At 62.3% G+C, this 115,343-nt stretch carries 106 protein-coding genes and 1 pseudogene (2 of these 107 cut by a window edge); 60 read left to right on the top strand and 47 right to left on the bottom strand.

Going from position 1 to position 115,343, the window contains the following annotated elements:
• The 5 genes in view from KHO30_RS25910 to KHO30_RS25890 are tightly spaced (at most 50 nt apart) and all read right to left on the bottom strand, a layout consistent with a single transcriptional unit that may run on beyond the window.
• A protein-coding gene (locus KHO30_RS25910) for a response regulator (RefSeq protein ID WP_093632907.1) crosses the window boundary here: on the bottom strand, positions 1-155 show its beginning. The gene continues 559 nt to the left of window position 1, outside the view; 155 of the gene's 714 nt are visible here — the first part of the coding sequence; its start codon is at positions 153-155; its stop codon lies off the left edge, out of view.
• A 16-nt stretch (positions 156-171) separates the two neighbouring features.
• Positions 172-3,303, bottom strand: coding sequence for an efflux RND transporter permease subunit (locus tag KHO30_RS25905; protein WP_211702737.1), 3,132 nt, complete (start codon positions 3,301-3,303; stop codon positions 172-174).
• Complete coding sequence (locus KHO30_RS25900) at positions 3,300-4,430, bottom strand: efflux RND transporter periplasmic adaptor subunit (protein ID WP_211702736.1); 1,131 nt, start codon at positions 4,428-4,430, stop codon at positions 3,300-3,302. The genes KHO30_RS25905 and KHO30_RS25900 overlap by 4 nt, the downstream gene beginning before the upstream one ends.
• Before the next feature lie 4 nt (positions 4,431-4,434).
• Positions 4,435-6,003 (bottom strand): efflux transporter outer membrane subunit, encoded by a 1,569-nt coding sequence (locus KHO30_RS25895; protein WP_211702735.1) that lies wholly within the window; start codon positions 6,001-6,003, stop codon positions 4,435-4,437.
• 50 nt (positions 6,004-6,053) lie between these two features.
• Entirely contained in the window at positions 6,054-6,347 is a 294-nt protein-coding gene (locus KHO30_RS25890; RefSeq protein WP_054038902.1) for an EF-hand domain-containing protein, read from the bottom strand.
• A gap of 25 nt (positions 6,348-6,372) precedes the next feature.
• Between KHO30_RS25890 and KHO30_RS25885 the strand changes: the two genes are divergently transcribed.
• The 3 genes from KHO30_RS25885 (at position 6,373) to KHO30_RS25875 (ending at position 7,914) form a co-directional block, all read left to right on the top strand.
• Positions 6,373-6,663, top strand: a complete 291-nt coding sequence (locus tag KHO30_RS25885; protein WP_143131638.1) for a hypothetical protein — start codon at positions 6,373-6,375, stop codon at positions 6,661-6,663.
• 121 nt (positions 6,664-6,784) lie between these two features.
• Positions 6,785-7,123: a hypothetical protein gene (locus KHO30_RS25880; RefSeq protein WP_200651546.1), complete on the top strand. Its 339-nt coding sequence runs from the start codon at positions 6,785-6,787 to the stop codon at positions 7,121-7,123.
• A gap of 545 nt (positions 7,124-7,668) precedes the next feature.
• Positions 7,669-7,914, top strand: a complete 246-nt coding sequence (locus KHO30_RS25875; protein WP_093632912.1) for a hypothetical protein — start codon at positions 7,669-7,671, stop codon at positions 7,912-7,914.
• A 21-nt stretch (positions 7,915-7,935) separates the two neighbouring features.
• Here KHO30_RS25875 and KHO30_RS25870 read toward each other — a convergent pair whose 3' ends face one another.
• On the bottom strand, positions 7,936-9,186 hold the full coding sequence (locus tag KHO30_RS25870; protein ID WP_211702734.1) for an arsenic transporter: 1,251 nt from the start codon (positions 9,184-9,186) through the stop codon (positions 7,936-7,938).
• Between the two features lie 126 nt (positions 9,187-9,312).
• Positions 9,313-10,329 (bottom strand): sensor domain-containing diguanylate cyclase, encoded by a 1,017-nt coding sequence (locus KHO30_RS25865; protein WP_200621359.1) that lies wholly within the window; start codon positions 10,327-10,329, stop codon positions 9,313-9,315.
• 225 nt (positions 10,330-10,554) lie between these two features.
• Between KHO30_RS25865 and KHO30_RS25860 the strand changes: the two genes are divergently transcribed.
• From KHO30_RS25860 to KHO30_RS25840, 5 genes are all read left to right on the top strand, one after another.
• Complete coding sequence (locus tag KHO30_RS25860) at positions 10,555-11,109, top strand: cytochrome b (RefSeq protein ID WP_200621358.1); 555 nt, start codon at positions 10,555-10,557, stop codon at positions 11,107-11,109.
• 105 nt (positions 11,110-11,214) lie between these two features.
• Entirely contained in the window at positions 11,215-11,778 is a 564-nt protein-coding gene (locus KHO30_RS25855) for a YceI family protein (protein WP_093632916.1), read from the top strand.
• Positions 11,779-11,826: 48 nt separating this feature from the next.
• A complete protein-coding gene (locus KHO30_RS25850; RefSeq protein WP_093632917.1) occupies positions 11,827-12,405 on the top strand; it encodes a YceI family protein in 579 nt (192 codons plus the stop codon).
• Between the two features lie 382 nt (positions 12,406-12,787).
• Positions 12,788-13,399: a hypothetical protein gene (locus KHO30_RS25845; RefSeq protein ID WP_211702841.1), complete on the top strand. Its 612-nt coding sequence runs from the start codon at positions 12,788-12,790 to the stop codon at positions 13,397-13,399.
• A 206-nt stretch (positions 13,400-13,605) separates the two neighbouring features.
• Positions 13,606-14,331: a DeoR/GlpR family DNA-binding transcription regulator gene (locus tag KHO30_RS25840; RefSeq protein ID WP_093632919.1), complete on the top strand. Its 726-nt coding sequence runs from the start codon at positions 13,606-13,608 to the stop codon at positions 14,329-14,331.
• A gap of 64 nt (positions 14,332-14,395) precedes the next feature.
• Here the strand turns inward: KHO30_RS25840 and KHO30_RS25835 are convergent, their stop codons facing one another.
• The 7 genes from KHO30_RS25835 to deoC form a co-directional block, all read right to left on the bottom strand.
• On the bottom strand, positions 14,396-15,457 hold the full coding sequence (locus KHO30_RS25835) for an ABC transporter permease (protein ID WP_093632920.1): 1,062 nt from the start codon (positions 15,455-15,457) through the stop codon (positions 14,396-14,398).
• Positions 15,458-15,472: 15 nt separating this feature from the next.
• Positions 15,473-17,029 (bottom strand): sugar ABC transporter ATP-binding protein, encoded by a 1,557-nt coding sequence (locus KHO30_RS25830; RefSeq protein ID WP_200651552.1) that lies wholly within the window; start codon positions 17,027-17,029, stop codon positions 15,473-15,475.
• 94 nt (positions 17,030-17,123) lie between these two features.
• Positions 17,124-18,128, bottom strand: coding sequence for an autoinducer 2 ABC transporter substrate-binding protein (locus tag KHO30_RS25825; protein ID WP_093632922.1), 1,005 nt, complete (start codon positions 18,126-18,128; stop codon positions 17,124-17,126).
• Positions 18,129-18,265: 137 nt separating this feature from the next.
• Positions 18,266-19,330: an ABC transporter permease gene (locus KHO30_RS25820; protein WP_211702733.1), complete on the bottom strand. Its 1,065-nt coding sequence runs from the start codon at positions 19,328-19,330 to the stop codon at positions 18,266-18,268.
• Positions 19,331-19,364: 34 nt separating this feature from the next.
• On the bottom strand, positions 19,365-20,330 hold the full coding sequence (gene rbsK / locus KHO30_RS25815; protein WP_211702732.1) for a ribokinase: 966 nt from the start codon (positions 20,328-20,330) through the stop codon (positions 19,365-19,367).
• Between the two features lie 162 nt (positions 20,331-20,492).
• Entirely contained in the window at positions 20,493-22,886 is a 2,394-nt protein-coding gene (locus KHO30_RS25810) for an aldehyde dehydrogenase family protein (RefSeq protein WP_211702731.1), read from the bottom strand.
• Positions 22,887-22,902: 16 nt separating this feature from the next.
• Entirely contained in the window at positions 22,903-23,913 is a 1,011-nt protein-coding gene (deoC, locus tag KHO30_RS25805; RefSeq protein WP_093632926.1) for a deoxyribose-phosphate aldolase, read from the bottom strand.
• 252 nt (positions 23,914-24,165) lie between these two features.
• On the opposite strand from deoC, the gene KHO30_RS25800 reads away from it, so the two are divergent.
• The 4 genes from KHO30_RS25800 (at position 24,166) to dinB (ending at position 29,410) form a co-directional block, all read left to right on the top strand.
• Positions 24,166-25,797, top strand: coding sequence for a sugar ABC transporter ATP-binding protein (locus tag KHO30_RS25800; RefSeq protein ID WP_093632927.1), 1,632 nt, complete (start codon positions 24,166-24,168; stop codon positions 25,795-25,797).
• Entirely contained in the window at positions 25,794-26,795 is a 1,002-nt protein-coding gene (locus KHO30_RS25795; RefSeq protein WP_054038800.1) for an ABC transporter permease, read from the top strand. The genes KHO30_RS25800 and KHO30_RS25795 overlap by 4 nt, the downstream gene beginning before the upstream one ends.
• A 119-nt stretch (positions 26,796-26,914) precedes the next feature.
• Complete coding sequence (locus KHO30_RS25790; protein ID WP_200621349.1) at positions 26,915-28,060, top strand: substrate-binding domain-containing protein; 1,146 nt, start codon at positions 26,915-26,917, stop codon at positions 28,058-28,060.
• A gap of 183 nt (positions 28,061-28,243) precedes the next feature.
• A complete protein-coding gene (dinB, locus tag KHO30_RS25785) occupies positions 28,244-29,410 on the top strand; it encodes a DNA polymerase IV (protein ID WP_211702730.1) in 1,167 nt (388 codons plus the stop codon).
• Here the strand turns inward: dinB and KHO30_RS25780 are convergent.
• The 6 genes from KHO30_RS25780 to KHO30_RS25755 all read right to left on the bottom strand — a co-directional run bounded on the left by KHO30_RS25780 (position 29,407) and on the right by KHO30_RS25755 (position 38,470).
• Positions 29,407-30,831, bottom strand: a complete 1,425-nt coding sequence (locus KHO30_RS25780) for a heavy metal sensor histidine kinase (protein ID WP_093632930.1) — start codon at positions 30,829-30,831, stop codon at positions 29,407-29,409. The two genes, dinB and KHO30_RS25780, sit on opposite strands and share 4 nt — an antisense overlap.
• A complete protein-coding gene (locus tag KHO30_RS25775) occupies positions 30,828-31,514 on the bottom strand; it encodes a heavy metal response regulator transcription factor (RefSeq protein WP_093632931.1) in 687 nt (228 codons plus the stop codon). The genes KHO30_RS25780 and KHO30_RS25775 overlap by 4 nt, the downstream gene beginning before the upstream one ends.
• 79 nt (positions 31,515-31,593) lie before the next feature.
• The gene (locus KHO30_RS25770) at positions 31,594-33,081 is read right to left on the bottom strand and encodes an efflux transporter outer membrane subunit (protein WP_211702840.1); all 1,488 of its coding nucleotides are present in this window, start codon (positions 33,079-33,081) and stop codon (positions 31,594-31,596) included.
• A gap of 29 nt (positions 33,082-33,110) precedes the next feature.
• Positions 33,111-34,334: an efflux RND transporter periplasmic adaptor subunit gene (locus tag KHO30_RS25765; RefSeq protein WP_211702729.1), complete on the bottom strand. Its 1,224-nt coding sequence runs from the start codon at positions 34,332-34,334 to the stop codon at positions 33,111-33,113.
• 41 nt (positions 34,335-34,375) lie between these two features.
• Entirely contained in the window at positions 34,376-37,600 is a 3,225-nt protein-coding gene (locus tag KHO30_RS25760; RefSeq protein ID WP_093632933.1) for an efflux RND transporter permease subunit, read from the bottom strand.
• A gap of 435 nt (positions 37,601-38,035) precedes the next feature.
• A complete protein-coding gene (locus tag KHO30_RS25755; RefSeq protein ID WP_211702728.1) occupies positions 38,036-38,470 on the bottom strand; it encodes a VOC family protein in 435 nt (144 codons plus the stop codon).
• Between the two features lie 385 nt (positions 38,471-38,855).
• Between KHO30_RS25755 and KHO30_RS25750 the strand changes: the two genes are divergently transcribed.
• Both KHO30_RS25750 and KHO30_RS25745 read left to right on the top strand, forming a co-directional pair.
• Positions 38,856-39,494, top strand: a complete 639-nt coding sequence (locus KHO30_RS25750; RefSeq protein WP_093633239.1) for a LysE family translocator — start codon at positions 38,856-38,858, stop codon at positions 39,492-39,494.
• 69 nt (positions 39,495-39,563) lie between these two features.
• On the top strand, positions 39,564-39,923 hold the full coding sequence (locus tag KHO30_RS25745; RefSeq protein WP_211702727.1) for a hypothetical protein: 360 nt from the start codon (positions 39,564-39,566) through the stop codon (positions 39,921-39,923).
• 40 nt (positions 39,924-39,963) lie between these two features.
• Here KHO30_RS25745 and KHO30_RS25740 read toward each other — a convergent pair whose 3' ends face one another.
• Entirely contained in the window at positions 39,964-41,676 is a 1,713-nt protein-coding gene (locus KHO30_RS25740) for a SulP family inorganic anion transporter (RefSeq protein WP_211702726.1), read from the bottom strand.
• A 475-nt stretch (positions 41,677-42,151) separates the two neighbouring features.
• On the opposite strand from KHO30_RS25740, the gene KHO30_RS25735 reads away from it, so the two are divergent.
• The 4 genes from KHO30_RS25735 (at position 42,152) to KHO30_RS25720 (ending at position 45,567) form a co-directional block, all read left to right on the top strand.
• Positions 42,152-42,523 carry an antibiotic biosynthesis monooxygenase family protein gene (locus KHO30_RS25735; protein ID WP_244864133.1) on the top strand — a complete coding sequence of 124 codons (372 nt, stop codon included), beginning with the start codon at positions 42,152-42,154 and terminating at the stop codon, positions 42,521-42,523.
• Between the two features lie 379 nt (positions 42,524-42,902).
• Positions 42,903-43,286, top strand: coding sequence for a helix-turn-helix domain-containing protein (locus KHO30_RS25730; RefSeq protein ID WP_093632937.1), 384 nt, complete (start codon positions 42,903-42,905; stop codon positions 43,284-43,286).
• The gene (locus tag KHO30_RS25725) at positions 43,273-44,529 is read left to right on the top strand and encodes a type II toxin-antitoxin system HipA family toxin (RefSeq protein ID WP_200651560.1); all 1,257 of its coding nucleotides are present in this window, start codon (positions 43,273-43,275) and stop codon (positions 44,527-44,529) included. Before KHO30_RS25730 ends, KHO30_RS25725 begins: the two co-directional genes overlap by 14 nt.
• Positions 44,530-44,709: 180 nt before the next feature.
• Positions 44,710-45,567: a PA4780 family RIO1-like protein kinase gene (locus KHO30_RS25720; protein ID WP_200651561.1), complete on the top strand. Its 858-nt coding sequence runs from the start codon at positions 44,710-44,712 to the stop codon at positions 45,565-45,567.
• A 51-nt stretch (positions 45,568-45,618) separates the two neighbouring features.
• Here KHO30_RS25720 and KHO30_RS25715 read toward each other — a convergent pair whose 3' ends face one another.
• The 10 genes and pseudogenes from KHO30_RS25715 to ftrA form a co-directional block, all read right to left on the bottom strand.
• The gene (locus KHO30_RS25715) at positions 45,619-46,674 is read right to left on the bottom strand and encodes a LacI family DNA-binding transcriptional regulator (RefSeq protein ID WP_093632940.1); all 1,056 of its coding nucleotides are present in this window, start codon (positions 46,672-46,674) and stop codon (positions 45,619-45,621) included.
• A gap of 48 nt (positions 46,675-46,722) precedes the next feature.
• A complete protein-coding gene (locus KHO30_RS25710) occupies positions 46,723-47,925 on the bottom strand; it encodes an ABC transporter ATP-binding protein (RefSeq protein WP_211702725.1) in 1,203 nt (400 codons plus the stop codon).
• Between the two features lie 11 nt (positions 47,926-47,936).
• Positions 47,937-48,848: a carbohydrate ABC transporter permease gene (locus KHO30_RS25705; protein WP_093632942.1), complete on the bottom strand. Its 912-nt coding sequence runs from the start codon at positions 48,846-48,848 to the stop codon at positions 47,937-47,939.
• On the bottom strand, positions 48,848-49,789 hold the full coding sequence (locus KHO30_RS25700) for a carbohydrate ABC transporter permease (protein ID WP_093632943.1): 942 nt from the start codon (positions 49,787-49,789) through the stop codon (positions 48,848-48,850). Before KHO30_RS25700 ends, KHO30_RS25705 begins: the two co-directional genes overlap by 1 nt.
• Positions 49,790-49,798: 9 nt before the next feature.
• Positions 49,799-51,040 carry an ABC transporter substrate-binding protein gene (locus KHO30_RS25695; protein WP_211702724.1) on the bottom strand — a complete coding sequence of 414 codons (1,242 nt, stop codon included), beginning with the start codon at positions 51,038-51,040 and terminating at the stop codon, positions 49,799-49,801.
• A gap of 63 nt (positions 51,041-51,103) precedes the next feature.
• The gene (locus KHO30_RS25690; protein ID WP_211702723.1) at positions 51,104-52,519 is read right to left on the bottom strand and encodes a GH1 family beta-glucosidase; all 1,416 of its coding nucleotides are present in this window, start codon (positions 52,517-52,519) and stop codon (positions 51,104-51,106) included.
• Positions 52,520-52,824: 305 nt separating this feature from the next.
• Positions 52,825-54,045: a DUF2252 domain-containing protein gene (locus tag KHO30_RS25685; RefSeq protein WP_211702722.1), complete on the bottom strand. Its 1,221-nt coding sequence runs from the start codon at positions 54,043-54,045 to the stop codon at positions 52,825-52,827.
• A gap of 42 nt (positions 54,046-54,087) precedes the next feature.
• Positions 54,088-54,219, bottom strand: a pseudogene (locus KHO30_RS39590) (bestrophin-like domain); the annotation flags it as partial.
• Between the two features lie 163 nt (positions 54,220-54,382).
• Positions 54,383-55,333 carry a hypothetical protein gene (locus KHO30_RS25680; RefSeq protein ID WP_211702721.1) on the bottom strand — a complete coding sequence of 317 codons (951 nt, stop codon included), beginning with the start codon at positions 55,331-55,333 and terminating at the stop codon, positions 54,383-54,385.
• Between the two features lie 376 nt (positions 55,334-55,709).
• Complete coding sequence (gene ftrA, locus KHO30_RS25675) at positions 55,710-56,678, bottom strand: transcriptional regulator FtrA (protein ID WP_093632948.1); 969 nt, start codon at positions 56,676-56,678, stop codon at positions 55,710-55,712.
• 123 nt (positions 56,679-56,801) lie between these two features.
• On the opposite strand from ftrA, the gene KHO30_RS25670 reads away from it, so the two are divergent.
• The 3 genes from KHO30_RS25670 (at position 56,802) to KHO30_RS25660 (ending at position 60,329) form a co-directional block, all read left to right on the top strand.
• Positions 56,802-57,233 carry a rhodanese-like domain-containing protein gene (locus tag KHO30_RS25670; RefSeq protein WP_211702720.1) on the top strand — a complete coding sequence of 144 codons (432 nt, stop codon included), beginning with the start codon at positions 56,802-56,804 and terminating at the stop codon, positions 57,231-57,233.
• A gap of 100 nt (positions 57,234-57,333) precedes the next feature.
• Positions 57,334-59,403, top strand: coding sequence for a putative bifunctional diguanylate cyclase/phosphodiesterase (locus tag KHO30_RS25665; RefSeq protein ID WP_200620936.1), 2,070 nt, complete (start codon positions 57,334-57,336; stop codon positions 59,401-59,403).
• 122 nt (positions 59,404-59,525) lie between these two features.
• Positions 59,526-60,329 (top strand): hypothetical protein, encoded by an 804-nt coding sequence (locus KHO30_RS25660; protein WP_200620935.1) that lies wholly within the window; start codon positions 59,526-59,528, stop codon positions 60,327-60,329.
• A gap of 82 nt (positions 60,330-60,411) precedes the next feature.
• Here the strand turns inward: KHO30_RS25660 and dapA are convergent, their stop codons facing one another.
• Positions 60,412-61,332 (bottom strand): 4-hydroxy-tetrahydrodipicolinate synthase, encoded by a 921-nt coding sequence (dapA, locus tag KHO30_RS25655; protein WP_211702719.1) that lies wholly within the window; start codon positions 61,330-61,332, stop codon positions 60,412-60,414.
• A gap of 408 nt (positions 61,333-61,740) precedes the next feature.
• On the opposite strand from dapA, the gene KHO30_RS25650 reads away from it, so the two are divergent.
• The 4 genes from KHO30_RS25650 (at position 61,741) to KHO30_RS25635 (ending at position 66,918) form a co-directional block, all read left to right on the top strand.
• A complete protein-coding gene (locus KHO30_RS25650) occupies positions 61,741-63,033 on the top strand; it encodes an aspartate carbamoyltransferase (RefSeq protein ID WP_054038849.1) in 1,293 nt (430 codons plus the stop codon).
• 235 nt (positions 63,034-63,268) lie between these two features.
• Positions 63,269-64,732, top strand: coding sequence for an amino acid permease (locus KHO30_RS25645; RefSeq protein WP_211702718.1), 1,464 nt, complete (start codon positions 63,269-63,271; stop codon positions 64,730-64,732).
• A gap of 319 nt (positions 64,733-65,051) precedes the next feature.
• Positions 65,052-66,110: a hypothetical protein gene (locus KHO30_RS25640; protein ID WP_211702717.1), complete on the top strand. Its 1,059-nt coding sequence runs from the start codon at positions 65,052-65,054 to the stop codon at positions 66,108-66,110.
• A 4-nt stretch (positions 66,111-66,114) separates the two neighbouring features.
• Complete coding sequence (locus KHO30_RS25635) at positions 66,115-66,918, top strand: bestrophin-like domain (RefSeq protein WP_200651571.1); 804 nt, start codon at positions 66,115-66,117, stop codon at positions 66,916-66,918.
• A 48-nt stretch (positions 66,919-66,966) separates the two neighbouring features.
• Here the strand turns inward: KHO30_RS25635 and KHO30_RS25630 are convergent, their stop codons facing one another.
• Entirely contained in the window at positions 66,967-67,644 is a 678-nt protein-coding gene (locus KHO30_RS25630; protein WP_093632956.1) for a response regulator transcription factor, read from the bottom strand.
• Between the two features lie 274 nt (positions 67,645-67,918).
• Between KHO30_RS25630 and KHO30_RS25625 the strand changes: the two genes are divergently transcribed.
• From KHO30_RS25625 to KHO30_RS25585, 9 genes are all read left to right on the top strand, one after another.
• Positions 67,919-68,599, top strand: coding sequence for a DUF2589 domain-containing protein (locus tag KHO30_RS25625; protein WP_054038856.1), 681 nt, complete (start codon positions 67,919-67,921; stop codon positions 68,597-68,599).
• Between the two features lie 31 nt (positions 68,600-68,630).
• Positions 68,631-69,437, top strand: coding sequence for a DUF2589 domain-containing protein (locus tag KHO30_RS25620; protein ID WP_244864132.1), 807 nt, complete (start codon positions 68,631-68,633; stop codon positions 69,435-69,437).
• A complete protein-coding gene (locus KHO30_RS25615; protein WP_093632957.1) occupies positions 69,430-69,876 on the top strand; it encodes a lysozyme in 447 nt (148 codons plus the stop codon). The genes KHO30_RS25620 and KHO30_RS25615 overlap by 8 nt, the downstream gene beginning before the upstream one ends.
• A 22-nt stretch (positions 69,877-69,898) precedes the next feature.
• Positions 69,899-70,405 (top strand): hypothetical protein, encoded by a 507-nt coding sequence (locus KHO30_RS25610; protein ID WP_211702716.1) that lies wholly within the window; start codon positions 69,899-69,901, stop codon positions 70,403-70,405.
• Between the two features lie 184 nt (positions 70,406-70,589).
• Positions 70,590-71,708, top strand: a complete 1,119-nt coding sequence (locus KHO30_RS25605; protein ID WP_211702715.1) for an extracellular catalytic domain type 2 short-chain-length polyhydroxyalkanoate depolymerase — start codon at positions 70,590-70,592, stop codon at positions 71,706-71,708.
• 55 nt (positions 71,709-71,763) lie between these two features.
• On the top strand, positions 71,764-72,306 hold the full coding sequence (locus KHO30_RS25600) for a hypothetical protein (protein WP_093632960.1): 543 nt from the start codon (positions 71,764-71,766) through the stop codon (positions 72,304-72,306).
• The gene (locus tag KHO30_RS25595; RefSeq protein ID WP_211702714.1) at positions 72,303-72,944 is read left to right on the top strand and encodes a hypothetical protein; all 642 of its coding nucleotides are present in this window, start codon (positions 72,303-72,305) and stop codon (positions 72,942-72,944) included. The genes KHO30_RS25600 and KHO30_RS25595 overlap by 4 nt, the downstream gene beginning before the upstream one ends.
• Before the next feature lie 132 nt (positions 72,945-73,076).
• Positions 73,077-73,694, top strand: coding sequence for a hypothetical protein (locus KHO30_RS25590; RefSeq protein ID WP_093632962.1), 618 nt, complete (start codon positions 73,077-73,079; stop codon positions 73,692-73,694).
• Between the two features lie 69 nt (positions 73,695-73,763).
• On the top strand, positions 73,764-74,381 hold the full coding sequence (locus tag KHO30_RS25585) for a hypothetical protein (protein WP_093632963.1): 618 nt from the start codon (positions 73,764-73,766) through the stop codon (positions 74,379-74,381).
• A gap of 111 nt (positions 74,382-74,492) precedes the next feature.
• Here KHO30_RS25585 and KHO30_RS25580 read toward each other — a convergent pair whose 3' ends face one another.
• Positions 74,493-75,581 (bottom strand): zinc-binding dehydrogenase, encoded by a 1,089-nt coding sequence (locus KHO30_RS25580; protein ID WP_211702713.1) that lies wholly within the window; start codon positions 75,579-75,581, stop codon positions 74,493-74,495.
• A 90-nt stretch (positions 75,582-75,671) separates the two neighbouring features.
• On the opposite strand from KHO30_RS25580, the gene KHO30_RS25575 reads away from it, so the two are divergent.
• The 9 genes from KHO30_RS25575 to KHO30_RS25535 all read left to right on the top strand — a co-directional run bounded on the left by KHO30_RS25575 (position 75,672) and on the right by KHO30_RS25535 (position 85,675).
• Entirely contained in the window at positions 75,672-76,583 is a 912-nt protein-coding gene (locus KHO30_RS25575; RefSeq protein WP_211702712.1) for a LysR family transcriptional regulator, read from the top strand.
• Positions 76,584-76,609: 26 nt separating this feature from the next.
• Positions 76,610-76,765 carry a hypothetical protein gene (locus KHO30_RS25570; protein ID WP_200651577.1) on the top strand — a complete coding sequence of 52 codons (156 nt, stop codon included), beginning with the start codon at positions 76,610-76,612 and terminating at the stop codon, positions 76,763-76,765.
• Between the two features lie 165 nt (positions 76,766-76,930).
• A complete protein-coding gene (locus KHO30_RS25565) occupies positions 76,931-79,180 on the top strand; it encodes a TonB-dependent receptor (RefSeq protein ID WP_211702711.1) in 2,250 nt (749 codons plus the stop codon).
• A gap of 7 nt (positions 79,181-79,187) precedes the next feature.
• Entirely contained in the window at positions 79,188-79,949 is a 762-nt protein-coding gene (locus KHO30_RS25560) for a tetratricopeptide repeat protein (protein ID WP_211702710.1), read from the top strand.
• On the top strand, positions 79,946-80,629 hold the full coding sequence (locus KHO30_RS25555) for a Fe2+-dependent dioxygenase (RefSeq protein ID WP_200651580.1): 684 nt from the start codon (positions 79,946-79,948) through the stop codon (positions 80,627-80,629). The genes KHO30_RS25560 and KHO30_RS25555 overlap by 4 nt, the downstream gene beginning before the upstream one ends.
• Positions 80,630-80,984: 355 nt before the next feature.
• A complete protein-coding gene (locus KHO30_RS25550) occupies positions 80,985-81,776 on the top strand; it encodes a 2Fe-2S iron-sulfur cluster-binding protein (RefSeq protein WP_211702709.1) in 792 nt (263 codons plus the stop codon).
• 13 nt (positions 81,777-81,789) lie between these two features.
• Entirely contained in the window at positions 81,790-82,791 is a 1,002-nt protein-coding gene (locus tag KHO30_RS25545) for an FAD binding domain-containing protein (RefSeq protein WP_211702708.1), read from the top strand.
• Positions 82,788-85,010 (top strand): xanthine dehydrogenase family protein molybdopterin-binding subunit, encoded by a 2,223-nt coding sequence (locus KHO30_RS25540; protein WP_200651582.1) that lies wholly within the window; start codon positions 82,788-82,790, stop codon positions 85,008-85,010. The genes KHO30_RS25545 and KHO30_RS25540 overlap by 4 nt, the downstream gene beginning before the upstream one ends.
• A gap of 77 nt (positions 85,011-85,087) precedes the next feature.
• Positions 85,088-85,675: a nucleotidyltransferase family protein gene (locus KHO30_RS25535; RefSeq protein WP_093632972.1), complete on the top strand. Its 588-nt coding sequence runs from the start codon at positions 85,088-85,090 to the stop codon at positions 85,673-85,675.
• Here the strand turns inward: KHO30_RS25535 and KHO30_RS25530 are convergent.
• On the bottom strand, positions 85,672-86,589 hold the full coding sequence (locus KHO30_RS25530; protein ID WP_093632973.1) for a LysR family transcriptional regulator: 918 nt from the start codon (positions 86,587-86,589) through the stop codon (positions 85,672-85,674). The two genes, KHO30_RS25535 and KHO30_RS25530, sit on opposite strands and share 4 nt — an antisense overlap.
• A 174-nt stretch (positions 86,590-86,763) precedes the next feature.
• Here KHO30_RS25530 and KHO30_RS25525 point away from each other — a divergent pair, with 174 nt between their 5' ends.
• The 4 genes from KHO30_RS25525 to KHO30_RS25510 all read left to right on the top strand — a co-directional run bounded on the left by KHO30_RS25525 (position 86,764) and on the right by KHO30_RS25510 (position 90,325).
• Positions 86,764-87,468 (top strand): SDR family NAD(P)-dependent oxidoreductase, encoded by a 705-nt coding sequence (locus KHO30_RS25525; RefSeq protein ID WP_093632974.1) that lies wholly within the window; start codon positions 86,764-86,766, stop codon positions 87,466-87,468.
• 173 nt (positions 87,469-87,641) lie between these two features.
• Positions 87,642-89,162 (top strand): UdgX family uracil-DNA binding protein, encoded by a 1,521-nt coding sequence (locus KHO30_RS25520; RefSeq protein ID WP_211702707.1) that lies wholly within the window; start codon positions 87,642-87,644, stop codon positions 89,160-89,162.
• Between the two features lie 185 nt (positions 89,163-89,347).
• Entirely contained in the window at positions 89,348-90,052 is a 705-nt protein-coding gene (locus KHO30_RS25515; RefSeq protein WP_211702706.1) for a PIG-L deacetylase family protein, read from the top strand.
• Positions 90,053-90,172: 120 nt separating this feature from the next.
• Positions 90,173-90,325: a hypothetical protein gene (locus tag KHO30_RS25510; RefSeq protein ID WP_165614491.1), complete on the top strand. Its 153-nt coding sequence runs from the start codon at positions 90,173-90,175 to the stop codon at positions 90,323-90,325.
• A gap of 66 nt (positions 90,326-90,391) precedes the next feature.
• Here the strand turns inward: KHO30_RS25510 and KHO30_RS25505 are convergent, their stop codons facing one another.
• The 3 genes from KHO30_RS25505 to aepX are packed head-to-tail and all read right to left on the bottom strand — an operon-like array spanning position 90,392 to position 94,356.
• A complete protein-coding gene (locus KHO30_RS25505; protein WP_211702705.1) occupies positions 90,392-91,459 on the bottom strand; it encodes a 2-aminoethylphosphonate aminotransferase in 1,068 nt (355 codons plus the stop codon).
• 12 nt (positions 91,460-91,471) lie between these two features.
• Positions 91,472-92,638 (bottom strand): phosphonopyruvate decarboxylase, encoded by a 1,167-nt coding sequence (aepY, locus tag KHO30_RS25500; RefSeq protein WP_211702704.1) that lies wholly within the window; start codon positions 92,636-92,638, stop codon positions 91,472-91,474.
• Entirely contained in the window at positions 92,635-94,356 is a 1,722-nt protein-coding gene (gene aepX / locus KHO30_RS25495) for a phosphoenolpyruvate mutase (RefSeq protein ID WP_211702703.1), read from the bottom strand. The genes aepY and aepX overlap by 4 nt, the downstream gene beginning before the upstream one ends.
• Before the next feature lie 1,181 nt (positions 94,357-95,537).
• Here aepX and KHO30_RS25490 point away from each other — a divergent pair.
• The 3 genes from KHO30_RS25490 (at position 95,538) to KHO30_RS25480 (ending at position 99,931) form a co-directional block, all read left to right on the top strand.
• Positions 95,538-97,082 carry a methyl-accepting chemotaxis protein gene (locus KHO30_RS25490; RefSeq protein ID WP_200622590.1) on the top strand — a complete coding sequence of 515 codons (1,545 nt, stop codon included), beginning with the start codon at positions 95,538-95,540 and terminating at the stop codon, positions 97,080-97,082.
• Positions 97,083-97,438: 356 nt separating this feature from the next.
• On the top strand, positions 97,439-98,062 hold the full coding sequence (locus KHO30_RS25485) for a trimeric intracellular cation channel family protein (protein WP_200622591.1): 624 nt from the start codon (positions 97,439-97,441) through the stop codon (positions 98,060-98,062).
• 120 nt (positions 98,063-98,182) lie between these two features.
• Complete coding sequence (locus KHO30_RS25480) at positions 98,183-99,931, top strand: peptidoglycan D,D-transpeptidase FtsI family protein (RefSeq protein ID WP_211702702.1); 1,749 nt, start codon at positions 98,183-98,185, stop codon at positions 99,929-99,931.
• 54 nt (positions 99,932-99,985) lie between these two features.
• On the opposite strand, the gene KHO30_RS25475 is transcribed toward KHO30_RS25480, so the two are convergent.
• The gene (locus tag KHO30_RS25475) at positions 99,986-101,101 is read right to left on the bottom strand and encodes a GGDEF domain-containing protein (protein WP_211702701.1); all 1,116 of its coding nucleotides are present in this window, start codon (positions 101,099-101,101) and stop codon (positions 99,986-99,988) included.
• A 311-nt stretch (positions 101,102-101,412) separates the two neighbouring features.
• On the opposite strand from KHO30_RS25475, the gene KHO30_RS25470 reads away from it, so the two are divergent.
• Positions 101,413-101,670, top strand: a complete 258-nt coding sequence (locus KHO30_RS25470; RefSeq protein WP_093632986.1) for a DUF2866 domain-containing protein — start codon at positions 101,413-101,415, stop codon at positions 101,668-101,670.
• Between the two features lie 22 nt (positions 101,671-101,692).
• On the opposite strand, the gene KHO30_RS25465 is transcribed toward KHO30_RS25470, so the two are convergent.
• Positions 101,693-102,331, bottom strand: a complete 639-nt coding sequence (locus KHO30_RS25465) for a glutathione binding-like protein (protein ID WP_211702700.1) — start codon at positions 102,329-102,331, stop codon at positions 101,693-101,695.
• Between the two features lie 66 nt (positions 102,332-102,397).
• On the opposite strand from KHO30_RS25465, the gene KHO30_RS25460 reads away from it, so the two are divergent.
• From KHO30_RS25460 to KHO30_RS25450, 3 genes are all read left to right on the top strand, one after another.
• Positions 102,398-103,078, top strand: a complete 681-nt coding sequence (locus KHO30_RS25460) for a TetR/AcrR family transcriptional regulator (RefSeq protein WP_211702699.1) — start codon at positions 102,398-102,400, stop codon at positions 103,076-103,078.
• A gap of 77 nt (positions 103,079-103,155) precedes the next feature.
• On the top strand, positions 103,156-103,305 hold the full coding sequence (locus KHO30_RS25455; RefSeq protein ID WP_172737764.1) for a hypothetical protein: 150 nt from the start codon (positions 103,156-103,158) through the stop codon (positions 103,303-103,305).
• Positions 103,306-103,420: 115 nt separating this feature from the next.
• On the top strand, positions 103,421-103,789 hold the full coding sequence (locus KHO30_RS25450) for a hypothetical protein (protein WP_200655108.1): 369 nt from the start codon (positions 103,421-103,423) through the stop codon (positions 103,787-103,789).
• Between the two features lie 71 nt (positions 103,790-103,860).
• Here KHO30_RS25450 and KHO30_RS25445 read toward each other — a convergent pair whose 3' ends face one another.
• Positions 103,861-104,487, bottom strand: a complete 627-nt coding sequence (locus KHO30_RS25445; protein WP_093632989.1) for a LysE family translocator — start codon at positions 104,485-104,487, stop codon at positions 103,861-103,863.
• A 165-nt stretch (positions 104,488-104,652) separates the two neighbouring features.
• Between KHO30_RS25445 and KHO30_RS25440 the strand changes: the two genes are divergently transcribed.
• The 4 genes from KHO30_RS25440 (at position 104,653) to KHO30_RS25425 (ending at position 108,037) form a co-directional block, all read left to right on the top strand.
• On the top strand, positions 104,653-105,237 hold the full coding sequence (locus tag KHO30_RS25440) for an IMPACT family protein (RefSeq protein WP_093632990.1): 585 nt from the start codon (positions 104,653-104,655) through the stop codon (positions 105,235-105,237).
• A gap of 243 nt (positions 105,238-105,480) precedes the next feature.
• On the top strand, positions 105,481-106,020 hold the full coding sequence (locus KHO30_RS25435) for a hypothetical protein (RefSeq protein ID WP_093633243.1): 540 nt from the start codon (positions 105,481-105,483) through the stop codon (positions 106,018-106,020).
• A 152-nt stretch (positions 106,021-106,172) separates the two neighbouring features.
• Complete coding sequence (locus tag KHO30_RS25430) at positions 106,173-106,793, top strand: LysE family translocator (protein WP_093632991.1); 621 nt, start codon at positions 106,173-106,175, stop codon at positions 106,791-106,793.
• 266 nt (positions 106,794-107,059) lie between these two features.
• Positions 107,060-108,037, top strand: a complete 978-nt coding sequence (locus tag KHO30_RS25425; RefSeq protein WP_211702698.1) for a 2-dehydropantoate 2-reductase — start codon at positions 107,060-107,062, stop codon at positions 108,035-108,037.
• 87 nt (positions 108,038-108,124) lie between these two features.
• Here the strand turns inward: KHO30_RS25425 and KHO30_RS25420 are convergent, their stop codons facing one another.
• From KHO30_RS25420 to oxlT, 3 genes are read right to left on the bottom strand one after another with little or no spacing between them, the layout of a single operon-like run.
• The gene (locus KHO30_RS25420; protein ID WP_211702839.1) at positions 108,125-109,576 is read right to left on the bottom strand and encodes an aldehyde dehydrogenase family protein; all 1,452 of its coding nucleotides are present in this window, start codon (positions 109,574-109,576) and stop codon (positions 108,125-108,127) included.
• Entirely contained in the window at positions 109,545-110,546 is a 1,002-nt protein-coding gene (locus KHO30_RS25415) for a LysR family transcriptional regulator (protein ID WP_093632994.1), read from the bottom strand. The genes KHO30_RS25420 and KHO30_RS25415 overlap by 32 nt, the downstream gene beginning before the upstream one ends.
• 30 nt (positions 110,547-110,576) lie before the next feature.
• On the bottom strand, positions 110,577-111,917 hold the full coding sequence (gene oxlT / locus KHO30_RS25410) for an oxalate/formate MFS antiporter (RefSeq protein WP_093632995.1): 1,341 nt from the start codon (positions 111,915-111,917) through the stop codon (positions 110,577-110,579).
• Between the two features lie 385 nt (positions 111,918-112,302).
• On the opposite strand from oxlT, the gene KHO30_RS25405 reads away from it, so the two are divergent.
• Together KHO30_RS25405 and KHO30_RS25400 are read left to right on the top strand one after the other, a co-directional pair.
• Positions 112,303-113,250, top strand: a complete 948-nt coding sequence (locus KHO30_RS25405; RefSeq protein ID WP_093632996.1) for a LysR family transcriptional regulator — start codon at positions 112,303-112,305, stop codon at positions 113,248-113,250.
• A gap of 96 nt (positions 113,251-113,346) precedes the next feature.
• Positions 113,347-113,652: an HAD family hydrolase gene (locus KHO30_RS25400; protein WP_093632997.1), complete on the top strand. Its 306-nt coding sequence runs from the start codon at positions 113,347-113,349 to the stop codon at positions 113,650-113,652.
• Between the two features lie 59 nt (positions 113,653-113,711).
• Here the strand turns inward: KHO30_RS25400 and KHO30_RS25395 are convergent, their stop codons facing one another.
• The 3 genes in view from KHO30_RS25395 to frc are tightly spaced (at most 18 nt apart) and all read right to left on the bottom strand, a layout consistent with a single transcriptional unit that may run on beyond the window.
• Positions 113,712-114,359, bottom strand: coding sequence for an NAD(P)(+) transhydrogenase (Re/Si-specific) subunit beta (locus KHO30_RS25395; RefSeq protein ID WP_200621700.1), 648 nt, complete (start codon positions 114,357-114,359; stop codon positions 113,712-113,714).
• Positions 114,356-115,141, bottom strand: a complete 786-nt coding sequence (locus tag KHO30_RS25390; RefSeq protein ID WP_200621701.1) for a fumarylacetoacetate hydrolase family protein — start codon at positions 115,139-115,141, stop codon at positions 114,356-114,358. The genes KHO30_RS25395 and KHO30_RS25390 overlap by 4 nt, the downstream gene beginning before the upstream one ends.
• A gap of 18 nt (positions 115,142-115,159) precedes the next feature.
• On the bottom strand, positions 115,160-115,343 hold the end of the coding sequence (frc, locus tag KHO30_RS25385; protein WP_211702697.1) for a formyl-CoA transferase. Its footprint extends 1,064 nt past the window's final position; 184 of the gene's 1,248 nt are visible here — the last part of the coding sequence; its start codon lies off the right edge, out of view; the stop codon is at positions 115,160-115,162.

The raw sequence follows: 115,343 nt of genomic DNA, 5'->3' as shown, positions 1-115,343 counted from the left end.
AGCAGATCGAACGGCTCACGCTCGAGATAGCGGTCGAGCCGCTTGCCGTCCTCCGCGATCCGGACATCGAAGCCATGCCCGCGCAGAAAACGCTGCAGCATGTTGCGCAGTTCGGCTTCGTCGTCGAGCACGATGATTTTGGCGGGGCGTTCCATACGAAAGCTCCTCGGTTTAAGCGTCGGGCGGTGCATGCCGCGCCGCGTGCCGTTCGGCCTGGCGCTGCAACAGCACGTAGAACGACGGAATGAACAGCACGGCAATGCACGTTGAAGCGAGCATCCCCGAAAATACAGCAATCCCGAGCGAACGGCGTGCGCTCGCACTCGCGCCGGTGGCGATCACGAGCGGCACCACGCCGAGAATAAACGCGAACGAGGTCATCATGATCGGCCGGAACCGCAAGCGTGCCGCTTCCACCGCGGCCTCGGCAACGCCCACGCCCTGCGCGCGCAGATGCCGCGCGAACTCGACGATCAGAATCGCGTTCTTCGCCGACAGCGCAATCAGCAAAACGAGGCCGATCTGAGTGTAGAGGTTATTAGCGGCGCCGAGTGCGGCAAGCGTACCGGCTGTGCCGAGCAACGCCAGCGGCACGGCGAGCACGACCGCCACCGGCAGCAACCAGCTTTCGTATTGCGCGGCCAGCACGCAGAACACCAGCAATACGCCCACGGCAAACACCCAATAGGCCGAATTACCAACTAGTTTCTCCTGATACGACATCGCGGTCCATTCGTAACCGATACCCGCAGGCAGCACACGTGTGGCTTCCTGTTCGAACGCGGCGATCGCCTGACCGGTGCTATAGCCGTTCGCCGGATTGCCATTGATGGCCGCGGCCGGCGCGAGGTTATACAGCGTCGCCACGGCCGGGCCGACGCTCGTATGGGCATCGATGAAGGTGCCCAGCTCCACCATATGGCCGCTATTGCTGCGAATCTGCAAGCGGCGAATGTCGTCGGTTTCGCGGCGAAACGCGCCGTCGGCCTGCACGAACACGGGGAACGTGTGGTTGAACGTCGTGAACTGGTTCACATAGCTCGAGCCGACGTAATCCTGCAGCAGGTCGAACACATTGCCGACCGGCACCTGCAGCGACTCGGCCCTGGCGCGATCGAGCGTGAGTTCGACGGTCGGCACCGACGCGCGAAACGGGCTGAACACGCGCTGCAGTTCAGGCCGCTTCGAGACGCTGGCGATCAGCGCGTCGGTGGCATCCTGCAAGCGCTGATAGTTCTGCGAGCCGTCCGTGAGCATTACCTGCATCTGCACGCCGCCGCTATTGCCGAGGCCCTGGATCGGCGGCGGCACGATCACAACGGAGCGCACGTCGGGCAGTTTCGCGAGTTCGCTATTCATGCGCAAATACAGCGAGCGCAGGTCCTCGCCTTTGCCGCGCTTGCTCCAGTCGTCGAGCGTGACGTAGATCAGCGCGGAATTCGGCAGCGACGCGTTGTTATCAAGCGGAGAGATGCCACCGATCGACACCACATGGCTCACGCCAGGAATCGCACCGATGCGCTTCTCTATCTGCGTACTCGCCTCGCGGGTGCGGCCGAGCGAAGCGGCATCGGCCAGTTGCGCGGCGATCAGGATATAGCCCTGATCTTCGAGCGGAATGAAGCTGGTGGGCACGCGCGTCAGCAGAAACGCAGACGCCGCGCCGAGCACCAACGCGATGCCGAGCGCGAGGCCACAGCGCTGCACGAACCACGACACGATGCGCACATAGCCCTTTTCGACACGGGCGTACCCCTTGTCGAACACGCGATACACGATGTTCGGCTTGCCGGGCCGCGCGTGCCGCAGCCAGCGCACGCTTTGCACCGGCTTGAGCGTCACCGCGTTGATCGCGCTGATGATGGTCGTTGCGACGACAACCAGCGCGAATTGCCGGTACATCTGGCCCGTGACGCCACCGAGAAACGCCGATGGCAGAAACACTGAGATCAGCACCAGCGTGATGCCGATGATGGGTCCGAGCAACTCGTGCATTGCGTCGATGGCGGCCTGCTTTGGCGTCTTGCCCTGCTCGATATGCTGCGTAATCCCTTCGACCACTACGATCGCGTCGTCCACCACAATGCCGATTGCCAGCACGATCGCGAACAGCGTCAGCAGGTTGATCGAGAAGCCGAGCATGTAGATCGCGCCGAACGTGCCGATGATCGTCACCGGAATTGTCGTGGCGGGCACGAGCATCGCGCGCCAGTTCTGCAGGAACAGCAGGATCACCGCGAGCACCAACAACGCGGCCTCGAATAGCGTCTTGTACACGTCGATCACGGATTGCCGCACGAAGGTCGTCGTATCGAACGGCAATTGATAGCTGACGCCCTTCGGCATGTCCTTGGCCAGGCGCGCCATGGTTGCTTTCACCGCATTGCCGACTTCCAGTGCGTTGGCTTCCGGCAGTTGATAGATGGCAATGCCCGCAGCCGGTTTGCCGTCGAGATTGAAGAACTGCCCATAGCTCGACGAACCGAGTTCAGTGTGACCCACATCGCGAATGCGCACGAAGTGGCCACCGTCGTTCGGATCGGCTTTAACGATGATGTCGTCGAACTCGTGCGGATCGGACAGCGCGCCCTGCATCGTCACTGTGAGCTGGAACGCCTGGCCGCCCGCGTTCGGCTCCGAACCGAGCTGGCCGGCGCTCACGTCCTTGCTTTGGCTCTGGATCGCCTGCATCACGTCGGCGGCCGTCAGACCGCGCTCGCTCAGCTTCTGCGGATCGAGCCACACGCGCATGCTGTACTGCCCCGTGCCGAACACGGTGACGTCGCCGACACCCGGCAAACGCGCGAGCGTGTCGCGCAGATAGATCACCGCGTAGTTGCTCAGAAACAGCGAATCGTATTTCGGATCAGGCGACTGCAGCGTGTACAACTGCAGGATCGCCGTGGAGCGTTTGCGCACGGTCACGCCCTGCTGCTGCACCGCTTGCGGCAATTGCGCGGTGGCGGCCGACACGCGGTTTTGCACCAGCACCTGCGCTTTATCGACATCCGTGCCGACGGCGAAAGTGACCGTGAGCGTGTAGGTGCCATCGTTCGTGCTGGTCGATTGCATGTACAGCGCGTTTTCCACGCCATTGACCTGCGTTTCGATCGGTAAGGCCACACGGTCGATCACAGTCGCGGCGCTCGCACCCGGAAAGCGTGCGACGACCTGCACGGTCGGCGGCGTGATCGGCGGATATTGCGCGATCGGCAGGTTAATCAGCGCGACCGCGCCGAGCAGCATCACGATCAACGCGATCACATTGGCAAGAACCGGCCGCTCAACGAAGAAACGGATCATGACTGACCCTGCGCCGCAGCGGCGACCACCTGCACCTTGGCGCCGGGCGCGACAGCCAGCGCACCGCCGGTCACGACCTGATCGTTCGCGGTGAGCCCCGAGGTGACCGCCCGCTGCGAACCGTACAAACCACCCGTGACAACCGCGCGTTTTTCGATCACGCCCGCGCCGTTCACGATCAGCACCGATGCGCCTGCCTGATCGCGCAGCAATGCCGTGTCCGGCACCAGCAGCACGTTGTGCGGCGCGCCCGCAGGAATGTGCACTTCAACCGACATGCCGGGAATCAGATGCGCATCCCGATTGACGATATCGGCGCGCAGCTTGACCGCCCCGCTGCTCGGATCGACGCGTGTGTCGACAAATTCGAGCGCGGCGTCCTCACCTTGCCCCTGGCCCGCGGCCGCGCCGGGCACATTGACGCGCACCGTGCGGGGTGGCTGCGTGAAGAGCCCGATGCGGTTGGCGTCGCGCTCGTTGAGCGTGAAATTCACATACACCGGCTGGATGTGATCCAACGTGGCGAGCTTGGTGGAGTCGGACGCACCCACCAGATTGCCGACGTCGAATGCACGTGCGCCGATGCGGCCCGCAAACGGCGCACGTATTTCAGTGTAGGCGAGATTGATACGCGACATGTCGCGTTTGGCGAGCGCCTGGTCGCGGGTGGTCTGAGCCTTTTGCAACGTCGATTCGGAGGTCGCGTTATCGGACGTGAGTTGCTTTTGCCGGACCAGTTCCTGGTCGGCATTGTCGAGCGCGGCCTGATCGTAAGTCAGTTGCGCGCGATACGTATCCGGCTCGATGCGAAACAGCACCTGCCCTTGCTTGACGTAAGCACCATCGGCAAAGCCGATTTCCTTCAGCACACCCTGCACGCGCGCGATTAGCGTGACGGTCGCCGAGGGCGCGACGGTGCCGCTCAGATCGAGTTGTTCGCGCACCTCGCGCGGCACCGGCCGCATCACGCTGACTTGCGGCAGGGACGCGGCTTGCGACGATTGTGCGGCGGGCGCGCTGCCGTCGCGGCACGCGGCCAGCGCCATTGCCGCTGCCAGCACGATGCAAAACCTCGCTCCCAGGTGCGTGTTCGCCACGCTACGCTGTGCCCCGCTCCCGTTTTTCATGTTCTTATTTCCCATTCTCGAGCTGGCCTCCACTGGCGCGCGCCAGCGCGGAATTCGCCGGCGGGTTCAGTAAGCGCCCCCAGTCCGTGCGCTGCGCCATCTGTTCGGCGATCTGTTCGCTCACCACCTGCTGCCCCTCTGCCACTTCCCAGCCGCCGCCCAACGCGCGATACAAGGACACCGCCGCAAGCGCGGCGATTCCCTGGTTCTGCGCGAGCGAATCGCCGTCACGCAGCATCGAACGCGATGCGTCGAGCACCGTGTCGTACATGACCGATCCCGCGCGATACTGCACATTCGCGAGCTTCAAGGCGCGCTGCGACGCATCGGACGCACGCGACGACGCCGCCAGCGCATCGAGCGAGGTACGTAGTGCGGCAATCGCGTCCTCCACTTCTTTCTGCGCTTGCAGCACCGTGTTCTGATAGTCGAGCACGGCCTCCTGGAAGGCCGCGTCCTGAATCCGCACGGCGTTCTTCAACTGGCCGCGATCGAGGATCGGCAGCGTGATGCCTGCGGAGAAGAGGCCGATCGTCTTGCTGCCCCACTGCGATAGTCCGATGCCATGCTGTTCGCCCGACGAAAGCCCGAACAGTCCCGTCAACGATAGCGACGGATACAGCTTCGCCTTGGCCGCGCCGATCAGCGCCGATTGCGCCGCCGCGTTGAGCGCGGCCTGGCGCACGTCAGGGCGCCGGCGCAGCAGATCGGCGGGAATACCGACATCGATCTGCGTCGGCGGCACCGGAATCGCGCTGCTGCCTTTGAGTTGCGCATCGACTGCGTCGGGAGGATCGGCGAGCAGCACGGCAAGTGTGTCGCGGTCTTGCGCGCGTGCCTTGATGAGCGGCGGAATCTGCGCCTCGGTTTCGGCCACCAGCGTGGCAGCCTGCTCGACGTCGAGCTGGCTCGACGCGCCGCGTTTGTAGCGCGCCTGGGTCAGCGTAAGACTCTGCTGCACCGCCTTCAGGTTTTGCTGCGCCACCGCGATACGCTGCTCGAGCGCGCGCAGGTCGATGTACGCATTGGCGACATCGGCGAACAGCGACACGAGCGCGTTGTCATACGCCGCTTCGGACACGCGCAGTTGCGCGCGATCCGATTCGATCTGCCGGCGATACTTGCCCCAGAAATCGATTTCCCAGCCCACGTTCACACGCAGATGCTCGGCCCACAGATGCGTGGGCGGAATCGGACCGACGCCGCTTGTGTTGATATGGTCCGCGCCAGCAGACACGCTGCCCGATTGCGGCAGCAGATTCTCGGCGCTGATCGCGAGTTGCGCGCGCGCCTTGAAGATATGCAAACCTGCCACTTGCAGCGACAGATTGCGTTCGTACGCACGCTGTTCCAGTGCGCTCAGCACCGGATCATTGAAAGCCGTCCACCAGGCCGCCTGAGCACCAGGCGCGGTCTGCGCCTCGCCGGCCAGGCTTTCGAGCCACTGGTTTTCGAGCGTCACGTCCGGCTGTTTGAAGTCGGGGCCGACCGTCACGCAACCCGTCAGCGCCACGCTCATCGATACGATCAGCGCACAGGCGATAGACAGGCGGCAGGACGTGGCTGGTTTCATCACGCATTGAGGCGTCAAATATCCTACGATCCCGCCGATGCCCGCGCGGCTCAGTGCGCTGCCCCGCGTTCCTGCATGAATGCCGCGATCTGCGGCAACGTGATGTAGCCCGCCTTCTGCGTGTCGATTTCATCGAAATGCTTGGCGACCATCGGCATGCCCGCGGCGGCCTGTTCCCGGGTGAGCTTGCCGTCGTGCGTGGTGTTGGCATTCGCAAAGCGCGTTTGCAACTGCTGCGCCATGCGCTCCATGCGCTGCGGGTTGGCGCCCTGCGGTGCGGCTGTTTGGGCGAACGTGACGGTGGATGCGCAGCACAGCAGCACAACGGCGAGAAATTTTTTCATGACTGACTCCTTGGATTGAGCCATCGTGCGTCGCCTGCAAACCGCCGCGATCCGTTCGATGACAGGCCGAATTCTTGAGGAAGCGCCGCCGGAAGGCAATTTGAGAATCATGTCGACTTATGTCATGGCTTTTTGCGGCGTCGGCGCGGCACACGCTATCGCTGTCGTCGCAACACAGCACGCGCTTCATACACCTGCGTGCTTATCTCAGGCCCACTTCCGCGCGACATTGAATGAAATAAGTTCGCGCTGCCGTTTTCAGGGCGGTTTGCGTATCTTTCGTCTGCCGGCGCTACCAGTGCCGCAAGTGCCTTAAGTGCATCAAGTGCCTCAGCGGCGCCTCAACGATTCGGAAGGGTTCTCAAGCAATCCGAACCAGTCGCACGGCTTCTTCACCGGAAGACGCTCCGCACCGCTCAACGTCTCAGGAGTATCAAGTGAGTATTCGTCTCGTCTGCGCCTCTACCTTCACCGCCATCGGTCTCGCCTGTTCGTCGACGGCGTTCGCCCGGGTGGTCGTCTATATGCCGGCTGCCGTGGTCTACGCGCCGCCGCCGCGCCCTGTCTATTACTACGCGCCGGTCAAGCCGGTCTACGTGGTCGCGCCGCCGCCGGCCCCAATCCCCGTTGCCGTAGCGGTCGGCACGCCCGTGCCGCTGCCTCCGAAACCCGTCACCCTGTACACGACGGTCGTGGTGCCCGCGCCGACCAACTATGCGATCGTGCCCGCCCCTGCCGTCAGCTACTCGCAGCCCGTGATGGTGGTGCCGCGCTAAATGTGCCGAATGCGAGTCCCGACAGACGATCGCCGTGCTGTCAGCACGAACGGATCCAACATTTGGATTACAAAAATAGCCGTTGAACCAGCATAGGACATGCTGTCCGCAAGAATGCCTGGTGAATTCCCGTTGTCCTGAAGAATGGCCGGCGCGCCGCGTGAGAACGGGTTGTCCCGCTTGCGCGGCGCACTGGATTACCGGCAATCGGTAGCTTGTGTCCCAAGAAACGATTCTTACGGGCAGAAAGGCGAGATGAACTCGCTTTTTTGGCGGTCGAGCGACGAAATGTGTGGATTAAAACAGGAGAAAGACCAGTCTCCTCAAGAGGCCTCCCTGATTGGGCGGCGCCGAATCATCAGATGAATGTTCGGTGTTTGAAAGCTCGATGTTAGCTTGGTATCGTGGACGCGCGGTACGGCGCTTGCTGCATTCTCCACCACCGGCAGGCGCGCCTGCTAGCTGGACCGATCTGTTCAGCTAGCGGCGCTCGGCTCACACGCGCTGTATCGCCCGTCCACCTCTTCTTCTGGAACGTTAGTTAGATGAGCTATCACGACATAGACAAAGAAATCGCCCATCTCGAACTTGTCTTCGGGAAGATTTCCACCAACGATCGCATTCCCCTGACGTACTGGCGCAATCGGCTAGCCATGTTTCCCAAGACATTGCTGATGCCCAGCCAGCGCGCCCGCCTCGCACGGCTCGAAGCCGCCCTGCGCTCGCTCGAGCAGTCCGCGCGAGCGCTGGAGACGGAGCCGCCCATGCGAGCGACGGGCACCCAGCGATGATGCATTACCCTTTATTTGCCCTTAACCGATCAGGATCCGCGCGGCGAGCGCCAGCGCGAGAGCGGGCAGCATCACCACCACGCCCACTTTAAAAAACTTCATGAAGCTCACGTCTTCGCCTTCACGGCGAATTGCGTTGAGCCAGAGGATCGTCGCGAGCGAACCGGTGATCGACAGGTTCGGACCCAGATCGACGCCGATCAGGAGCGCGTCGATCACACGCTCGGGACTATGCGCCTGCATCACGGTCGAACTGGCGATCAGGCCCGCCGGCAGGTTGTTCATCAGATTGCTGCCGATCGCGATGACGCTGCCCGCCCAGCCGGCCGTCGTCGCTTCATTGTGTTGCGTCGCATCTTGCAACAGTTGGACGAATGTTCTGATGACCCCGGTGTGATCGAGCATTTCGACCAGCACGAACAACGCGGCGACCAGCGGCAGCACGCTCCACGATATTTCCCGGATCATCGGTAGCGGCGATTTGCGCTCCTGGATCAGCACGACCGCGGCGGTCAGCGCGCCGAGTATCGCGGTGGGCAGGCCAAGCGGGACATCGAAGGCCGAAACCGTCAGCAGCACGACGGCCGTCACGGCGATACCCGCCAGCGCCACGCGTCCGCTCGACGACAACTCGAGCGGCTCGAGACCGGCTGCGCAGGTGCCGGCGAGCGCCTCGCGCTGCGTCCAGCGCAACAGCACATAGGTCGCGACGATCGACAGCAGCGAAGGCAGCGTGAAGCGCATCAGCCAGGCCCCGAGCGCGGGCGTGTGATTGCCGTACAGCACAATGTTGGCCGGATTCGAGATCGGCAGTACGAAGCTCGCGGCGTTCGCAATGAACGCGCAGATGAAGAGCAAGGGCAGCGGAGGCGTCTTCGCTTTCTTGGCGGCGGCAAAAACCGCAGGCGTGAGAACGACTGCGGTAGCGTCATTGGAGAGGAAGGCGGTGATGACCACGCCGACCAGATAGACCAGCAGAAAGAGCTTTCTGGGCGAACCTTTGGCGTGGTTGACCGCGAAAACGGCGACCCAGTCGAACAGACCTTCGCGGCGCCCGACTTCCGATAGCACCATCATGCCGAACAGGAAGAGATAGACATCCGTGCCTTTACCGACGGCCTCGACGGCCAGATCGACGGGAAGCAGGCCCAGCGATACGAGTAATAGAGCGCCGGCGACGGCCCACACGGCCTCAGGCCATTTAAACGGACGGGTGATGACGCCAGCCGTGGCGGCTATGGCGATACCCCAAGACAGGAAGACGGAATTCACCAAGTAGATCCTGGATTCTGATTGTGCGCGAGCGCTGAATGGGAGCGCAGCATAACCGATGAGCGGGACGCTGCAGGCGGTCGGAGCGCAAGTTGTGTACCACGCAATACCGCCATGCCTGCCTCGCTACCCCACCCGGTTCACCGCGGCAATGCAATCCCGCCCGTTATCCTTGGCGAGGTACAACTGCGTATCCACCAGGTTCACAAAGGCGACGGGATCATCCGACGCTGAAGGAATCACCGTTCCCGCACCGAAACTGGCGGTGACGGTCTGCCGGAATGGCGACCTCTCATGCGCGATCTCCGCGGCGGAGATGCGGTCACGGCAACGTTCGACCACCTGCCGTGCGGCCTCGGCCCCGGTATTCGGCAAGATCAGCACGAACTCTTCCCCGCCGAACCGGCCGACGAAGTCCCCCGGCCGCACCGCCTCGCTCAACACCGTGGCGATCTGCTTCAGGCACGCATCCCCTTGCACGTGTCCGTAGTAATCGTTGTACGACTTGAAGAAATCGATATCGGCCATGATCAGCGACAGCGGCGCGCCATGCCGCTGTGCCGCGCTCCATTCGCGCTGCAGGACAGCGTCGAACTCGCGGCGATTGCCCACGCCCGTCAAACCGTCCTTGAACGACAGCGCTTCGAGTTCCCGCTGCAACGCCGCCACTTTCTCCTCGGTCTTTTTGCGCTCGCTGATGTCGAACATGAAACCGACCAGCGACTCCACCTCGCCGCGGCCATCGCGCACCACATGCACGACGTCGCGCAGCCACACGTATTCGCCACCGCTCGTCAACGCCCGATAGTCCGCTTCGTGATCGGTGCCCGCCTTCGACTGCGCGACGCAGAACTCCACCACCTTGTCGCGGTCGTCCGGATGCATGCGGGCAGCCCAGTCCTGCACGGTCTTCCAGCTCGACGGCGCCCAGCCCAGCAAGGTTTCGATCTGCGGGCCGATATACGCGAACTCCATGGTCGCCCAGTCGATCTTCCAGGGAATCGCTCTCGTCGATTCAAGCAAGGTCCGGTAGACCGCTGCGTCATGCTCCAGGTAACCTTCGACACCGCCTTCGGCCACCGCCGTGTCGTGCCGCAGGAAATCCGCGCCAAGTGCGGCGCTGTTCTTTTCAGTGCTCTTCATGGGTCGAACCTTTTATAGCGGTTGAGCCGGCAAATTAACACAATGCCGCTTCCATTCCGCCAAATCAGGCCGCCGCCCGGCTTTATTCCACCCCCATTAGCGTCACGGCTAGAACAATCTGTTCTCTTCTCCTGGTCTATTCAACTTTCATTGGCATCCCTACTATCCGCATTCACACGCGGCATACCGCACGCGATACGCACCACGAATTGTGAGCATGAACCCATGAATCCCCGTCCTTCAGACGTCAAGCATTACAGCGGCACCGCCGTCGCCCTGCACTGGCTAATCGCATTACTGATTGTCTGCGGGTTCTGCATCGGCTGGGTCATGACCGATATCCCCGGCTTTACGCCCACCAAGCTGAAGTATTTCTCATGGCACAAGTGGATTGGCGTAACGGTCTTCGTGCTGGCCGTGGCGCGTGTGCTGTGGCGCGCCACTCACCGCGCGCCGGCGCTGGATAGCGCTACGCCCGTATGGCAGAAGGCTGCGGCCCATCTCGTGCACGGCCTGCTCTACGTGCTGATGCTGGCCATTCCGGTGTCCGGCTACTTCTATAGCTCGGCGGCGGGCATTCAGGTGGTGTACCTCGGCATCGTTCCGCTGCCCACCCTCATCGGTCCGGACCAGGCGCTCAAGGCAATCCTGCGCACGGTTCATGTGCTGCTCAATTACACGTTGCTGGCGCTCGTTGCGATGCACGTACTCGCGGCGCTCAAGCATCAATTTGTCGACCGCGACGGATTACTCGCGCGGATGATTCCGTTCCTCAGATGACTCACGCGACTCACGCGTAACAGACGATTGGCTACAGCCAGTTGGCAATCTAATTCCCAACGGTGCGCAATCAGCGCGCGTGGGTTCGATAGGATGCGTACCACTATGAAATCAAACTTTTATCACTCCATTCTGGCCGGCGTTGCCGCCCTCTCACTCTTCGGCGCAAGCCTCGCGCACGCCGATGTCGACGTCAGCAAAAGCACGGTCGTCGCCACGACGAAGCAGATGAACGTGCCGGTGGACGGCAAATTCAAAAAATTCTCGGCGCAGCTGAATTTCGATCCGGCCAAGCCGACCGCCGGCAACGCCAACGTGTCGATCGACACCGGCAGCTACGACCTCGGCGCGGATGACTACAACAAGCAGGCCCAGGGCAAGGAATGGTTCGATAGCGCGACCTATCCAGCCGCGACGTTCGTCTCGAGCGCGATCGCGCCGGCCGGCGGCAATCAGTACAAGATCACCGGCAAGCTCACCATCAAGGGCAAATCGCAGACTGTCGTGGTGCCGGTCACCATCGCGAGCCAGGGCAACACGCAAACCTTCGACGGCTCACTGCCGATCAAGCGTTCGCAGTTCGATGTCGGGACGGGCGAATGGAAAGACACGTCGGTGGTCGCCGACGAAGTCGTCATCAAATTTCACATCGTTGCTTCGAAGAAGTAACGGAACACACCTAAGCGTCACAGCACTTTCTGAAACCTGGAGAATCACTTGAAGAAACAACTTTTGCTCGCCGCAGGCGCGCTGGCCGCAGCCATGTCGTTCAATGTCATGGCCGCCGACACGTATCAACTCGACCCGACGCACACGTACCCGAGCTTCGAGACCGACCACTTCGGCGGCCTGTCGATCTGGCGCGGCAAGTTCAAGAAGAGCAGCGGCACCGTGGTGCTGGATCGCGCGGCGAAAACCGGCACGGTCGACGTAACGATCGACATGAGCTCGGTGGATATCGGTAACGACAAGCTCGACGCGGAACTGGTCACGGACAAGTTCTTCGACGCGGCCAAGTACCCGACGGCGACGTACAAGGGCACGCAGATCCGCTTCGACGGCGACAAGCCCGTGGAAGTGATCGGCACGCTGACCATGCACGGCATCACCAAGCCGGTCAACCTGAAGATCGAATCGTTCAAGTGCTTCATCAACCCGATGCTCAAGCGCGAAGTGTGCGGCACCGAATCGACCGCGACGTTCAACCGCGACGACTTCGGCGTCGACTTCGGCAAGACCTATGGCTTCAAGATGCAGACCACGCTGCATATTCAAGCTGAAGGCATCAAGCAGTAATCGCTACTCCCCTGTAGCTTGCAGCAGGCGGTGGAGCAACTCCCCGCCTGCCGATTCGAAAATCACGACGTCACGACATCACCGTCATGCTGACTGTCGATTCATCTGAACAATTCCCTCACCCCACCAAAAAGCCCTTAAAAACAGGACTCGTCTGATCAATAGGCCGAGTTTAATCACCTGTTTGGCAAGCGTTACACGTCATATCTTCCGGTTTCTCCGCGCGCAAAAACTTGAGCGCGAAGAGTCGCCATAACTGCCCGCTTTTCTTCGATTTGAACCGCAAGGTTAAACCGTAAAGTCGCCAGCACGGGAATGACTCTTTACTGGAGACGGCGCGGTGAATCAGGTGAAAAATGCAGCTCTGGTCGCGGCAGTGGCGATGGCGGTCGCAGGATCGGTACAAGCACAGGAAGTCTATGTGCACGGCGGCACACTCGGCGCAGGTGTCGGCGCAGCACTGCCGTTGACCTCGTGGGCCGGCGTGCATGCGGAATTCGAAGGACTCGGCTTCTCGCATTCGTTCAACGTCAGCGGTAACGATTACGACGGCCATCTCAAACTGCTGCAAGGCGGCTTGTATCTCGACCTGTTTCCGTTTTCGTCCAGCGGTTTTCGCCTGACGGCCGGCGCCCTGATCAACGACGACGAACTGACGGGTCAGGCGGTGCCGAACGCGCAAGGCAACTACAAGATCGGCGATGAATTCGTGCCGGCCGTGGGCCCCGCGCCATCGACCACCATCACACGGCCGCGCGTGATGCCCTATCTCGGCATCGGCTACGGCCACAAGCCGGTTTCGAAGGGTTTCGGCCTGACGTTCGATCTCGGCGTGGCCTACGGCCGCCCGCGCACGACGTACAACGTGCCGGCGATCTACTCGCAACTCACAAGCCAGGCGAACATCGACCAGGAAGAACAGAACATCAGCAACAAGGTCGAGCGCTACAAGGTGTATCCGGTGGTACAGATCGGTGTGAGCTACCGGTTCTGAGCAAACACCTTTTCTGATTCATCTTCGAGGAGCCTTTAGCCCTTTGGGTTAAAGGCTTTTTCTCGTTGCTGGTGCGACACGATCCTCATATTCGACGCTCAAACAGACTCGCCGCGCAGGCGACCTCTTGTTATAATCCTCTCATCAACGCGAACAAAACATAACGCGCCTCTACACTGCGCCCCACACTGCGCGACAGGACTTCCATGCTGAAACCCGACCGCCTCCGCGCCCTCGCCGATGCGCTGGCCAAGCAGAACGTGATGCGCCTGCGCGACGCCGCCAGCCTGCTGGACGTATCGGAGATGACTGTCCGGCGCGATATCGCAGGCAGTCCGGAACGATTCACGTATCTCGGCGGCTACATCGTCAGCGCGACCGACGTACCCAACAACGCCGGCTATTCACTCGAAGAAGAGAAGGATCATTTCGCGCAGGCCAAGGCGGAAGCCTCCGCGCTTGCGGCGAAACTTGTCGTCGACCACGAAACGATCTTCATCGATTGCGGCACGACGCTCACCACGCTTGCGCGCCTGATTCCGCTCGAACGTCACGTTACCGTGGTCTGTTATTCGCTGAATGTGGCGGAGATTTTGCGGCGCAAGCCGAATGTGCGGATGATTCTGCTGGGCGGCGTCTACGTGCCCTCGTCAGATTCGTTTGCGGGCGAAGAGAGTCTGGAGATGCTGCGGCGCATGGGCATCAACAAGGCGTTCATTTCCGCGGGCGGTGTGGACAACGCGCGCGGCGTGACGTGCTGGAACTTTCACGAAGTCGCGCTCAAGCAGGCGGCCATGGCAAGCGCCGTCGAACGGCATCTGGTCGTGGACCAGAGCAAGTTCGGCGTCGTCAAGGCGGTGCGCTTCTCGCAAATCGACGACTTCGATTCCATCATCACTGAAAAAGGTCAGGAGCACCGCAAGCGCAAATGAATGCGCTAGCCGCGCACTTGTCACGCGGTTGCGCTGTCAGGCAGCCGGCGTGACCGGCCTTCAGTTATCCGTTTTTACGCTGCAATGCGAACAGCGTCCCGGCGATCAGAATGAACGCGCCGATGATCACCTTCTGCCAGGTGCTCGGCACGCCAACCAGAATCAGCACACTGTTGATCAACGTGACCAGCACCACACCGAGCAACGTGCCGGCCACCGTACCCGTCCCCCCTGTAATGCGCGCGCCGCCTAGAATCACTGCGGCGATCACATCGAGTTCCGAACCCACCAGATCGAACGGATTCGCGAGCCGGTTGTTCGATACATGCAGAATGCCCGCTATGCCGGCGAGCATGCCGGTATAGCCGAACACGAAGAGATGGATCGCGCGCAGGTTATAGCCGAGCCGCTCGGCAATCGCGAGGCTGCCGCCCATTGCATAGACGCCGCGCCCCATCATCGTCCGGTTCAACAGCCACCACGTGACGCCGGCGGCCGCCACCAGCGCCAGCACCGAAACAGGCAACACCGCGCGCAGGCCTTCGTTGGTGTGATAGAAAAACAGCGGAATCCGGCCGAAGTGATCCATGCTGTGCGGAATGTTCATGAAGAACGTCGTGCCGATAAACGTCAGCAGCAGGCCGCGATACAGATACTGCGTGCCGATCGTGACGATCAGCGAAGGCGCTTTCAAACGATGCACCAGCAGGCCGTTGATCAGACCGAGCAGCACGCCGCCCAGCGCGCCGGTGATCAGGATCAGCGCGAACGGCGCGTCCGGCCACCAGGCAAACACAGCCTTGGTGATGCCGTACATTGTCAGCGCGGCGATTGCCGTGAACGAGACGTCGATGCCGCCGGACGCCAGCACGACAAGCGTGCCCAGCGCGAAAAGCGACATCGTGGTGGCCGAATGCAGCAGATCGAATAGCGTCGCCAGTTGAAAGAAGCGTGGATTGATCGCGCCGACAATCAGGCACGTCGCCGCGATCAACGCGACCGTGAACCATTCGGGGTTGCGCGAAAGCCTGGCCCGCAAGGTGGGCGGCTTGACCTCGGGTGCGACTTCGACAACGGTCGGGGTGGTCATGGTTTCGTTCATGCGCGAAGGGATCCGCGAGTTCATGGGTATCGGCGTCCTTTATGCGGCTTCCGAAAGCAGCGCGTGATACAGGTCAGCTTCGCTCAGCGTATCGGCCTGATATTCGCTGGCCACACGCCCCTTCTTCATCATCAGGATGCGATCGCAGTTCTGCAGCAACTCGGGCAGGTCGTCGCTGATCAGAATAATGCCGATGCCACGTTTCGACAGACGCTGCATGATGCGATAGATGATGTCTTTCGAGCCGACGTCGACGCCGACCGTCGGTCCATGCAGAATCAGCACGCGCGGATCGATGGCGAGCCAGCGGCCGATCAGCACGCGCTGCTGATTGCCGCCCGAAAGCGACTGCACGGGTTTGTCCACGCCGGGCGTCGCGATCTGCAAATCGTTCACCGTCTGTTCCGCGAGCGCCTGCGCGCGTGTGCGATCGATCTGGCCGAAGCGGTCCCGCAGGCTGGAGATCATCGCGGTAATCACATTGTCGCGAATCGACTTGTCGAGAAACAGCCCTTCGTTCAGGCGGTCTTCGGGCACATAGCCAATACGATGATGTTTCGCGTCCGAGGGCGTGCGCAATGCAATCGCCTTGCCGTCGAGCAACACCTGCCCCGATTGCGCCGCCGCAACGCCCGCGAGTGCGCGCGCGAGTTCGTTGCGCCCCGAATCGAGCAAACCGGTGACGCCGAGTATCTCGCCTCGATGCAGCTGGAACGACACGTCGTTGAACTGCCCCGTACGCGTGAAGCCGCGCACGTCGAGTACGACATCTTGCCCCAACGTGCCTTCACGATAGCGCTCATTCGTCAGATGGCGTCCTGTCATCAGTTCGCTAATCTGCGCTTTGGTGAATTGTGCAATCGGTCCTTGCGCCATCTTCTGGCCGTCGCGCAGCACGATGACTTCGCCGCCGATCGCATAACACTCATCGAGCTTGTGGCTCACGAACAGCACCGTCACGCCCTGCGAGCGCAAGTTAGCGAGCACAGCGATCAGATTGTCGACTTCCTTCTGCGTGAGCGACGTGGTGGGCTCGTCCATGATGACGAACTTGGCCTCGCTGGCAATTGCGCGAGCAATCGCGACGAGCTGTCGCGTGGCGAGCGGCAATTGCTCGATCAAGGTCGCCTGAAACTCGGCGTCGCCGGGCAGGCCGACCGATTCCAGCGCACGCGCCGCCGTGCGCGCGAGTGCGCGCCGGTCGAACGTCCGCGCAAGCCGGCCTTCGTGCGTGGCCAGCTCGGCGGTAAGCGCGACATTTTCCGCCACGTTCATGTTGGGCAGCAGCGAGAGATCCTGATAGACGGTTTCGATTCCTGCCGCCAGCGATTCCAGTGCGGACAGCCGTGCATGCCGAACGCCTTCGATCACGAGTTCGCCTTCGTCGGGCGGCTGCGCACCGGAGATGATCTTGATTAGCGTGCTCTTGCCGCAGCCGTTCTCGCCGAGCAGGTGATAGATCTGACCACGCTCGAACGACAGGCTCACCCCGCGCAATGCATGTACGCCGGTGAAACGCTTGTGCACGCCGACCACCTGCAGAAACGGCTGCGAGGTATCGGACTGCGGCTGCGAAGACGATACGTCCTGATTCATGATGGTGAGTCGCAAGTTAAGGCATGTCCACACGGGCACGCCTTGAAGGAAGTCCCCCGAGGGGGACGCCGTGACACATGAAGCAAAAAACCAATCAGAACGGATACTGCTTGTAGTTCGACTTGTCGACATTCACCCAGCCCTGGCCGCGCACGATAATCCCTTTGCCCGGACCCTTAGCAACGGTGACCTTCGTGTAGCCCGGAATGCCGAGATCGGCGCCGTTCTCAACTGTCTTGCCGTCGATCAGCATCTGCGCGACCTTGTTCATCGCAATGCCTGCGAGCTTCGGATCCCAGAACGCAATGCCGTTGATCGCGCCGCTCTCGAGGAACTTGCCGGCTTCCGTCGGCAGGCCCGTACCGTAGACGCAGATCTTGCCCTGCATGCCGGCTTCTTCCACCGCGCGGCCGATGCCGATCACGTCGAGCGAGGACGAGCCCTGGAAGCCCTTCAGGTCCGGATGCTTGCGCAGCACTTCCTTCGCGACTTCATAGGCGCGCTCGCCGTCGTTGTTAGTTTCGAGTTTCGGTTCGACCAGATCCATCTTCGGATATTTGGCCTTGGCGTTGCCGATCCCGCCGTCGGCCCATTGCACCTGCGAGCGGCTACCCAGTGAACCGACCAGCGCCACCCACTTGCCGTCGTCGTGCATGCACGAGGCGAGGCGCTCGTTCAGTCCGGCGCCGTAGGCCGTGTTGTCAAATGCCTCGATGTCGACCATCGTGTTCTTCGCATTGTCGGCCTCATGGGTCACCACCTTGATGCCGCGATCCATCGCTTTCTTCAGCGCCGGTTCGAGCGTCGGCGGATCGTAGGGCACCACCGCAATCGCCGTGACTTTCTTCGCGATCAGGTCTTCGATGATCTTCAGTTGCTGTGCCGCATCCGCGCGGCCCGGGCCGGTCTGATACGCGTTCACGCCCGGGTTGTCCTTTGCGAATTGCTTGACGCCGTCGTCCATCCGGTTGAACCAGTTGATACCGGTCACCTTGACGACCGTGACGATCGTCTCGTTGGTTGCAGCCTGCGCAGCGGCGATCACGCCTACGGTAAGAGCGCCTGCCGCGAGCGCGGCACCCAGTCGAGTCAATTTCATGCGATGTCTCCTTTATCCTTCGATGTAGTTCGATGTCGCCCTACTTCACCATCACGGACAGTCAGGGCTTGTTGTCCGCCGCGTACTGAAACCTGGATTTGAAACCTGGGTTGCGCCTTTTACGTCTGTTCGGCGCGCTAACGTTTCGGGACTGTGCCGGAACTTGCTGCACTAGCACTCACGCCACCGCCACCACCGCCGCCAAAACCGAAGATCGCCCGCACCCGCTCGCCGCCTGCAAACGCGAGTGACAGCAGCAACAAAAATCCCCACGCGCAATCGCCAAAAAACTGCGATACGCCCAGCAGGTTGAACAGACTCGAGAGGAATTGCAGCACGGTTGCGGCAAAGAACACGCAGATGATGCGGCCGTGACCGCCGGCGGGATTCACGCCGCCCATCACCGCGATCAGGATGGCGATCAGCAGATAGGAATTGCCATAGTCCCATTTCGCACTGGACGTATGGGTCGCGCTGATCAGACCAGCGAGCGACGCCAGCACGCCGCACATCGCATACGTCGTAATCAACATCCGCGCGCGCGGAATGCCCGCATAGAACGCCGCTTTGGGGTTGGTGCCCATCAGATAGAGACGCAGGCCGAACGGGCTGCGTCTGAGCAACCAGCCGAGCACGATCACCGCCGCGATAAAGATGCAGAACGCGATCGGCACCTGAAACACGGTACCGTTGCCGATATTCGACAAGGGGTCGACATAGTCGACATGCACCGAGGCGCCGTTGCTGAGCACCACCGCAAAGCCCGTGAACAGCAACTGCGTGCCGAGCGTGCAAAGAATCGGCGTGAGCTTAAGGCGTGCGATCACCACGCCGTTCAGGAGGCCACCGAGCAGCCCCATCGCCACCACGATGACGCAGAAGAGCGACGTGTAGAGGGCGGGCGAATCGTCGCCGTTGACGAAGTGCGGCACGACGAGCGCCGCAACCATCCCGGACAGATTCGCGAGCCCGACACCTGACAGATCGATCCCGCCATTGCCCGACACCATCGACAACATGATGCCAAGCGCCAACAAGCCGAGTTCGGGCAACTGCCCGCCCATCGACTGCAGGTTGTCGATGTCGACGAATTGCCCGTGCGAAAGCCATGTCGCGACCAGCACGACGAGTACATTGACGATCAGCAGAAAATTCAGTTGCCGGTCGCCGAACATTTTTCCAGCGGTGAACGAGGACTTCATGGTGAGCACGATCTCCTTCAGTCTTCGCGAACGGTCAGGACAGCGGCGAGGCGGCCTCGGCCGGCTGGCTCAACACGCGGTTCACTTCGTCAAGCGTCGGCATGGAAGGCGCCGTGCCCGGACGTGTGACGGAAATGCCCGCGAGCGCGCAGCCGAAGCGCAGCGCTGAGACGGCGTCGTCGCCGCGTGCAAGCGCCGCCGCGAAACCGCCCGTGAAGCCGTCGCCGGCGCCGGCGGTCTCCACCACGCGGCCGCAGTGATAGGCCGGCACGAGTATCGATTGGCTTGCCGAGTGCAGCAGCGCGCCGCCTTCCCCCAGCGTGACGATCACCGCGCCGACACCTTTGGCGAGCAGCACGTCGGCGGCACGGCGCGCGTCGTCGGCATTCGCGATCGGCACGCCGGTGAGCGCGGTGGCCTCGGTTTCATTCGGGGTGATGTAGTCGCACAACGGAAAGATGTCGTCGTCGAGCGGCAAGGCGGGCGCCGGATTGAACACGGTGATGACGCCGTGCCGGCGCGCCACTTCGAGCCCGCGGCGCGCGGCAGCCAGCGGCTGTTCGAGTTGCGTGACGAATACGCGCGCGGCGGCGATATCGGCTTCGATCGCGTCGACGTCGGCTGCCTCCATCGTGCCGGCCGCGCCGGAGGCGACGATGATCGCGTTCATGCCGGTGTTGTCGTCGACAAAGATATGCGCGGCGCCCGTGGACACGCCCTCCACTACCGAGGCGCGTGCCGTGATGCCTTCAGCGGCCCATGTGGCGCGCGCAATCTCACCGAACGCGTCGTTGCCGATGCGTGTGCAGAACACCACCTGGGCACCGGCGCGCGCCGCCGCCACCGCCTGATTTGAGCCCTTGCCGCCCGGCCCCATCGCGAAGGCCGTGCCGGCAATCGTCTCGCCGATCAGCGGCATACGTCCGGCGCGAAACGTCAGGTCGGTGACGTAGATGCCGAGAATGACGACACGCCCATTTCCTTGCAAAGACGTGTTCATTCGCGTTCCCCTTGAGGCGCGTTGATCGTGAGGCATGCGTGCGGGGCATGTATTGCGCGCAGCACCGCGGTGTTCCATTGCAGATCCAGATGCTTCAGCACGTTGTCTCCTCCATTTTCTGGTTGGCGTGCAGGGTGTTCAGGCGTAAGGGCCGACGTTCAATCAGTCTCCATACGGTATCCAGATGTTCTTCACCTGGACGGCCTGGCGCAGGAACGGCCGGCCTTCGCTCGAACGGTCGAACCAGTCGAACTGGCGGCCGTGATCGACGAACGTACGCTTCAGATTACCGATCGACTCGCGCTCGACCAGTGTCGAATCCGCCGCGTTGCCGAAACACCAGACGGCATCGACGTCGTCGTGTTTGGCGAGCGCCGGCAACAGCGCGCCACGTTCACCGGTGACAATGTTCAACACACCGGCCGGCACATCCGACGTTTCGGCTACCTGATAAAAGTCGGTCACCGTAAGCGGACATGAGACGCTCGGCAACACCACCACGCGATTACCCATGGCCAATGCGGGCGCCGCCAGCGAGACGAAGCCGAGCAACGGCGCTTCGTCCGGACAGGCAATGCCGATCACACCGAGCGGCTCATGCATCGCCAGCGCGACGCCGCGCAGCGGCGGCGTATGCACGGCGCCGTCGAACTTGTCGGCCCACGCCGCGTACGTGAAGAGACGCGCCACCGCCGCCTCGACTTCCGCATGCGCGGCCGCTTCCGTCGCGCCGTTTCTCGTCACGAGTTGCCGCGCGAACTCGTCCGCACGAGTGGCCAGGTTCTCCGCGAGATAGAACAGCACCTGAGCACGGTTATGCGTACTTGCCTGCGACCACTTCTGCGCCGCGCGCGCCGCTTCGACTGCGTTGCGAATGTCCTTGCGGTTGCCCTCGCCCACCTCACCTACCAGCGTCCCATCCGGCGCGTGTACCGGCAGCGAATAGCCGCTATCCGGACGCACCTGCTTGCCGCCGATAAAGAGTTTCGCGGTGCGATCGATCAGCGTGACGTTCGACAACGGATCGCGCTCGCCTGCGCCTGCCGTCTGTTCAGCGCGCACAGGCTGACGGACAGCAAGATCGAGCCACGCCCGCGGTTTCAGATATTCGTAGATGCCCTCACGGCCGCCTTCGCGACCATAGCCGGACTCGCGATAACCGCCGAAGCCCACCGCCGCATCGAACAGATTGGTCGCGTTGATCCATACGACACCGCACGCGAGGCGCGGCGCGATGTCGAGCGCGCGGCCGATGGTTTCGCTCCACACGCTCGCGGCGAGTCCGTAGCGCGAATTGTTGGCGAGCGCAATCGCCTCATCCGGCGTGCGAAAGCTCATCGTGACCAGCACCGGTCCGAAGATCTCTTCCTGCGCGAGAGTAGATGCCGGCGCCACGCCGGTGACGAGCGTGGGCGGATAGAAGCAACCGCCGGCGGGCATCGTCGTATCGGGCGACTGCCACACCGCACAGCCTTCGCGCCGCCCAGTTTCCACCAGCGACTCGATACGTTCGAGCTGCACCGGATCGACGATCGCGCCGATATCGATACTCTTATCGAGCGATGTGCCGACGCGCAGCGTTTCCATACGGCGCTTCAGCTTCGCAATGAAGCGCGCTTCGATCCCCTCCTGCACGAGCAGTCGCGAGCCAGCGCAGCAGACCTGCCCCTGGTTAAACCAGATCGCGTCAACCACACCTTCGACGGCGCCATCGAGATCCGCATCGTCGAACACGATGAACGGCGACTTGCCGCCGAGTTCGAGCGTCAGCGATTTGCCCGTGCCGGCCGTAGCCGCACGGATCAGGCGCCCGACTTCCGTCGAACCCGTGAAAGCGATCTTGTCCACCCGCGGATGTTCGACGAGCGCGGCGCCCGTGCGGCCATCACCCGTGACAACGTTCAGCACGCCCGCCGGCAACCCCGTTCGATGAGCGAGTTCGGCGAACAGCAACGCGGTGAGCGGCGTGTATTCAGCCGGCTTCAACACGACGCAGTTGCCCGTTGCGATCGCCGGTGCGATCTTCCACGCGAGCATCAGCAGCGGAAAATTCCACGGCACGATCTGCCCGACGACCCCGAGCGGCGCATAGTCGGCGAATTCGCTCTCCTGCAACTGCGCCCAACCCGCGTGATGCAGGAAGTGCCGCGCGACCAGCGGCACGTCGATATCGCGCGTCTCACGAATCGGCTTGCCGTTGTCGAGCGCTTCGAGCACGGCAAAGAGGCGGCTATGACGCTGGACCATGCGCGCAAGCGCATACAGATGCCGCGCCCGTCCGGCGCCGCCGAGCGCGAGCCAGCCCGGCTGCGCGGCACGCGCGGCCGCTACCGCCGCGTCGACGTCGGCCGCATCGCCCTGGGCGATCTCGGCAAGCCGCCCGCCCGTGGCAGGCGCGTGCGAAACGAAGTGCTCACCGGCGGCCGGCGCATGCCACGCCCCGCCGATGAAATGCCCGAAGCTCGCTTCATGCTGCGCGAGCCAGGCGCGCGCTGGCTGATCGTCCTCGGGCGCGGGACCGTACTCCATCGAAGAAAAATACTCGGCTACGCTCATGGGATCGGTCTTCTGTTCAGGCTACGGGGTGACGGTTGAAAGCGGAGTAACGACCGCTCACGTGATGTTCGAGCTGGCGTTCGATATCGGCCAGCAGGCTCGAGGCGCCGATACGGAACAGGTCCGGTTCGAGCCACGGGCGGCCGAGCTCTTCCTTCATGAGGATCTGATAGGACAGCACAGACTTCGCGCTCGACACGCCGCCGGCCGGTTTGAAGCCAATCGGCACGCCGGTGCGCTCCTGGTACTCGCGAATCATGCGCACCATCACCAGCGAGACATCCAGCGTGGCGTTGACGCCTTCCTTGCCGGTCGACGTCTTGATGAAGTCGGCGCCGGCCATCATGCAGACCATCGAGGCGCGCGCCACGTTGGAGAGCGTGCGGATGTCGCCGGTCGCCAGAATCGTCTTGAGGTGCGCGGGGCCGCAGGCTGCACGGAAGTCGCGCACTTCGTCGTAGAGCGCCTGCCAGTTGCCGGTCAGCACATATTCACGCGTGACAACGATGTCGATTTCCTGCGCCCCGTCCGCAACCGAAGCCTCGATCTCTTTCAGCTTCAGCGGATGCGGAATCAGCCCGGCGGGAAATCCTGTCGATACCGCCGCGACCGGAATGCCGCTGCCCTGCAGCGCATCCACCGCCGCCGCGACGAAACGGTGATAGACGCAGACCGCGCCCGTCGTGATGCCTTGCGGCGCGATGCCGAGCGCTTCGAGCAGATCGGCCCGCACCGGTTGGCGCGCCTTCGCGCACAGGCGGCGCACGCGGCCTTCGGTGTCGTCGCCATTGAGCGTGGTGAGGTCGATGCAGGTGACGGCCTTCAGCAGCCACGCTGCCTGCGCATCTTTCTTGACGGTACGACGCGTGGCAAGGGTCGCCGTGCGCCGTTCGACCGCCGACTGGTTGACGCGCAAGCCGTCCAGCCAGGATGCGTCGAACGGCATGCCCGGGTTGCGCACCGGGTGAATGAGCGGGCCACCGCGCAGCGCGACGACCGAAGAAGAAAGCACAGGGGCTTCAGGCATAAGACATCCGAAAATTTGATGCGGCGCACAACAGCCGCCGACAATTTGTTCCCACTTATGCTACAACGATTGATAGAATCATAACAAGTATTACGCTTCAATCATCACATAAGCAGGCACCCAAGCCCTGCGAGCGCCGCCAATGTTATTGACGCACCATATTCATGATGCGAAGATCACAACACGGCTTTGCCCGATAGCACCACATACAAAGAAAAGAATGCCGTCGTCTTGACGAAGGAGACATGCCAGATGAGTGAGCCGGTTGCGGTCGCGGCCGCGTCATCGCCTCAGGTTCCATTGATCCGTGTTGCGGGCGTCACCAAGCGATTTGGTGGCGTGCAGGCGCTGCGCGGCGTCAGCCTTGATGTGTTGCCCGGCGAAGTGCATGCCTTGCTCGGCGAAAACGGCGCGGGCAAATCCACGCTGATCAAGATCCTCAGCGGCGTTCACACCTACGACGACGGCGTCATCGAGATCGATGGCCAGACAGTGGCGTTCGAGTCGCCGGCGCGATCGCGTGAGGCGGGTGTTGCCGTGGTCTACCAGGATCTGAGCCTCGTCGAATCGCTATCGGTCGGCGCTAATCTGATGCTGGGGCGCGAGCCTCGCACACGCCTCGGCTTTGTGAAAAACCGCCAGCTCATGGCGACGGTTAGCGAGTTTCTTCGCTCGCACGGCATCCCGCTCGACCCGCGCACCGCCGTTGGCGCATTGCCGTTCGCCTACCGGCAAATGACTGAGATCTGCAAGGCGCTGATGGGCGACGTGCGGGTCCTGATCCTCGACGAACCCACATCTGCGCTCACGGGCGGCGAAGAGCAGATTCTGTTCGACGCGATTCGCGCGGTCACGAATCGTGGCGTGGGCGTGATCTACGTAACGCATCGGTTGAATGAGGTGTTTCGGATTTCGCAGCGCGTCACCGTGTTCCGCGATGGCGCCAATGCCGGCACGTTCTCGACGGCGGAGACCGATATGAAGCAGCTGGTCGCGGCGATCGTCGGTCCCGGCCATGCCGCGTTGCAGGCGCGGGAGAGGACGGCTGTCGGCGCTGCCGAGGATGAATCAGCCGTTGGACCGCAAACATCGGACACCTCCAATGCCGCCGCTGTACCCGTTCTCAAATTGTCGAACGTGAGCAATGACAGGCTTCACGACGTCGACCTCACGATTCGTCCTGGCGAGATCCATGGCCTTGCGGGATTGATCGGCAGTGGGCGCACGGAAATTCTGCAAACCATCTTTGGCATTCGCAGAATCGAAGCGGGCGCCATCGAGATCGGCGGTCAATCGCGCTCGCGTATCACGCCCGCCGAAGCCATCCAGCTCGGCATAGCGCTGGTGCCTGAGGATCGTCATCTTGAAGGGCTTGTTCTCGATCATTCGATCGAACGCAACCTGACCTTGCCGCGGCTGCCGCAATTTTCTCGCTGGGGATGGTTGCGCAGCCAGGCGGCCGTCAACCAGGCGAAGCGCTCGATGAAAGAGCTGGCAGTCAAGGCGCCCGGCTCCTCGACCGCGGTCAAGTTTTTATCCGGCGGCAATCAGCAGAAAGTGGTCTTCGCGAAGTGGAATCATCCGCGCCCCACGCTGCTATTGCTCGACGAACCGACTGTCGGCGTCGACGTCGGCGCGCGCGAGGAGATCTACGGCGTGGTCCATGACGCCGCGCGAGCGGGCACGGCCGTGCTCGTCGTGTCTTCGGACCTCGATGAACTGTTGCGCCTGTGCGGCCGGATTTCGATCGTCGCGGACGGCTCCATCGTCAAGACCGTCGAGCGCGCCGAACTCGCCAATGCCGAAGCGCTTCATCACCTGATTCAACTGTCCCGTTCTTCCATCGAGTCCCCCGAGGGGACTTCCTTCGAGCACGCAATATGAACGACTCTGTCTCGCCGCTGACGGCCAAACGGCAGGCATCGCCACCGCAGAAGAGCCGTATGCGGCGCCTCGCGCAACTCCTCCTGCAAGGCGACCGGCCCTATGCGCTCTATGGCGCGTTCGCGATCCTGCTGGTGGTGTTCAGCTTCGCCTCGCCGTGGTTTCTCTCCATCGACAACTTCCTGAATATCGGCCGGCAGACCGCACTGGTCTCGATCGTCGCGATCGGCATGACCTTCGTGATCATTGCGCGGCAGATCGATCTGTCGGTGGGCTCGACCTTGGCGCTCTCGGGCATGTCCGCGGCGCTCGCCATGTCGCATGTCGGCGACAGCTGGATCATCGGCGCGATTGCCGGCATCGGCACCGGCGCAATCGTCGGCGCGATCAATGGCGTCGTCACCACGCGGCTGAACATTCCATCGTTTCTCGTGACGCTCGGCACCTTGAGCGCGGCGCGCGGACTCGCGCTGATGGTGACGACAACACGGCCCGAGATCATCACCAACGACTCGTTCATCTCGATCTTCGGCGAGGGCGATATTGCCGGTGTGCCGGTGCCGATCATCTGGACGGTTCTGACCGTGATCGCCGGCATCCTGCTGCTGCATTACAGCGTGTTCGGCCGGCAGATCTATGCGGCCGGCGGCAATCCGACTGCGGCGCTCTACTCCGGCATCAACACGCGGCGCGTGACCACCCTCGCCTTCATTCTCACCGGCGCGCTGGCCGGGCTTGCGGCGCTCGTGCTCGCCGCGCGCTCGCACGCGGCGCGGCCCGATGTCGTGCAAGGGCTCGAGCTCGATGTGATCGCTTCTGTGACGCTCGGCGGTTGCAGTCTGTTCGGCGGCCGCGGCTTCGTGCTCGGCACGCTGCTCGGCAGCCTCATCATCGGCACGCTCAATAACGGGTTGGTACTGCTGGGCGTCAGTTCGTCGCTGCAACTGGTGATCAAGGGCGCCATCATCGTCGCGGCTGTGGCGTTTACCAGGAAGTGATTCAGGAAGTAACCAGGGAAATGAGGAAAGCACGTCGATCACGCGAGATGTCACGTGCCCGCGTTGTTCGTGAATGGCAGGAGACGTAACACAAACATGAAGACCAACGGAGAAGAATCATGAAACATCGTCGTGGCTCAGGAAGTGTTCTACCCACTCTCATGGCGGCGGCGGCCGTCCTGGCGCTGGCTTCATCGGGAGCCTACGCGCAATGCGTGACCAGCTTGCCGGCCGGTTCGATCGGACCGAAGACGATCGTCGGGCAAGGGCCGAACGGCGAAAAAGCGGCCTCAGTGGATGCCGTGAAGCTGAGCGACGCCGACATCGCCAAAATCAAGGCTGGCAAATTCAAGGTCGGCATTTCGATGCAGACCATGAATCTCGACTGGTCGCAACTGCAGGTGCAAGGCATCACGGACACGCTCAAAAAATACGGCGTGGAAGTAATCGGCACGGCTTCGGCGGAATACCAGGTCGACAAGCAGATCGCGGACATCGAGAACACCATTCAGCGTCACCCGGACGGCATCATCTCCATTCCGGTCGACGGCACGGCCACGGCCGCCACCTACAAGAAAGTGTCCGAGGCCGGGATCAAACTCGTGTTCATGGACAACGTGCCAACTGGCCTCAAGCATCCTGAACAATACGCAGCGATGATTTCCGCCGACAGCGAAGGCAACGGTCAGATCGCCGCGAAAGTACTCGCTTCGTGCGTCCCGCAGGGCGCGACGATCGGGCTGGTGAATTTCGGCGTGGATTACTTCAGCACGACGGAACGCACCAAGGCCGTCAACGACTGGATCAAGAAGAATCGTCCGGACATCAAGATCAAACAGGTCGCGTTTACGGACCCGTCGAAAGTGGGCCAGATCGCGGGCGATTTCCTCACCGGCAATCCGGACGTGAAGGGGCTGTTCGCCGTTTGGGATCAACCGGCGCTCGACACACTGACGTCGATGCGCGCGCAAGGCGTGAACATTCCCGTCACGACGGTCGATCTGGGCCTTCAGTCCGCCATCGAGATCGCCAAGGGCGGACCGCTCAAGGCAACCGGCTCGCAACGTCCGTACGATCAAGGCGTGGCCGAAGCCATGGCGATGATGAAGGCGCTGATCGGCCAGACGCCGCCGGCATGGATCGGCGTGCAGTCCCTGCCGGTGGTTCAGTCGAACGTGCTCGAGTCGTATAAGACGGTGTTCAAGAAAGACCCGCCGCCCCAGCTTGCGGACGCATGCAAAAAAGCCAAGCCGGCTTGCGGCTAACGCCTCAAGCGCGGCACCTTGCCCCGGCGGAGCAAGGTACTATTACGGTTTGGCGTCCGGCGTGCAGCGCATCATGGCTCGCACGTCCTGACGCCCGACGCAGCAAGTCGTACGATCGGGCAGCACGGCACATGCATCGACTGCTATGCTCGCTGCCCGCACCGTCACCCGTTTCCGCCAGCCATGAGTTCTGCAAGCCGCCACATCGCGCACCTGGACATGGACGCGTTCTACGCGTCCGTTGAACTCCTGCGCTATCCGCAACTGCGCGGCAAGGCGGTGGTGATCGGCGGCGGCCGCAATGCCGTGCCGCAAAAGCTTGAAGACGGCAGCCTTCGCTTTGCGAAACTGCGCGATTACGCGGGCCGCGGCGTGGTGACCACTTCCACTTACGAAGCCCGCGCGCTCGGCGTGTTCTCCGCGATGGGCATGATGAAAGCCGCCGTGCTCGCTCCCGATGCGATCCTGCTGCCCACCGATTTCGAGTCGTATCGCCACTACTCGCGTCTCTTCAAACAGGCGGTCGCCACCTTCACCGATCGGATCGAAGACCGCGGCATTGACGAAATCTATATCGACCTCACCGAGTTGCCGGGCGAGCCGCGCGAGATCGCCGCGCGCATCAAGCGGGCCGTCAATCAGGCGACCGGTCTCACCTGCTCCATTTGCGTGGCGCCGAACAAGCTACTGGCGAAGATCGGCTCCGAACTCGACAAACCCGACGGCCTCACGATCCTCACGCCTGCGGATGTGCCGTTGCGCGTCTGGCCGTTACCGGTGCGCAAGGTCAATGGAATCGGGCCGAAGGCCGCGGAAAAACTCACCTCGCTCGGCCTCGCCACGGTCGGCGATCTGGCGGCGGCGGACGCGGGTTTGTTGCAGGACAACTTCGGACGCAGCTACTCGGCCTGGCTCATGCAGGTCGCGCAAGGCTACGACGAGCGGCCGGTCGTGGTCGAGTCGGAACCCAAGTCGATGAGCCGCGAGACGACCTTCGAACGCGATTTGCATCCACGTCACGATCGTCCGGCCCTTTCCAGTTCGTTTACCAGCTTGTGTGTGCGGGTCGCGGAAGACCTGGTGAGGAAGGGCTATGTGGGGCGCACCGTGGGCATCAAACTGCGCTACGACGACTTCCGCACAGTCACGCGCGATCTGACGCTCGACGAACCGACCGCCGACGCCACCGAGATCCGGCGCGCCGCAACGGAATGTCTGAGACGGGTGGAATTGAACCGCAAGCTGCGGCTGCTGGGCGTGCGTGTGAGCGCATTGACGCCGGCCAACGCGCAACCGGCAAAGCGGCGCGTACCGGTTCAGGCCGACTTGCCTTTTACCAGCGAAGATTAACCTGCTGCTTCCGCCGGGACACCGGCATTCACACGCGCCGCCGGCAAACTGGCTTCCATACTCGACGCCGCAATCGAAAACGCAAACGTGTTAACGCCGTTCGCACTCTCCACCGACACCGTGCCGCGATGCATCTCGGCAATTGCCTTCACGATTGCAAGACCCAGGCCGTGGTTTTCGCGGCTGTTGGTACGAGACACTTCCGCGCGATAGAACCGGTCGAACAGGTGTTCAAGCACGGCCGGCTCGATCGGCTCACCCGGGTTGGCCACCGCCACGCGCAACTGATCCGCTACTTCCAGGATCGTCACCGTAATCGCCGCGCCCGGCGCGCAGTGCTGGATCGCGTTCATCAGCAGATTCGTGCAGGCGCGGCCGAACAGCGAGCGGTTCACACGCGCCACCGCATCGCCGCGCAACTGCGCATGCACGCGTGCTTCTTCCAGCGGAATCTCGAGAAACTCCAGCGTATGCGCAACTTCCGCGGCCAGCGACACCTCGACGAGGCCCGTCGCGCGTTCGCCCTGGTCGGCTCGAGCGAGGAACAGCATGTCGTTGATAATCGCGCGCATACGTTCGAACTCTTCGAGATTCGATTGCAGCGTATGGCGCAAATCGTCGACGGAGCGGTTGCGTGTCAACGCTACTTCGGTCTGGCCGATCAGAATCGTCACCGGTGTGCGCAATTCATGAGCGACGTCCGCGTTGAACGATTCGAGGCGGCCGTATGCGCCGTCCAGACGTTCGAGCGCGCCGTTGAACGAGTTGGCCAGATCGCTCAATTCGAGCGGCAGCGAAGCCGTATTCAGACGCTGTGAGCGGTTATTCGGACTCACCGCGGACGCTTCTCTCGTCAGGCGCGTCAACGGCGCAAGACCGAGCCGCGCGACCGAGTAACTCAGCAGCAGCACGGCGAGACTACCCAACGCCGACAGCGCGGCGAGCGCCGCCCCGAACACGCGCATTGTGCGGGTATTCGGCGAACAACTGGCGGCGACCTGCAATTGCACAGGTGGGCGGGCCCCGTAAGCCGGTATCGTCACGGTGATGGTCAACATGTCCGCGCCGCCGCCGACGGGCGATACCCTCGCATAGCCACCCGGCCAGCTCGACACCACGGGCCCCTCGATGGGCTTGCCATAGTGAAAATACGGATCGGTACTCGACACCGCGTACACGGTGCTGCCGTCGTGCGGCATCATGTCCGTGAGTTTTTCGCGCGCCATGCGCCACTTCTCCGGCGTCACCGCGTGATAGACGATGATGCGCGCAATCTCGGTACGATCGTCGAGCGATTCGCGCAAATGGTGTTCGAGTTGCGTGCGCAGCACCAGAAACAGCCCGGTGCCGATTAGCGTGAACACCAGTAGCGCCACGAGTGCGAACATCAACGCAAGGCGGCGCGCGATTGAACGGTTCATGATTGCTCTGCCTCTTCACGCACCTCGAGCACGTAGCCCATGCCCCGCACGGTGTGCAGCAGCTTCGAGGAAAACGGGCCGTCGAGCTTGGCGCGCAATCGTTTGATCGCGGTCTCGACCACGTTCGTATGGCTATCGAAGTTGACGTCCCACACGAGTTCGGTGATGGCGGTCTTCGAGAGGATGTCGCCTTGCCGGCGCGCCAGTACGCTCAGCAACTGGAATTCCTTCGCGGTCAGATCGAGGCGTATGCCGTCGCGGGTGGCGCGCCGGCCGATCAGATCAACGAACAGATCGCCGACGGAAATCAGCGTAGATTCCTGCGAACGCGTGCGGCGCGCCAGCGCATGCAGCCTCTCGACCAGTTCGAGAAAGGAAAAGGGTTTGGTGAGGTAGTCGTCGGCGCCTTCGCGCAGACCACGCACGCGATCGTTCACGTGATCGCGGGCGGTCAGCATGATGACCGGCGTCGACTTGCGCATGCGCAGCGCCTTCAGCACGCTGAAGCCGTCGCGTTTGGGCAGCATGACATCGAGGACGATCACGTCGTAATCGAATTCGGTGGCGAGATGCATGCCTTCCTCGCCGTCGAGCGCCACGTCGACAACCCAGCCCTGCTCTGTCAAACCGGAGCGCAGGTAGTCCACCACCTTATGCTCGTCTTCAACGATCAGCAATTTCATGCGCGTCCCCTTGTATGTGCATTATACGAAACGCCTCGTTTTTCCTCTTTCCTGTCTGGCCGTGTCATTGTCGGGCGGCTCACTTCGCGGGAGCCATCGCCTCCTTCGTTGGATTGCCGGGCGGCTGCGCGCCCGCTATGTCCGCGGCATCCCAGCCGCCGCCTAGCGCCTTTACCAGCGAAACCGAGAGGGTCATCTGCTGGCCGTGGATCTGCACGTCCTGACGCTCGCTGGTCAGCAGCGACTGCTGCGCGGTGATGACGTCGAGGTAAGCGACCAGGCCGCCCGAATAACGATCGTTGGCGAGCGCCAGAAGATGCTGTGCATCGGTCACCGCCTCACTCGACTGCTTCGACGCGCCATCCAGAACGGAGAGGCCGGTGATGCCGTCCTGCACCTGCTGGAATGCGTTGAGCACGGTTTGGCGGTAGTTCGCCTCGGTGGCCTTGTAGCCTTCGCTCGCAAATTGCACGTTCGCCGCACGGCGACCGCCGTCGAACAGCACCTGGCCGACGGCCGCGCCGAGCGTCCACATCAGCGTCGGTGCGCTAAACAGGCTCGCGAACTGCGTGCTTTCCCAGCCGATGCTCGGCGTCAGCGTCAGGCTCGGAAAGAACGCCGCCTTGGCGACGCCGATCTGCGCATTCGCCGCGGCCATCGCGCGCTCTGCCGAGGCGATATCCGGACGGCGTTGCAAAACGTCGCTCGGCAAACCGAGCGGAATCGCCGGCACCTGCGTCGCGAGCACTTTGGGCTCGATCGCGAATTGCGGCGCGGGCACGCCGACCAGCGCGGCAATCGCATGTTCGAACTGTGCGCGCTGATTCAGCAGGAGTTGCGCCTGCACCCGTGTCGAATCGAGCAGCGACTTCTGCTGCAACACGTCGAGCCCGGACACCGAACCGAGATCGTGCTCGGTCGTGACGTAATCGAGTGCCTTTTGCTGCAGTTTCACCGATTGATTCAGCACGTCGATCTCGGCGTCGAGTTCACGCAGCGAGAAATAGTCGGTGGCGAGATCAGTGGTGAGGACGAGCCGTGCGTTGGCGAGGTCGTCGGCCGATTGCTGCGCGGAGGCCGCGGCGCCCTCCACTTCACGACGTATCCGGCCGAATAGATCGGTGTCGTAGTTGATCGTCGGGCCAAGTTGCAGATTGTTCTGTACTGTCGACGTGGTCGGCGTGTTGTAATTGGTCAGCGGGCGATCCTGCGAAATTCTGAAGCGCGACCCGGACGCTCCGAGATCGACTTCAGGAATCTGCTGCGCACGGGTGTTCGCCAGCGTCGCTTTGGCCTGCGCGTAGTGTGCGCTCGCCGCGGCCAATGTCTGATTCTGTGCAAGCGCCTGCGTTTCCAGCGTCCCGAGCGTCTGATCGCCGAAGGCACTCCACCAGTCCAACGAGATCGGCGCATGCGAAGGCGCCGCGACGCGCCAGTACGAATCGGTTTGCCAGGTTGGCGGCACCTCGGCTTGCGGCCGCTGATAATCCGGGCCGACTGTGCATGCAGCCAGCAAGGCCGCACTCGCGGTGACCGCCAGCGCCGTTCGTGTCGCTCGCGATGTCAGTGCCCGATAAGCACTCGCCTGCTTCGCGATCACGACGCCCCCTTGCCGTTTTTCTTCGGCTGCGTGATCAGCACATGATCGCCGTCCGCGATCGAATCGCTCGGGTTGATGATGATCTTGTCGTTCGCCTCGATCCCGCTTTCGATTTCGAGCGACTGCCCCAGGTCCTGCGCGATCACGACCTTGTGTAAGGCCACAGTGCCGTTCGCATCGACCACCGCGACCCGCGGACCTTCGGCGCGGAACAGCAAGGCATTGCCCGGCACCATCAGTTGCGCATGCGCCGCCGCCGGCACGGCTACCTGCACATACGCGCCCGGCCGCAGCTTGTCGTCAGGATTCGGCAAGGTCACTTCGACTTGCAACGAACGGGTCGGCACGTCGATCGCGCCGGAGATGTGCGTGATCGTGCCGTGAAACTGCTGCCCCGGCAATTCAGCCTGCGTCACCACCACCTTCTGCCCGACCGACACGTTTTGCGCGTACGCCTGCGGCAGTTGCACATAGACCCGCAACGGGTCCGATTGCGCCAGCGCGAACAATGCACGACTCGTGCCGCTGCCCGCGTCGATCAGATCGCCGACATCCACATTGCGCTGCGTGACCACGCCCGCAAATGGCGCGACGATGCGCTTGAACGATTCGAGTTGCTGCAGGCGTTTCACGTTGGCATCGGCGGCAGCGAGATTGGCCAGGTCCTGCGAGTAGGTGCTGGTCCGTTCGTCGAGTTCCTGCTGCGAAACCGCATCGCGTTGACGCAGTTGCTGCCAGCGTTCCATCGAGCTTTTGGCGAGGCCGAGACTCGAACTGGTTTGCGCGCGCTGCGCCAGCGCCTGGGCGAGTTCCTGATCGATCTCGGGCGTATCCAGATCGGCGAGCAGTTGCCCCTGCTTCACGCGCGTGCCGATATCGGCGTACCAGTGCAGCAGATAACCGGTGGAACGCGCATAGATCGGCGATTCCACAAAGCCGCGCAACGTGCCCGGCAACAAGGTGTTGCCACCGCCCTCGGTTTGCGTCGGACTGACCACGTTCACATACTGCGTGGCGTTCTGCTTCGTCGTCTCGGCGACCGAGCGGCTTTGCAGAACATTCGCGATCACGGTGCGCAACGCGCCCACGGCGAGCAGCGCCAGCACGATCCAGATGGCGATTTTGGCGCGCTTCCATTCGCGATTGCGCGGGGGCAAGGCGTGGCCGCCTTCGGTCTCTCGCGCGGGAATCGCCAGCGATGCATGGGTTTTTTCGGTCATCTCAGTCAGCCATCTCAGTCAGCCGTCATTTACATTGAACGTTACGCGGGCTTGCCTGCGCCGCCGTGGTCAGGCGCGGGGCCGTCGTTACCGTGGCCGCCCGTGGTATCCGTGTCGTCATCGTCGCGATGGCGCCGCGCGAGGCGGGTATGAATACCTGCGAACACCAGTGGCACAAAAAACAGCGTGGACACGGTGGCGAATAGCAAGCCACCGATCACCGCGCGGCCGAGCGGCGCGTTCTGCTCAGCGCCCTCGCCGAGCCCCAGCGCCATCGGAATCATGCCGATGATCATCGCGAACGCCGTCATCAGCACCGGCCTGATCCGGCTAGCACCGGCTTCGAGCGCGGCGGTGAGCGGCGGCGCACCGGAGGAGAGCCGCTGGCGCGCGAACGACACCATCAAAATACTGTTGGCGGTAGCGACGCCCATCGTCATGATCGCCCCCGTCAAGGCGGGCACGCTCAAGTGCGTGCCGGTCAGGAACAGCATCCAGACGATGCCCGCCAGTGCCGCGGGCAATGCGCTGATGATGATCAGCGGATCGACCCACGACTGGAAATTCACCACGATCAGCAGGTACACCAGCACGATGGCCATCGCCACGCCGATCCCGAGACCGAAGAACGAACTGCGCATGGTCTGCACCTGCCCGCGCAAGGTGATCTGGCTACCGCGCGGCAACGAGGCCCGCACGTTGTTCACCAGTTTGTCGACCTGCGTGGCCACGCTGCCCAGGTCGCGCTTTTCGACGCTCACGTACAGGTCGATCACCGGCCTGATGTTGTAGTGCGTGACTTCCGCGAACTGATTCTGCGGCGAGACGCGCACGAGGTTGCCGAGCAGTTGCGTCGGACCGTTGGCCGAGGCCGAGACGGGCGTGCGCAACAACTCATCGATCGACGAGATCTGATACTGCGGCGTTTGCACCGCGACGCTGTATTCGACACCGTTCTTGTTGTTGAACCAGAAACCCGGCGAAGTCTGCGAACTGCCCGACAAGGAAATCAGTACATTTTGCGCCACATTGCTTGCACTCAGATTGAGTTGTTGCAGGCGCGTGCGATCCATCTGAAGATTGATCGCCGGTTCGTCCAGTTTCTGCTGAATGTGGGTGTCGACGGTACCGGGAATCATCCGCACCTGTTTCAGCAGCTTGCGCGCAACGTCGAAGTTGCCCTGCTGATCCGCGCCGGAAATCTGCACGTCCACGGCGGCGGGCAAGCCGAAGTTGAGAATCTGCGTGACGATGTCGGCCGGTTGAAAGAAGAACTCGACGCCCGGAAAACGCTGCGGCAGGATCGCGCGCAGTTTGTCCATGTAGATTTGCGTCGGGTGGTGGTCTTCTTTCAGGGCGACCTGAATTTCGCCGTCGAGCGTGCCGATCGTGCCCGCGTTGCTATACGAAAGATTGATACCGCTATACGGCAAACCGAGGTTGTCGAGGATCGTGCCGAGTTCGTCGGCCGGCACGACCTCGCGGATCACCTTCTCGACTTCGTCCGCGAGACGCGCGGTTTCCTCGATGCGCGTACCGGTCGGCGCACGCATGTGGAGACGAATGTCGCCGGCGTCGACGCTCGGAAAGAAGTCTTCACCGAGCACGAAAACCAGACCCATCGACACCACGCAGAAGCCGAGGAACAGGCTGCCGAACATGCCGCGCCGCACCAGCACGCTGCTGAGAATCACGATGTAGGTGGACCGCATGCGCTCGAAGCCGTGATCGAAACGCAGGTAGATGCGCCGGAACACGCTCGGCCGGGCATCGGCCTTGGGCTTGTGCGCATGGCCCATCAGCAGCATGGCCAGCGTCGGCACCAGCGTACGCGACAAAACGTACGAGGCGAGCATTGCGAACACCACTGCTTCGGCAAGGGGCACGAACAGATAACGCGCGACGCCGGTCAGGAAGAACATCGGCACGAACACGATACAGATACACAGCGTGGAGACGAGCGCCGGTATCGCGATTTCGCCGGCGCCGTCGAGAATCGCATCGTGCAGATTCGTGCCCATATGCAGGTGCCGTTCGATATTCTCGATCGTCACCGTCGCATCGTCGACCAGAATCCCGACCGCGAGCGCAAGGCCGCCCAGCGTCATGATATTGATGGTTTGCCCGAGCGCGTGCAGGGCGATCAGCGAGGACAGAATCGACAGCGGAATCGAAATCGCGATGATGCAGGTGCTGCGCCAATTGCCGAGGAACAGCAGGATCATCGCGGCCGTCAACGCCGCGGCAACCAGCGCCTCACGCACCACGCCCTGCACCGCCGCTTTCACGAACACGGACTGATCGAACAGGGCCGTGATGTTCAGGTCCGGCGGCAACGCGGCGCGCGCCGCCGGCAGAATGCCTTGCAGCGTATTGACGATCGAAAGCGTCGAGGCGCTACCGTTCTTCAGCACCGACATCAGTACGCCACGGTGTCCATCCTGCCGCACGATATTGGTCTGCGGCGAGAAACCGTCACGCACGTGAGCGACTTCCCGCAGGTACGTCGTCGCGCCATTGAGCGTGCGCACCGGAATGTCGTTGAGCCCTTCCACCGTGGCGGGCGAGCCGTTCATATTGATCGTGTATTCCTTCGGCCCGATCTTGGCCGTACCGGTCGGCAGAATCAGGTTTTGCGCGTTGAATGCGCTGACCACATCCGAGGGCGTCAGGCCCTTTGCGAGCAAGGCGCGCGTGTCGAGGTCGACCGAGATCAGACGTGATTTGCCGCCGTACGGGTACGGTACGGCCGCGCCCGGAATCGTCACCAGTTGCGGGCGCAGGAAGTTCAGTGCCGTGTCGTTGAGCGCCTGCTCGGAGAGCTTCGGGCTCGACAAACCGAGCTGGATCACCGGAATGCTGGAAGCCGAATAACTGATCACCAGCGGCGGCGTCGCGCCTGGCGGCATCTGCTTGAGCTGCGCCTGTTCGACGGCCACGGTTTGCGCGATCGCGGTCTGGATGTTCGCGTTCGGCTGCAGGAACACCTTGAGAATCGTGATGCCCGCGAGCGACTGCGATTCAATGTGCTCGATGTCGTTGACCGTGGTGGTCAGACTGCGCTCGTTGACGGACGTGATGCGGTTGGCCATGTCTTCGGCCGACAACCCCGTGTAATTCCAGATGATGCTGACCACCGGAATATTGATCTCCGGCAGCACGTCGACCGGCGTGGTCAACAGCACAAATGGCGTCGCCAGCAAGATCAGAATGGCCATCACGATGAACGTGTATGGCCGCTTAAGCGCAACGTTGACGATCCACATGAAACGCGCCCGAGAGAATGCAGGTAAGGAATGGGAGGGGATGGGTGAATCCGTACCTATGCTAGATCCATAGTACCAACGCCTGCATGGCGCCAAAATGGCCAGATTGTCAGGAAGGCTAATGTAAGGAGAGGCAGCGCTTCAAACGCACGCGGGCTCATGCCGCGCAAACGTTTGATGAGGGGTAGATAGGCTCTTTTAAGGGTATTGCTAAAGGCATGTCTCGTCGAACTGCCGTGAGACATGCCTTCAGAATAAGTTATGGAAAGCAAATACCTTACGCTCTAGCGCCGATTCTGGGATTCATTCCGGCGCGGCCGGTGAATCGCCGAGCTTTAGCGTCAGGCAAAAAAGGCCGGTCAACATGATTGCTGACCGGCCTTTTCGTTTCGAAGCGCCGGCGCGTGCCGCCGGCGCCCGCACACTCGCATCACTTCACTTCGCAAACAACGACGACATATCGGCAAACGCCTTGAATTCCAGCGCGTTGCCCGACGGATCGAGGAAGAACATCGTGGCCTGTTCGCCGACCTCGCCCTTGAAGCGCACGTGCGGTTCGATGATGAAGTCGATGCCGGCCTTTTGCAGTTTGTCCGCTGCGGCCTGCCATTGCGCCATCGAGAGCACCGCGCCGAAGTGGCGCACCGGTACCGCGTCGCCGTCGACCTTGCTGGTCTGACGGTGGCCGATTTCCTCTGGTGCGAGGTGCGCGACGATCTGATGTCCATAGAAGTTGAAATCGATCCATTCTGGGGAGCTGCGCCCCTCCGGACAGCCGAGCAGCTCGCCATAGAACTCGCGGGCCGCGGCGAGGTTATGCACGGGAAACGCCAGATGGAACGGCGGCAAAACGGTGTCGGCAACGCTCATGGTGGGGGAACTCGCTGAAGGTAAAGGGGGTTCGTGCATCGGTCAATGAAGCGGCCCGGAAAAGCGCACGCATGGGCCAGATTTTAACCATGATTAAAAATGGTGAAAAACGATATATATTTGATCTGACCAACACCAAAATCGATAAATCGACCATGCTCAGCGAACGGCGTTGATTCCGAATACAGCCGGACTCGGCACGTGGCCCGCCAGAGTGGCCCCGCGTTGCCCCACAAACGCCCGATTGTGCAGCCGCACGTGAGATCAACTGTATCTGTGAGATTCGCACACGGGCGAGCAAAATGGTTGTTCGCGCATCGATCCATGCGATTCCCCCGTGCCGCAACGAGCGGCGCAGTTCGCCCCCGCCGAGGTTCACACGCCCATGACCGCCAGTTCCTTCCTCACCGCCGATGTCCTGATCGCCTACAGCGCCTACTTCGTCGGCACGGCGAGTCCGGGGCCAAGCAATCTCGCGATCATGTCGCTGGCGATGAGCGCCGGCAGAAAATCCGCGCTGACCTTCGCGCTCGGCGTGGTGTCCGGTTCATTCTTCTGGGCGTTGCTGGCGTCGCTGGGTTTGTCGGCGGTACTCGCCACTTACTCGGAATGCCTGGTGGCGATCAAGATTGCCGGCGGACTTTATCTGCTGTGGCTTGGCTTCAAATCCGCGCGCTCGGCATTCAGCGCGGAAAAGCTGCCTACGAATACCGCACGCGAAGGCGAACCGCTCAAACGGCTCTATCTGCGCGGCCTGCTGCTGCATCTCACCAATCCGAAAGCGATTCTGGTGTGGCTCTCGATCGTTTCGCTGGCTATGTCGCCGGCGGGCGGCACTTCGCACACTGCGCCGGTGGTGCTCGGCTGCATGGTGATCGGCGTATCCGTGTTCAGCAGCTACGCGGTGCTGTTTTCAACTGCGTCCGCACGGCGCATCTACGTCGCGATCCGTCGCTGGCTGGACGGGTCGCTCGCGATCATGTTCGGCATTGCGGGGATCAAGCTGCTGACTTCGAAAAGCTAGCCGCGTCTTCGGGGTGTGCCCGCTCTGCGATACTGTCGCCTTGATGACTTGAGCGGGCAAGCGAACACGATGAGCGGTGGCAATGACCTGAATCCGGCGGCGAAGCATTCGCCATTGCAAAAGCGGCTTTATCTGGCGGGCGTCGTCGTGCTGCTCGCCGGTCTGATCGCCGCGGTGATCATCTATGTCATGGCGCCGGCGCCAGACAGCGCCGTTTCCATGTACAGCATCGCAGACCCGCGCTATCAGATCGAATTGCAGCGCATCGGCGGCAACGCGGCCGTGGTGATGGCGCAGATTCATCAATGGTTCGACAGTCTTTGGCACGGTACGGCGCTCGCCTATACGGTGGCCGTGCTTGGCGCCCTGCTCGCGGGCGCGTGCTTTTTTATCGGCTACTTCTTTGCCGATGAAGAGCCGCAAACCTGAAGCAATCCACCACGTCTTGCCAAACAAACCAGAACGACGTTTACGACGCGGCTTTGACCTGCGTACCCGGCTGCTCCACGCCTGCCATGCGCAGCGCGTCATGCAAGGTGCTGAAAATGCAGTTTGCGCCGACGGTCGGCGTGATGCCATGCCGGTCCATATCCGAGCGCAGATACTGATTCACGCGCGCAAAAATCACTTCGACGCCGCTACGTTTTAGCGCTTCGCACAACTCGCCGACCGAACGCGCCGCCGAATAGTCCAGATCGGTGATCGCGCCGGAATCGATCACGAACCAGCGCACCGGGCTCGGCGCGTGGTCGATCAGGCGACGGGCATCGTCGATGAAAAAGTGGTCGTTCGCGTAGAACAGGTCGGAGCCAAAGCGATAGACGATCAGCCCCGGCGCGGTCTCGAGCCCGGGCGCGGCCGGCACCGGCACCCAGATGCCGCCTTCGCCGGGCACGAGGACCATGGTGTGCGGCCGGTAGCTATGCCGCACATGCCGCAGCAGCGATAAGGCCACCGCCACCAGAATGCCGTGCTCGACACCGATCAGCACCACCGCCGCGGCGGTAAACACGGCCAGCGTGAATTCACCGGGGCTTTCGCGGCGAATCGAAAACAGCGTCTGCAGATTGATGAGGCCAATGGCGATCGTAAACACGATGCTGGCCAGAATGCAGTGCGGCAGGTACTGCAAATAACGGCTGAAAAACAGCAGCACCACGACCACCACCACCGCGAATACGACCTGCGCGAACTGGCTGCGCGTGCCGGCGCGATCGGCCATCGCGGTTTGCGTCGGACTGCCGTTCACCACGAAGGCGCCGGAAAACGCCGCGGCAGCGTTGGCGGCGGCAATACCCAACAGGTCGGCATTGGTATCGACCGTCTCGTGATAGCGCTCGGCAAATACGCGGCTTGCGGCGGCGCTTTGCGCGACGATCATCACGAAGCAGGAGGCTGCGACCGGCAGCAGATCGAGTAATTGCTGCCAGGTGACCGAGGGCATGCGCAGCGGCGGCAATCCCCCTGCCACCGGCCCCAGCACTGAAATGCCGTGCGCCGCGAAACCGTAAATATCGCTTGCGGCGATACCCGCCACCACCGCGATCAATGGCACCGGCAGGCGTGGCAAAAAGCGCTTGAAAACCAGAATGGAAACCACGACCAGCGCGGAAATAGCAAGCGTCGGCAGATTGATCTGCGCCGCCTCGCGCACCACGAGCGCGAGTTGGCCGACGCTGTTCGCGGCATGTCCAGGGACGCCGAACATGTCGCCCAGCATGGCGATGCCGACCTGCACGCCAACGCCGGCCAAGAAGCCGACCAGCACCGTGCGCGAGAGAAAATCAGCAAGAAAACCGAGCTTGAAGATCCGCGCGATGAGCAGAAGCGCGGCAGTGAGCAAGGCGACCATTCCGGCGAGCGCCGCATACTCTGCGCTAGAAGCCGGCGCCATGGTCGAGAGGCGGCTCGCGAAAATGGTGGCGGTGGCGGAGTCGGCAGCCACGACGAGGTGCCGCGAGGCGCCGAAAAACGCAAACGCAATAAGCGGCAGAAAGACAGTGTAAAGACCGGTAACGGCCGGCATGCCGGCAATGCGCGCATAGCCGAGCACTTGCGGAATATCCATCGACGCAAGCTGCACGCCGGCCAGCGCATCGCGCGCCGCCGCGGCACGGCTCAAAGGAAGCACGCCCTTCAAAACGCCAAGGCGCGTAGTGATGTTTGCCAGAAAATCCCGCATACGCGATAGTGCCCCGAACTTAGGTTATCGCGCATCGTGCCGTGACTCGGCACGTCAAGGCAAGGGTTGAGGCTTTGATCGCCTATGGAAAGTGGTTAAAACCAGTAATGGCTTGAACACCCCCGCCGACACTGCCCCATTTTGGGTCTAACGCCTGAACTGCCCTGTCAGCGGATCCACGTGCCGCGCGAAACCGAACAGCGCGGCGATGCAGATCGGACAGGCGATGATGAACACGGCCAACATCTCGCACCCCGTAACAAATTGTTACTGGCAAGTTTAAGCGATTGCCGTGCGAAATGAATGAGGGAAAACGCAATACACTGTTGCGGACTATTACAACACCGTTACTACCGTGCAGCAGATGGCGCGTGAGAATACCCCTGAAAATGCGGCAAATAACGCAAAAAAATGAGCGCTCGATACCGTGCGCTATGATGCGCAAACGTTCGCCTACCTACAAACCGGTTACGCCATGTACACGTCAACTTTCATCTTCGCGACACGACAATTAGACGAACGGTTCTACCGGCTCGACGAGACCATCGCCACCGCCGCCAAGGCCATTCCCGGCTATATCGGCGAAGAGTCGTGGGAAAACGCGTCGACAGGACTGACGTCGAATGTGTACTACTGGGCGTCGCTCGAGGCATTGCAAGCGTTGATGCAACACCCCGCGCATCTGGAAGCGAAAGCGGCGCAGGCAAACTGGCTCGATGGGTATCAGGTGATCATCTCTGAGGTGCTGCGCACTTACGGCGATTCAGGGTTTACGCATCCTGCAGCGGCCCATCGGGTACAGGATGGACCGACTGCCCGAGCCGCGCCGCCCGTACGTCCGGTTTGAACGTTGCGAGAATCGGCACGAAACCCGCTGGACTCCAAAGCATCATCAAGCCGATCAGCACGAACTCGACTAGCTCCACCGTGTAGATCGACGGCCAGGTTCTGATCGCGTAAAACGCCCGGGCCAGCAGCGGCACTATTAGATACGCCACCGGCACGGCATGCGGTCCGCAAGGTCTCGTCTGCGCGGGTTTGGAGTGGTTGGGTGATCATTGAGCCTCTTATTTTGTACGATACTTTAGGCAAAATCACCAAAATTGCCTTAAATATCGTACAAATCTTATAAATTCTGGGTCAGATCAAGGCAATCATAACCTCTGGCTCAGAAAATATGTCCGATACTTTTGACATACTATCGATATTTGCCTAATCTATCGGACATGCCCCGCACCTTTCAACGTCCCTTTCCGTCGGTCGAGAAGCAGATGCGTGCGCTCGGCGAACGCCTGAAACTCGCCCGCCTGCGGCGTGAACTCCCAACCGTTCTGTTCGCCGAAAGGTTGGGCATTTCGCGCGACACGCTGAGCCGCCTCGAGAAAGGCGATCCGAATATTGCGCTCGGCACCTATATGCGGGCGCTTCGCGTGTTGGGTCTCGACAAGGACATGGACGCCGTCGCCCATGACGACGAACTCGGCCGCAAGCTGCAGGACCTCAAGTTGCCGGGTCAGCGCAAACCGCGCACGAACACGCCCGGCGCCGCCCCTGTCAAAACCGGGCAGCCGGCAAAAAAACACCCGAAGAAATCTGATGGTCAGCAATAAACCTCGAGATGCATTCAAGGTATTTCTCGACGCAACCGAACTGAGCAGCCAGCAGCAGGTCGGCACCTTGTATCGCCAGACTGCGCGCACAGACTTGCCGGCATCGTTCGCCTATGCAAAGAGCTGGATAGATGGGCGTAACGCATTCATGCTCGACCCGCGCCTCGAGTTATGGACCGACGAGCAATATCCGCCTGCGAAATCCGCTGCATTCGGCGTTTTCATGGACTCGGCGCCGGATCGCTGGGGCCGCGTGCTGATGGAACGCCGCGAGGCCGCGGCGGCAGATCGCGAAGACCGGCCTATGCGCAATTTGCAGGAGATCGATTTCCTGCTGGGCGTGCACGACCTGACACGAGTCGGCGCGCTGCGGTTTCAGGACGTGGACGGACATTTTCTCGACAACAGCGCCGATGCCGCGCCGCCGGTCACCGACCTCGCGACCCTCGCGTATATCAGCCTGCGCATTGAAGAAGCCGATATAGAAAAACTGCCCGAGTACGAGCAGTGGCTCGCGATGCTGATCGCCCCTGGCACCTCGCTCGGCGGCGCTCGCCCAAAAGCGAACTTCACGAGCCTGGGCAATGATCTCTGGATCGCCAAATTCCCCGCCAAAGACGACCGTTACGACATCGGTGCGTGGGAATACATCGCTCACCGGTTGGCCAGGAAAGCCGGCATCTGGGTGCCGCAATCCGAACTCAAGTATGTCGGCACACGTTATGGCACGTTCTGCGTCGAACGATTCGATCGCCGTGAAGGCAGCCGGCGCATGTACACCTCGGCCATGACCTTGCTCGAACGTCAGGATGGCGAATCGGGAGCAGGCTACCTGGACATTGCCGAGTACCTCGCCGACAACGGCGCACAAGGTCATATCGACGAAGATCTCGCTCAACTCTTCAGAAGAGTCGTCTTCAACGTACTCATGGGAAACCGGGACGATCACCTGCGCAATCACGGCTTCATTCGCGAGCCTTCGGGTTGGCGGCTCTCGCCGGCGTTCGATATGAATCCAAATCCGAGCAAGCGGGAACACGCGCTCACGCTGGACGGTATGAGCGCCCTGCCGGATCTTGAAACCGCCTTCGACACCGCTGAGTTTTATCGACTCGACGACACAGACGCGCGCCGCATCGTCGCGGAAGTTCAAGACGCCGTCGACACATGGCGGGAAGAAGCCGCCGCGCTGAATCTGTCCCGGCCCGAAATACAGCGAATGGAGTCTGTATTTCAGGCGTGATGTCTTCGTCTGGCGGCCATACGTCCGCGGTGTGCCGGTCGCGTCCGGCACCTTGACGCTCGTGTTCCGGCACATGTCTCCATACCCCTTATAATCCGGCATGATCCGAATCCCGCACCACCTCCTCTCGCAATCGGCCGCACCCGACCGATCCGCCCCCCACCGCGCTCCGGTGGCCGCATGAAAACACCTAAACGTCTGCTCCCGCTCGTCGAAGAGGGCCTGATCGACGAAGTCATCTCGCAGCTGATGAGCGGCAAGGAAGCCACCGTCTACGTGGTCCGCAGCGGCGAGTCCACGCGCTGCGCGAAGGTCTATAAGGACGCCAAACAGCGCAGTTTCCGCCAGGCCGCGTCCTATCAGCAGGGTCGCAAGGTCAAGAACAGCCGCCAGCAGCGCGCCATGGAAAAAGGCAGCCGCTATGGGCGCGAAGTGCAGGAACAGGCGTGGCAGAACGCGGAAGTCGATGCGCTGTTCCAGCTCGCCAACGCCGGCGTGCGCGTGCCGCAGCCCTTCATCTGCACCGACGGCGTGTTGCTGATGGAATTGGTGACCGATGCGGATGGCGACGTCGCGCCGCGTTTGAACGATGTCGAGATGACCGAAGCACGCGCACTCGAATTGCACGCGCTGCTGATCAACCAGGTGGTGCGCATGCTGTGCGCCGGGATGATTCACGGCGACCTGTCCGAATACAACATCCTGCTCGCGGCGGACGGCCCGGTGATCATCGACCTGCCGCAAGCCGTGAATGCCGCCGGCAATCTGGAAGCGCCGGCCATGCTGGAGCGCGACGTGAACAACCTCGCTACCTATTTCGGCCGTTTCGCGCCCGCGTTGCTCGATACGAGCTACGGCAAGGAAATCTGGTCGCTGTACGAAGCAGGCGCCTTGCACGTGGATGCCAAATTGACCGGCCGTGTCGAACTGGACACCACGCCGATCGATCTCGAAGCCGTGCTGCAGGAACTCGAAGACACGCGCCTCGACGAAGAAGCGCGCCTGCGCTACGAGCAGTCGCTGCGCAGCGGAACATAAGCGGGGCCAAAGCAGCCCCTACGCGCCTTTATACGCCGCTTCGCGAAGACGCTACGACGCGATGCGGCAACTGGGTGCCTTGATCCTGGTCGATGAAGCCCCCGGTGCAGGCCCCACCGATTCCCGCATCGTCACGCTCACCGGAAACTCGCGGATGATCTCCCACGAGGTCCGGTAGCACTGATTGACCAGCCAGCGCACGGCGTTCTGCGTCAACTCCGCCGTCGGGATATGCACCGAGGTGAGCCCGGGCGCGGCATACGCGGCCGAATAGTCATCGTCGTAGCCGATCACCGAGACTTCGTCCGGTACGGAAATGCCCGCCTGGTGGAAACGCGCCAGCGCGCTCACCGCCATCGTGTCGTTCGCGCAAAAGAGGCCGGTGAAGCGCCGCTCCGAATCGAGCAGCTTCTGCGCGGCGACGTAACCGCCTTCCGGCGAGAAGTCCGATTCGATCAGCGTGACGTCCTCGCGCGCAATGCCCTCGCGCGACAATTCGGCAAAGAAGCCTTCGAGCCGGGTGTGATTGTCCGAGGCGCTGAACGGCCCGGAAATCACCGCAATGTCCCGATGCCCATAGTCGAGCAGCGTGCGTGCCGCCAGTTCACCGCCGCGCCGATGATCCGCGCAAAACGACGCCTCCGGCAACTGATCGAACGCGCGATTCAGAAACACCATCTTCGGATGCATGCGATGCAGCATGTCCAGATCTTCGTCGTGCAGATCGTGGCTGATCACCACCACGCCATCGCAATCGCGGCCGATCAGAAAACGCACTGCCTCGATGGCCTGCTCGCGCGGCGACACTTCCCCGCAACCCGTCGCCACCACCACGTGACGGCGCACCGCGCGCAGTTCGGTGTCGGTCTGCTTGAGAATCGTGCCGTAGTAGGAGCCGAAGAAAGTCGGCACGAAAATGCCGATCATGCCGAGCGATTGCGTCGCCATGGCGCGACCGATGGACGACGGCCGGAAATTCAGCGCTTCGATCGCGGCCTTCACGCGCGCGGCGGCATCGGCTGAAATGGGTCCCTTACCGGAAATGGCCCGTGAGGCAGTCGACATGCCGACGCCGGCCAGTGCCGCGACATCCTTGAGTGTTGCCACGCGGTTCTCCGTCAAGCCTGTTGTATTCAACGACGCTGCATCCCATCACTACAGACGCGCGCCGCCATCTTCCTCGAACAGCGAAATATGTGCGCCATCGAACGAGAACGTCGCGGCATCCCCTATTGCCACCGGCGTCTTCGTCTGGTCGATCGACGCGATTTGCACTCCATGATAGTCGAGCCAGATGACACGGTGGTTGCCCATCGGCTCGATCAGGGAAATGTTCGCGCGCTCGCTCATTTTTGAGTTTGAACCGCTTGAACCGCTTGAGCCTTCCCCCACGTGGACGTCTTCGGCCCGTACGCCGAGTACGCATGACAGACGATCCGTTGGCAGGTTTTTGAAAGGATAATGCGACACATCGAGTTGCAAATCCGCTGTACAAAAGTGTAGCGCGCCATCGCGCGTCTCGAGCGTGCCCTTGAGCACATTCATGGCGGGCGAGCCCAGAAACGTCGCGACAAACAGATTGTTCGGCCGCGCATAGACTTCGGCGGGCGTGCCGAACTGCTGGATCACGCCGCCGCGCATCACCGCCATGCGCGTGGCGAGCGTCATCGCTTCGACCTGATCGTGGGTCACGTAGATCATCGTCGCGCCCAGACGCTGGTGCAGTTGCTTGAGTTCGCGACGCAGTTCGGTGCGCAATTTGGCGTCGAGATTCGAAAGCGGCTCGTCGAACAGGAACACATCGGCCTCGCGCACGATCGCGCGGCCGATCGCCACGCGCTGCCGCTGGCCGCCGGAGAGTTGCGCGGGCTTGCGCTTGAGCAGCGGGCCGAGTTGCAGCATTTCGGACGCCCGTTTGACACGCCGTTCAATCTCCGCCTTCGGTGTGCCGTTGATACGCAAAGCAAACGACAGATTGCGCTCGACACTCATGGTCGGATACAACGCATACGACTGGAACACCAGCGCGATACGGCGATCTTTCGGGTCGGCCCAGGTCATGTCTTCGCCCGCAATTTCGATGCTGCCGTCGGTCACGTCGATCAGGCCCGCGATGCTGTGCAGTAAGGTGGACTTACCGCAACCCGATGGGCCGAGCAACACGACGAACTCACCCGCTCGCACATCGAGATCGAGATTCTCGATCACCGTATTCGCGCCGAGCTGGATCTTCAGATTGCGTATCGATACGTTGGCCGGATTCGACAGGCCCGCGGTGTCCACCGCGTGCCCGACATTCGCCGCATCAGCCGGGTTAGCCAGATCGGCCGCATTTGCCAGGTTAGCCAGGTTTGCCATGCTTTATCGCCCTATCCCTTGACGGCGCCGGACGCAATGCCGCGCACAAACCAGCGGCCCGAAATAAAGTAAACCGCAAGCGGCACCATGGAGGTCAGAATGGTCGCCGCCATATTGACGTTATAGAGCCTCTCGCCAGTCGTCGTATTGATGATGTTGTTCAGTTGCACCGTCATCGGCAGGTTTTTCGTGCCGGCGAACACAAGGCCGAGAATGAAGTCGTTCCAGATGCCTGTCACCTGCATGATGACCGCGACGACGATGATTGGCGTGGACATCGGCAGCATCAGTTGCAAAAAGATGCGCCAGAAACCACCGCCGTCGATGCGCGCCGCCTTGAACAGCTCCTGCGGAATCGACGCGTAATAGTTGCGAAACAGCAGCGTCATCACTGGCATGCCGAAGATGGTGTGGATCACCACGATACCCGGCAGCGAACTGAACAGATGCACGCTCGCGAGCACGCGCACGAGCGGATAGACCATCACCTGCACGGGAATGAAAGCGCCCATCAGCAATACGCCGAACAGCAGCCCTGCCCCACGCGGCCGCCAGAACGACAGCGCATAGCCGTTCACCGCGCCGATCACGATCGACAACACCGTGCTGGGCACGACGATACGCACCGAATTCCAGAAGCCGACCTGGATACCGTTGCAATCGAGCCCGGTGCAGGCGGATTGCCATGCGGCACTCCATGCATCGAGTGTGAAATGCGCGGGGAAAGCGAGCAGATTGCCGAGGCGAATCTCGCTCATCGGTTTCACCGATGTGACGAGCATCACATACAACGGCAATAGGAAGAACAACGCGGCGGTGAGCAGAAACGCGTAGACGCCGAGCCGTGCGGGTGTAAACGAACGGCGGCGTCGACGTGCACGGCTCGGCGTGCCGCCTTTGAGTGGCGGACTGAGCGTGTTCATCACACCTCCTTGCGCAACGCAGCGCGGCTGCGGGCATAAAAGAACGGCGCGAGAATCGCCAGCACCGTAGCCAGCAGCACGATCGACGCGGCCGACGCGAGGCCGATGTTGGCCCGGCCGAACAGGTAGTCCATGATGAACTTCGCCGGCACTTCGCTTGCCGTGCCGGGCCCGCCTTGCGTCATGGCGACCACGGCGTCGTAAAGCTTCACGACCATCACGAAGAGCAGCACGAAGGCGGTGGACAGGGAAGGCCCGAGCATCGGCACGACGATGCTCGCATACACGCGCCAACGCGGAATGCCGTCGATACGTGCGGCTTTCCACAGCTCGTCGTCGATACCGCGCAAGCCGGCCAGCAGCAGCGCCATCACGAGACCAGACGCCTGCCACACCGTCGCGATGACGATGGTGTAAATCACCCAATCCTGATCCACGATCCAGTCGAAGCGCGCATGCACGAAACCGATCTTGTGCAGCACGGCCTGCGCACCCAGCTCAGGATTCAGAATCCACTGCCAGACCAGACCCGTTGCGACAAACGACATCGCATATGGATAGAGAAACACCGTGCGCAACGCGCCTTCGGCCACCACGCGTTGGTCGATGAAAATCGCCAGCAGCAAACCGATCACCATGCACGCGACAATGAAGCACGCGCCGTAGATCACGATGTTTTGCAGCGACAGCAACCAGCGGTCGTTATTGAAGAGCCGCGTGTACTGCGTGAGGCCCGCGAAGTCGCCGGAAGGAAACGTGCGCGAATTGCTGAGAGATACGCGCGCGGTCCAGACCATCGTGCCGAGATACGCGAACACGACAGTCAGGACCATCGGCAGCAAGGCCAGCCATGCCGCTATCGGTAAACGCTTTTTTAGCGGCTTTTTCAGCGGCCCTTTGCGATGCCTTGAGTCGGCAGCCGGCAGCTTGAGCGCGTGCATGATGAGCGCCTAGCTCTTCAACGCACTGGCAAACGCCTTCTGCGCATCATCGACCGACTGGTTCTTGTTCCAGAAGTTCGTGATGACGTCGATCAACGCGCCCTGCGTGTCAGGCGAGAGCAGCATCTCCGGATTCGGCAACTGACGCGACTTGTCCTTCATGATCGCCATGCCCTCCTTCGCGCAGATGTCGAGACTGCTCACATCCACATCGGGGCGAATCGGAATCGAACCTTTCTTCGCGCTGAATGCGACTTGCGCGGCCGGCGAGGTCATCACCGTGGCAAGCAGATTCTGCGCCTTGATTGCGTTGGCATTGTCGGTCTTCGGGAACACGAATACGTCGCCCGCAACCAGATACGGCGAATGCGGACCGAAGCCCGGGAAGCAGCCGAAGTCCTTGCCGGCAACCTGGTTGGCCGCCGAGAATTCACCCTTGGCCCAGTCGCCCATGATCTGCACACCGGCCTTGCCGGAAATCACCAGCGCGGTGGCATCGTTCCAGTTGCGGCCAGGCGAGCCGGCATCGACGAAATCATGCAAGCGCTTGAACTGCGCGAGCACCTTCTTGAATGCATCCGACTTGACCGCGCTCATGTCACGATCGCGGTACACCTTCAGATAGAGATCGGGACCGCCGACGTCGGCGAACACCGCGTCGAAGGTGATCTTTTCCTGCCACGGCTGACCACCGAGCGCGAGCGGGATCACGCCCGCTGCCTTCAGCTTGCCGAGATCGGCGAGGAATTCGTCATAGCTCTTCGGCTCGGCGGCAATGCCTGCCTTCTGGAACACCGGCTTCGAGTAGAAGAACCAGGCCGGCATGTGAATATCGACTGGCGCGGCGTAGTAGTGACCCTTCACCCGGATGCTGTCGATGATCGATTGCGGGAACACGCCGTTCCAGTTTTCTTTCGCGGCGACGTCGTCGACGTTGTTCAGCAGGCCCTGATCGATCAGGTCGTGAAACTGCTTGGAGGTATTGAACTGTGCGGCGGTGGGTGGATCGCCGCCGACGATCCGGTTGATCGCGGTGGAACGCGCCTGATCGGCGCCGGCCACTGCGTTGTCAACCCACTGGCCACCGGCCTTGTTGTACGCATCGGCAAACTGGCGGATCGCGGCAGATTCGCCGCCGGAGGTCCACCAGTGAATCACGTTGGCTTTCAGCGGTTCAGCCGCATGCGCGATGACTCCGTACAGCGCCAGTGCCGCAACTACGCCTCGCAAGACCATTTTTTTGCTGTGCATTCCGTCTCCTTCGGGCTTTGCGCCCGCGTTTCAGGTCGACATACAAACCAGCTTCACCTGCCGTTAAGCCTTTGCCTTACGCTCCTGCAAAAATTTCTCCACTAGCTCAGCACTCCGTTTGATTGTGCGCTTCTGCGTACTGTAGTCGACATGTACGACACCGAAGCGACGCTCATACCCAAACGCCCATTCGAAGTTATCCATCAACGACCACAGAAAATAGCCGCGAATATCCACGCCGGCCTTGATCGCCTGATCGACCGCCGCGAGATGCCGCTTGAGGAACGAGATGCGCTGCGTATCCTCCACACGACCGTCGGTCACCTCATCGTCCGAGGCCATGCCGTTTTCGGTGATGTAGATCGGCGGCAGGTTGTGATACGTCTCCTTGAAACCGGTCAGCAGATCGCGCAAGCCATCGGGATACACCTCCCAGCCCATCTGCGTGCGCTCGACGCCTTCAAGCGGCACGTCCCGGAATCCATGCGCGCCGTCGCTCGCGACGTTGGTGCGGAAGTAATAGTTGATGCCGAGGAAATCGAGCGGCGCGGAAATGGTTTCCATATCGCCGTCGAGCACCAGCGGCTCAGTGCCCGGCCACAACTCGAACAGGTCTTGTGGATACGAACCCTTGAGCAACGGATCGAGAATCCACGCATTGTGCTGGACTTCGAACAGATGCGCCGCGCGCTGATCCGCAGCGCTATCGCTATTGGCCGTGCCGCGGCCGATGTTGGCGACGATACCTTTCTGCGAAGCCGGATCGTTGGCGCGCAACACCGGCACGGCGAGGCCGTGCGCGAGCAATAGGTGATGCATCGCCTGCGTCGCAAAGCGGTCGTTGGCGAGGCCCGGCGCGTGGTGGCCGTTGCCGTAGCCGAGATACGCCGAGCACCAGGGCTCGTTGAGCGTCGCCCATGCGTCGACCGTTCCGGCCAGTTCGCAGCTCATCAAGTCAGCGTAGTCGGCGAAACGGTAAGCGGTGTCGCGATTGAGCCAGCCGCCGCGATCTTCCAGATGCTGCGGCAAGTCCCAGTGATAGAGCGTCACGAAGGTCGTGATGCCCTTCTCTTTCAGACGATTCAGGAGGCGCTTGTAGAAGTCGATCCCTTTGCGATTGGGCGCGCCTGCCGCATCCATCACGCGTGGCCACGCAATCGAGAGCCGATAGCCTTCGAGACCGAGAGAGGCCAGCATCTCGACGTCCGCTTCCCAGCGATGATAGTGATCGCAGGCAACGGCGCCGGTGTCGCCGGCCAGCACCTTGCCGGGTATCGCTGAGAAGGTGTCCCAGATCGACGGCAGGCGGCCGTCTTCATTCACCGCGCCTTCGATCTGATACGAAGCGGTGGCGGCGCCAAGCAGGAAGTTCTTGCGCCACAGCGAAGAGTCCGCGGGCGGGGTGAAGGGATCGGCGAGCGAACCCTTGGAAACTGCTGGGGATAGGGTGTCGAATACAGCGGATGCGTCGTTTGCCACGGATTCTCTCCTGCGCTGAGGTCATTGAACCGGGTACGGCAAAACTCGATGTGGATGCTGCCGGGCAGCTACAGTGGAAGCGCTTCCACAAAGACCAGCGAACGATAGCAGTGGCGGATTGAACGCAGCAATCAGGGTTTGTCTGGAGGACTTGCTGGCATGCGCGGCGCTGGGATGCGCCGCGCATCGGAAGAGGTCGGGAACGGCGTGAGAATGCGCAAGCGTAGTACGACTGCGTACGCCAACACGCGAGCTATTCTGCAAGTTTGCGCGCTACGCGCTGAACCTCCAGTGCGGCTAACCTCTCAAGACTTGGTTGGCGCCGGCAAATCAAACGCACCCCCATCATAAGCCTCGCAATACGCCTTCCAGTCAGCCCCCACCTGCGCCTCACACTGCGTCGCGAGTTCAATCAACGGCAATTGCCAATCCTTGCGATTGCCGAATGCAATCAACTCGTCCGCAATCGACGACTTCTGCCGGCCGCCGCTGCGCAGTTGCGCCCACGCGCTCAATTGGGCCATGCTGTTGACCACTTCTTCGAGCCGCGGCAGCTTGCCGTCCCAGTCGCTCAATGCCACACGGTCTTCCGACGGCTGCAAGCTGCGCAGCACATACGAGCATTGATTGAAATCGACTGCATGCAGGAACGCCTGCGAAACCGCCTGATTGCGCCGCTGAATTTCAACCACACGCTGCGCCTCGCTCTGCCACTTCGGCTGCGGTGTGCGCACATGCGGCGTGACCGAAGAAGGCAGCGCCTCTTTCAGATCGAGCAGATAGTTGCCGTCCGGCGAGCCCTTGCCTTCGACGAGAATCACGTAGCGGTCCACGCCCAGGCTGCCGGTGCCGGCAATCCGCCGCGCCACGTCGATGATGCGATAGAAGTCCGGATTGGGTTGACCAGCGGCGAACTGATGCATGAACGCGGTGACTGTGGCGCGCGCCTTGTCGCTCACCGGTAGCGCTTTCTTGCCATCCACTTTGAGCACGCGGGTCTTACCCTTGAGCGTGGTGCGCCGATCCAGATGCGCGGCGCGCGTGCGGCTCGCCAGTGCGTCGAACAGATCGCGCACCATGCCGGTCGACGTCTCCGCTTCGATCCAGCGTGCTTTGCCGAAAGCGAGCGCGGCGCTATAGGAGTCGACCGCGGTGTGGCAGAGCGCGAGCGCCTGCGCGCGGCTCAGCTTGAGGTCGTTCGCGCCGACCAGCACGCTCGTGAGGAGCCGTACCAGTTCGTAAAGACTCGGCGCGAGACAGGCTTCGTCGAAATCGTTGTTGTCGAAATAGACGAGGCGGTTGTCGCCTTTATAGCTGCCGAAATTTTCCAGATGCATATCGCCGCAAATCCACACCGGCGGCGCTTCGTCGAGCACCGTGTCGCGCGGCAGACGCGCGTAAAACAGATGACAGGTGCCGCGCAGAAACACGAACGGCGAGCTACGCATGAGCTTGTATTTCATCGCGAGCCGTTCAGGATCGCGGCCGGCATTAAAGCTGGCGATGGTCTGTGCGATATCGGACATGTGTTTCTCCTTCGTGCGACTCGATGCGGATTCAGTACGGGTTCAATGCGAGCGGAACAAATCCGCGAGCGCATGGAGATTGAGTGGCTTCACGCGAATCACACCGCCGCGCGGGCTATCGATATCGGCGACCAGCATGAACGACAGCGAGACGATCAACGGAACGATCAGCAATGGTTTTGCATGGCGAGCGTTTTTCTTATCAGAGTTTTGTTGGCGGAAACGCTTTGGACAGCGGTAAATCGTGCACGGCCACTGCATCATAAGAGACGCAGCGCGGATGGGGAAGCATGCAGGCGGAAGCTGAACAGGCTCGCGATCTGCCGCATGCCGGCCGTCAGGAACCTGTCATCAGATAGTAACGTCCGTCCGCACTAACGTTGAAGCCAAATCCGCATTCCGTCGGTGAGCCGTGCGTCGCTACATCGAGCGTTTCCGGTGCGGAGAGTTTGAACTCGATCAGGCATTTGTCCGCACGCTTGTCCGTTGGCTTGTCCGCACGTTTGTCATAAGGCGCGAGATTGGTGATCCTGGCGGTTGCGTCGAGCGGCGCATCGCCGACACCATCGCTCATCGGCACGCGCGCCACGCCGTCGTAGAACCGCACGTACGCCGACAGGCTGCCCATGTTCGCGCTCGGTTGACCGTCGGCGGCGACAGTCGGATACACGAAGTCGCCATCGATCCGATAGACGCCGTGCCGCCCTTTCACCGGCTTCACCTCGATACTGTTCCATGCGCCGAAAAACATGTAGCTGGCAAAGCGTGCGCCGTTCGGCGGCAGACCGGCCACTACCGCCTTGTCCGCAATCGCTTCGAGACGCTGACGCGCCGCCGCTACCGCGCGACCGAGTAGCGCGTCGTTGGGATAGTCGTTGCCGCGGCTCACCGCGGTGCGGTAGTACGCGCGCGCATCCGGCAGCGCGCCCAGCCTCACTTGTACGTCGCCCTGATGAACCAGCGCCATCGCCACGCGAGCCCGCGCCGAACTGGTCGCTTTCGGCGAGTTCTCTTCGTTCGCCTGCATGGCGGTGGCCTCGGCGAGCGCGGCTTCCATCGCGACCAGCGTTTGCGCGTCCTTGAGGCGCCCTGCTTCGAGCGCGGCCACGCCCAACGCCGCGCATGACGCGTTGGTGCGGCACGGCACCTCCTTGCCCGCCAGCAGGTTGCGGCGATAGAGTTCGGCGCGCGAATCGGCTGCTTCCGTTTGCGCCGTGACGAGCGCAGGCATGAGCGCTGCCATGGCAGCGGAGACGACAACGGCAGCAGCGGCGGTTTTGACGTTCATGAGCAGGAGAGGACGATGACGACGACGTGTTTCGAACACGCGCTTCAAGTAGCCGTATGCGCTGCACGTTTGACGTGGGTTGCCACGGATGCTGGCCGTGATGCTGACAGAAAACCGGCGATTGCGCGAACCCTTGCAAGGCGGCGAAACGGGCGGCCTATCGCACGATTCGCTCGCAACGCCCGGCACGCGGCACTCTGTGACTTTTGAGCATACACGGCGGCTTGCACGAAACGTATTCGACCGGTCATGCGGCACGCATCAAGCTGCTTGTCATACCCGAGTCATACATGATTTTGCGCATTGGCAATGCGTTCGTTTGAAACTGTTCCCGTGGGGGAACAGCAGAACGAAAAACGACGCGCCGCTAGCCGAATCACTGCACCCCGGCCTGCACCCCGAACTTCTTACGATACGCGCCTGGGCTCGTCAACGCGATACGCCGGAAATGCCGCCGCAGCGATTCTTCGGAACCGAAGCCTGCCAGCTCGGCCACACGCGCCATCGGCAACGGGGTCGGCGCCTCAAGCAGTTCCCGCGCGATCGACACGCGTTCACGCACCAGCCATTCGTAGGGCGCCATGCCCGTCGCGTCGTGGAACTGCCGCTGCAGCGTACGCGGGCTCATCGCCGCCCGTTCGGCCAGCGAGCGCAAGGTGTGCGGCAACGCAGGATGGCGGCGCACCCAGTCCATCAGCTTCGCGAGGCGGCCGCCTTCATCTTGCGGCATCGGCCGCGGCACGAACTGCGCCTGGCCGCCCTCTCGATGCGGCGGCACCACGAGACGCTGCGCGACCCGATTGGCGATCGCGCTGCCATGATCTCGCCGCACCAGATGCAGCAGCATGTCGAGCCCGGCCGCCGATCCCGCCGAGGTGATGATCTGCCCTTCGTCGACATACAACGCATCCGGCTGCACGCGCAATTGCGGATAGCGCTGCTGCAATTTGTCGGCGTAGCGCCAGTGTGTCGTGACGGTCTTGCCGTCGAGCACACCCGCAGCGGCCAGCACGAACACACCGGAGCAGATCGAGCAAAGGCGCGCGCCGCGTTCGTAGGCGGCGCGAATTTTTTTCAGCAGTGGTTCCGGCGGCAATTCGTCGGCATCGCGCCAGCCGGGAATCACGATCGTGTCAGCGCGATCCAGCAGCCTGAGCGTGTACGGCGCGGCGACGGTGATGCCGCCAGCCGCGCGAATCGGACCGGGTTCGCTCGCGCATACCGCGAAGCGATACCAGTCCACACCGAGCTCAGGACGCTCGAGCGCGAACAGTTCGGTCACACAGCCGAATTCGAAGGTACAGAGCCGGTCATAGGCCAGCGCGACGACAAGATGATTGTGCATGGCGTGATGTTACCGGAGATTGACGATTGCGCCACTTACCCGGCGCGTGGGGTATCGCGACAATGAAGGCTCGAGAATCGCTTCGCCAGACAATCACGCTCACTGCCCAACCGGAACCTCGCCATGCCGATGCTCAACACCCTCACCGCTCACAACTCCGTCACCGCCATCCCTGCCGCCGATAGCGCCGCCGCCGTTGCCCACTTTCAGGCGTCGCTGCAATTCGAAACCGACTGCTCGGACGTATCCGCGGCACTCGCGAGCGGCACGCCCGGCTTCGTGCTGCTCGACGTGCGCAGCCCGGCGCTGTTCGAACAGGGCCACGTGCCGGGTGCGCTGAACCTGCCGCACGGAAAAATCGTGGCGTCGAAGCTCGCCGAGTACCCGCAAGACACACTGTTCGTCACCTACTGCGCAGGCCCACACTGCAACGGCGCCGCACGCGGCGCACTGCGTCTCGCGCAGCTGGGACGCCCCGTCAAACTGATGATCGGCGGCATTACGGGCTGGCTCGACGAAGGATTAACCCTGGTACACATCACGCCAGCCGTGTGATGCTCAAACCCCATGACTAACATATTGAAAATCAATTAAATAAACGCCACCAACTGTCGATAACAAGTTCAGCCGCTTCCCTCTCGCGGTTGGACTTAACATGCAGAGCTCATACAATTTTTGGCTGGTCGGATTCTCGTTCGTCGTCGCGACGCTGGCGTCGTACACGGCGCTCGATCTGACGGGCCGTATCTTCCTGTTGGCGTCGGCCAGTTTGCGGCACGCGTGGCGTCTCGGCGGCGCCGCCGCGCTCGGTGTCGGCATCTGGTCGATGCACTTCGTCGCCATGCTCGCCTTCTCGCTGCCGATTCCGCTCGGCTACGATTTCGCGACCACGGCTTATTCGCTCGGACTCGCGATCGGCGCGTCGTATCTGGCGCTGGTCGTGACGACCCACGCGCGGCTCACACTGCTTCGGCTCGTGGCCGGCGGCGTGCTGATGGGCTTCGGCATTGCCGGCATGCACTACACCGGCATGGCGGCGATGCAAATGGAGCCGGGCATCCACTATCAGCCGGCCTGGTTCGCCGGCTCGCTGGCGATCGCGATCGGCGCCTCGACCGCCGCCCTGTGGATAGCTCGCGCACTCAGTAACGATGACGAACTCCACGTTTTGCGCAAACGTTTCATTGCGGCGCTGGTGATGGGCGTCGCGATCAGCGGCATGCACTACGCCGGCATGGCGGCCGCCGAGTTTCCGCCCGGCGCCATCTGCGGCGCGGCCAAGGGCGTGAACGCCGCATGGCTCGCGACTTCGGTGATCCTGTTCACGTTTGCGATTCTGATCGTCACGCTCATACTGTCGCGTTTCGATGCGCGCACCAGCTTTCTGGTCGGCGCAGTCTCAAAGCTGAACGGACAGATCGTGCGGCTCGCCACGCTCGACACGCTGACGGGCCTGCCCAACCGCAGCACGCTCACCGAACGCATCGACCGCGCCATTCATAGCGCGCGCCGGCAGCGTTCGCTGTTCGCCATCCTGTTCATGGATCTGGACGGCTTCAAGACCATCAACGATTCACTTGGTCACTCGGCCGGCGACGAAGTGCTGTCCGCATTCGCCCAGCGCCTGCTGCTGTGTGTGCGAGAGAGCGACACCGTCGCGCGTCTCGGCGGCGACGAGTTCGTCGTGCTGTCCGAGAACCTGGCGTCACGGGAAGACGCCGGCTCGATGGCCGAAGGCGTGCTCGAACGGATGCGCCAGGGCGTATGGACCGATTCGCAGCCGCTGCAGGTGATGCCGAGCATCGGCATCGCGCTCTTTCCCTACGACGGCGATAGCGTCGACACGCTGCTCAAGCATGCCGACGCCGCCATGTACGAAGCCAAGCGCGCGGGCCGCAGCACCTATCGCTTCTTTGAACAAAGCATGAACGAAGCCGCGACGCGCACGCTGCAAATTCAAAGCGCGCTGCACGAGGCGCTCACCGCCGGCCATTTCTCACTGCACTTCCAGCCGAAGTTCCACGGCAGCGGCGACTCGCTGGCCGGTGCCGAAGCGCTCATTCGCCTGAATCATCCGCAACTCGGCGCGCTGGCGCCGCTCGAGTTCATTCCGATTGCCGAGCGCTCGGGTCAGATCGTGCAGATCGGCTATTGGGTGCTGCGCGAGACGTGCCGGCAGATTCGCCGCTGGGTCGACCAGGGCCTGCCCTCGATGAAAGTGGCGATCAATCTGTCGCCGCGCCAGTTGTCGCAACCGGACCTCGTCGCGACGATGCTCGAGATCGTGCAAGCCGAAGGCGTGCAATGCGGGCAGATCATGTTCGAGATCACCGAAACCGTCGCCATGCAGGACGCGCAGAAAACCATCGAGATGATCCGCGCGTTCCAGGCAAGCGGCTTTGAAATCGCCATCGACGATTTCGGCACCGGCTATTCGAGCCTTGCCTATCTGCAACGCTTTCGCGTCAAGCAGTTGAAGATCGACCGCTTCTTCACCAACGGGCTCGACGAGCACGGACCGGAAGGCAGCGCGATCGTTTCCGCGATCATCGCGCTCGCTCACTCGCTGGAAATGGACGTGGTGGCCGAAGGCGTCGAAACCGAATCGCAGCTCGACATGCTCAAGTCGATGATGTGCGACGAAATGCAAGGCTTCCTGTTAGGCAAGCCGCTCACCGCCGAGGACTTCGGCGATCTGCTGCGGGCAAGAATGGTGGCCGCATGAACATCCTGATCTGTTTGAAAGACGTGTACCTTTGCGACCCGGTTCGCCTATCGTGGCGCGCCCGCTGCGTCGCCCCGTTCTACCTATAAGCAGGAACAAACAGATTGGTTGCTGGAGACTTCATGAAAATTGACGTAGCGACGTTCCAAACGGTGTGGCTGATCACGTTCCTGTGCAGCGCCCTCATCACGACAGCGCTTTCGCGTATGTTCGCGCAGGTGGGCGCCTTCCGCTTCTGGGCCGTCGGCTTTTATCTGCTTGCCACCGCCACGGCATGCTTCACGTTGCACAAGATCTGGCCCAGCGATCTGCTGCTGCTGGCCACCGCCACGCTGGCGTTGCAAAGCCGCATTCTGATCTGGACGGGCACGCGTGACCTGTTCGGTGCATCGGCGCCGTGGCGCGCCGGCCTCGCCGTCACTGCCGTGTTCTGCGTGCTGTATGGGAGCGTGCTGACATTGAATGCACCGCTGGCGGTCCGCGCCAGCCTGCTGGCGCTGTTTTTTGCGCCGTGCCGCGCGGCGACACTATATGAGGTCTACCGGCGCCGCCGTCCGCAACTTGGGGCAGCTCGTATGCTGGTGGCGATAGGCAGCGGTATCGCGACGCTCAATGCCATCGTGCCACTCGTGCTCGTGTTGCTCGACCGCTCCAACATGACGCTGCTGTACGGCAATCCTCGCACCACCTCGGCACTTTATGCGGTCGTATTTGCTGGCGATCTGCTGCTGACCATCGGCCTGATCGTGCTGGCCTTGCATCATCTGATCGTCGAACGCGACATGCTCGCCACGCTCGACCGCGGCGCGCTGGAGCGTCTCGCCGAGTCACGGGAAATGCGCGGACTACACGAATCGCGCACGCAGCGCGACGTGCTCGGCCACGACACGTCCACGCAACGCCAGACGCTGCCGGGGACTGTTTGACGCTGCGCGGGCTGCTTAGCCTGGCATCACGAGCCATCATTTCAAATACAGATGGCCCGGAGAAAATCCGCACTCAAACCGGCTATACCGCTGCGTGCGCCTCTATCCGATCAAGCCCTTCCAGCTCCCTGAGCCGCGCGACCAGCGCATCACCGGCACGCGTCATCGGCATGCGCAGCTCGTCGCGTATCAGACCTTGCGCGGCGAGCAGGGCCTTCACCGGCGCCGGATTCGGTTCGGCGAACAGCGCCTGGATCAGCGGCGCGAGCTCATGAAAAATACGCCGTCCTTCGTCGAGCCGTCCTGCTGACAGCGCACGATACAGCGCGACAAACCGTTCCGGCCGCAGATGCGCCGAGGCCGCGATCGCCCCACTCCCACCCAGACACAACGTGTTGAAAATATTGATGTCCTCGCCGGTCAGCACCTGCAAGCGCCCGTCGCGAATCAGCGCGAGCGTGGTGTCGAGCGAACCGGCGCAATCCTTCACCGCCTCAATCCGCGGATGCGCGGCGAGCGTCAGCAGCGTGTCGAGTTCGAGCCGCACGCCGGTTCGATAAGGAATGTCGTACAGCACGACGGGCTTGTCGCTCGCATCGGCAAGCGCCGTGAAATGCCCGACGATGCCCGCTTGCGAAGGTCGGATGTAATACGGCGCGGCCATCAGCACACCGGCGATCGGCAGCGCGTTCAGTTGCTCGATACGCTCCTTCATGCTCGCCGTGTGATTGCCCGACACGCCGACCAGCACCGGCAGCGCTCGTACGTCCGCGCCGTGAGTGCTGTGAGCGGCGGCTCGCGCTTCGTCGAGAATCGTCGCCAGCACAGCGTCCTGTTCGGCGTCGTCGAGCGCGGCCGGTTCGCCGGTGGTGCCGAGCGCGACCAGCCCGGCGATGCCCGCGTCGGCATAGCGGCGCACCAGCGCGCGCAACGCGGCGTGATCCACCTCGCCATCGGCGAACGGCGTGATGAGCGGAACCCAGATACCCGAAAAAATAGACATGTCTTTACCTCGATGACGACCGTATCGATTCCGATCAGCGGTGCGAGGGAGGAAAAACAGGGAATGCCGCAGGGGGCGTTGACCGGCTGTTCCGTCGCAACATCTGACGGAACAGCAACTCCGGTCAGATGAGCGGCTGTTTTTTGGCTTTGGCGCTAACGCTCGGGAAACCCGCGCGTGCGACCACGACGCTCGCAAAAGCGAGACGGGCGATGGTTGACGGACGGAGTCGGAGCGTTTGGCCGGAATGCATGACACGCAGTGTAACCGCGTCCGGAGCGAGTTTGCAAAGGGGGCGGCCAAACGGATTGGCCAAACTCGCAAAATTGCTTGACTTCTGCGACAGGGAAACTAATATACGCACCGCGTACATATCCGGTTCGCAGCCCTTTCCCGACAGGTGCCCGCATGAGCGTCCCACAACAAGCTTTCCTGCGCGACGCGATGCGTCGCATGAACATGACCCGCGAGACGTTCGCGAGCCGTATCGGCGTGTCACGCCGTGCGCTGGACACATGGCTCTTGCCGGACGATTCGCAGGAATCGCGGGCCATGCCGGAGATCGTGGAGCGTTTCGTGTCGGAAATCGTGGTGCATGGCGAGCCGGGTGAAAACTATACGCAAAGCGTAGACTCGCAGTCGCTGGCGAGCCAGATGCTGTTCGAGGGCAAGCCGCAACTGCTATCGGTCGACCAGTTCTCGCGCGACTCGGTCGAAGCGCTGTTTCGCGTCGCCGACATCATGCAGCCGATCGCGCGGCGCCGGAAAATCTCCCGCGTGCTCGAAGGCGCGGTGCTCGGCAATCTGTTTTTCGAAGCCAGTACACGGACCCGCGTGAGCTTCGGCGCGGCCTTCTGCCGGCTCGGCGGCTCGGTGTGCGACACCACCGGCTTCACGTTTTCGTCGATGGCCAAGGGCGAGTCGATCTACGACACCAGCCGCGTGATGAGCGGCTATGTGGATGCGCTGGTGATCCGCCATCCGGAGCAAGGCTCGGTGGCCGAATTCGCGCGCGCAACCAATGTGCCGGTAATCAACGGCGGCGACGGCCCGGGCGAGCATCCGAGCCAGGCGCTGCTTGACCTGTACACGATCCAGCGCGAGTTCTCGCGGTTGGGCAAGATCGTCGACGGCGCACATATTGCGCTCGTCGGCGACCTGAAATATGGGCGCACGGTGCATTCGCTGGTCAAGCTGCTGGCACTGTATCGCGGCATCAAGTTCACGCTGATCTCGCCGCCCATGCTCGAAATGCCGAGCTACATCATCGAGCAGATTTCGCGCAACGATCATGTGATCGAGCAAACCCACGATCTGCCCGCCGGGCTGCGCGGCGCCGACGTGGTGTACGCCACGCGCATCCAGAAAGAGCGCTTCACCGACGAATCTTTCGAAGGCTATACGCCGGACTTCCAGATCAATCAGGCGCTGATGGACAGCGTGTGCGGTCCCGACACGCTGATCATGCACCCGCTGCCGCGCGACAGCCGGCCTGGCGCGAACGATCTGAGCGTCGATCTGAATCACGATTCGCGTCTAGCGATTTTCCGCCAGACCGATAACGGCATCCCGGTGCGGATGGCGATTTTCGCGGTGCTGCTGGGCGTCGAAAAGCTGGTTCAGCATTCGATGCGCGACGCCGCATGGCGCCCGCCGGTTTATCTCGGTCCGGACGACGCGGTGTTTCACGGCATCGATTGATCAGGATTCGAGATTGAAAAGACGGCCTTGCGGATCGCCCGCAAGGCCGTTTCTGCATCCGCAATTTATATCTTCAGTACCCACTCGATTAAATCCGGACTAGACTGAACTCGTTAGTCCTCCCCTCAACCGCAACATCAACAGTGTCAGTCGCCTTTAAAGAAGTCGCTTATTGCAGTGCGTCACAGATCGATTCGATCTCGGATTCACCCACATACGAACAGGACGACTCATCATGGCTGACACGAGTTATATGGCGCGCAAATCCGTCGCGGATATTGTCGCAAGCGCGGAGGGTGGAGAAAACCAACTGTCCAAGTCGCTGGGTGCGCCCAGCATTACGGCGATGGGTATCGGCGCGATCATCGGCGCCGGCATCTTTGTTCTGACCGGCACGGCCGCGGCCCATTACGCGGGCCCGAGCATCATTCTTTCGTTTGTCCTCGGCGGGATTGCGTGCGCCTTTGTCGGACTCTGCTACTCCGAACTGGCAGCCATGCTGCCGGTCTGCGGCAGCAGCTATACCTACACGTATGCCACGCTCGGCGAAATATTCGCGTGGATCATCGGCTGGGATCTGATCCTCGAATATGCGATGGGCGCGGCGACTGTTGCGGTTGGCTGGTCGGGCTATATCGTGAGCCTGTTGCACAACGTCGGGATCAACATTCCGCCCACCATGGCGGCGGCACCCGGCACCACGGTGACGCTGGCCGATGGCAGCACGGTAGCCGGTGTCGTCAATTTGCCGGCGGTCTTCATTATCGCCGTGCTGACTCTCCTGCTCGTGCTCGGCACCAAGGAATCCGCGCGGCTCAATAACATCATGGTGGCGATCAAGCTGACCGTGGTGGTGGCGTTCATCGCTATCGGCGCCTTCTTTGTGCATCCGGCTAACTGGCATCCGTTCATTCCGCAGAATACCGGTGAATTCGGCAATTTCGGCATGAGCGGCATTCTGCGCGGATCGGCCGTCGTGTTCTTCGCTTTCATCGGCTTCGATGCGGTGTCCACCGCGGCCCAAGAAGCACGCAAGCCGCAGATCGATATGCCGATCGGCATTCTGGGCTCGCTGATAATCTGCACGCTGCTCTACATTGCGGTCGCCGGCGTGCTGACAGGACTCGTTCCGTATGCCCAGCTCAACGTCCCGGATCCGATCGCGAAAGGTGTCGATGCGATCGGCGTCACCTGGTTTTCCGTGCTCATCAAGATCGGCGCGCTGACCGGCTTGACGACTGTGATACTCGTGCTGCTATATGGCCAGAGCCGTATCTTCTTCACGATGTCACAAGATGGCCTGCTGCCGCACCTGTTCGCGCGCGTCCATCCGCGTCTGCAAACACCCCATTTGAGCCAGATAATGATCGGCGCGATCGTCGCGATTGTGGCGGCGTTCACACCGATCAACGTGTTAGGCGAGATGGTCAGCATCGGCACCCTGTTCGCGTTCATTCTCGTCTGCGGCGCCGTGATCTATCTGCGCCGCAGCGACGCAGGAGCCGCGAGACCGTTCCGCGCGCCGGGCGTGCCGGTGATCGCGATCCTCGGGATTCTGTTTTGCCTGCTGCTGATGGCGGGGCTGCCGATCGTCACGTGGCTGCGGCTCTTCGTCTGGCTCGTGATCGGGCTCATCGTCTACGGGATCTACGGCCGCAGTCATTCGCGGCTTCGCTATCCGGAACGGGCACCCGACTGATATCACAGACGATGCGGTATTTCACCGCATCGATTGAACGACTAATAAAGCGGCCTTGCTGAAAACCAGCAAGGCCGCTTTTTTTCTGCTGTCGCTCGAACGCCCGTCACGGGCGCTTCGTCACCCCGTCATCCATGACTTCTGCTGGATTGTCCGCAGCGCGCGAGACACGCAAAGTGGCATCGCCGTCTATCGCGTCCACGCACGCCGGCACTCTTCCACAGCAGGACATTCATCATGACTTTGCAACGCTATCTAACTCGAGCCTGCCGCGCCGCACGCTCCGCAATCGGCCACCGCAACGAACCGGAGGGCTGAAATGGGCATCGACCATTTTTCCAATCGGTTCCGGCTGCGCGCCGCACGTGTCAGTGCCCCTCCTGACGGCGCATCACCCGGCGCACTGCTGGCCCAATTGCGCGACGAATGCGAGGCGATGGCGCGCTACGCGTTGCATCACGGTCTGCCCGTCGCGCCTGAAACCATCGCGCTGCTGAGCGCGCTGATCGACGGCACCGCGCCTGACAACCCGCCTCCCGGCACTGCCGGCGACGCGCCTCGTTACGCCGCCACCTCGCAGCACTCGCTTGCATCGATCCACCGGAAACTGGCCGCGCTCATCGCGCCGGCCACACCGCAAGCCGTCACGCTGCTCGATGCGCAGCATCGTCTCGGCCGCCCGTTCGCATGGCTCGGTCCGGTGCCGCTGATAAGACTGCTGACGGTCGCGGCGATTGCGTTTCTGATCGCCGTGGTCGCGACCGGGCTTTCTCCCGATGTCTCTGCGGACAACGTCGAGCGCGGCTTCCTCGACTCACACGGCACGCAGTTGTTATGGAATGCGCTGTTCCTGCTGTTTTGCGCGGGACTCGGCGCATCGTTCGCGACGCTGTTTCAGGCGCATCGTTACATCGCCGCGTCGACGTACGACCCGAAGTACGACGCATCCTACGGCGCGCGCCTGATTCTCGGGCTGATTGCCGGGTTGATCCTCGTAGAGATGCTACCGTCGCGCCTCTTCGATCAGGGCAGCATGCACAGCTTCGGCAAACCCGCCCTCTCGATGCTCGGCGGCTTCTCGGCAACTGCCGTACACCGCTTGTTGCAAAGGCTCGTCGACACGCTCGACACACTCGTGCGCGGCGATCGCTCGTCCGACGCGGATGCCGCACAGCAGACGCGCCGTGCCCAGGCTGTGAGCGAACGCACGCAATGGCAGAGCGAGATCGCCGCGAGCCTGCTCGAGCTTCAGCAGTCGCTCGATCATCCGGATGCCGGCGACACCGTACGCCAACGTCTCGCGGATCTCACCCGCGCGATGCTCGCAGGCGAGCCGACCCGGCTGTCCGTTACCCCCATTCCAAACGACCCGGAGTGACACGATGCTCTTCCTCTACAACATGCCCGCCGCCTTGATGGGTGCGCTGATCGTCGGCGCGACGCTCGCCGCGGCCTTGGGCGGCTATCTGCTGTTTCGCCGTTGCTTTCCGGTTCAACTCGATGCCGAACAGCGCGGCATGACTGTGGCGATGATGTCCGCGGTGACCACCATCAATTCGCTGCTGGTCGCGTTCGCCGCCATTACGGTCTGGGGTACCTACGACGCCGCGGCTGGCACGGTCTCGTCCGAGGCCGCGTGCGCCACTGAACTCGCTCACGATCTCGCGTCGTTCGGCAAGCCGGATGCACTCACCGCGAGGAGCGAGCTGATCATCTATATCGAGCACGTTGTTCGCGACGAGTGGCCGCAAATGCAGCAGTACGCCCGCGCGGATGCCGGAACCCAGGCCGCGTTCGACAAGATGTTCGCGACGACCAACCGGATCGTGCCGTCGGACGATCGCGAGCGGGCACTGCTGACCGAAGTGCTCGCCCGCGTGAATGAAATGACCAAGCTTCGGGAGCATCGGCTGCAGGCGCTCGATGTCGCCATGCCGGTGACGTTGTGGGGTGTCATGCTGATCGCAAGCGCGCTCTCGCTGGTGCTGCTGTACGTGTTGCCCGTGACGCGCTTTCATCTTGGGCTCGTGACCATCTGGGCAACGACGCTCGGACTCGCGTTCTTTTTCGTGCTAGCTGTCGACCGGCCGTTCGCCGGCGAAGTCAGCGTGAGTCCGGCGCCCATGCAGCACGCCATCGACACCCTTGCCGCTGAAGACGCCGGACATCAGATTGCACCGGCCTAGCCGGTCTTGCATCCGGCCCGTGCGCCGGGCCGGATGCAAGCGTGGCATTTACTCATGCGTGACGCATAGGAGCGTCTGGCCGCGCACGTTTTCAGGTGTCACGTGACGCGCAAGCCAGAGCGCCGCCTCCGTGCGATTGCTGACGCCGATCTGCCGAAAAAGTGCGTACAGGTGGTTCTTGATGGTCCCCTCCGCGACGTTGAGCACCCGGCAAATCTGCTTATTCGATTTCCCTTCGGCCAGCAGACGCAATACCTCGCGCTGCCGCGGCGTCAGACGCTCGAATGCGCGATCGCTGGACTGCGCCTGAGCCGGCCCCAGCTCGGCGCCCAGGCCATAAGTGGGCGGAACGTAGATCGCACCCGAGGCGACGCGGCAGAGTGCATCGGCGAATTCGTCCGCGCTCGCATGACGCTCGACGATGCCCGAGGCGCCCGCCATCAGCGCATCGGCGATCGCCTGGCGACACACCGTGCGCACCACGAATAGCCATGGCACCGTCCCCAAGGCATCTTGCAGCACCTTCGGCCAGCCCATCCGCGCAGCACGCTCGTCCCATTCGAGGGTGACCGCGCCGACCGTTCCCGGCGGCAGGCCTTCCCGGATGCGGTAGATGTCTTCAGGACGCTGGGCCGACCACACCTGGCAACTACTGTCCCGTCTCCATAAGACATCGGCTACCCCTGCCACGAATAGCGGCGGACTATCGATCATCAGAACGTTCATTTAAGCGTATCCCCTCGGTAGCGAGACGCTCGGGTTCACGTTATTTGCGTCTCTTCGGCTCGCTTTTACCGCTCTTTTGAAAATGACGCACTAGTTCCGACGATCCGTGAAAAACGTTCTAATGCAAAAGGCACTCCATTTCTTTCAGAATTAATATGCCGCCCTGCCCTGCCGTCATGCAGGACGGATGGCCTCTCCACAGATTTCTCCAATTTATGTAATTTGAATAGAGACAGTGTATTCGCACTGTCACAAATTCACCATGGAGGTCTGTATGGATGCCAATTTCATCGGCTCTGTCATTAATGCTTTACCAATGGACCAAATGATCGCCGGTCCATTGAAAGCAATGATTTCAGCGCAAACCCAGGCGGCGAAAAGTTATGCCGATTTTCTGATGCAGGTGTGCATTCAGAACGGCAAGGCAGTCGCTGTGCAGTTCGACTACGACGAAACGCTCGTCGACGAGAGCGGCGTATCGAAAGGCGTGGTGCAGAAGACCATGCGCATTCCGCTGCTGGCCGCGATCGTTCATCCCATCATCGCGATCGAAGAAGGCACGATCGACTTCGAGATGGAAATCACGCAGTCGGAGAAGTCGTCGGAGTCCACGGATGCGAGCGGCGAATTCCAGGCGAAGTTTGGCTGGGGTCCGGTCAGCGTGAGCATCTCGGGACGTGTCTCGCACAAGTCGGAGCAAACCCGCAGCACCGATACGCGAGCCAAATATTCGATCCACACGCAGATCAAGCGGCAGCCTCCGCCGGAAGCGCTGATGCGTGTCATTGACTTCCTGACGGACGCCGCCACCAAACCGGTTGTGACCGAAGACAAGGCGAAAGACGTCAAGCCGCTGCCGGCCACACCGACAGACGGCAAGCTGGTCGGCGAGACCACGCAAGCGAGCACGCAGGCAAGCACGCAGGCGAGCGGCCAGCAGCCTGTCCATCAGTAAGCACAGCGGCCACTGACGGCGGGCGGACACCATGTTCAACTTCTTCAAACGGCGCCGCGGCGTGCCGGCTTCACACGGTACGCCGGCCGAAGGCGTACCGCACGACAACGCCTCACAGCGCACGGCCTCGCAGAACGCTAGCGATAGCAAACCGGCTGCTGCGCCCGGCACGCGCGAGCCGCCGGCAGTCACGCAAGCTGCGCCGTCCGCTTCGGCGGCGGCCGGCGGCGCCGACATGGCGAACGGCAGCGGAGCGAACGTGCCGCCCGGCACTCCACCGTCCGGCGGTGCGCCGCCGTCGAGCGCGAGCGATCCACCGCCACCACCACGCGGTCTCGCGCTTGACGACATCACGCGCGGCATGCAACACGCGGCAGCCGCCGCGAATCAGTTGCTCTCGCTTCAGTACACCACCGTGCTCGACCAGTTCTTCGACCAGGACGAGAACGGCCTGCTCACGCCGCGCGCGGTCGAGGTCGCGCTCGACGCGGAGCACACGATGCCGGTGCCGCTCGTCGCGCTGGCGACGCCGCGCGGACTGGCGCTCGACAGGATGGTCGTGCATCTGACGGTGCGCGCGGACTTCACCGAAACGCTACCGGCCGGCGGATTGGCGGGCGGCGATCAACGCGGCCGTTTCTTCGTGACGCTCGCGCCGCCGTCCGCACGCCCGAACGCCCAAGGTGAGCAAGCGCAGCGCGATAGCCAGCACATCGACATCGAAATGCAGTTTGCGGCGCTCGACCCGCCCGAAGCGATCATGCGCGTGATCGACGAATACACCCACCGCCTCGTGCCGCGCGCACGGCACGACGATGAGGAGAAACGCCATGCCTGAGCAACCCACGTGCACCGGCACGCAAGGTATCGACCTGATCAAACAGTTCGAGGGATTACGCCTGAACCGCTATCTCGACGCCGTCGGCAAACCGACGATCGGCTATGGACATCTGATTCTGCCGCACGAAAGCTTCAACCGCCCGCTCTCGGAGTCCGAGGCGTTGGCGCTTCTGAGGCGCGACTTGCGCAGCGCCGAACTCGCGCTGCGCAAGCTGGTACGCGTCGCGATCACGCAGCAGCAATTCGACGCCTTGATGTCGTTCGTCTTCAACCTCGGCGCGGGACGGCTGCGTTCCTCAACGCTGCTGCGCTATCTGAACGCGGGCGCAAGCAGTCATGCCGCCGACCAGTTCCTCGTCTGGAACAAAGCGGGCGGCAAACCGCTCGCGGGTCTGACGCGCCGCCGCCAGGCCGAACGCAAGCTCTTTCTTTCCTAGTGTCCTGACAGGAGGCTTCCCGATGATTTCAAACCATCACAACCGGACGGGTCGCGGGCTTAACACGCGTGTTGTCTGTGCAATCGCAGCCGCCGCCATCGTCCTCTATTCCATCGCTGATTCGCACGCCCAACAGCCAACGCCGACGCTTACCTGCGAGGCTGAAGTCGTGCGCATCAGCCAGGCCTTGCAGATCGCGCACCAGCCGGCGCTGTGCGAGCTCTGCGGCAAGCGGCTTGCGCGCACGCTCGACAGCCTTTACCGGCTCGGCGTGTTACCCACCTTCTATGCATCCGCCGACAGCGCCAATTGGGACGACCCGCAGCGCCGGCCCACGATGATGAGCGGCCGCAGTCTCGCCGGCATCCCGGACGGCGCCGAGCTGCTGGCCGACATCGACAGTGGCTTTGGGCCGCGCGGCATCCACAGGCTGCGCTACACACCGTCGAACCGGCCTCTAGCCATCACTACGGCCGACCGCAGCGTCTCGATACCGCTGGTGCCGTGCACACCCGGCAGCGCGCCCTGACAACCTGGCAATGCACGGCGGGTACGGCCCAGGCCATCCGTCCTATGTCGCCGTACCAGCCTTCCGCCCTATTCATGCGAACACGCCGCGCACCTACTCTGCAAGGGTAGTGCAACACAAGCAACGCATGCCTGAGACGTAGACCCGAACACTCATCGAGTACACACCCAACAGGAGCAGCGGCATGAATTCGGCAACTATTCATAATGATTCGTTATCCAAACTTGATTGGCAATCACGCAGATCCTGGCACGATGTCCTGCGCGCGCGGTTCAGCGCAGTGGTGCTGATCGCCGCGACCGTCTCGTGCGCACACGCCGCGGACCTCGCGCCGCTGCCCACGCTCGGCGCGGACCTGCAACACACGTCCGTCTCCGGATTGTCGTCCGGCGCGTTCATGGCGGCCCAGTTCGACGTTGCCTGGTCGAGCCGTCTGATCGGCGCGGGCATCGTGGCCGGTGGCGCATTCGATTGCGCCGGAGAGTCGGCCTTTATCGCGCCGGCCGTGGCAGCGGTCACGCTGTGCATGCAGCCGGCAGGCGCGGCGCCGACCGCGGAAGGCGCATGGCAGGCCGCGCAACGCTTTGCGAAAGCCGGCCAGATCGATGATCCCGCCAATCTTCGCGAGCAACGCATCTACCTCTTCAGCGGCGCGAAGGATAGCGTCGTCGCGACCCGCGTGGTCGATCAGGCCGAGCGTTTCTATGAACTGGCTCACGTGCCGGCAGCCAGCATCAAGTATCAACGCCATCCCGACGCCGGCCATGCACTGATCACGAACCGCCCGGAAGACTCACCCTGCGATGCGAACCAAAGCCCGTACATCAACAACTGCGGCTTCGAGCAATCGCACGAGATGCTGCGCTGGATCTACGCGAGACCCAATGCGCCGTTGAATGCACCCGCGACGCAGGCAAGCGGCGAGTTGCGGAGCTTCGATCAGCGCGAGTTCGATCCCAACCGCGGTGCGTCGCTCGCCGACGTGGCCTACGTGTACGTGCCGGCCGATTGTCTGCATGCGGCGTGCGCCGTCCATGTCGCGTTTCACGGGTGTGTGCAGAACGCCGATGCCGTCGGCCAACGATTCGTGCGCGGCGCCGGCTACAACGAGATCGCCGACACCAACCGCCTGATCGTGCTCTACCCGCAGGCTGCGAAATCCGCCGTCAATCCGCTCGGCTGCTGGGACTTCTGGGGCTACACGAGTCCCGACCCGGACCATCCCAACTTCAATACCCGCGAGGCGCCGCAAATGGCCGCCGTCATGAAGATGATCGAGCGCCTGGGCGGCGCACGTCAGTAAACGCGGTGATTGTCATCGCTCATCGAACCGAAACCGAACCGATCAAGGATCCGTCATGCTCTCGACCCTCATCACGCAGTGGGAAAACGCCAATCTCGCCGCCTTCCAGTTATTCAGCAAGCTCGTCGCGCAGTCGGCCAATCCGGCGGGACTGCCGGGCGCCACAACGGATGTCCGCACGTGGCGCGCCTTCGTACGCACCGCCCTGCAGAGCAGCCAGCAGTACACGAGCGCTGCGCAATCGGCCTTCGACGCCGGCTGGCGCGAGCAGCGCGACCGCTTCGCGCTGCCGGGCGCCGCCGCCGCGATCAAGGAGCTGGCCGCGATCAATGCCGACCTCGCGACGCGCATCGCCCAGGGTCACGTGCAGCACACCGGCGCGCTCACTGATGCCGCTGCCCAGTATCTCGACGACCTGTCCCGCAGCCGCAACGCCACGGACGCCGCGATGGCCTTCGGCCGGTTCGCGAACGACATGCAGGCGCAGAGCCGGGCGCAAGCGCTGCATACGTCGTCGGTCGCCGGCAGCGTGTCGCCCGCCCTCACGCAGTGGGTCGAGAAGCATCTCTCGGATGACGACGCGGAGCAGGCGAAATGAACGTCAATCTTCGCTTCGTCAACCGCTCGAATGACTGCGGCAACAGCGAAATCGTGCTGTTCCAGCGCAACGTGATTCCCGATTTCGACGAGCTCGCGATCGCATGGAAGGTGATCCGCTTCTGCGGCCGGGATTGCATCCATCCGTTCGTCTATTCGACCGACATCGAGATCGCGCTTGGCGACGAGCACGGCAACTTCTCGCCGCGCATGAGCGCGCAGCACGGCGAACGTTTCGTCATCGGAGTTCATCCGACCGGCCGCGCCCGGCTCACCGCGGAACCGGCGCAGGCGGGCGGCGCCGACGGCGGTCCGGAAATCCAGGTCGCCAACCGGATGCCGCGCGGCGCGGTCAACGTCAACGCCTTCAACGCCGGCAAGCTGATTGCCGCCAAGCAGGCGGTGGCGCCGGCGCAGAAGGCCGTTTTCCGCTTCACACCGGCGCTGTGGATCGGCGTGGCCTCGCAGATCGAGGAAGGACGCGCGCTCAGTTCGGCGGTGCTGTCGAGTGACAACACGATGCTGCCCCTCGCCGGCATTGCTGCAGGCGACATCGTGATGACAGGCGGCGGCAGCGGCGTCGACGCACAGCCCTTCGCTTTCGCGTTCGAAAACGTCGTGCATCTCTCGCGTCTTTAGCGCCTCGAGCCGGCACGACGCCTGCATAAGGCGCTCACCTCTTCTTTCGTTTGACGGCCCGTCCAACCGGCAGGCCGGTGGCAAGGTGCGCGGCAAACCGATTGCCGTATTTCAACCTCAAGGAGCAGGCAAGTGGATATTCAACTGAACTTCGTCAACCGTTCGAACGACGCTAACAATTCGAACATCGTGATCTTCCAGAAAAACGTCGCGACGGATTTCGACGAACTGGCGATCGCGTGGAAAGTGATCCGCAACTGCGGCCAGGGCGACAATCATCCGTTCAAGTTTCCCATGACGATGAGCGTCAGCGCGAGCGACAGCTACGGCAACTACATGCCGCAGCAAACCGCCACCAACGGGCAGGTCTTCCAGATCGTCCGCTCGACGTCGGGCGACGTGCTCACGCTCGGCACGGACCCGGGCAACAGCTCGGAAGTCCAGGTCCGCAACGATCTGCCGAACGGCGCCACGAACGCGACCATTTATAAGGACGGCAGTCCGCTTGCGACCAAAACATCGATCGCGCCGGGGCAAAAAGCCGTGTTCCAGTTCAAGCCGACTCTGTGGATCGGTGTCGCGTCGCAGATCGAACAGGGCGCGCTGCTGAATTCGGCCGTCATCTCCGACATCAACACGGAGCTGTCGCTGCTCGGCATTGCCAGCGCCGACGTCGTGATGACAGGCGGCGGTCCCGGCCCGCGCTCGTTGCCGTTCACCTTCCGGCTCGAACACGTCGTGATGGCGTAACGGACACGCGTTCGGCGTCGGAGGATTCGTCGTTCGACGCCGCTTCACTCCACCAGGAAAAGGTTCGCCATGGACATCAAACTCAACTTCATCAACCTCTCCAACGACGTCAACAACAGTCAGATCGTGATCTTTCAGAAAAACGTCTCGACGGATTTCGACGAACTCGCGGTCGCGTGGAAGGTCATCAGCAACTGCGGGCGCGGCGACAATCACCCGTTCGTCTTTCCGCTGCTCACCACCGTTACCGCCAGCGACTCGGACGGTAACTACATGCCGCAAAAAGTCGCGCAGAACGGCCAGATGTTCAGCGTGAGCCGCGCGGCATCCGGCAACGTGCTCGCTATCGCCGGCGCGTCGACGAGCTCGCGCGAGATCCAGTTGCGCAACGATCTGCGCACGGGCGCCATCAGCGCGGGCGTGTTCAAGGACAACCGGCTGCTCGCGAAGAAGACCGGCATCGTGCCTGGGCAGAAGGCCGTGTTCGAGTTCAAGCCGACGCTCTGGATCGGCACCGCCTCGCAGATCGAGCAAGGCAAGGTGATGAATTCGGCCGTGATCTCCGACATCAACACCGAGTTGTCGCTGCTCGGCATTGCACGCTGCGACATCGTGATGACGGGCGGTGGCGGCGGGACCACGGCGGTGCCGTATCAGTTCAAGCTGGCGAATATCGTGATGGGCTGAACGGATGCATCTTCTGCAATGCGGCCGACCCGCTTGATGCGGGTCGGCGCATTTCTCAAAGCTCGGCCAGCCGGATCGCTCGGCGAGGACCGCAGTTAAGCCACTACACGCTCAACCCCACGCTTGCGGCGACGCGCCGTTCACGACCGTGCATTGCAAACCCGACATGCGGCCGGCCGCGTCGATTGCCGCTTCCAGCTCGGCAAACGGATACGACTTCAACTCGACCGCATCGAGCGGAATCTGCCCGGACGTGGCGAGCGAAACCAGCGCGAGATAGTCGGCGCGGGTGTACATGAAGTGGCCGATCAATTCCCAGTTGTTCAACAGCATCTCGCTGTACGGAATCGGCAGGTCCACTTGCATGCTGCCCATCAGCACGAGCCGTCCGCCGCGACGCAGGCTGCGTAGTGCGGCGAGGGTTGCGTTCGCATCGGTGGCCTGCCCGACCATGTCGAATGCGAGATCCGCGCCGCCACCGCTTGCAGCACGAATCGCCGCTGTGTCTTGCGCGGCATCGCCGCTCAGCACGACGGGGACCACACGGCCGCGGCCTTGCTCGACCAGCGCTTGGAGCGGTTCCAAACGCCGGCCGAGCGCGACGACCTTGCTCGCGCCCAGCGCCAGCGCCGCAAGCACGGCCGCCGAGCCGAAGTAACCGCTTGCGCCGTTGACCACCACAGTCTCGCCCGCCGACAGACGCCCTCGCCGCAAACCACCGAAGGGCACCGCGAATTTCGCCAGAACCGCGAGACGTGTGGCGTCGGTCCCGTCCAGACCGTCCAGTGCAATCAGCGTCGACGCAGGGAATTCGGCTACTTCGCGCAAGGTGCCGTGCGGGAACTCAGCCAGCACCGCAGCGCTGTCAGCGCTAATGGCGGTCAGCCCTAACAGCGCCTGCGCCGGCTCGCGCACCGTTTCGTCGGCAATCCAGTACGGATTCACGGCAACGCGTTGACCGGCGCGAAATGCGACCACGCCCTCGCCGACCGCGACGACCCGGCCAACACCATTGGTGCCGGGCGAGAACGGTGTCGGCGGATACGCGTAGGGCAACTTCCCTTCGACATATTCACGCGTGTAGCTGAGCAAGGGCACCGCCTCCATCCGCACCAGCACGGCGTTACGGCGCGGTTGCGACTGGGTCACGTCGCGCAAGGCCAGCGGCTTGCCGGGTTGGTCGAGCATCCAGGCTTTCATGTTGAGCTTCCTTCAGTTCGTTTCGGTGCTTGAACTGTAGAGGCGCGGTACGTATTCTAGAAATCAATTACTCATATGCGACCTATCAACATGATTGATCTCCGCGGCATCGACCTGAATCTGCTGGTTTCGCTCGACGCGCTGCTCGCCGAGTCGAATGTCACGCGTGCGGCCGAGCGGCTGCATCTGACACAACCGGCCGTCTCCACGCAGCTTTCGCGCTTGCGGCAGATCTTCGGTGATCCGCTGCTGCTGCCGGCCGAAACCGGCCGCGGAATGACCCGCACGGCCCGGGCGCTGGAGTTGATGGAGCCGCTTCATGCAGCGTTGAAGAATCTCGAAGCGGTGGTGCGCCATCAGTCTGCCTTCGATCCCATCACGGATACGCGGCGCTTCGTAATCGCCGCGCACGACAACGCCACCGCCGTGCTCGGCATGCGCCTGATGGAACGCCTGCCGGCGTCGGCGGGGCCGGGCGTGCGCGTGGCATTCGTGATCGGCGATCAGCCCACCGCCGCATCGCGGCTCGAAAGCGGCGAGATCGACCTGCTGCTCGGTTCCGACCGGATGATTCCGCCGTCGATGAAAGTCCGCAAGCTCTACGACGAGCATTTCGTGTTCGTGCAGCGCAAGGGCCACCCGCGCGGCGACGCCCCACTCGATCTCGACACCTACTGCGCGCTCGATCACGTGCTGGTGTCGACCAGCGGCGGCAGTTTTCACGGCTTCATGGACGAGCATCTCGACGAACTCGGCCGTCAACGGCGTGTCGCGCTGTCGGTCCAGCACTTCGCGTTGGTGCCGGAGTTGCTGTCCAAAACCGACTACGTTTCGACGCTGCCGTCGCGCTTCGCGGCGCGCTACGTCGACCGGCTCGATATTTTTGCGCTGCCGTTCGAGGCGCGCGGCTTCACGTTGTATGCGGGCTGGCATCCGCGCAATCAGGCCGATCCGGCGCTCGTGTGGCTGCGGGAGATGCTGGCCGAGTTGGCCGCACAGTAGGAAATCGGGCGCGGACAGGGTCCGCCTTGGATCAAAAAACAGAAACAGATAGAAGCGCATCAAGCGCCACAGAAGACACTTTCGGCGACAAAAGTGCAAGCATCCCCACGCCTGCCGAAGCCGCCAAACTCACCCCTTCCCCACTTATCTTCGTCGATCAAGCCTTCAATTTAATGAATTGATACGCGCACTCAACTCCCCACCCGAAGATTTTCTGATGAGAACGCTTCTCAATTACAAGCAGATTGCATAGAATTCAGGCCGCAAACAATTTGTAATAAACATGGAATGTTCGGGTAAGGAATGCGTTATTCACCCGGGCACCAGCACTCATAACGGGGATAAAAATGAAGTTGCGGTCCGACGAACCGAAGCTCGGCAAAATCAGCACGACGCTGTGCAGCATGTTGGCGGCAGGTCCCGCGCTCGCGCAGGGCACGGCCGGCACGGCGCCGCCTGACAAGGAAAGCCAGCTCGCGCCGATCGCCGTGCAAGGCCATGCGGACGACGGCTTCAAGACCGACCACTCGGCGTCGGTCAAATTCACCGCGCCGCTGGTCGACACGCCGAAGTCGGTGACCGTGATTCCGCAGGAGTTGATCAAAAGCACGGGCGCCTCGACGCTGACCGAAGCACTGCGCACGGTGCCGGGCATCACGTTCGGCGCCGGCGAAGGCGGCAATCCGCTCGGCGACCGGCCGTTCATTCGCGGCTACGACGCCCAGGGCAGCACCTTCGTCGACGGCATGCGCGACATCGGCGCGACCACGCGCGAAGTGTTCAACATCGAAAGCGTGGAAGTGACCAAGGGTTCGGACGGCGCCTACGGTGGCCGCGGCGGCGCGGGCGGCAGCATCAACCTGATCAGCAAGACTCCGCATCTGGGCAATTCCGCCGACGGCAGCGCGGGCTTGGGCACCGACCGCTACCGCCGCTTCACCGCCGACGGCAACTGGCAAATGGCCGATCACGCGGCGTTCCGCCTGAACGTGATGAGCCACAACAACGACGTGGCCGGCCGCGACGCGGTCAACAACGAGCGTTGGGGCATCGCGCCCTCGTTCACCTATGGTCTCGGCACACCGACCCGCGTCACGGCGAGCTACTACCACCTCTCCACCGACGACCTGCCCGACAGTGGCATTCCGTACTTCTACACGACCACCAACAAGCCGGCCAACGTCGACACGATCTATCCGGCGAACGTGGACCGGCATAACTTTTACGGCCTGATCGACCGCGATTTCCGCAAGACGACGTCAGACGTCGGCACCGTGCGCATCGAGCACGACATCAACAGCAATCTGACGATCCGCAACACCACGCGTTATACGAAGTCCACTCAGGACTACATCTGGACGCAACCGGACGACAGTCAGGGCAACGTCGTGAACGGCATGGTGTGGCGCCGCGCGAATACGCGTGCCAGCGACGTCTACAGCCTTGCGAACCAGACCGAACTGTTCGGCGAGTTCAGGACCGGCTTCCTGAAACACAGCTTCACCACCGGCCTCGAACTGTCGCGCGAAACCAGCGTGAATGATTCGTACACCGTTGCAACGGCCACCGGTGCGATCTGCAAGACCAAGGGCATCGGCGCGGCGTCAGGCTATAACTGCACGAGCCTGTGGTCGCCGAATCCGAACGACCCGTGGGCCGGCTCGGTCAAGCAAACGAACGATCCGAGCGAGCAGCGCACCACCACCAAATCGCTGTATGCGTTCGATACGATCGAACTCACCAAACGCTGGCAGGCCAACGTCGGCTTGCGCGTCGACGATTACTCGACCGATTTCCGCAACACGGTGGCCAACGGCGGCAAGCGCACCTCGCGCGACGACACACTGTTCAACTACCAGTTCGGCCTCGTCTTCAAACCGGCTTCGAACGGGAGCGTGTATGCGTCGATCGCGACTTCGTCGACGCCGGCCGGCGCCCTGCTCGGCCAAGGCAGCGAAACGCAATCGCTGACGCCAGCACGTGGCGGGGTCGGTGCGAACGCGGATCAGCTCGCACCGGAAAAGAACCGTAGCGTCGAACTCGGCACCAAGTGGAATGTGCTCGACAACCATCTCTCGCTGACGGGCGCGCTGTTCCAGATCGACACGACCAACGCCCGCGTCACGCTGCCGAACAACGAATACGCGATGGTCGGCAACAAGCGCGTGCAAGGCTTCGAGTTCGGCGTGGCCGGTCAGTTGACGAACAAGTGGCAGGTGTTCGGCGGCTACACGTACATGAAGAGCCAGTTGCGCGACAACGGCAAGACCACCTCGGATAACGGCCACCAGTTCCCGAATACGCCGAAGAACAGCATCAGCCTGTGGACCAACTACGACGTGCTGCCGAAGTTCACGATCGGCGGCGGCGCGTTCTACATGTCGCAGGTGTACGGCGACACGGCGAACCTGCGTGCGGTGCCGTCGTACTGGCGCTTCGACGGCATGGCGACGTACCGGATCAACAAGAAGGTCGACCTGCAACTGAACGTGCAGAACATCTTCAACCGGACGTATTACGACCAGGCGTATCCGGCGCACTACGCGTCGATCGCAGCAGGCCGCTCCGCCTTCCTGACGCTTAACGCGCACTACTAGGCACGGCATGACGGAACAGGTAACGCTGAAGGCGCTGGCGAGCGTGTCACATGACGAGCTCGCCGCGATTCTCTCCGGGCCACCGGCCACCGCTGCCGCGTGGGTGGCGGCGGCCGCGCATAACGGCATCGTCGAAGCGCAGGCAGTGTATGGGCAATATCTGCTCGACGGTCATGGCGTGGACCGCAACGCCGAGGAAGCGTTGAGCTGGTTCAAGCACGCGGCCCGGCAGGATCATCCGATGGCGATGAACATGTTGGGCCGTTGCTATGAGCACGGTTGGGGAACCACCGCGTGCGCGCCGGTGGCGGTCTACTGGTACCGCCTCGCGGCGCAGGCCGGACTCGACTGGGGCATGTACAACTATGCGTCGGCGCTGGCGCTCGGCAATGGTGTGGCGTGCGATCGTGCACAGGCGCTGCAGTGGTTCAGGCGCGCTGCCGAAATGGGTCACACGAAGTCGATCAACTTTATCGGCAGCTTTTACGAGGACGGCTGGGAAGTCGATGCCAACGCAAACATCGCGCTCGACTATTACCGGCGTGCAGCGGTGGGCGGCGATTTTCGCGGCCAGTTCAACTATGCGCGGCTACTGGCTGAACACGGCGAGATCGATGCCGCGCTGACGTGGCTGCGGCGCGTGCCGGTGACGGCAACGCCCGCGTTCGTCGAGAAAATGCAAACGTGGCTGGCCGCCTCGCCGGTGGCCGCATTTCGTATGCTGGCTGAAAAGATCAATCAGGAGATCAACGAAGAGGTGCGCGCATGATGCTGCATCTGCAAGGCGTACTCAGCAAACAACAGGTCGCGCAATGCCGCGAAATCCTCGACGCGGCGCCATGGATCGACGGCAATGCGACTTCCGGCGAACAGTCGGCGCAGGCCAAGCGCAACCAGCAATTGCCCGAAGGCTCCCCCGCCGCGCGCGCGATTGGCGATGCGATTCAGGACGCGCTCGGCCGCAATCCGCGCTTCTTTTCCGCCGCGTTGCCGCTGAAAGTCTTTCCGCCGCTCTTTAACCGCTATGCAGGCGGCGATGGTTTCGGCACGCACGTGGACAATGCGATCCGCCAGTTGCGCGGCACCGACTTTCGCATCCGCAGCGATCTGTCGGCCACGCTCTTTCTGGCCGAGCCGGAGTCCTACGACGGCGGCGAACTCTGCGTCGAAGACACCTACGGCGTGCATCGCGCGAAGCTGCCGGCAGGCGACATGGTGCTCTACCCCGCTTCGAGCCTGCATCACGTGAGCCCGGTGACGCGTGGCGTGCGGGTCGCGTCCTTCTTCTGGATTCAGAGCATGGTGCGCGACGACGGCGAACGCGCCATGCTGTTTCAACTCGACAACGACGTACAACGCCTCGCGGCCGAGAAAGGTTCGAACGATGCAACCGTGGTAAGCCTCACCGGCATCTATCACAATCTGCTGCGCCGCTGGGCCGACGCCTGATCTGGCGGACTCCTCGTCCCACACAAAACAGTCTTTCTTTTTGCACACAGAAAGAAGGCACGTCCGCGTATTTACTTTCCTGTTCGTTAAGCGCAACGTGCGTGGTTGACGCGCGTCGCTACTTTCCTGGTTGCGCTCTCCGGGATTCGATTCGCTTCGCCGTGCCCGGATAGCCGGGTCGCAGCGGACCCCGTTGCGCCGCGTCGGCAACCAGTTGCATTCGCAACGGCACCGAAATTGCTGATAGCGATGAGTCACACCACGACGCTTCGGAAGCCAACGCGGGGTATCCGCACGATGGCTATCCGCATGTCGCCAGCCTGCATTGACCTTTCAATGGAGCCAGCAGACCGTCATGTCCACGAAGAACGAACGTCCGGATTCGGACGACACGCCCGCCGCCACGCCACCCCGACCATCACGCCGCCGCTTTCTGCAGTCGGCTGCCGCGGCCGCCACAGTCGGCGCGGCGCCGCATCTGCGCGCGCAAACACAAACCCCCACCCCGGCCGCGCCGCCCGCGGAGGTGCGCGCACCAGTGCCGGGCCGTCCGGTCACGCTGACCATCAACGGCCTCGCTTACACGCTGCAACTCGAACCGCGCGTAACCTTGCTCGATGCGCTGCGTGAATACGCAGGCCTGATGGGCACAAAGAAAGGCTGCGACCGCGGACAGTGCGGCGCATGCACGGTGATCGCCGACGGCCGTCGCATCAATTCCTGCCTGACGCTCGCCGTGATGCATGAAGGGGAAAACATTACGACGGTGGAAGGACTCGCCAGCAACGGCGTGCTGAGTCCGTTGCAGCGCGCCTTCATCGAACACGATGCGTTCCAGTGCGGCTACTGTACGCCCGGGCAGTTGTGTTCCGCGACTGCCCTGCTGAACGAATTCCGTAACGGCACGGCCAGCACCGTGACCGCCGATGTCCGCAGCCGGCCTCCACAACTTTCCGACGACGAGATTCGCGAACGCATGAGCGGCAATATCTGTCGCTGCGGAGCGTATGTGAATATCGTCGCGGCGGTGCGCGCCGTGCATGAAGGCGGTGGGCAGAACGCTGCAAGCGGCAATGGCAACGGCATTGGTGGCATCGCCAGCAGTGTCATTGACAGCGACAGCAGCGATCACCGCCACAACGCCTGACGGAGCGACCAGCATGGATGCGATCTCTTACGAACGCGCCGGCGACGTCGCCGGCGCCGTGCGCGCGGCGCAGCAACCGGGTGCGGTGTTCATCGGCGGCGGCACCAATCTGCTCGACCTGATGAAGGGCGGCGTGGCGCGGCCGCTGCGGCTCATCGATATCACGCACATCGGCGGACTCGATACGGTCACCACGCTGCCCAATGGCGGCATCCGTATCGGCGCCCTGGTGCGCAACAGCGATGCCGCCAATCACGCGCTGGTGCGCGAACAATATCCGTTGCTGTCGCAAGCGTTTCTGGCAGGTGCTTCAGCGCAGTTGCGCAATATGGCGACCGTCGGCGGCAATCTGATGCAGCGCACGCGCTGCGGCTACTTTTACGACACCGCCTTCACGCAGTGCAATAAGCGCATACCAGGCAGCGGTTGCGCGGCGCTCGAAGGCCACAATCGCACGCAGGCGATTCTCGGCGCGAGTCCGCAATGCATCGCCGTGAATCCGTCGGATATGAGCGTGGCTCTCGCCGCGCTCGACGCCGCCGTGCGTGTAAGCGGCCCATCAGGCGAGCGGACGATTCCGTTTGCTGACTTTCATCGGCTTCCCGGTGACCGGCCCGAAATCGATACGACTTTGCAGGCGGGTGAGTTGATCACCGCTGTCGATTTGCCGCCACCTTTGTTCATCGCGAACGCCCACTATCTGAAGGTGCGTGACCGGGCCAGTTACGCATTTGCGCTGGTCTCGGTAGCCGCCGCGTTGCAGATGGACGGCGACCACGTGAAAACCGCACGCATCGCGTTGGGCGGCGTCGCGCACAAACCGTGGCGCGCGAGTGCGGCCGAGCAGATGCTCAACGGCCAGCCGCTCACGCAGGCGAGGTTGCATGACGCCGCAGCCGCCGCGCTACGCGATGCGAGGCCCCAGCACGAGAATGCGTTCAAGGTGCAGCTCGCGCAACGCGCGATCGTGCGCGCAGTAAATCTGGCCGCGGGCCGCAGCGGAGGTGTCGCATGAATCTGATCGGTCAACCGCTCGACCGCATCGACGGTCTGCTGAAAGTCACCGGCGAAGCGCGCTACGCCGCCGAGTTCCCCGAGGCGCGGCTTGCGCATGCGGTGCTGGTCACCAGCACGATTGCAAGCGGCACGATTGCGTCGATCGACGCGAGCCGCGCGCAGGCATTGCCAGGCGTGCTGCTGGTGATGACGTATCAGAACGCGCCGCGCCTGCCGAATGGCGGCAAGCCCGCGTTGACGCCGCCGGCAGGCAGGCGGCTGTCACTGCTGCAGGACAACCAGGTTCACTACAACAACGAGCCGGTCGCGGTGGTGGTTGCCGATACGCTCGAACATGCCACCGATGCCGCGCGCCAGTTGCGCATCACGTATCAGAGCAGCGCCGCGGTACTCGATTTCACGCAAGCGAAGCCGAACGGACATGCGCCCGACAAACCACAAGGCCGCACAACCGACACGCAACGCGGCGACTTCGAGGACGGGTTGCGCAGCGGCCCCGTCCACGTCGATGCCGTCTACACCACGCCGATCGAGCATCACAACCCGATGGAGCCGCACGCCACGATGGCGCACTGGGATGGCCCGCAACTCACGCTCTACGACTCGACGCAAGGCGTGAGCAATGCGGCGCAGGCGGTCGCCAAGACGTTCGGCATGTCGCCCGGCGACGTGCGTGTGATTTCGCCTTTTATCGGCGGCGGCTTCGGTTGCAAGGGTTCGTCGTGGTCGCACGTGTCGTTGTGCGCGATGGCGGCGAAACAGACCGGGCGCCCGGTGCGTCTCGTGCTCGAGCGGCCGCAGATGTTCGGCTCCGTCGGCGCGCGGCCGCGTACCGAGCAGCATTTCACGCTTGCCGCGCGGCACGACGGCACGCTGACGGCGATGCGCCACGACAGTACGTCGAACACGTCAATGTTCGAAGACTGGACCGAGACCTGCTGCATGGTCACGCGCATGTTGTACGCTGTGCCCAATCAGATCACGACGCACCGGATCGTGCCGATGAATCTCGGCACGCCGACCTTCATGCGCGCGCCCGGCGAGACGACCGGCTCGTTCGCGCTCGAATCGGCAATGGACGAACTCGCTGTCGCGTTGAAGATGGACCCGCTCGCGCTGCGTCTAAAGAATTACGCCGATGCCGATCCGCAGGAAAACAAGCCGTGGTCGAGCAAATCCTTGCGCGAGTGCTATCAGATCGGCGCGGAGAAATTCGGCTGGTCGCGGCGCACTGCCGCGCCACGCTCGATGCGCAACGGCAATACGCTGATCGGCATGGGCATGGCCACCGCCACCTATCCGGCCAACCGCAGCGAAGCTGCGGCCATCGCTCGGATTCTGCCGGACGGCAGCGCCATGGTTGCCTCCGGCACCCAGGACCTCGGCACCGGCACCTACACGGTGATGACCCAGGTGGCCGCCGACGCCCTCGGCTTCGCGCCGGAAAACATCCACTTCGCACTCGGCGATTCGTCGCTGCCGAAAGCGCCGGGGTCGGGCGGCTCGCAATCGGCGGCGAGCGTTTCGCCCGCTGTGCGCGAGGCCGCAAGCCAGGCGCGCAACCAGCTGATCGCCTTGGCGCTCGCCGACGAAGCCTCGCCGGTGCACGGCATCGCGCTCGACGACATCACGGTGGAAAACGGCTGGGTCATGAGCCGTTCGCAACCGTCGAAGCGCGATCCGGCGGCGGCGATCATCGCGCGCTCAGGCGGCAAACCGATCGAGGCCACCGCGACGGTCAAACCCGGCGATGAACGGCAGAAGTACTCGCTTCACTCGTTTGGCGCCGTGTTTGCCGAAGTCCATGTCGATGCCGACCTCGGCACGATTCGCGTGGCGCGTGTGGTCGGCGTGTATGACGTGGGGCGCGTGCTGAACCAGAAAACCGCGCGCAGCCAGATGCTGGGCGGCATCGTGTGGGGCGTGGGGGCGGCGCTCCAGGAAGACACCTCGCTCGACACGCGCTATGGGCGCTTCACCAACGCGAATCTCGCCGAGTACCACGTGCCGGTGAATGCCGACATCGGTTCGCTCGACATCACGTTCATCGATCGACCTGATCCGTACGTCAACTCGGTCGGCGTGCGCGGCATCGGCGAGATCGGCATCACCGGCGTGCCGGCGGCCATCGCGAACGCGGTGTATCACGCGACCGGTGTGCGCGTGCGCGATCTGCCGGTGACGCTCGACAAGGTGATGGGGACGATGCGCGCATAACGGCTGATGCATTGCCGCTTGCCTGCCGATGCGTTGCATCGCACAATCGGGCACGTCCCCTCTATCGGTGCCCGTCCATGGCCTACGCCTCGCTCGCTACTGGCGTGTTGCTCGCCGCCGGCTTCGGCTCCCGCTTCGACCCGGACGGCCTGCACAACAAGCTCCTCGCCCAGATGCCCGACGGCACGCCCGTCGCGCACGAAGCGGCGCACCGGCTGCTAAGGGTCGTCTCGCATGTGCTGGCCGTGGTGCGGCCGGGTTCGGACGCCCTCGCGCGCCTCCTGAACGACGCCGGCTGCGACGTGGTGTTCGCCGAGAGCGCCAATCGTGGCATGGGTGCGAGTCTCGCCGCCGGCATCGAGGCCTGCGAAGACGCCGAGGGCTGGATCGTCGCGCTTGCCGATATGCCGCGCATTGCCACCCCGACGATCGAAGAAGTGGCGCGTGCGCTCGACGGTGGCGCTTCGATCGTCGCGCCGTTTTATCAGGGCCAGCGCGGCCATCCGGTCGGCTTCGGCATCGAGCATCGGGACGCATTGATCGCGCTCGACGGCGACACCGGCGCACGCGCGCTGTTGACTTCGCAGCGGGTCATGCGGCTGGACGTCGACGATCCCGGGATTCTGCGCGACGTGGATACGCCGGAAGATCTGCGCAACGTTTAACCCGATGACACCTGCTGACGGCACATTCTAAGAATCAGTTGCCGAAGCCAACGATGCACCGGGTCATTCTCCAAACGCGGATGCCACATCTGGGAAACCGTAAAACCCTCAGTCGCCACAGGAAGCTCGAACGCGCAGACGCTGGCAGCTGCGCCGGGCTGAGTGTTCACAAAAGAGGCCGGCAGAAGCGCGACCAGATCGGACGCTCGTGCCACCGCTAACGCGGCCGGAAAGCTCGGCACAACCGCTATGGTCGTTCGCTCCAAACCCGCCAGGGCAATCGCAGCGTCAAGCGTATCGATTGTCTGGCGACCGTACGGCGCGACGACGTGGCCATACGCTGCGTATTGCTCGATCGACACGTCCTGTTTCAGGTCCAGCGGATGCCCCTTTCTGACAACACCGAGGTAGCGGTCTCGAAACAGGGCCTGCACGCGAATTTCAGGCCCCATATCCTCCTGAACACCAATCTCGAGATCGGCGGAGCCATTGCGCAGATATTCCGCGTTCTTCTCCGGCTTGGACGAAAAGTGCAAACGCACAAACGGCGCCAGTGCAGTCACTTCTGCAATCAATGGCGCGCCGAAGGCTTCCACGAAAGCTTCGTTGACGCGAATCGTCAGGGTTCTGCGCAAGGTTGAAAAATCCAGCGCCGCGGGGGACGGACGCAATAAGGAACGCGCCTCCTGAACGATATTTTGTGTTCGCTCACGGATCTCCTCGGCATACGGCGTCAGCACCATCTGACGCCCGGCCCGGACCAGTAATGGATCGCCAGTCGCGGCACGCAGGCGAGTCAGCGTGCGGCTCATTGCCGACGCACTCAAATGCAACGACCGGGCCGCGCGCGTCACGTTTTTCTCGGCGAGCAATGCATCGAGCGCGAAAAGGAGATTCAGGTCCGGTTCAGGCATTTTTTTATCGTAGTCAGCGAAGGGGAGATAAGGCGTCTGATGCAGATATTAGTTGCATTCAGCGCGGCTTCCGCCATTCCCTGTGCATCGCTATATTGGTTTGAACGATTTACCTACGAGGATCGCTCTCGTTACGTTCAGGTTCGGGAGCGGCTTCGTTTACCGGGAATGCCAATGCAAAACACACATTCACAGAAAACCGTCCTTCTGATCGGCGCCTCGCGCGGCCTTGGATTTGCGATGGTCGAGGAGTATTTGAAGCGCGGCTATCAGGTCATCGCCACCGGACGAACCGGTTCGACCGACAAGCTTCGGCAGGTCGCGGAAGCCGCCGCCGGCGCGCTCGAAGTGGAAATTGTCGATATCACAATTCCCGAGCAGATCGCAGCGTTGCGCGCCCGTCTTGCAGATCGGTGTTTCGATGTGCTCTTTGTGAACGCAGGCGTCGTCAACGAAAATGGTGAAACGATCGCGGACGTCTCGACCGAGGAATTTGTGCGGGTGATGGTAACGAACTCGCTGAGTCCGATGAGAGTCATTGACGCGTTTCAGGATCTTGTCCCGCCGACTGGAACGATCGGTGTCATGTCGTCTGGGCAAGGCAGTCTCACGAATGCCACCAACGCGAATTACGAAGTCTACCGGGGAAGCAAGGCCGCACTGAATATGTTCATGCGGACCTTCGCGGCGCGCAGCGCCGAGTCTCCGCGCTGCCTCCTGCTGATGGCGCCTGGATGGGTCCAGACAGACATGGGTGGTCCTACGGCGCGCTTGACCATCGGGGAAAGCATTCCGAACCTGGTCAATACGATCGAGGCTTATGAAGGGCGCGCCGGCCTGCATTACCTTGATTACCTCGGGAGGGTTGTTCCCTGGTGATGGGCCTGCGAACGTGTCTCTGCCTCAGTCGCAATGACATGCGCCCGTTGTTGCGTCGGCTTGATCCGGCTGACTTGATCCAGACCGGCGTTTTAGCGCATACTGTATATTCATACAGTATTTTGGCCGCATAGGTACACGCATCTCGATGCGCGTATCCACGGCGCGTCAGCATGAAACGCATTTCGATCGAACCGTCTTTCGCCATATGGCGGCGCGCCGCGCGGGTGCTGCTGCAGCAAGGTGTCGAGCCCTCGCAGATCGAGTGGGTTGAGTCTGAAGGTAAAGCCGGGGCGCCGGGCGTGCTGGCTACTGAGTCCGCCTTCGCGACGGCGAGCGCCTCCGAGACAGTAGTCGCCCCTGCCGCCGTCTTCGCCACGCCCGCGATTCCCCGCGAACTGCTCTCCTGGCTGAAAACGGCGGCTTGCTTCCGTGCGCCGGACCGCTGGGCGCTGCTGTACCGCGTCCTGTGGCGCTGGACGCGCGGCGAGCGCAACGTCCTCGATCTCGACGACCCCGACGGCGCGCTGCTGGATCAACGCATCCGGACTATCGAACGCGAAACCGAGGATCTGCTGACACTCACCTTGTTCAGACGGCGTGATCCGTCGATGGAGCCGCCCGAATTCGTCGGCTGGTACGAGCCGCATCATGACTTGCTGGAGCGCGCCGCCGAGCGGTTCGCCAAGCGCACGGGCAATTCCACGTGGATGTTCGCCACGCCGCACGGCGCGGTGTTCTGGAACGGCATGCTGCTGCGCACCGACCGGCCGCTCATGGCGGAATGCGAGCAAGCCGCGCCGGTATTAGAGGCCAACGCCATGACCGGCGAAGCCATCACCAGCACCCCCACGGAAGCGCTCTGGCTCGCGTACTACTGCAATGCCTTCAATGCCCAGCCATCGCCTGTGCCGCTGCGCTACTGGAGAAGGCCGCCCGCGGGTCCACCGTTGCCTGCACACCTCGCGCGCGAACGCAGTCGTCTCGGCGCGCAAAGCGCGGCCATCACCGTTCCGCCCATGCCACCGATTGAGTATTCAGCCGTGACGCCCCCTTTGCGGGAACCCACTGGCCCGCTCGCCACCTGCCGGCGCTGCGCGTTATGGCGCAACGCGAAGCAGGCGGTTGCGGGCGCCGGGCCCGCGCCTGCCGCGATCATGGTGATCGGTGAACAGCCGGGCGAGCACGAGAACCAGCACGGCGAGCCCCTCACCGGGCCGGCCGGTCAACTGCTGGACACCGTGCTGGCGCACGCCGGACTGAAGCGCGAGGCGCTGTATCTGACGTATGCCGTCAAGCATTACAAATGGGAAACGCTCGACCAGCAGCGTGTTCATCGCACGCCCGTGTGGCGCGAAGTCGAGGCTTGCCAGTACTGGCTGGAAAAAGAACTAGCGCAGGTCGCACCACGCGTGGTCGTCACACTGGGCGCGACGGCGTTGCAAACGCTGACCGGCCCGCACGTCAATCTGTCCGAATACCTCGGGCAAACCATCGCTCACAACGGCCGCCTGATCGTGCCGACCTGGCATCCGTCGTATGCACTAGGAATGACCGACGCCACGTTACGCGACGACGTCGTGGCGACCATTGCGGCGGCGTTCAGCCGCGCGGCGGCGCTGGCGGCGTTGGCGGGAGACAACCCGCCCGCTAAAGGTGAGCATGTTCGGGATATGCCCGTTGCACAACGGTGAGCCTCTGCGGGAACCCACAGCAGAACCGGCCCACTCAGGCATGCCGCTTGCGTCGACCACTCCGGTTACACAAGTCGCGACAATTCCGCCTAAGCTGATGTGACGCCGCCAATCCAGCAAGTTTGTCGCGCGCAATATCGAAGCTTCGAATGCGGCCCCGCGCGTTTCGAAACTACCCATGTCCCATGAGCGAAACCAGCCCACGCCTTTTCATCGTCTCACCCCATTTCGACGACGCCGTCTTCAGTTGCGGCGCACTACTCGCCGCCCATCCTGACGCCGCGGTCTGCACGGTGTTTGCCGCGCCGCCCGAGCACGAAATGCATACCGAATGGGATCAGAAATCGGGATTCGCGAACGCCCGCCAGGCCACCCACGCCCGCACGCTCGAAGACAACCTCGCCCTGGAAGTGCTCGACGCGATTCCGCTACGCATGCCGTTTCGCGGCAGCCAATACCTGGACTCGCCGTCGATTAGCAAGCTGGCGGCCGGGCTTGAAGAGACCATCTACCGCACGACCGCGAACACGCTGCTCATGCCGCTCGGCCTGCATCATGACGATCATGTGCTGGTGTTCGAAGCCTGCTGCGAAATCCTGCCGCGCCTGTCGCATCTCACGTGGTTCGCCTATGAGGACGCGATTCACCGCCGCACGCCCGGCGTCGTGCAGGCGCGGCTCGCCGACCTCGCGCAACGCGGCGTCGTCGCGACGCCCGCCTATCCGAGCGTCGGCCACACCATCGATCTCCCTCGCCGCACGCAGCTCAAACGCGAAGCCGTGAACGCTTACGCAAGCCAGCTGCGCGCCTTCGGCGCGGGCAATTACGACGACGTTTTCGACACCGAACGCTACTGGCAATTGAGCGTGGGTCGCCGCAGGAAAAAGTAAGGGGTGCGCGGCGTGCTGGATCGCCTACGCTAGAAGGAAACGGCTGGCGTGTGGGTGAACTCGACCGACAGCGGCCGTACCACTCGCTTTCCGTTCGCCTCTCAACTCAAAGGTGATGCAATGAGCTACGACATGCATACCAGCCCGATTCCCGACCCGAACGCCGATCCGAACCGGGATCCGGAAGCCGATCCGCTCGTGCCGCCGTCGCCGGGTCATCACACCGAGGAGCCGCAAAGGCCGGATGGACCGCCGGACAAAGACCCGGTGTGACGGCACGGTGCGCGTGTTACCGGATCGCTACCGGACCACGACAGCACGCGCGACTGATCGCGTGCTTTAGCGCGTCAGCTCGCTAAAACCTTGCAGCAGACGGTCGATGTCGGCGGCATGGATGTTGCCCATCGTCGAGATGCGGAACAGCTCGGCCGACAAGCCGCCTTGACCGGCATAGATGACAAAGCCGCACGCCTTCAGCGCGTCGTGCAGTTGCGGGTACGCCACGCCGTCCGGCAGGCGATACGCGCGCAGCACCACCGACGACTGCTCCGGCGGTAACACGCTGCCGATGCCCCGCTCCGCGAGACCCGCGCGAGCCTGCTCGGCGAGCGCCGCGTAACGCGCGTGGCGCGCCTGCCAGCCGCCTTCGTCGGCGAGTTCGCGCAGCGCTTCGACCAGCGCGTAATACGCATGGACCGACGGCGTGAACGGCGTATTGCGCTGATCCTGCAGACGCGCGAGGCGCCCGAGGTCCAGATAATACGTGCGGCTCGCCGCCTGCGCGAGCGCCGCGCGCCGCACCAGCACGAACGACGCGCCCGGCACGCCATGCAGACACTTGTTCGCGGTCGCCGCGACGGCGTCGAGACTGGTGTCGGCGAAATCGATCGCTTCCGCGCCGAAACTGCTGACGCCATCCACCAGCAAACGCAGACCGCGTTCGCGGCACAGCGCACCGAGCGCTTGCAGATCGTTCAGACGGCCCGTGGTTGTTTCGTGATGAATCACGGCGACGTGCGTGAACGCCTTGTCCGCGTCGAGGCGTTCGGCGATCTTCACGAGATCCGGCGCCTGCATCCAGTCGTGTTTCAGCGACTCATGCGCGATGCCGTATTGCGTGGCGATCTGCGAAATACGCTCGCCGTACACGCCGTTTTCCACGACCAGCAGCTTGCCGTTTTGCGGCACCAGCGCGGCGGTCATGCTTTCGACAGCAGCCGTGCCGGAACCGGTCATCAACACCGCTTGCCATTCGCCCGCGTCGAGGCCGTATAGATCGACCAGACGCGTGCGCGCCTCTTCCTGCAAGTCGAAAAACTCGCTTTCACGGTGGCACAGATCCGTTTGCAACAGGCTGTTGCGGACACGTTCGGTGAGCGTCACCGGGCCGGGATTGAGCAGCAGCATCGAGCGCACTCCTTAAGCGGCGCCGATGTGGCGCATCAGGCGCGTCTTCACATCGGGCGGGGTGATAGTGGGACGCGGCAGGCCATCGGGCGTACCGCGGCGAATCGCCAGTCGGGCGAAGCGCGGACCATGGGTCGACGGCGCTGTTTCGAACAGTTCGTCGATCACGTTGACGTCGTCGCTTTCAACCGCCGACGCGTAACCGCACGCCGCAGCCACACCCGCAAACGAGACTTGCGACGACACCGTCGCCTGGCCGCCGGTCGAGTCGTGCGCGCCGTTATCGAGCAGCACGTGCGTGAGATTCGACGGACCGTACGCGCCGAGCGTCGCAAATGCGCCCATGCGCATCAGCGCGGCGCCGTCGCCGTCGAGCGCGACCACGTGCAGGTCGGGGCGGGCAAGCGCGAGACCCAGCGCGAACGGCGTTACGCAACCCATCGAGCCGACCATGTACAACTGGTTGGGACGGTCGTCGATGGCATAGAGTTCGCGGCCGCAGAAGCCGGTCGACGCGAGCACCACCGTCGATTCGAGCGGCGTGTGCGCGATGACTTTCTGCAGCGCATCGTGACGCGAAGCCAGTTCATTCGCCGCGACGTTTTTGAACTGCGAACGCGGCGCGACCGGCACGCGGCGAGCACCGGCGGCGCCCTCTTTCAACTCGTACGGCGCCACGCTGCCCTTCTGCATCACGAGCGCGTACGGCCGGCCGGTTTCATCCATATGAGCAATCGCACGATCCAGCGCCGGGCCGATCGCGTCGGCTTCGGTCGGGAAGGTCTCCCACGGAATCTCCATCGTATCGAGCATCGCGGGCGTGACCGGGCCCATCAGCGCGTGCTGCGGTTCGTCCGCGACGCCGGGTTGCCCGCGCCACGTCACGATCAGCAACTGCGGCAGACGGAAGGTCCACGTGAGCGAAGTCAACGGACTCACCGCATTGCCGAGGCCGGAGTTCTGCATCATCGTGATGCCGCGCCGGCCGTTCTGCGCGCCGAGCGTGACACCGGCGATCAACGCAACCGCATCGCCTTCATTGGCGGCCGAGACGTAATGCAGCGATTCGTCCTGCAACACGTAGTTGATGAACGGCGTCAGATACGAGCACGGTACACCTGCATACCAGTCGAAGCCGCGCTCACGCGCCGCCTCGACGAACTGTGCCGCCTCGATCATTGCGCGGCTCCGCTGGCTGCGTCGTTCCGGTTGTCGGCTGCTGCTGCGAACGGCGCTTGTGCATGCGCGAAATCGCCGGCACGACGGAAGTCTTCCAGATCGTTCACACCGCGCCAGTGGCCGTGCACGTATTGCACTTCGATCGATTCACCCGCTTCGATCAGCGCGTTCAGCAGCGCGGGCATATCGAGCGAATCGAAATCCGGGCGCGCCTGCAGTTTGCCGAGTACCACTTGCAAACGCTCACGTCCTTCGCCGCGCACATTCAGCAGACCGACCCAGCGGCCATGCGGCGTTTGCGAAGCGATGGCGGACGTTGCCTCCTGCCCGCTCGACACATGACGCAGCGTGACCTTGTTGCCGAACAGCCCGCGATCGTCGGCTGCCGAGCACCATGCGAAGTCGCGCACGCTGGCGTTTTCCGCATCGGTCAGCGACGAATCGACCACCACGCTGAACGCGGCTTCGCTCTCGACCAGGTCGCGCAGAATGTAGCTGCGGAACAGCAGGTCGCCGTAGGAGATGACCGTATCGCCCGCGAGCTTGTCGACTGCGCAGGCGAGCGACGCCAGTTCGCCGGTTTGCGCGTGACGTTCGTTGACGACCAGCTTGATGCCGGCCGTATCGATCGCATCGGCACGATACCCGCCGACCACGGTGATGTCGTTGACGCTCTGCTTCTTGAACGCATCGATGAGCCAGCGCAACAGCGGCTTGCCCGCGATCGGCAGCATGACTTTCGGACGATCTTCGGTGACGGCTTCGAGGCCCTTGCCGCGGCTGGCCGCGAGCACAATGGCGGAGCCCGCCGAGCGGCCGCTCGACAGATAGCGGTCTTCGGCTTCCGAGTATTCGTCGGCGTCTTGCAGACGGAAGATTTCGTTGACGGCGGCGATGCTGTCTTCGACATTGACGAGCGTTTCGCTCGAGTGGATTTCCTTGGCGACGGCCTGCATGGCCGAGGTTGCTGCGCGGATCAGATGATTTGCCCAGATAACCGTGCTGATGCCGGCTTCGCGGAACACTTCGGTGGGCGTGCTGTAGTACTTGGTTGGCACGATGACGAGCGGCCCGCGTCCGGCCCACTCACGCGCGAACTCGAGGATTTCATCGGGACGCGAGAGCTTGCTGTGAATCAGGATCGCGTCGGCGCCGGCTTGCCGATAGGCTTCCGCGCGACGCAGTGCTTCGTCCATGCCCCAGCCGGCGATCAGTGCTTCGACGCGCGCGACGATCGAGAAATTTTCATCCGACTGCGAGTCTTTACCGGCTTTGATCTTGCCGCAGAACTCGTCCATATCGGCGAGCGGCTGCGCTTCGCCATTGATGAAGCTATTCGTTTTCGGGAATTGCTTGTCTTCGATGCAGACGCCGGCGATGCCGCGTTGTTCGAGCTTGCGCACGAGACGTCGCACGTTGTTGAAGTTACCGTAGCCGGTGTCGCCGTCGAGGAGGATGGGCAGATCACTGGCGTCGGCCATGAATTCGAGGTTGTCGACGACTTGCGTCCAGCTGGCTTCGTTGTTGTCGCGCACGCCGAATTGGGCGGAGATCGCGAGACCCGAACCCCAGATCGCCTTGAAGCCGGCTTCACGGACGATACGGGCGGAGAGACCGTTGTGGGCCTCCATCATGAATTCGAGTTCGTTGCTGACGAGCATCTGGCGCAGGCGTGCGCTGCGGGAAGCGGAGACGAAAGCAGGTTCGCGGGCGTTCATTTTCTTTACTCCTTGTGGCGGGCTTATTGATGCTCTTTTGTTGCCCGGCTGGTACTGGAAAATGGCGACTATAGCTGAAATCGTTTTTATCCGGTGTTGAAGTGGTATTGGGGTTTTTTGATGTTGCTGTTAAGTGGGGAAATGTGTTGTTTTTTGCATTTCATGCAATGGTGATTAGGTTTGGATTTTTTTGGCGTTATGTGGGGAAATGTGATTGGGCCCCTGCGGAGCAGGGGTTTGGGGTTGCTGTTTCGTTTTTCTTATTTGATTTTGGTGTTTTTGGATTTTATTTGTTTATTCTGGCTATGTATTAACTTTGGTATTGGTGGCGCTTTTGTCAGTTTTATTAGGGCTTTGGCCTTTCCTTGAATTGTTAGTGGTCTATTAGTGTTGCCCCTGTGCGGGGCGGCACTTACTTTCTTTGCCGCCGCAAAGAAAGATAAGCAAAGAAAGCGGCTCAAACCGCTAATGCTAAGTGGGCACCGTAGCGTGCAAGTGGTAGTGGTGCGACTGGAATCTGTGTTCGTGCCCCTGCACGTACTTGTGACAAGGGCGTCATACTTCCGGCGGCGCCGCGCGCGCCGAAGAGCCGTTCATAAAACCACCCTCTACGTTTTAACGTCCACGCATCGCCGAGGCGAAGCCGACGGCCCCCGTCGCGCGCGCAACCGAAGCCCCTGGTTTCCCCTGCAGACCCGTCCGCGACGCACGCAGTGCGGAGTGGGAGCTGATGACTCCTTTGTCACTAACGCCGAATGTGCGAGAGCACGGATTCCAGTCGCACCACTACCCCAGGCAAACCACGGTGCCCGCTTAGCAGGGGCTTCTAGCTGCTTTCTTTTGCCTACTTTTCTTTGCAGCCGGCAAAGAAAAGTAGGTGCCGCCCCGCACAGGGGCAACGCTAATAGACCACTAACAATTCAAGGAGAGGCCAAAGCCCCAGGAACACGGCCAAAAGCGCCGCGCAGGCAAAAAAAACCAAAAACCCCGGATATAGTCAGACAAATAAAACAGCGGGTTTCCCCTCCCCTGCGGAGCAAACAAAACCAAGCCGTAAACACAGTCAGCAACAAGCCACTCGCTGCAAGCGAAAAAGCAAAGAGTGAAAAAACGAAAGAGCAAACCCTGACCGACCACCTCGCGAAAGCGAAATCAAAAGCGAAAGCAAGAACCCCATTGCCATGACTCTGAACAAAAAACTAGCCTCAATGATCGCGGTCCTCTGGACCGGCCTGATCCTGATCGGCGGCTTCGGCGCATGGCAAAACCGTGCCTCGATGATCTCAGACCGCCGTGATCAACTGGTCGCGCTGATTGACCAGGCCAATCACATCGTCAACCGCTACTACTCCCTCGCCCAGCAGCACGCGATCACCGAAGACGAAGCCAAAAAGCAGGCGCTCGCAACGCTCGCCGCCATGCGCTACGGCAAAGACGGCTATATCTCCGTCAACAACTCGCAATCGGTCATGCTGATGCACCCGATCAAGCAGGAACTGGTCGGCAAGAACATGGCGCAATTTACCGATCCGGCCGGCAATCATCTGTTCGTCGATATCGTCACCGCAGGCAATCACGAAGGCGGCGGCTATGTCGACTATCTATGGTCCAAACCCGGCAGCGACAAACCCGTGGCGAAAACCAGCTTCTCACGCCACTTCGAACCGTGGGACTGGTATCTCGTCACCGGCATGTACATGGACGACGTGCAGCGCGCGTTCTACGCCAACCTGTTGCGCTGGCTCGTCATCACCCTGACGCTCGGCGCGATCGCCACGACCGTCATGCTGCTGGTGTTGCGCAGCATCCGCCGCACGCTCGGCGGCGATCTCGAAGTCGCGGTCGAAGCGACTCAACGGATGGCGGACGGCAATCTCGCCACGCGCGTGCCGCTGCAGGCAAACGACACCGGCGGCAGTCTCTTGCACGCGCTTCACACCATGCAGGCCGGTCTCGTCGATACGGTTTCGCGCGTGCGTCTCGGCACTGAAAACATCAATATCGGCGCAACCGAAATCGCCGCCGGCAACACGGATCTGTCGCAACGCACCGAGGAACAGGCTGCAGCGCTCGTCCAAACGGCGTCGAGCATGGATCAGATGACGGTCAACGTGAAGCAGAACGCGGACAGCGCGCTGCAAGCGGCGCAACTCGCCGGTCAGGCAGCGGATGTGGCCACGCGCGGCAGCCGCGTCGTCGACGACGTGGTCCGCACCATGGGCGAAATCACCACCAGCTCGCGGCAGATCGGCGACATCATCGGCGTGATCGACGGCATCGCGTTCCAGACCAACATCCTCGCGCTCAACGCAGCGGTCGAAGCGGCTCGCGCGGGCGAACAGGGCCGCGGCTTCGCGGTGGTCGCCGCAGAAGTGCGCAGCCTCGCACAACGCTCGGCTACGGCCGCGAAGGAAATCAAAGCGTTGATCGAAACGTCCACCCATACCGTCGAAGCCGGCGCGTCGCTGGTCGCCAACGCCGGTTCGACCATGGGCGAGATCGTGCAGTCGGTGCGCCGCGTGAACGAAATCCTCGAGGAAATCAGCAACGCCTCGCGCGAACAAAGCGCGGGCATCGAACAGGTCAATCGCGCAGTCGGCGAAATGGATCAGGTCACGCAGCAAAATGCCGCGCTCGTCGAAGAAGCCGCCGCCGCGGCCCATTCGCTGAAGGATCAGGTGGGCGTGTTGCGCGAGGCAATCTCGAGTTTCGCTCTGCCTGCCTGAGGCTGCCGGCTCTTTTAGGCAGCGGGATATAAGCAGAAGAGGGGCAGAAAAAAAGAAGGCGCTCGACAGGCAGAGAGCGCCTCTTTAACACGCCGCGTCGGAGTCGACGCACTAATCGAACGAGCCAGCCGCGCGGATTTTCAAGTCCACGCGGCTTTTTTGTGTTCAGCGAACGCTTACCGCGCCCGATTGCGCAACCAGGTTAAGCCGAATTTGGCATCGCCGAATTCGGCTTAAGGCATTTTCATCAGGACCCGCCGCTTCCGATAATGGCCGCTTTCCAACGCGCGCCTCGCGGCAAGCCCCCATGCGGGGCCCGCCCTCTCGCTAGCGCCGTCCCACCAAGGCTCGCCGTCATGCTGCTCCACCTCCTCTACCTAGTGGCGATCATCGCCGAAGCCATGTCCGGCGCATTGATGGGCATGCGCCGCGGCATGGACCGCTTCGGCCTGTGCCTCGTCGGCACCGTCACCGCACTCGGCGGCGGCACGGTGCGCGACGTGCTGCTCGGCCACTATCCCCTTGCATGGATCTCGCATCCAGATTACGTTCTGATTACAATCGGGGCAGCGTCGATTGCCGCGGCGAGCGCCAAATGGCTGCGCAACTGGCAACGGCTGTTCGTCACGGTCGACGCAATCGGCCTGATCGCGTTCACGGTTATCGGTTGCGACGTCGCCGCGACACTGGACGTGAGCCCGGCGATCGTCGTGCTGGCCGGCGCGATTACCGGCGTGTGCGGCGGCATGCTGCGCGATGTGCTGTGCAACCAGATGCCGCTCGTGTTGCGTGAGGAGTTGTACGCCAGCATCGCACTCGGCGCCGGGGCGCTGTATGTCGCACTACAAGCCTGCGACGTGGCGCCGGCGCCGGCCTCGATCGTGGTGCTGGCCGTTGGTTTCGCGGTACGCATGCTGGCCGTGCGGTTTCGCTGGCAACTTAAGGTATTCACCGCCGCCGATTCGGGCGGCGCAGGTTAATCCCGCTGCACGCCACGCGCGTGTGGCTTTCGCTCGAGGAGCACGCTCGACAGTCACGCGCAACAGGACATCGGCCTCGCCGGTTTCTCGCCCTCGCACTGCTGTTCGTTATCCGCACTCATGATCCAGAAGAAGAAATCGCAGTCGCACGATCCGTACGCGCCCGTCGCGAAGAACCAGTTGCTGGCCGCGCGCCTGCCGATGTGGCGCTCGAAACTTGTCGTCCTGCTGGTGTTCGGCGCGTTCGCGTCGCTGGCGGCGCGCGCGTTCTGGGTGCAGGTGGTCAATCAGGATTTCTACGTCGATCAGGGGCAAAAACGCTATCAGCGCACGCTCGAACTCGACGCGACGCGCGGGCGAATCGTCGACCGCAACGGCTCGATGCTTGCCGTCAGTCTCGCGACGTACGAGATCTGGGCCTCGCCCAAGCTGCTCGACGAAGCCTCGTTCGCGCCGCTTTCGAAGCTGCTCGATTTGCCGCTGGCGGAATTGCGCCGGCGTCTGAATGGCGACAAAACCTTCGTGCTGCTCAAGCGCCAGGTGGATGCCGACACCGCCGATCATCTCAACAAACTGGGTCTCGCCGGCATCACGCAGATCGCGGATTCGAAGCGCTTTTATCCCGAAGGCGAATCGGCGGCGCACGTGGTCGGTTTCACGGATATCGAGGACAACGGCCAGGAAGGCGTCGAACTCGCCGCCAACGAGCAACTGCTCGGCGTGCCGGGCCAGCGCGAAGTGATTCGCGACCGCCTGGGCCGCGTGGTGTCCGAGACCCGGCCGCTCGTGCCGGCGCAGAACGGCGACACCATCCACCTGACGATCGACCGGCGCATCCAGCAACTCGCTTACGCGCAACTGAAGGACGCCATCGCCAAACATCACGCCGAGGCCGGCAGCGTGGTCGTGCTCGATGCGCGCAACGGCGAGATCCTCGCGCTCGCCAACTATCCGAGCTTCGATCCGAACGACCGCGCGCGGCTCACCGGGCGGCAACTGCGCAATCGCGCGGTCGTCGACACCTTCGAGCCGGGTTCGACGATCAAACCGGTCGTCGTCGCGCTGTCGATCGACGAGGGCAAGGTGCGGCCGCAAAGCATCATCGATACCGCGCCGGGTTGGTACAAGATCGGCCCGGCGGTGATTCACGACACGTCGAATCACGGCGCGATGACCGTCGCCGAAGCCGTGCAGAAGTCGAGCAATATCGCGCTCGCCAAGCTCGCATTGAATCTGCCCGCTGAAACGATCTGGAACAAGTATCAGGAATACGGGCTTGGGTTGAGGCCCGAGCTGACCTTTCCGGGCGTCGCGTCGGGCAAGGTGCGCCCGTACAAACGCTGGCGTCCGATCGAACAGGCGACCATGGCGTATGGCTACGGGCTGTCCACTTCGCTACTGCAGATCGCGCAGGTCTATACCGCTTATGCCGGCGACGGCACTATGCATCATGTGAGTCTGTTGCGGACAGACAAAAACGCGGACGGCACGGCGAGTACGAGTAGCGCGACGCAGGCGACGGATAAGGGCCATGCAGTCACAACGCCCGCCACCGCGCGCGCGATCCGGTCGATGCTTGAAATGGCCACCGGTGTTGGCGGTACAGGGCGCGCAGCAGTAGTGGAAGGCTACCGGATCGGCGGCAAAACCGGCACGGCGCGCAAGCAGGTCGGCGCGACTTACGCGAAAAACCGTTACCGTGCGCTGTTTGTCGGCATGGCGCCGATGAGCGACCCACGGCTGATCGTCGCCGTGATGATCGACGACCCGGCCGGCAAGGCGTTTTATGGTGGGACGGTGGCCGGCCCCGTGTTCGGCGCGGTAACAGGTGGAGCGCTGCAATTGCTGGGTGTGCCGCCGGACGCGTGAGGGCCCGCTACGCCGTGAATCGCGACGCGCCATTCGTTATACCAACAGCAACGGTTAGCGTCGCGCGTTATCGATGCCTGATTTCGCCAACGCCTCGATGCGGTTGCGGCCATTGCGTTTAGCCTGGTACATCGCCCGATCGGCTTCTTCCATCATCGCGTGGCCGTGCACGGCCGCGTCGGCAGGCGCACCGGCGAGCGTGCGCGCCGCCACGCCGATCGACACGGTCAACGCGATGCGCTCACCATGGTCGTCCTGCAAATCAAGTCTTTCGACAGCCAGCCGCACGCGCTCGGCGACCGTCAGCGCGTCGGCCCGATCGCCTTGCAGCAGCGCGGTGAACTCTTCGCCGCCATAGCGCGCCACGGTGTCGCCCAGGCGCACCTGTTGCCGCACGCAGGCGGCCACGGCCGCCAGCGCGCGATCGCCGGTCTGATGGCCGTAGGTGTCGTTGATCCGCTTGAAGCTGTCGATATCGATGAAAAGACACGCAACCGGCACGCCATACCGAACCGCGCGCATGATTTCCTCGCGCAGCCGTTCATCGAAGTAGCGGCGATTGGCGAGGCCGGTCAGCGAATCGGTCATACCGAGTTGCTTGAGCCGCTCGCGGTGCGCGACATTGTCAAGACTCGCCGTGACGATGCTCGCAAAGCGCTCCAGGATATCCGTAGCCATGCCTTCGGCGAAACGCGCCGGGTCGTCGCTGCACAGGCATAGAAAGCCGCTCACGGTGTCACCGGCGGCAAGCGGCAGCATGATCGCGCTCGCCGGCGCGTCGGCGTCACCGAAGAATGCGCGGCGCGCCGTTTCATCCAGTTGACCAGGCTTGCCCAGCCACGGCCGTCCTTCGTCGCACAAGCCAAGGGCCGCGAGTCCGCCTTCGCGCGACGTTCTCAGATTGGGCTGGTCGAGTGCATCCAGAGCGCCTGGATCGAGCAGTTCGAGCAGCATCGGCGCGCGGTCGTCGAGCCACAACGTCACGCTCGCTAGCGAGAATTCCTTCGGCAGATGGCTGAACAGCGTGTCGAGAAACGACGCGAAATCCTGCGCGCCGATCAACCTCAACTCGACGTTCTGGAAACGGCGCAGCGTGCGCTCGTTGTGCTGCACGGTATCGACGAGCGAGCGCAGTCGGTCTGAAAGCGGCGTTTGAGCGAGATTCGTCACGTTATTGATGCGGGCCCGGAGGCGAAGCGGGGTCGGCGGCCCCAACCGCTGTAATAACGGCCAATTCCGCGAGGTCTTGAGGGTTCGATCACCGCGCACGCAAAAACAGCGCTTTAACAGGGCGATCACGCAGAGGGACCAAGCGCGGGAATTTTGAGCGTGATCTTAAGTTTGGCTTAATTCTTACCTGTAACTATGGCACCCAACATCCCCTGTTGAGCCGCCAGAACATCGGCGGCGCTTTTTTTCTCAAGGGACGTCGCCGACGCGCCGATAGATGGACAGCATGCCTGCGAAGAAGGAGTCAAACGATGGTGGAAGACACGGTATTCGAGCATCTGCGCGCGATGCCCGGCAACGAATGGGTGCGCCAGATCCACTCGTGCAAGGTCTCGGACCCCTTGCAGCCCCCATGGGGACGCTCGTACAGACTCGTCGAATGGACCATGAAGCACACCCCCGAATCGAGCCGCCGCGTGGTGCCCGCGGAAAGCACACCACTCGAAATCGCCCAGGCGGTCGTGTCGCACATTCCGGGGCGCCGGTTCTGCCAGCACGGCGACGATTGATCCTGTTGCCGGCAACCTGCCCTCAGTTTTTCGCGCGCTTCGCCATTTCTTCCTCAAACAGGGCGAATTCTTCCCTTGCGGCCTTTGCCACACTCGGCCGCTGCATCAAGCGCTTGTAGTAAGCCGCCACCGCCGGCCATTGCGACAGATCGATGCCGCCATACAACGCCCAGTTCAGCACCGTGACCAGATACGCGTCGCCCACGCTGAACGCATCGAGCAGATACTCGCTTTGCGCCAGATGATCCTGCAGAACGCCTAGCCGCAATGCGGCCTTGTCGCGCGCATAGCGCTTCACGTCTTCGGGCGCGCGCGCATCGAGCCACGGCACGAACACTGCCTTGTGCAACTCCGTACTGATAAAACCCAGCCATTGCTGCAAGCGCGCGCGCTGTGCCGTACCCGGAGCAGGCGCAAGCCGTCCGGCCGGAAAATGATCGGCCACATACGGCAGGATCGCCGTGTTTTCGGTCAACAGCCAGCCTTCATCCGTGCGCAGCACCGGCACCTGCCCGAGCGGACTGATCGGATAGAAGTCCGAGCCGTCCGACAACTGTTTCGACTTCGTGTCGACCTGAATGAACCCAGCCTGTGCCCCCGCCTCGTACAACGCGATTCGGGTGGCCAGTGAACAAGCGAGCGGCGAGAAGTACAGATCCATGGGGAAGCCCCCTGTCGTTGGTGTTTTTGTACTATATTGCATATAAATCACTTCCGCCATATTTTTATGCCGACCAGTACAAAAAAAGAAGTTCGTCCGCGTGGCCGTCCGCGTGCCTATGATTCCGACCAGGCGCTCGCCGATGCAAGAGACGTGTTCTGGCGCAGCGGCTATGCGGGCACCTCGCTGGATCAATTGAGCACTGCGACCGGTATGAATCGCCCGAGTCTGTATGGTGCATTCGGCGACAAACACGCGTTGTATCTGAATACGCTCGAACGTTATATCGAAGCCGGACGGCTCGCGATGGTTCATGCACTCAGCGAGGATCTGCCATTGCCGCAGGCTCTGCTGCGCGTTTATGACGGCGCGCTCGCGTGGTACTTGCCCGCCGACGGCGATCAACTCGGCTGCTTCATGATCGGCACCGCCACGGTCGAAGCGGTGGATGACGCCGAAGTCCGCACGGCGCTAGCCGAGGGACTGCGCACCTACGACAAGGCCTTCGAGAAACGCTTAAAGCTGGCGCAGGCCGCAGGCGAACTGCCTGCCGATGCGCAACCGCCTCTCCTCGCGAAGATCGCGTCGGCGATTTTGCACAGCCTCGCGCTGCGCGCTCGCGCCGGAGATTCGCGCGCGTCGCTGCGGGCAACGGCGGTTGCAGGGGTGGCGTTGATATGCGGCAATGCGGGCGCGTCACCTGCGCCGGCAACGGGCAAAACCACAGCAAAAGGACGTGGACGGTAAGCGGAAGGAGTTCGCTCGCGTTATTCGATTTCCGTTCAGATCACAGGCGGCCGAAGGTCGCCGCGCCTTTGCAATGCTTGACAGTCACGGGAAATGTTTATGCCTATGATGGGTCGATTCACCCGACACGTCATGGTTTCGACATGAACTATCCGTACGACGTACTGACCGCCGCCTGTCTTTTCATCATCGTGATCTCCACCACCATCATGCTCGCGCTCACCTGAGCGAGCGTTGCAACGCCCCCTGCTATAGGGCGTGCTAGCAGGTCAACGCGCACCCCGCGGTTCCGTAAAAAGACGGGATATACTGTACATATATACAGTACTTTTCGTCTGAACAATGCGCCTTCCTCCATTCGAACCTCCCTCGCTCGCCGAGCTGCGCGCCTGGTGGCGTACACGCGACGAGCAGGCGATCCAGCGCCTCATCCTCGAGATTCAACGGCAACGGCTCACGCTGCTGGAGTTGCGCAACCTGATCGACAGCGGCGTCCAGCAGGCGCGCGCCGCCGACCGCACGCTGGTCGAACGCGGCGAACCACTCATGACGTTACGCATACGGATCGCGCAGGAAGTGCTGCGCGTAGGTGATATCGACGATACCCGGCAGATGAGCCGCGCCGCACAGGAAAAGCTCGCCGTGCGCACCGAGGGCCAGATGGAATACGCGCGCGAAGGCCGCTTGAGGCGGCAACGCAGGAATATCTAGTTCGAGTGTCGCAAGGTGTTTCTGCGCGCCCGAAGGAAAAAACGGTGCGCGGCCGGATCAATGCTGCAGGATCAGCGCGTTTGCGTCGCGACGCGCAAGCCGAGCGAAATAAACAGCACGCCGATGATCTTGTTTTGCCAGCGGCTAAGCCATGTCAGGCGCTTGACGAGTTTGCCCAACGGACGAATCGTCAGCACGATCAGCGTTGTATAAAGCGCGCTCATGCCGACGAAGATCAGTCCGAGCGTCGTGAACTGCAGGAACGAAGAACCGTGCTCAGGACGAACGAACTGCGGCAGAAACGCGAGGAAAAACAGCGCGGTCTTGGGGTTCAGCACTTCGGCAGGGATCGCCTGAAAGAAGGCCTTGGAGGCGGATACCGGCGCGACTGTCGGCAAATGCGCGCTCGCCTGCTTTTCGCGCAAGGCGCGAATGCCCAGATAGACGAGATAGGCGGCGCCGACGATTTTCACGGCATTGAAGGCGAGTGCCGACGTCATCAGCAACGCCGACAGGCCAATCGCGGCGCCCAGCGTGTGGATGAAATCGCCAGCGGCGACGCCGAGACCGGTGAGTATGCCGGCCTTGCGCCCACCATGCACCGTGCGGGTCAAAACCAGTAGCACGGCCGGACCGGGAATCAGAAAGAGCCCGAGTACAACGGCAACGAAGGTTCCTAGCGTAGAAAGATCAAGCATGTCGTCTCCTGTGTGGCGCGCTGACTTCAGCGGACAGGCGCGCGTTCAGCGGACGATTGTAGATCGTTCGGCGATTCCCCGCCGACGATCCGTTACCATTGCGGGCACAGGGCCGCCTACGCGCCACATGCGGCCCGCATTTTTTCATCCACCGAAGTCTTTGCCTTGCCCACCTACACCTTGCCCGCGCCGCTCTCTGCGGAACTCGAGATTCGCAAGAGCCGTTTCATCGCGCACGCGATACCGGTCGCCGACCGCGACGCCGCGATGGCCGAGTTGCGGCGTCTGCGCGACGAGCATCCTGGCGCGACGCATGTCTGCTGGGCACTGCTGGCAGGTGGCCAATCAGGGATGTCCGACGACGGCGAGCCATCTGGCACGGCAGGCCGGCCGATTCTCGAAGTGCTGCGGCATCACGATCTGGACGGCGTGCTGGCCGCGGTCGTGCGGTATTACGGCGGCGTAAAGCTGGGTGCCGGCGGGTTGGTGCGAGCGTATACCGACGCGATTGCTTCGGCTCTATTGGATGCGCCGCGGGTGGAGAGGATTGCCCAGGTTCCGCTGATCGTCGAAGTGAGCTATGCCGATGAAGCGAAGGTGCGCAGATGGATCGAGGCTGAAGGTTACGGGCTTGTGGACAGTGCCTACGGGATGCTGGTGAAGATCACGGTCCGCCTGCCCGTCAATGCGGTAGATGACGCCCGGCTAGCCCTGGTGGACATGACTCAGGGGAAAGCCGGGTTCTTTTGATCGCGTTGCCTTCGGCGCGGAGCTGCTTCAATCGTTCGAGAATTCCGGACCCCGATCCACTTTAGAAGATGCACAGGATCGGCTCGCTGTTACCATGCTGCTCTGTACCGGAATGACTCCACTTAAAAGGCAATTCCTCTGACCTCGACCGACGCTTTTTCCAGCACAGCGCCCGAGTCGCCGCAACAGAGTCAGTCTCTGCGGCCATCGCTCGATCCCATGCGTCCGGGCCTGAGATCCACCGTGCTCAAGGGTTGCGGCGTCGTCGCACTGCCGTTGATGCTGTCCGCATGCTCCTGGTCGTGGTTTGGCCTGAATTGCCCACCGCGCGCAACCGCGCATCCAACTGGCTGGCTGAGCGTCGCGCCCGCCGGCGATTTCGCCTACATGCCGGCTCGCAATGGCCAGGTTTCGCCAAACCGGATCGAGAATACGGCGATGACCGGCATCGTGCTAAAAAACGATATCAACGAGACCGTGCGCAACAGCATTGCCAGCAGCTTGCAGGTCGCGGGCTTTCATCTCACCGAAGACAGGAAGGTTCTGAGCGGCAGCATTGAGAAGTTCACGGTGGATGACGCGCGGTCGCCAGCGTTCTGGACGCTGAAAATGCGCTACATCGTGACCGATGCCACGACCCAGAAGGTTGTGTTCTCAACCACCAAGACGGTGCGGCAGAAGTCGCCCAAATTCACAAGTAATACCATCGCCATCGAAGACACGGTCAAGCTGAGTGTCGAAGCGTTGATCAGCGACCCAGGCTTCGTTAATTCGGTGAATTGAGCGGACGGACCGAATAGGCGCCGTCTGCCGATTCGCTACAATCGGGAAATATCGAGAGGAGCGCAAAATCGCGCAGCATCGAAGCGCCGCTGGCGCCTGCCGTCTCGCGTGCCCGATTCTGCAACCCTGTCCCCTTCTCCGTGCGAGCCGTCATGTCTATCACCACCTGGCTGTTCTTCCTGCCCGCCTGCTTCGCGATCAACCTAGCGCCCGGTCCTAACAATCTTCTATCCATCAACGTTGCCGCGCGTCACGGCTTCATGACGGCTTTCGTCGGCGGCACCGGCCGGCTGGTCGCGTTCGCGTTGATGCTGGTGTTGGCCGCGACTGGCCTCGCCGTCGTGCTGCACGCGTCCGAGTGGTTCTTCCTCGCAATCAAACTGGCCGGCGCCGCGTATCTGATCTGGCTTGCCATCCAGTTGTGGCGCAGCGACGCGCCGGCCATCGATACGATTCAACAGGACGACGCATCGCTCTGGCGGATTGCGCGGCAGGAGTGTCTTGTGGCTGCGGGCAATCCGAAGGCGATTCTGGTTTTCACCGCATTTTTGCCGCAGTTCGTGGATATCGCCAAACCGATACTGCCGCAGTTCGCGGTGCTCGGCGCGAGCTTCCTGGTCCTCGAATGGGTGGCGATCGCGTTGTATTCGTGGGCCGGCATGCACCTTGGCAAGTGGCTGGTTCGCGCCAAGGTTCGCCGGTGGTTCAATCGCTGCTGCGGGGCGTTTCTGGCGGCGATCGGTGTGAGTTTTCTGCTGGTTCGGCGGACTTAAAACGCCTGAACTCGAAACCTGATATTCAGCTTTCCGAATCATCTGTTCAGCAGCGCCTCAGCTGTACGACGCCTTCTCGCACCGTTGAGAGCTGAATGGCAGTCGGCCTGCTCGTGAAACCATAAACAATAGGTAATGGACGACCGCATAAACTTTAACTGTCAGTAATCGTCCTGCGCCTTTATGCTCGAAGAATGACCCGCCGCCGCAGCTGGACCATACGCGGCATCGGACAAGCGACTTCTCATAGTCATAGGGGCGGCATCATGAAGATCTGTATCTTCGGAGCAGGAGCGATTGGCGGTTTGATGGGCGTGCAACTGGCGCGTGCCGGCGCGGATGTGAGTTTCGTCGCGCGCGGCGCGCATCTTGCCGCCATGCGCGAACACGGCGCGCGCCTGATCATGGACGGCGAGACGATCAGCACGCCGGTACGCTGCACGTCCGACCCGCGCGAACTCGGTGTGCAAGATTTCGTGATCATCACGCTGAAGGCGCACTCGCTGCCCGGCGTAGTCGACGCGATGCAGCCGCTCCTCGGCAAGCACACGGCCATCGTTACCGGCGTCAACGGCATCCCCTATTGGTACTTCTATCAGCACGGCGGAAAATTCGCCGGCACGCGCCTCGCCAGCATCGACCCGGACGGCAGCCAATGGACCAAACTCGGACCGGAACGCGCCATTGGCTGCGTGCTCTATCCCGCCGCGGAAATCGTCGAGCCGGGCGTCATCAAGCATGTGTACGGCAAGAAATTCCCGATCGGCGAGCCGAGCGGCGAACGCACGCCGCGCATTCAGCAGTTGCACGAGATCATGCAGGCAGCAGGATTCGATGCGCCGATTCGCGACAATATCCGCGACGAAATCTGGCTCAAGCTGTGGGGCAACCTCTGCTTCAATCCGATCAGCGCATTGACCCACGCCACGCTCGATATCCTCACCAGCGACCCCGACACGCGTGCGGTATCACGCACGATGATGCTGGAAGCCAAGCGCATTGCCGATCAGTTCGGCGTGCATTTTCGCGTGGATGTGGAGAAGCGCATCGACGGTGCGGGTGCGGTCGGCGCGCATAAGACCTCGACGCTGGTCGATCTGGAGAATCGCCGTCCGATGGAGATCGATCCGCTACTGACGGTGGTGCAGGAAATGGGCCGTCTCGTTGCCGAGCCCACGCCGACTATCGACGTCGTGCTTGCCCTCATCAAGCTGCGCGAACGGATGGCATTGCAGGGGGACTGAGATTGAGCGCCGGTTGGCGCTTCGACCAACGTCTCACAAGCTTCAGAAAAGGATCGAACGCCACGCGTTCGATCCTTTTTTACATCGCTATTGATCGATCGCCAGCCACACCGCCTTAGGCTCGGTGAAGTTTTCAATCGCCACGTCGCCGTGCTCACGGCCAAAGCCTGAATCGCCGGAACCGCCCCAGGGCAAGCGCACATCGGTATAGCCGTAGGTATTGATCCACACGGTGCCCGCCTTCAGGTCACGCGCAACCCGATGCACGCGACCGATATCCGCGCTCCATACGCCAGCCGCAAGGCTATACAACGTGCCATTGGCGATACGGATCGCATCAGCTTCGTCATTGAAGCGAATCACGCTCGCCACCGGCCCGAAGATCTCCTCCTGCGAAATGCGCATTTCATGCTCGACGTTGGCGAACACCGTCGGCTCGACGAAGAAGCCGCGCTCGCCCACCCGCACGCCGCCGGTCACGAGCGATGCTCCTTCGGAGCGCCCCGTCTCGACATAGCCGAGCACGGTTTTCATCTGCGCCGCGGAGATAAGCGGCCCCATCGATGTTTCGCGCGCCGCCGGATCGCCGACCTTGATCGCCTTCGCACGCGCCGCGAGACGCTCGACCACTTCGTCGTAGACGTCGCGGTGAGCCAGAATGCGCGAGCCGGCCGAACACACCTGGCCGGTGTTGAAGAAAATCCCCGACGCCGCGGCTCGCACCGCATTGTCGAGATTCGCATCCGGGAAAATCAGGTTCGCCGACTTGCCGCCGAGCTCAAGCGTGACGCGCTTGAAGTTGCTGGCCGCGCCCTGCAGAATGCCACGCCCCACGGAAGGCGAGCCCGTGAAGGTCACCTTGTCGATGCCGGGATGCGCCACCAGCGCATCGCCGACCACCCGCCCCTTGCCGGTGACGATGTTCAGTACTCCCGGCGGCACACCCGCCTCGAGCGCGAGTTCGCCGAGGCGCAACGCCGTCAGCGGCGTAATCTCCGCAGGCTTGACGATCAGCGTGCAACCGCATGCCAGCGCGGGCGCGATTTTCCACATGCCGATCATCAGCGGGAAATTCCACGGCACGATCGCGGCGACCACGCCGACCGGTTCGCGCAGCGTGTACGTCAAGGCATCGGGACGTACCGGCACCACCTGCCCATTGATCTTGTCGCACCAGCCTGCGTAGTATTCGAGCGTATCGATCGCCGCCGGAATATCCTGGCGCATTACCGCCGAGATGGGTTTGCCTGCGTCGAGGCTTTCGAGCGCCGCGAGTTCGTCCAGATTCGCGCGCATCAAGCCGGCGAGACGCATCAGTATGCGGCCACGCTCGGCTGCCCGTATGGCATTCCACACTTTCAACGCGGCGCGCGCCGCGTGCACCGCGGTGTCGACATCGGCCGCGCTGCCTTGTGCAACCAGCGCAATCGGCTCTTCGGTCGCCGGGTTGATGTCGACGGAATATTCGCCGGTGCCAGGCGGCAAACGCTTGCCGTCGATCAGCAAATCATGGCGCCTGAGGTCGGTTTCGGTTTCCATCATGAAGCTCCTTGCTTGGGATATTGCGTGGACTGACCGGCAGCGGATCGGCCGGCACCGCCCTGGCGGCAGGCGAAGCCGCACCGGCGAGCGCAGCAAACTGCGCCCAGGCTGCTGCGGCGTTGGGTCTGAGGGAGCGATTGCGGCGATGCACGAGCAGCGTCGTGAGATTTATCTCGGGAAGTAGCGGCCGGCTCACCAGTGCCGCGCCGGGCGCGGGCCAATGTCCATCGACGGGTAAAACGCCGACACCAAGATCCAATTCGACCATGCGCGACACTGCCGCAACATGGCCGAGCTCCTGCACAGGCCGTCGCTTCAGGCCGTGCGTGTTGAAGGCAAGATCAAGCGCGGCGCGCACACCCGCGTCGGCATTCAAGGTGACGAGCGCCCACTCGTGCAATGCATGCCACGCGACGCTGGCTTGCCGCGCCAGCGGATGCGCGGGCGGCATCACCACATGCAGCGGCGTTGTGAACACTACTTGCGCGTGCAACTGATCGTTGGCCAGAGGCTCCGCCACCGAGACCACGCCGAAGTCCACTTCCCCCTGCTCGACGCTCGCGAGCACGCTGCTTTGCGATTGATCTCTGAGGGATACGACGAGTTCGGGAAACGCTGACGCGCAACGCGCCAGCCCCTGCGCCACCCAACTCGACGACAACACGGGATTGCTCGCCAGCACGACCACGCCCGTGTGTCCGTCGTAAGCGGCCCGCTCCTCGCGCAGCGTCAATTCGATTTCATCGAGCAGGCGGCCGATTCTGCGCTCGAGACTCGCGCCGGCATGAGTCAGTTCTACTTGCCGCGTGGTGCGGTCGAACAGCTTCAATTCAACGGCGTCTTCAAGTTCGCGCACACAACGGCTCACCGCCGACTGCGTCAGATCGAACTCGCGCGCCGCGCGCGTAAAACTCCGTTCACGCGCGACGGCGACAAATACCTTGAGTTGCTGCAACGAAACATTCATAACGTTACTGCCGGGTGTAGATGGGTCACCCTATTCCCCCGATTGCTCAGGCCAATGGCTAAGCCGCGAGGCCTTACTGCCGGCAACGGCCAGCACGCCCTGGGGCTCATTGTGCGCTTCGATCCAGCGTGAACGCATGGGCGCAAGAATGAACTTCGCCGAGATGCCCGCGGCAATCGTGACGACGGCGGAAACGATAAAGACGAGACTCCAGCCGCCCGTGGCCGAAAGTACCGATGCTATCGGCACCAGCAGCGAGGCGGTGCCCTTCGCGGTGTACAGCGTGCCCGCATTGGCCGCCGCATATTTGCTGCCGAAGGTATCGGCGCAAATCGCGGGGAAGATCGAGAAAATTTCACCCCAGAACAGGAAGATCAACGCGGCGAACGTCATGAACGCATACGGGTTGGTGCCGTACTGCATGAGACCGAGCAATGCGAGACCCTCGCCGATGAAGATCACGAACATCGTGTTCTCACGGCCGAGTTTGTCGGAGATGAAACCACACAGCGGACGGGTAAAGCCGTTGCAGATATTGTCGATGGAAAGCGTGGCCGTGAGCAGCGGCAGGGTCATACCGAAGATCGTCATCGGAATGCGTGCGAGCCCCCAGTCTTTGGCGATCGGACCGATTTGCGCGGTCGCCATCAGGCCGCCCGCCGCCACCGCGACAAACGATACGTAGATCACCCAGAACACCGGCGTCTTGATCATCTGGCCCGGCGTGTAGTCGACCTTGGTGACCGCGAACTTCTTCTTCGGTGCGGCTTGCTGGCGCAAGTTTGGTTTCTTCAACAGCAGCGCAAGCAAAAGTATGCTGACGCCCTGCAGGATGCCGAAGAAAAAGAAGGTGTGCTCGTAGCCCGAGCGCGTGATCATGTTGGCGATCGGAATGACAGTAACAGCCGCGCCCGCGCCAAAACCTGCAGCCGTCAAACCGGCCGCAAGACCCCGGCGATCCGGAAACCACTTCAACGCGTTGCCGACACAGGTACCGTACACGCCGCCTGCGCCGATCCCGGCAATAACTGCTGACACATACAGCATCGGCAAGGTCGTCGCATACGAATTCATCACCCACGCGATGCCGGCGCATACCGCGCCGCCTGCGACCACCGGGCGCGGTCCGAATTTGTCAACCAGCCAGCCCTCCACCGGCACGAGCCACGTTTCTGTGAGAATGAAAATAGCGAATGCGAGCTGAATGGATGCTTCACCCCAGTGATGCCGCGAATTCATCGGCGTGACGAACAACGTCCATGCGTATTGCAGATTGGCTACCAATGCCATGCACATCATGCCGATGACGAGCTGCCACCAGCGGTTCGCCCAGAATACGCGAGTCGTGGTCTGTCGAGTGATATCGTCCATGAGCCTTGTCTCCGCTATTTATTGAGCGCGGCCGGCCATCACGCCGCACTGTATGCGTCTCACCTTATGCTTATGACCCGGACAGCCTTGCCATTCGGGAATATTTAATATTTGCGTCTTTAATTCAAATTCTTTAAGGCCTGATCCTGCCTGAATCACCGTTTTTCAGACGATTTCTTTATTCCGATCAATTAAGTATCGACACTGCATCGGCGCTTCGCCGCTTCCCTTGCTACGCCTCAAATACAAGCGTTAACCCGAGTACCGCATCAAGCACAACGCCGACAATTCCGCTTCTTATACAGCCCCATGCTAGGGTCATTGCTGAATAACTAATAATTAAAGTTTGTTATTATGTCGATTCATATTTGCTTATACATCGGCCATGACGATGCGCAATGCCACTCTGCGGCAATTGAAGGTCTTTGAAACGGTAGCGCGCCACCTCAGCTTCTCGCGCGCCGCGGAAGAATTGCATCTGACGCAGCCCGCCGTCTCCACTCAGGTGAGGCAACTTGAGGAGCACGCAGGGCTGCCGCTGTTCGAACAGCTCGGCAAAAAAATCTATCTGACGCCGGCCGGCACCGAGATGCTTCACTACAGCCGCGCGATCATTCAGCAGTTCCACGAAGTCGACGAGGCGATGAGTCAGCTGAAGGGTGTCTCCGGCGGCAAGCTGAACGTCGCGGTGATCAGCGCCGGCGACTACTTTTTCCCGCGCCTGCTGGCCGAATTCACGCGGCGTTACGCGGGCGTCGTGCTCAATCTCGCCGTGCACAATCGCGCAGAACTGCTGCATCAGCTCGCGACCAACCAGACCGATCTCGCCGTGATGGTGCGGCCGCCGCACGAGACCGACGCGACCAACGAACCGTTCGCGCCGCACCCTTACGTGATCGTGGCGGCGCCCACGCATCCGCTCGCGCACAAACGCAACATCAAGATGAGCCAGTTGGCGAGTGAGGCCTTCATCGTGCGCGAACGCGGCTCGGATACCTGGAATTCGATGGAAGAAGGCTTCGCCGGCCGTCTCGCCAACCTGAAGATCGCGATGGAGATCAAGAGCACCGAAACGATCAAGCAGGCGGTGATCGCCGGCATGGGCATCGCGTTCCTGTCCGCGCATACGATCAGTCTCGAGTTGCAGCTCGGCCATCTGGTCGTGCTCGATGTGGAAAGCTTTCCGGTCATGCTCAACTGGTACGTCGTGCATCGCAAGAACAAGCGCCTGCCGCCGGTTGCGGTCGCCTTCAAGCGCTTCCTGATGGAGGAAGGCGCGGGTCTCATCGAGAAGATTACGCGCGTGAAGGAATTGAGCGTCTATAAGCAGTAGGCTATGGAAAGCCAATGAAACTTTAACTATTGCGGATTGATCAGTATCCCTATGCTGCAAGTGAGTTCCCTTACTTGTCAGCCCAGGAGGCCGATCATGAACCACGCTGCGGTTGAGTCTCACGCCAGCACACGTACTGCACGCGCCACCGCGAACAATCCGGACGACGCCCATCTGAGCGCGTTCAACGCGGCCTTCAGCGACCTTGGCCTGCGGTTCCGCTGGGACCAGGCCACACTCGATGTGCTGAAGGAATTCAACAGCGAAGCGGCGCGCGTCACCGCCTACATCGAGCGGTTTCACGCGCATCTTCACAGCGCATACGACGCCGATTTTCTTGCCCAGATGATTCTGAGCAAGAAAGCCAGGTACTACAGCGAATTCGCGGCTGCCGGCGAATAAGGGCTTCGGCGGGACGATTCCGCCGTTCGCCCTGCTCGCCGTCCGGCGCATCGGTGTATTCATCTTTGACGGCACATTGCACGGTGGGTGGCGCGTTGGCGGACAGACCCGCGCTTTTGTACGCCCACCGTCCCAGTGTTATGCCAGCCACGACGATGCCGGTATGCTGCCGCGCGCACCATGCCGGGCGTTATCTCGCGCAGCGCCCACACCTGCTCTTCGCCGCCGTGCCATTCGATGCGCGCCAACAACCCGCGCCGCTCCAGTGCAAATCCATCGCAACGTCCGGCAAACGCATGACAGTGTGAATCGCGAACGTTCGTCGAGTACTCGCGGCTGGTCATCAGATGCGTGCCTAGCGCAACGGCCAGCACGCTCATCGCAAGCAGCGCGGCGAGTCCGAATGGCTGCGCCTGTTCCGTGACGAAGCCGTAGCCGAGCCAGCCACACAGTAAAAGCGCCAGGACGTTGACAATGCCATGCCCCGGAAGCGCGACTGTACTCAGGTCCAGCACGCCACGCAGTTTGCAGAATGCGATGGCGGAGGTGGCGAAAACCAGCGCACCGATAAAGACCGCGGCATAGAGCTCGATACGCTCGACATTCGCCTGCGCCGCCGCCGACAGGTAGCACGCAAACCCGCCCACCATAACGGCGAGCCCCGTGCCACTGCCGAGCAACGCAACGAGCCGCGGCCGTCGCGTCATAGCGCTAGCTCACACACAGTGGTCAAGGTATTGCTCAATGTACCGATCCCTTCGATTGAGATCGTCACGGTCGCGCCGTCCTTGATCGAGCCGACGCCGACCGACGTGCCGCACGCAATCACATCACCCGGTTCGAGCGTCAGGTCCTGTGAAATCAGACTCACCTGCTCGGCAGGTGAAAACACCATATCGGCAAGCGGATAGTTCTGCCGCTCCACCCCGTCGAGCATCGTCACGAGGCGTGCCGCGTGCCAGTCGAAACCGGAGACGATCGAGGGTCCAATACAGCAGAACGTATCGAAGCCCTTCGCACGGCACCATTGCGGGAAGTGCGGATTCTCGTTCAGCAGATCGGCGGCGGTCACATCGTTGACCAGCGTGTAGCCGAAGATCGATTCCGCAGCCTCTTCGATACTCGCGTCGCGGCAGCGCCGCCCAATCACGATACCGAGTTCGCCTTCGTAGACGATCTTGCCAGCGTAACTGAGCGGCCGACGGATCGATTCACCTGAACCGATCACCGACCCCGCCGGCTTCAACAAAAATAGCGGGTGCGCCGGCACGGGCTTGTCGAGCTTCGCCGCGAGCGCGTGAAAGTTATTCCACAACGCGACGATCTTGCCGGGCGCACAAGGCGCGAGCGGCGTAAGCGCACGTGTCGACAACACCGCACCGGTCGGCACCGGTTGATCGAGACTTTCGTACTCGTGTAAATAACCGCCTTCCACCCGGCCGAACACGACACCACCGTCGCTCGACATGAAACGCATCCACGTATCCATACATCGCTCCTTGAACTCTCAAATCGCGCCGGCGGTCCGCAATGCGCTGATCTGCTCGGGCGAGTAGCCGAGTTCAGTCATCACCTCGTCGGTATGCTCGCCCAGCAGCGGCGAGCGCGTAACTTCGGTCGGACTGTCCGACAGTTTGATAGGATTACCAACCGTCAGATATTTACCGCGGGTCGGATGATCCACTTCGACA

This window comes from Paraburkholderia aspalathi, assembly GCF_905220735.1.
Classification (GTDB): Bacteria; Pseudomonadota; Gammaproteobacteria; order Burkholderiales; family Burkholderiaceae; genus Paraburkholderia; species Paraburkholderia aspalathi.
This window is presented reverse-complemented; position numbering and strand designations above follow the sequence as displayed.

Excerpts from the sequence above, each read along its gene's own strand:
- KHO30_RS25740 (WP_211702726.1), bottom strand. The coding sequence starts at position 41,676 with ATGCGGGATTTTCTGGCAAACATCACTACGCGCCTTGGCGTTTTGAAG.
- KHO30_RS25905 (WP_211702737.1), bottom strand. The coding sequence starts at position 3,303 with ATGATCCGTTTCTTCGTTGAGCGGCCGGTTCTTGCCAATGTGATCGCG.
- KHO30_RS25830 (WP_200651552.1), bottom strand. The coding sequence starts at position 17,029 with ATGAATCAGGACGTATCGTCTTCGCAGCCGCAGTCCGATACCTCGCAG.
- KHO30_RS25585 (WP_093632963.1), top strand. The coding sequence starts at position 73,764 with ATGGACATCAAACTCAACTTCATCAACCTCTCCAACGACGTCAACAAC.
- oxlT (WP_093632995.1), bottom strand. The coding sequence starts at position 111,917 with ATGGACGATATCACTCGACAGACCACGACTCGCGTATTCTGGGCGAAC.
- KHO30_RS25645 (WP_211702718.1), top strand. The coding sequence starts at position 63,269 with ATGGCTGACACGAGTTATATGGCGCGCAAATCCGTCGCGGATATTGTC.
- KHO30_RS25470 (WP_093632986.1), top strand. The coding sequence starts at position 101,413 with ATGGTGGAAGACACGGTATTCGAGCATCTGCGCGCGATGCCCGGCAAC.
- KHO30_RS25780 (WP_093632930.1), bottom strand. The coding sequence starts at position 30,831 with ATGAACCGTTCAATCGCGCGCCGCCTTGCGTTGATGTTCGCACTCGTG.
- rbsK (WP_211702732.1), bottom strand. The coding sequence starts at position 20,330 with ATGAACACGTCTTTGCAAGGAAATGGGCGTGTCGTCATTCTCGGCATC.
- KHO30_RS25735 (WP_244864133.1), top strand. The coding sequence starts at position 42,152 with ATGTACACGTCAACTTTCATCTTCGCGACACGACAATTAGACGAACGG.
- KHO30_RS25825 (WP_093632922.1), bottom strand. The coding sequence starts at position 18,128 with ATGAAATTGACTCGACTGGGTGCCGCGCTCGCGGCAGGCGCTCTTACC.
- KHO30_RS25760 (WP_093632933.1), bottom strand. The coding sequence starts at position 37,600 with ATGTGGATCGTCAACGTTGCGCTTAAGCGGCCATACACGTTCATCGTG.
- KHO30_RS25865 (WP_200621359.1), bottom strand. The coding sequence starts at position 10,329 with ATGAAGAGCACTGAAAAGAACAGCGCCGCACTTGGCGCGGATTTCCTG.
- KHO30_RS25720 (WP_200651561.1), top strand. The coding sequence starts at position 44,710 with ATGAAAACACCTAAACGTCTGCTCCCGCTCGTCGAAGAGGGCCTGATC.
- KHO30_RS25775 (WP_093632931.1), bottom strand. The coding sequence starts at position 31,514 with ATGAAATTGCTGATCGTTGAAGACGAGCATAAGGTGGTGGACTACCTG.
- KHO30_RS25710 (WP_211702725.1), bottom strand. The coding sequence starts at position 47,925 with ATGGCAAACCTGGCTAACCTGGCAAATGCGGCCGATCTGGCTAACCCG.
- KHO30_RS25425 (WP_211702698.1), top strand. The coding sequence starts at position 107,060 with ATGAAGATCTGTATCTTCGGAGCAGGAGCGATTGGCGGTTTGATGGGC.
- KHO30_RS25650 (WP_054038849.1), top strand. The coding sequence starts at position 61,741 with ATGAGCGTCCCACAACAAGCTTTCCTGCGCGACGCGATGCGTCGCATG.
- KHO30_RS25835 (WP_093632920.1), bottom strand. The coding sequence starts at position 15,457 with ATGAACTCGCGGATCCCTTCGCGCATGAACGAAACCATGACCACCCCG.
- KHO30_RS25695 (WP_211702724.1), bottom strand. The coding sequence starts at position 51,040 with ATGCACAGCAAAAAAATGGTCTTGCGAGGCGTAGTTGCGGCACTGGCG.
- KHO30_RS25490 (WP_200622590.1), top strand. The coding sequence starts at position 95,538 with ATGACTCTGAACAAAAAACTAGCCTCAATGATCGCGGTCCTCTGGACC.
- KHO30_RS25765 (WP_211702729.1), bottom strand. The coding sequence starts at position 34,334 with ATGACCGAAAAAACCCATGCATCGCTGGCGATTCCCGCGCGAGAGACC.
- KHO30_RS25810 (WP_211702731.1), bottom strand. The coding sequence starts at position 22,886 with ATGAGCGTAGCCGAGTATTTTTCTTCGATGGAGTACGGTCCCGCGCCC.
- KHO30_RS25395 (WP_200621700.1), bottom strand. The coding sequence starts at position 114,359 with ATGACGCGACGGCCGCGGCTCGTTGCGTTGCTCGGCAGTGGCACGGGG.
- ftrA (WP_093632948.1), bottom strand. The coding sequence starts at position 56,678 with ATGCACAATCATCTTGTCGTCGCGCTGGCCTATGACCGGCTCTGTACC.
- KHO30_RS25405 (WP_093632996.1), top strand. The coding sequence starts at position 112,303 with ATGACGATGCGCAATGCCACTCTGCGGCAATTGAAGGTCTTTGAAACG.
- KHO30_RS25430 (WP_093632991.1), top strand. The coding sequence starts at position 106,173 with ATGTCTATCACCACCTGGCTGTTCTTCCTGCCCGCCTGCTTCGCGATC.
- KHO30_RS25705 (WP_093632942.1), bottom strand. The coding sequence starts at position 48,848 with ATGAACACGCTCAGTCCGCCACTCAAAGGCGGCACGCCGAGCCGTGCA.
- KHO30_RS25745 (WP_211702727.1), top strand. The coding sequence starts at position 39,564 with ATGAGCGGTGGCAATGACCTGAATCCGGCGGCGAAGCATTCGCCATTG.
- KHO30_RS25535 (WP_093632972.1), top strand. The coding sequence starts at position 85,088 with ATGGCCTACGCCTCGCTCGCTACTGGCGTGTTGCTCGCCGCCGGCTTC.
- KHO30_RS25750 (WP_093633239.1), top strand. The coding sequence starts at position 38,856 with ATGACCGCCAGTTCCTTCCTCACCGCCGATGTCCTGATCGCCTACAGC.
- KHO30_RS25890 (WP_054038902.1), bottom strand. The coding sequence starts at position 6,347 with ATGAAAAAATTTCTCGCCGTTGTGCTGCTGTGCTGCGCATCCACCGTC.
- KHO30_RS25485 (WP_200622591.1), top strand. The coding sequence starts at position 97,439 with ATGCTGCTCCACCTCCTCTACCTAGTGGCGATCATCGCCGAAGCCATG.
- KHO30_RS25525 (WP_093632974.1), top strand. The coding sequence starts at position 86,764 with ATGCAAAACACACATTCACAGAAAACCGTCCTTCTGATCGGCGCCTCG.
- KHO30_RS25565 (WP_211702711.1), top strand. The coding sequence starts at position 76,931 with ATGAAGTTGCGGTCCGACGAACCGAAGCTCGGCAAAATCAGCACGACG.
- KHO30_RS25540 (WP_200651582.1), top strand. The coding sequence starts at position 82,788 with ATGAATCTGATCGGTCAACCGCTCGACCGCATCGACGGTCTGCTGAAA.
- KHO30_RS25610 (WP_211702716.1), top strand. The coding sequence starts at position 69,899 with ATGATTTCAAACCATCACAACCGGACGGGTCGCGGGCTTAACACGCGT.
- KHO30_RS25670 (WP_211702720.1), top strand. The coding sequence starts at position 56,802 with ATGCCGATGCTCAACACCCTCACCGCTCACAACTCCGTCACCGCCATC.
- KHO30_RS25465 (WP_211702700.1), bottom strand. The coding sequence starts at position 102,331 with ATGGATCTGTACTTCTCGCCGCTCGCTTGTTCACTGGCCACCCGAATC.
- KHO30_RS25795 (WP_054038800.1), top strand. The coding sequence starts at position 25,794 with ATGAACGACTCTGTCTCGCCGCTGACGGCCAAACGGCAGGCATCGCCA.
- KHO30_RS25600 (WP_093632960.1), top strand. The coding sequence starts at position 71,764 with ATGCTCTCGACCCTCATCACGCAGTGGGAAAACGCCAATCTCGCCGCC.
- KHO30_RS25625 (WP_054038856.1), top strand. The coding sequence starts at position 67,919 with ATGGATGCCAATTTCATCGGCTCTGTCATTAATGCTTTACCAATGGAC.
- KHO30_RS25420 (WP_211702839.1), bottom strand. The coding sequence starts at position 109,576 with ATGGAAACCGAAACCGACCTCAGGCGCCATGATTTGCTGATCGACGGC.
- KHO30_RS25580 (WP_211702713.1), bottom strand. The coding sequence starts at position 75,581 with ATGAAAGCCTGGATGCTCGACCAACCCGGCAAGCCGCTGGCCTTGCGC.
- KHO30_RS25665 (WP_200620936.1), top strand. The coding sequence starts at position 57,334 with ATGCAGAGCTCATACAATTTTTGGCTGGTCGGATTCTCGTTCGTCGTC.
- KHO30_RS25820 (WP_211702733.1), bottom strand. The coding sequence starts at position 19,330 with ATGAAGTCCTCGTTCACCGCTGGAAAAATGTTCGGCGACCGGCAACTG.
- KHO30_RS25700 (WP_093632943.1), bottom strand. The coding sequence starts at position 49,789 with ATGCACGCGCTCAAGCTGCCGGCTGCCGACTCAAGGCATCGCAAAGGG.
- dapA (WP_211702719.1), bottom strand. The coding sequence starts at position 61,332 with ATGTCTATTTTTTCGGGTATCTGGGTTCCGCTCATCACGCCGTTCGCC.
- KHO30_RS25900 (WP_211702736.1), bottom strand. The coding sequence starts at position 4,430 with ATGAAAAACGGGAGCGGGGCACAGCGTAGCGTGGCGAACACGCACCTG.
- KHO30_RS25855 (WP_093632916.1), top strand. The coding sequence starts at position 11,215 with ATGAAATCAAACTTTTATCACTCCATTCTGGCCGGCGTTGCCGCCCTC.
- KHO30_RS25550 (WP_211702709.1), top strand. The coding sequence starts at position 80,985 with ATGTCCACGAAGAACGAACGTCCGGATTCGGACGACACGCCCGCCGCC.
- KHO30_RS25635 (WP_200651571.1), top strand. The coding sequence starts at position 66,115 with ATGCTCTTCCTCTACAACATGCCCGCCGCCTTGATGGGTGCGCTGATC.
- KHO30_RS25615 (WP_093632957.1), top strand. The coding sequence starts at position 69,430 with ATGCCTGAGCAACCCACGTGCACCGGCACGCAAGGTATCGACCTGATC.
- KHO30_RS25480 (WP_211702702.1), top strand. The coding sequence starts at position 98,183 with ATGATCCAGAAGAAGAAATCGCAGTCGCACGATCCGTACGCGCCCGTC.
- KHO30_RS25845 (WP_211702841.1), top strand. The coding sequence starts at position 12,788 with ATGGCGGTCGCAGGATCGGTACAAGCACAGGAAGTCTATGTGCACGGC.
- KHO30_RS25640 (WP_211702717.1), top strand. The coding sequence starts at position 65,052 with ATGGGCATCGACCATTTTTCCAATCGGTTCCGGCTGCGCGCCGCACGT.
- KHO30_RS25560 (WP_211702710.1), top strand. The coding sequence starts at position 79,188 with ATGACGGAACAGGTAACGCTGAAGGCGCTGGCGAGCGTGTCACATGAC.
- KHO30_RS25510 (WP_165614491.1), top strand. The coding sequence starts at position 90,173 with ATGAGCTACGACATGCATACCAGCCCGATTCCCGACCCGAACGCCGAT.
- KHO30_RS25630 (WP_093632956.1), bottom strand. The coding sequence starts at position 67,644 with ATGAACGTTCTGATGATCGATAGTCCGCCGCTATTCGTGGCAGGGGTA.
- KHO30_RS25460 (WP_211702699.1), top strand. The coding sequence starts at position 102,398 with ATGCCGACCAGTACAAAAAAAGAAGTTCGTCCGCGTGGCCGTCCGCGT.
- aepX (WP_211702703.1), bottom strand. The coding sequence starts at position 94,356 with ATGAACGCCCGCGAACCTGCTTTCGTCTCCGCTTCCCGCAGCGCACGC.
- KHO30_RS25840 (WP_093632919.1), top strand. The coding sequence starts at position 13,606 with ATGCTGAAACCCGACCGCCTCCGCGCCCTCGCCGATGCGCTGGCCAAG.
- aepY (WP_211702704.1), bottom strand. The coding sequence starts at position 92,638 with ATGATCGAGGCGGCACAGTTCGTCGAGGCGGCGCGTGAGCGCGGCTTC.
- KHO30_RS25605 (WP_211702715.1), top strand. The coding sequence starts at position 70,590 with ATGAATTCGGCAACTATTCATAATGATTCGTTATCCAAACTTGATTGG.
- KHO30_RS25515 (WP_211702706.1), top strand. The coding sequence starts at position 89,348 with ATGAGCGAAACCAGCCCACGCCTTTTCATCGTCTCACCCCATTTCGAC.
- KHO30_RS25595 (WP_211702714.1), top strand. The coding sequence starts at position 72,303 with ATGAACGTCAATCTTCGCTTCGTCAACCGCTCGAATGACTGCGGCAAC.
- KHO30_RS25875 (WP_093632912.1), top strand. The coding sequence starts at position 7,669 with ATGAGCTATCACGACATAGACAAAGAAATCGCCCATCTCGAACTTGTC.
- KHO30_RS25450 (WP_200655108.1), top strand. The coding sequence starts at position 103,421 with ATGCGCCTTCCTCCATTCGAACCTCCCTCGCTCGCCGAGCTGCGCGCC.
- KHO30_RS25620 (WP_244864132.1), top strand. The coding sequence starts at position 68,631 with ATGTTCAACTTCTTCAAACGGCGCCGCGGCGTGCCGGCTTCACACGGT.
- KHO30_RS25685 (WP_211702722.1), bottom strand. The coding sequence starts at position 54,045 with ATGTCCGATATCGCACAGACCATCGCCAGCTTTAATGCCGGCCGCGAT.
- KHO30_RS25390 (WP_200621701.1), bottom strand. The coding sequence starts at position 115,141 with ATGGATACGTGGATGCGTTTCATGTCGAGCGACGGTGGTGTCGTGTTC.
- KHO30_RS25530 (WP_093632973.1), bottom strand. The coding sequence starts at position 86,589 with ATGCCTGAACCGGACCTGAATCTCCTTTTCGCGCTCGATGCATTGCTC.
- KHO30_RS25445 (WP_093632989.1), bottom strand. The coding sequence starts at position 104,487 with ATGCTTGATCTTTCTACGCTAGGAACCTTCGTTGCCGTTGTACTCGGG.
- KHO30_RS25860 (WP_200621358.1), top strand. The coding sequence starts at position 10,555 with ATGAATCCCCGTCCTTCAGACGTCAAGCATTACAGCGGCACCGCCGTC.
- KHO30_RS25680 (WP_211702721.1), bottom strand. The coding sequence starts at position 55,333 with ATGAACGTCAAAACCGCCGCTGCTGCCGTTGTCGTCTCCGCTGCCATG.
- KHO30_RS25800 (WP_093632927.1), top strand. The coding sequence starts at position 24,166 with ATGAGTGAGCCGGTTGCGGTCGCGGCCGCGTCATCGCCTCAGGTTCCA.
- KHO30_RS25790 (WP_200621349.1), top strand. The coding sequence starts at position 26,915 with ATGAAACATCGTCGTGGCTCAGGAAGTGTTCTACCCACTCTCATGGCG.
- KHO30_RS25415 (WP_093632994.1), bottom strand. The coding sequence starts at position 110,546 with ATGAATGTTTCGTTGCAGCAACTCAAGGTATTTGTCGCCGTCGCGCGT.
- KHO30_RS25520 (WP_211702707.1), top strand. The coding sequence starts at position 87,642 with ATGAAACGCATTTCGATCGAACCGTCTTTCGCCATATGGCGGCGCGCC.
- KHO30_RS25545 (WP_211702708.1), top strand. The coding sequence starts at position 81,790 with ATGGATGCGATCTCTTACGAACGCGCCGGCGACGTCGCCGGCGCCGTG.
- deoC (WP_093632926.1), bottom strand. The coding sequence starts at position 23,913 with ATGCCTGAAGCCCCTGTGCTTTCTTCTTCGGTCGTCGCGCTGCGCGGT.
- KHO30_RS25725 (WP_200651560.1), top strand. The coding sequence starts at position 43,273 with ATGGTCAGCAATAAACCTCGAGATGCATTCAAGGTATTTCTCGACGCA.
- KHO30_RS25660 (WP_200620935.1), top strand. The coding sequence starts at position 59,526 with ATGAAAATTGACGTAGCGACGTTCCAAACGGTGTGGCTGATCACGTTC.
- KHO30_RS25730 (WP_093632937.1), top strand. The coding sequence starts at position 42,903 with ATGCCCCGCACCTTTCAACGTCCCTTTCCGTCGGTCGAGAAGCAGATG.
- KHO30_RS25505 (WP_211702705.1), bottom strand. The coding sequence starts at position 91,459 with ATGCTGCTGCTCAATCCCGGCCCGGTGACGCTCACCGAACGTGTCCGC.
- KHO30_RS25895 (WP_211702735.1), bottom strand. The coding sequence starts at position 6,003 with ATGAAACCAGCCACGTCCTGCCGCCTGTCTATCGCCTGTGCGCTGATC.
- KHO30_RS25755 (WP_211702728.1), bottom strand. The coding sequence starts at position 38,470 with ATGAGCGTTGCCGACACCGTTTTGCCGCCGTTCCATCTGGCGTTTCCC.
- KHO30_RS25575 (WP_211702712.1), top strand. The coding sequence starts at position 75,672 with ATGATTGATCTCCGCGGCATCGACCTGAATCTGCTGGTTTCGCTCGAC.
- KHO30_RS25400 (WP_093632997.1), top strand. The coding sequence starts at position 113,347 with ATGAACCACGCTGCGGTTGAGTCTCACGCCAGCACACGTACTGCACGC.
- dinB (WP_211702730.1), top strand. The coding sequence starts at position 28,244 with ATGAGTTCTGCAAGCCGCCACATCGCGCACCTGGACATGGACGCGTTC.
- KHO30_RS25555 (WP_200651580.1), top strand. The coding sequence starts at position 79,946 with ATGATGCTGCATCTGCAAGGCGTACTCAGCAAACAACAGGTCGCGCAA.